The organism is Sphingomonas metalli, assembly GCF_014641735.1.
GTDB classification, from domain to species: domain Bacteria; phylum Pseudomonadota; class Alphaproteobacteria; order Sphingomonadales; family Sphingomonadaceae; genus Sphingomonas; species Sphingomonas metalli.
Genome location: NZ_BMIH01000004.1, coordinates 278724 through 362336, shown reverse-complemented (window position 1 = coordinate 362336; position 83613 = coordinate 278724). Strand labels below are relative to the sequence as shown.

78 protein-coding genes and 2 tRNA genes (1 of these 80 cut by a window edge) are annotated in these 83613 nt (G+C 68.9%); 56 read left to right on the top strand and 24 right to left on the bottom strand.

The features are described 5' to 3' along the window. Window positions 1-47: 47 nt before the first annotated feature. On the bottom strand, window positions 48-419 hold the full coding sequence (locus IEX18_RS16015; protein WP_188660018.1) for a hypothetical protein: 372 nt from the start codon (window positions 417-419) through the stop codon (window positions 48-50). A 102-nt stretch (window positions 420-521) separates the two neighbouring features. On the opposite strand from IEX18_RS16015, the gene IEX18_RS16010 reads away from it, so the two are divergent. Next, on the top strand, window positions 522-1013 hold the full coding sequence (locus IEX18_RS16010; RefSeq protein WP_188660015.1) for a hypothetical protein: 492 nt from the start codon (window positions 522-524) through the stop codon (window positions 1011-1013). Window positions 1014-1018: 5 nt separating this feature from the next. Here IEX18_RS16010 and IEX18_RS16005 read toward each other — a convergent pair whose 3' ends face one another. After that, window positions 1019-2095 (bottom strand): IS1595 family transposase, encoded by a 1077-nt coding sequence (locus tag IEX18_RS16005; RefSeq protein WP_188660012.1) that lies wholly within the window; start codon window positions 2093-2095, stop codon window positions 1019-1021. Window positions 2096-2192: 97 nt separating this feature from the next. Between IEX18_RS16005 and IEX18_RS16000 the strand changes: the two genes are divergently transcribed. The 8 genes from IEX18_RS16000 (at window position 2193) to IEX18_RS15965 (ending at window position 12644) form a co-directional block, all read left to right on the top strand. Next, window positions 2193-2513: a DUF6471 domain-containing protein gene (locus IEX18_RS16000; RefSeq protein ID WP_229664638.1), complete on the top strand. Its 321-nt coding sequence runs from the start codon at window positions 2193-2195 to the stop codon at window positions 2511-2513. A 90-nt stretch (window positions 2514-2603) separates the two neighbouring features. After that, complete coding sequence (locus IEX18_RS15995; RefSeq protein ID WP_188660009.1) at window positions 2604-2954, top strand: hypothetical protein; 351 nt, start codon at window positions 2604-2606, stop codon at window positions 2952-2954. A 4-nt stretch (window positions 2955-2958) separates the two neighbouring features. Next, on the top strand, window positions 2959-5436 hold the full coding sequence (locus IEX18_RS15990; protein ID WP_188660006.1) for an Hsp70 family protein: 2478 nt from the start codon (window positions 2959-2961) through the stop codon (window positions 5434-5436). Further along, window positions 5436-6800, top strand: coding sequence for an ATP-binding protein (locus IEX18_RS15985; protein WP_188660004.1), 1365 nt, complete (start codon window positions 5436-5438; stop codon window positions 6798-6800). The genes IEX18_RS15990 and IEX18_RS15985 overlap by 1 nt, the downstream gene beginning before the upstream one ends. A 2-nt stretch (window positions 6801-6802) precedes the next feature. Beyond that, window positions 6803-7570: a hypothetical protein gene (locus IEX18_RS15980; RefSeq protein WP_188660001.1), complete on the top strand. Its 768-nt coding sequence runs from the start codon at window positions 6803-6805 to the stop codon at window positions 7568-7570. 7 nt (window positions 7571-7577) lie between these two features. After that, window positions 7578-9161: a hypothetical protein gene (locus tag IEX18_RS15975; RefSeq protein ID WP_188659998.1), complete on the top strand. Its 1584-nt coding sequence runs from the start codon at window positions 7578-7580 to the stop codon at window positions 9159-9161. Then, entirely contained in the window at window positions 9158-9979 is an 822-nt protein-coding gene (locus tag IEX18_RS15970; RefSeq protein ID WP_188659995.1) for a hypothetical protein, read from the top strand. Before IEX18_RS15975 ends, IEX18_RS15970 begins: the two co-directional genes overlap by 4 nt. 13 nt (window positions 9980-9992) lie before the next feature. After that, window positions 9993-12644, top strand: a complete 2652-nt coding sequence (locus IEX18_RS15965; protein ID WP_188659992.1) for a UvrD-helicase domain-containing protein — start codon at window positions 9993-9995, stop codon at window positions 12642-12644. Between the two features lie 197 nt (window positions 12645-12841). Here IEX18_RS15965 and IEX18_RS15960 read toward each other — a convergent pair whose 3' ends face one another. Together IEX18_RS15960 and IEX18_RS15955 are read right to left on the bottom strand one after the other, a co-directional pair. After that, entirely contained in the window at window positions 12842-12994 is a 153-nt protein-coding gene (locus IEX18_RS15960) for a hypothetical protein (RefSeq protein WP_188659990.1), read from the bottom strand. Between the two features lie 94 nt (window positions 12995-13088). Continuing rightward, window positions 13089-14444 carry a phospholipase D-like domain-containing protein gene (locus IEX18_RS15955; protein WP_188659986.1) on the bottom strand — a complete coding sequence of 452 codons (1356 nt, stop codon included), beginning with the start codon at window positions 14442-14444 and terminating at the stop codon, window positions 13089-13091. Window positions 14445-14602: 158 nt separating this feature from the next. On the opposite strand from IEX18_RS15955, the gene IEX18_RS15950 reads away from it, so the two are divergent. The 4 genes from IEX18_RS15950 (at window position 14603) to IEX18_RS15935 (ending at window position 19397) form a co-directional block, all read left to right on the top strand. Continuing rightward, on the top strand, window positions 14603-15280 hold the full coding sequence (locus tag IEX18_RS15950) for an Ntn hydrolase family protein (RefSeq protein ID WP_188659983.1): 678 nt from the start codon (window positions 14603-14605) through the stop codon (window positions 15278-15280). A 207-nt stretch (window positions 15281-15487) separates the two neighbouring features. Then, window positions 15488-16342 carry a hypothetical protein gene (locus IEX18_RS15945; protein ID WP_188659980.1) on the top strand — a complete coding sequence of 285 codons (855 nt, stop codon included), beginning with the start codon at window positions 15488-15490 and terminating at the stop codon, window positions 16340-16342. Between the two features lie 407 nt (window positions 16343-16749). Continuing rightward, window positions 16750-17673, top strand: a complete 924-nt coding sequence (locus tag IEX18_RS15940; protein ID WP_229664636.1) for an HNH endonuclease — start codon at window positions 16750-16752, stop codon at window positions 17671-17673. Beyond that, on the top strand, window positions 17670-19397 hold the full coding sequence (locus tag IEX18_RS15935; RefSeq protein ID WP_188659977.1) for a class I SAM-dependent methyltransferase: 1728 nt from the start codon (window positions 17670-17672) through the stop codon (window positions 19395-19397). The genes IEX18_RS15940 and IEX18_RS15935 overlap by 4 nt, the downstream gene beginning before the upstream one ends. An 81-nt stretch (window positions 19398-19478) precedes the next feature. Here IEX18_RS15935 and IEX18_RS15930 read toward each other — a convergent pair whose 3' ends face one another. The 3 genes from IEX18_RS15930 to IEX18_RS15920 are packed head-to-tail and all read right to left on the bottom strand — an operon-like array spanning window position 19479 to window position 23781. Continuing rightward, entirely contained in the window at window positions 19479-20030 is a 552-nt protein-coding gene (locus IEX18_RS15930) for a hypothetical protein (protein WP_188659973.1), read from the bottom strand. Then, the gene (locus tag IEX18_RS15925) at window positions 20027-22657 is read right to left on the bottom strand and encodes an AAA family ATPase (protein ID WP_188659970.1); all 2631 of its coding nucleotides are present in this window, start codon (window positions 22655-22657) and stop codon (window positions 20027-20029) included. Before IEX18_RS15925 ends, IEX18_RS15930 begins: the two co-directional genes overlap by 4 nt. Further along, window positions 22654-23781 carry a metallophosphoesterase family protein gene (locus tag IEX18_RS15920; RefSeq protein WP_229664635.1) on the bottom strand — a complete coding sequence of 376 codons (1128 nt, stop codon included), beginning with the start codon at window positions 23779-23781 and terminating at the stop codon, window positions 22654-22656. The genes IEX18_RS15925 and IEX18_RS15920 overlap by 4 nt, the downstream gene beginning before the upstream one ends. Between IEX18_RS15920 and IEX18_RS18775 the strand changes: the two genes are divergently transcribed. Further along, window positions 23762-23890, top strand: a complete 129-nt coding sequence (locus IEX18_RS18775) for a hypothetical protein (protein ID WP_268234956.1) — start codon at window positions 23762-23764, stop codon at window positions 23888-23890. The two genes, IEX18_RS15920 and IEX18_RS18775, sit on opposite strands and share 20 nt — an antisense overlap. A gap of 107 nt (window positions 23891-23997) precedes the next feature. Here IEX18_RS18775 and IEX18_RS18670 read toward each other — a convergent pair whose 3' ends face one another. Next, entirely contained in the window at window positions 23998-24699 is a 702-nt protein-coding gene (locus tag IEX18_RS18670; protein WP_229664634.1) for an SH3 domain-containing protein, read from the bottom strand. A 172-nt stretch (window positions 24700-24871) separates the two neighbouring features. On the opposite strand from IEX18_RS18670, the gene IEX18_RS15910 reads away from it, so the two are divergent. From IEX18_RS15910 to IEX18_RS15895, 4 genes are all read left to right on the top strand, one after another. Further along, window positions 24872-26698 (top strand): AAA family ATPase, encoded by a 1827-nt coding sequence (locus IEX18_RS15910; RefSeq protein ID WP_188659967.1) that lies wholly within the window; start codon window positions 24872-24874, stop codon window positions 26696-26698. Then, window positions 26695-27339: a 4Fe-4S single cluster domain-containing protein gene (locus IEX18_RS15905; protein ID WP_188659965.1), complete on the top strand. Its 645-nt coding sequence runs from the start codon at window positions 26695-26697 to the stop codon at window positions 27337-27339. Before IEX18_RS15910 ends, IEX18_RS15905 begins: the two co-directional genes overlap by 4 nt. Window positions 27340-27515: 176 nt before the next feature. After that, complete coding sequence (locus IEX18_RS15900) at window positions 27516-33608, top strand: AAA domain-containing protein (RefSeq protein WP_229664633.1); 6093 nt, start codon at window positions 27516-27518, stop codon at window positions 33606-33608. 14 nt (window positions 33609-33622) lie between these two features. After that, window positions 33623-34921, top strand: a complete 1299-nt coding sequence (locus IEX18_RS15895) for a hypothetical protein (RefSeq protein ID WP_188659959.1) — start codon at window positions 33623-33625, stop codon at window positions 34919-34921. 3 nt (window positions 34922-34924) lie between these two features. Here the strand turns inward: IEX18_RS15895 and IEX18_RS15890 are convergent, their stop codons facing one another. Beyond that, window positions 34925-35545 carry a thermonuclease family protein gene (locus IEX18_RS15890; RefSeq protein WP_229664632.1) on the bottom strand — a complete coding sequence of 207 codons (621 nt, stop codon included), beginning with the start codon at window positions 35543-35545 and terminating at the stop codon, window positions 34925-34927. A gap of 86 nt (window positions 35546-35631) precedes the next feature. On the opposite strand from IEX18_RS15890, the gene IEX18_RS15885 reads away from it, so the two are divergent. From IEX18_RS15885 to IEX18_RS15860, 6 genes are all read left to right on the top strand, one after another. Then, on the top strand, window positions 35632-36627 hold the full coding sequence (locus IEX18_RS15885) for a hypothetical protein (RefSeq protein ID WP_188659953.1): 996 nt from the start codon (window positions 35632-35634) through the stop codon (window positions 36625-36627). Window positions 36628-36723: 96 nt separating this feature from the next. Beyond that, window positions 36724-38358, top strand: a complete 1635-nt coding sequence (locus IEX18_RS15880; protein WP_188659950.1) for an ATP-dependent nuclease — start codon at window positions 36724-36726, stop codon at window positions 38356-38358. Next, entirely contained in the window at window positions 38355-39533 is a 1179-nt protein-coding gene (locus tag IEX18_RS15875) for a UvrD-helicase domain-containing protein (protein ID WP_188659947.1), read from the top strand. The genes IEX18_RS15880 and IEX18_RS15875 overlap by 4 nt, the downstream gene beginning before the upstream one ends. Before the next feature lie 192 nt (window positions 39534-39725). Next, entirely contained in the window at window positions 39726-40367 is a 642-nt protein-coding gene (locus IEX18_RS15870; protein ID WP_188659946.1) for an ATP-binding protein, read from the top strand. A gap of 28 nt (window positions 40368-40395) precedes the next feature. Further along, window positions 40396-41853, top strand: coding sequence for a TM0106 family RecB-like putative nuclease (locus IEX18_RS15865; protein ID WP_188659943.1), 1458 nt, complete (start codon window positions 40396-40398; stop codon window positions 41851-41853). Then, window positions 41850-42389 carry a hypothetical protein gene (locus tag IEX18_RS15860; RefSeq protein WP_188659940.1) on the top strand — a complete coding sequence of 180 codons (540 nt, stop codon included), beginning with the start codon at window positions 41850-41852 and terminating at the stop codon, window positions 42387-42389. The genes IEX18_RS15865 and IEX18_RS15860 overlap by 4 nt, the downstream gene beginning before the upstream one ends. Here the strand turns inward: IEX18_RS15860 and IEX18_RS15855 are convergent. Next, complete coding sequence (locus tag IEX18_RS15855; RefSeq protein WP_188659937.1) at window positions 42364-42681, bottom strand: helix-turn-helix domain-containing protein; 318 nt, start codon at window positions 42679-42681, stop codon at window positions 42364-42366. The genes IEX18_RS15860 and IEX18_RS15855 overlap by 26 nt on opposite strands. A gap of 242 nt (window positions 42682-42923) precedes the next feature. Here IEX18_RS15855 and IEX18_RS15850 point away from each other — a divergent pair, with 242 nt between their 5' ends. Next, window positions 42924-43469: a hypothetical protein gene (locus IEX18_RS15850; protein WP_188659934.1), complete on the top strand. Its 546-nt coding sequence runs from the start codon at window positions 42924-42926 to the stop codon at window positions 43467-43469. Window positions 43470-43503: 34 nt separating this feature from the next. Here the strand turns inward: IEX18_RS15850 and IEX18_RS15845 are convergent, their stop codons facing one another. Beyond that, window positions 43504-44103: a hypothetical protein gene (locus IEX18_RS15845; protein WP_188659932.1), complete on the bottom strand. Its 600-nt coding sequence runs from the start codon at window positions 44101-44103 to the stop codon at window positions 43504-43506. Window positions 44104-44136: 33 nt separating this feature from the next. Here IEX18_RS15845 and IEX18_RS15840 point away from each other — a divergent pair, with 33 nt between their 5' ends. The 4 genes from IEX18_RS15840 to IEX18_RS15825 all read left to right on the top strand — a co-directional run bounded on the left by IEX18_RS15840 (window position 44137) and on the right by IEX18_RS15825 (window position 49347). Further along, window positions 44137-44856, top strand: a complete 720-nt coding sequence (locus IEX18_RS15840) for a 3'-5' exonuclease family protein (protein ID WP_188659929.1) — start codon at window positions 44137-44139, stop codon at window positions 44854-44856. A 179-nt stretch (window positions 44857-45035) separates the two neighbouring features. Then, entirely contained in the window at window positions 45036-46460 is a 1425-nt protein-coding gene (locus tag IEX18_RS15835) for a hypothetical protein (protein ID WP_229664631.1), read from the top strand. Continuing rightward, the gene (locus IEX18_RS15830; protein ID WP_188659923.1) at window positions 46457-48805 is read left to right on the top strand and encodes a site-specific integrase; all 2349 of its coding nucleotides are present in this window, start codon (window positions 46457-46459) and stop codon (window positions 48803-48805) included. The genes IEX18_RS15835 and IEX18_RS15830 overlap by 4 nt, the downstream gene beginning before the upstream one ends. Continuing rightward, entirely contained in the window at window positions 48802-49347 is a 546-nt protein-coding gene (locus IEX18_RS15825; RefSeq protein WP_188659919.1) for a hypothetical protein, read from the top strand. The genes IEX18_RS15830 and IEX18_RS15825 overlap by 4 nt, the downstream gene beginning before the upstream one ends. 451 nt (window positions 49348-49798) lie before the next feature. On the opposite strand, the gene IEX18_RS15820 is transcribed toward IEX18_RS15825, so the two are convergent. Next, window positions 49799-50401, bottom strand: coding sequence for a hypothetical protein (locus IEX18_RS15820; protein WP_188659915.1), 603 nt, complete (start codon window positions 50399-50401; stop codon window positions 49799-49801). 507 nt (window positions 50402-50908) lie between these two features. On the opposite strand from IEX18_RS15820, the gene IEX18_RS15815 reads away from it, so the two are divergent. The 3 genes from IEX18_RS15815 (at window position 50909) to IEX18_RS18665 (ending at window position 53034) form a co-directional block, all read left to right on the top strand. Continuing rightward, on the top strand, window positions 50909-51430 hold the full coding sequence (locus tag IEX18_RS15815; RefSeq protein WP_188659912.1) for a hypothetical protein: 522 nt from the start codon (window positions 50909-50911) through the stop codon (window positions 51428-51430). 63 nt (window positions 51431-51493) lie between these two features. After that, a complete protein-coding gene (locus IEX18_RS15810) occupies window positions 51494-51982 on the top strand; it encodes a hypothetical protein (protein ID WP_188659908.1) in 489 nt (162 codons plus the stop codon). 365 nt (window positions 51983-52347) lie between these two features. Then, window positions 52348-53034 (top strand): helix-turn-helix transcriptional regulator, encoded by a 687-nt coding sequence (locus tag IEX18_RS18665; protein ID WP_229664630.1) that lies wholly within the window; start codon window positions 52348-52350, stop codon window positions 53032-53034. Between the two features lie 28 nt (window positions 53035-53062). On the opposite strand, the gene IEX18_RS15800 is transcribed toward IEX18_RS18665, so the two are convergent. Continuing rightward, entirely contained in the window at window positions 53063-54379 is a 1317-nt protein-coding gene (locus IEX18_RS15800) for a tyrosine-type recombinase/integrase (RefSeq protein ID WP_188659905.1), read from the bottom strand. Window positions 54380-54546: 167 nt separating this feature from the next. Then, window positions 54547-54637: transfer RNA gene (locus IEX18_RS15795), tRNA-Ser, on the bottom strand. Window positions 54638-54725: 88 nt separating this feature from the next. On the opposite strand from IEX18_RS15795, the gene IEX18_RS15790 reads away from it, so the two are divergent. Further along, a complete protein-coding gene (locus tag IEX18_RS15790; RefSeq protein ID WP_188659876.1) occupies window positions 54726-55643 on the top strand; it encodes a peptidylprolyl isomerase in 918 nt (305 codons plus the stop codon). Between the two features lie 279 nt (window positions 55644-55922). Here the strand turns inward: IEX18_RS15790 and glmS are convergent, their stop codons facing one another. Next, on the bottom strand, window positions 55923-57737 hold the full coding sequence (glmS, locus tag IEX18_RS15785) for a glutamine--fructose-6-phosphate transaminase (isomerizing) (protein WP_188659873.1): 1815 nt from the start codon (window positions 57735-57737) through the stop codon (window positions 55923-55925). A 179-nt stretch (window positions 57738-57916) separates the two neighbouring features. On the opposite strand from glmS, the gene infA reads away from it, so the two are divergent. From infA to IEX18_RS15760, 5 genes are all read left to right on the top strand, one after another. Further along, window positions 57917-58135 carry a translation initiation factor IF-1 gene (gene infA / locus IEX18_RS15780; RefSeq protein WP_007403889.1) on the top strand — a complete coding sequence of 73 codons (219 nt, stop codon included), beginning with the start codon at window positions 57917-57919 and terminating at the stop codon, window positions 58133-58135. 130 nt (window positions 58136-58265) lie between these two features. Next, window positions 58266-58844 (top strand): Maf family protein, encoded by a 579-nt coding sequence (locus IEX18_RS15775; protein WP_188659869.1) that lies wholly within the window; start codon window positions 58266-58268, stop codon window positions 58842-58844. Further along, window positions 58837-59787: a ribonuclease gene (locus tag IEX18_RS15770; protein WP_188659866.1), complete on the top strand. Its 951-nt coding sequence runs from the start codon at window positions 58837-58839 to the stop codon at window positions 59785-59787. Before IEX18_RS15775 ends, IEX18_RS15770 begins: the two co-directional genes overlap by 8 nt. After that, window positions 59784-59957 carry a DNA gyrase inhibitor YacG gene (gene yacG / locus IEX18_RS15765; protein WP_229664629.1) on the top strand — a complete coding sequence of 58 codons (174 nt, stop codon included), beginning with the start codon at window positions 59784-59786 and terminating at the stop codon, window positions 59955-59957. Before IEX18_RS15770 ends, yacG begins: the two co-directional genes overlap by 4 nt. Before the next feature lie 29 nt (window positions 59958-59986). Continuing rightward, window positions 59987-60062, top strand: a tRNA-Phe gene (locus IEX18_RS15760). A gap of 327 nt (window positions 60063-60389) precedes the next feature. On the opposite strand, the gene IEX18_RS15755 is transcribed toward IEX18_RS15760, so the two are convergent. Both IEX18_RS15755 and ykgO read right to left on the bottom strand, forming a co-directional pair. Further along, window positions 60390-61040 (bottom strand): HAD-IA family hydrolase, encoded by a 651-nt coding sequence (locus IEX18_RS15755; protein WP_188659862.1) that lies wholly within the window; start codon window positions 61038-61040, stop codon window positions 60390-60392. A 32-nt stretch (window positions 61041-61072) separates the two neighbouring features. Then, complete coding sequence (ykgO, locus tag IEX18_RS15750; protein ID WP_003046794.1) at window positions 61073-61198, bottom strand: type B 50S ribosomal protein L36; 126 nt, start codon at window positions 61196-61198, stop codon at window positions 61073-61075. 139 nt (window positions 61199-61337) lie between these two features. Here ykgO and IEX18_RS15745 point away from each other — a divergent pair, with 139 nt between their 5' ends. Next, the gene (locus IEX18_RS15745) at window positions 61338-61949 is read left to right on the top strand and encodes a DUF4136 domain-containing protein (RefSeq protein WP_188659859.1); all 612 of its coding nucleotides are present in this window, start codon (window positions 61338-61340) and stop codon (window positions 61947-61949) included. Further along, a complete protein-coding gene (locus IEX18_RS15740; protein ID WP_188659855.1) occupies window positions 61946-63058 on the top strand; it encodes a M14 family metallopeptidase in 1113 nt (370 codons plus the stop codon). The genes IEX18_RS15745 and IEX18_RS15740 overlap by 4 nt, the downstream gene beginning before the upstream one ends. Window positions 63059-63232: 174 nt before the next feature. Here IEX18_RS15740 and IEX18_RS15735 read toward each other — a convergent pair whose 3' ends face one another. Continuing rightward, complete coding sequence (locus tag IEX18_RS15735) at window positions 63233-63955, bottom strand: dienelactone hydrolase family protein (protein WP_188659853.1); 723 nt, start codon at window positions 63953-63955, stop codon at window positions 63233-63235. Between the two features lie 75 nt (window positions 63956-64030). On the opposite strand from IEX18_RS15735, the gene IEX18_RS15730 reads away from it, so the two are divergent. The 5 genes from IEX18_RS15730 to IEX18_RS15710 are packed head-to-tail and all read left to right on the top strand — an operon-like array spanning window position 64031 to window position 67403. Beyond that, a complete protein-coding gene (locus IEX18_RS15730; protein WP_188659851.1) occupies window positions 64031-64486 on the top strand; it encodes a GNAT family N-acetyltransferase in 456 nt (151 codons plus the stop codon). A 13-nt stretch (window positions 64487-64499) separates the two neighbouring features. After that, entirely contained in the window at window positions 64500-65186 is a 687-nt protein-coding gene (gene gpmA, locus IEX18_RS15725; protein WP_188659849.1) for a 2,3-diphosphoglycerate-dependent phosphoglycerate mutase, read from the top strand. 57 nt (window positions 65187-65243) lie between these two features. After that, entirely contained in the window at window positions 65244-65735 is a 492-nt protein-coding gene (gene purE / locus IEX18_RS15720; RefSeq protein ID WP_188659847.1) for a 5-(carboxyamino)imidazole ribonucleotide mutase, read from the top strand. Window position 65736: 1 nt separating this feature from the next. Continuing rightward, window positions 65737-66792: a 5-(carboxyamino)imidazole ribonucleotide synthase gene (locus tag IEX18_RS15715; protein WP_188659845.1), complete on the top strand. Its 1056-nt coding sequence runs from the start codon at window positions 65737-65739 to the stop codon at window positions 66790-66792. Further along, window positions 66789-67403, top strand: a complete 615-nt coding sequence (locus IEX18_RS15710; protein ID WP_188659842.1) for a peptidylprolyl isomerase — start codon at window positions 66789-66791, stop codon at window positions 67401-67403. Before IEX18_RS15715 ends, IEX18_RS15710 begins: the two co-directional genes overlap by 4 nt. Before the next feature lie 278 nt (window positions 67404-67681). On the opposite strand, the gene nth is transcribed toward IEX18_RS15710, so the two are convergent. Genes nth through tsaD form a run of 4 tightly spaced genes read right to left on the bottom strand, consistent with a single transcriptional unit; the run spans window position 67682 to window position 71064 of the window. Further along, window positions 67682-68329, bottom strand: a complete 648-nt coding sequence (gene nth / locus IEX18_RS15705) for an endonuclease III (RefSeq protein WP_188659839.1) — start codon at window positions 68327-68329, stop codon at window positions 67682-67684. A 10-nt stretch (window positions 68330-68339) separates the two neighbouring features. Further along, complete coding sequence (gene dapB, locus IEX18_RS15700) at window positions 68340-69068, bottom strand: 4-hydroxy-tetrahydrodipicolinate reductase (RefSeq protein WP_188659837.1); 729 nt, start codon at window positions 69066-69068, stop codon at window positions 68340-68342. After that, window positions 69065-70042 (bottom strand): NAD(P)H-dependent glycerol-3-phosphate dehydrogenase, encoded by a 978-nt coding sequence (locus IEX18_RS15695; protein ID WP_188659835.1) that lies wholly within the window; start codon window positions 70040-70042, stop codon window positions 69065-69067. Before IEX18_RS15695 ends, dapB begins: the two co-directional genes overlap by 4 nt. Beyond that, the gene (gene tsaD / locus IEX18_RS15690; protein ID WP_188659833.1) at window positions 70039-71064 is read right to left on the bottom strand and encodes a tRNA (adenosine(37)-N6)-threonylcarbamoyltransferase complex transferase subunit TsaD; all 1026 of its coding nucleotides are present in this window, start codon (window positions 71062-71064) and stop codon (window positions 70039-70041) included. The genes IEX18_RS15695 and tsaD overlap by 4 nt, the downstream gene beginning before the upstream one ends. A 243-nt stretch (window positions 71065-71307) precedes the next feature. On the opposite strand from tsaD, the gene hemC reads away from it, so the two are divergent. From hemC to IEX18_RS15635, 11 genes are all read left to right on the top strand, one after another. Beyond that, complete coding sequence (gene hemC / locus IEX18_RS15685) at window positions 71308-72219, top strand: hydroxymethylbilane synthase (protein ID WP_188659831.1); 912 nt, start codon at window positions 71308-71310, stop codon at window positions 72217-72219. After that, window positions 72216-72866 (top strand): uroporphyrinogen-III synthase, encoded by a 651-nt coding sequence (locus IEX18_RS15680; RefSeq protein ID WP_188659828.1) that lies wholly within the window; start codon window positions 72216-72218, stop codon window positions 72864-72866. The genes hemC and IEX18_RS15680 overlap by 4 nt, the downstream gene beginning before the upstream one ends. 32 nt (window positions 72867-72898) lie before the next feature. Further along, on the top strand, window positions 72899-73969 hold the full coding sequence (locus tag IEX18_RS15675) for a hypothetical protein (protein ID WP_188659816.1): 1071 nt from the start codon (window positions 72899-72901) through the stop codon (window positions 73967-73969). Between the two features lie 121 nt (window positions 73970-74090). Then, window positions 74091-74501 carry a hypothetical protein gene (locus IEX18_RS15670; protein ID WP_188659812.1) on the top strand — a complete coding sequence of 137 codons (411 nt, stop codon included), beginning with the start codon at window positions 74091-74093 and terminating at the stop codon, window positions 74499-74501. 255 nt (window positions 74502-74756) lie between these two features. After that, window positions 74757-75872, top strand: coding sequence for a helix-turn-helix transcriptional regulator (locus IEX18_RS15665; RefSeq protein WP_188659809.1), 1116 nt, complete (start codon window positions 74757-74759; stop codon window positions 75870-75872). Window positions 75873-76211: 339 nt separating this feature from the next. Further along, window positions 76212-77546, top strand: coding sequence for a hypothetical protein (locus IEX18_RS15660; RefSeq protein ID WP_188659806.1), 1335 nt, complete (start codon window positions 76212-76214; stop codon window positions 77544-77546). Between the two features lie 85 nt (window positions 77547-77631). Beyond that, complete coding sequence (locus IEX18_RS15655) at window positions 77632-77979, top strand: hypothetical protein (protein WP_188659803.1); 348 nt, start codon at window positions 77632-77634, stop codon at window positions 77977-77979. Beyond that, complete coding sequence (locus tag IEX18_RS15650) at window positions 77976-78680, top strand: C39 family peptidase (RefSeq protein ID WP_188659801.1); 705 nt, start codon at window positions 77976-77978, stop codon at window positions 78678-78680. Before IEX18_RS15655 ends, IEX18_RS15650 begins: the two co-directional genes overlap by 4 nt. A gap of 2 nt (window positions 78681-78682) precedes the next feature. Then, on the top strand, window positions 78683-79468 hold the full coding sequence (locus tag IEX18_RS15645; RefSeq protein ID WP_188659798.1) for a hypothetical protein: 786 nt from the start codon (window positions 78683-78685) through the stop codon (window positions 79466-79468). A 33-nt stretch (window positions 79469-79501) separates the two neighbouring features. Further along, window positions 79502-80827 (top strand): transporter, encoded by a 1326-nt coding sequence (locus IEX18_RS15640; protein ID WP_188659795.1) that lies wholly within the window; start codon window positions 79502-79504, stop codon window positions 80825-80827. An 81-nt stretch (window positions 80828-80908) separates the two neighbouring features. After that, window positions 80909-81937 (top strand): GGDEF domain-containing protein, encoded by a 1029-nt coding sequence (locus tag IEX18_RS15635; protein WP_188659792.1) that lies wholly within the window; start codon window positions 80909-80911, stop codon window positions 81935-81937. 957 nt (window positions 81938-82894) lie between these two features. Here IEX18_RS15635 and IEX18_RS15630 read toward each other — a convergent pair. Both IEX18_RS15630 and IEX18_RS15625 read right to left on the bottom strand, forming a co-directional pair. Beyond that, complete coding sequence (locus IEX18_RS15630) at window positions 82895-83512, bottom strand: YbhB/YbcL family Raf kinase inhibitor-like protein (protein WP_188659790.1); 618 nt, start codon at window positions 83510-83512, stop codon at window positions 82895-82897. 4 nt (window positions 83513-83516) lie between these two features. Further along, window positions 83517-83613: the end of an Ivy family c-type lysozyme inhibitor gene (locus tag IEX18_RS15625; RefSeq protein ID WP_188659787.1), read on the bottom strand. The gene runs 446 nt beyond the window's last position; the window shows 97 of its 543 coding nt (coding positions 447-543); its start codon lies beyond the right edge, outside the window — the gene reads right to left on this strand; the stop codon is at window positions 83517-83519.

Below are 83613 nucleotides of genomic sequence, written 5' to 3'. Positions count from 1 at the left end.
CGGGGCCCTTTCCATGTCGTCATCACGCCTCGACCGCTGGCCTACTTTTACACCGCCACCGTGGCCGGATTTTGCTCCGCCGTTGACACCCGGGCCCATGCCTTCCCCTTTGGCACGTAGAAGCGGAAGAGCACGTTGCGCTGCTGCTCGTCGACGAAGCTCGCGGCGAGCACGTTTATCTCGACGTTGCGTTCATAGGGGACGACCTGGACGTCGTGCCGGTCCAACAGGTCTGTGACTAGTGCTGTGACGTCGTCGCTCAGCGGCTTGAAGTAGTCGTCTCCGAACCAGTCGTCGTGGTCCCCTTCGGTAGACGCCTCGTCGGCACCCTCGTCCTGCCTCGTGTTTCCGTAGAAGCTGTCGTGAACGAATACGATATGCGGATGTGCGGATATGCCGGCGAACAGGCGCCCCCGCACGTCAGCGTATTCGCGGCATAATGTCGCAGCTGAACCAAGGATTTTTAACGCCCCCGTGCCATTCCATCTCGCTTGATCAAGGCTGAGGCAGGATGAGACACGGTGGGCCAGACGAACCTGAAGCACGCGCTTGAGCGCAAGTATGCGCTGCTAGCGGGCGAACTGAAGGACAAGCAGGGCGAGGTCGCGAAGATCCAGTCCCTCTTCGAACTGTTGCCGACGTTGAGCGCCCGGACGCAGCGGATCGAACGCCTGCTCGAATGCGCCGAGGAGCTGCTGAAAGAGATAGACCCGGCCTGGGTACCTGCAAAGGTCAAGGCAGTCCGCCCGAACGTCCACAAGGCGCCCGTTGGCATCGGTCGTATCAGCAAGACAGCCCTCGACGTCATGCGTCAGGCCGGTGTGCCGCTCACGATCAGCGAGATCACCGATCGGCTTCTAGCTCAGGAAGGTGTCGGCGAGGTAGATCCACAGACGCGTCAGCGGATCAGGAACTCTGTGGACTCAACGCTAAGACAAAAAGCCAAGAAGAACATCGTCGCCCACGACGGGGCTGCCTTCGCGCGGAAATGGAACATCGTGTCTCGCCACTGACCCGGTCAGTGGAGGCCCGCGAATATGTCTCCGAACAGGCTGTCCACATGGTTCGCGCTGCCGCGCTGCCAGTATCCCGAGAACGACCTGGATTGAGGTGCCGCAAGGACGGCCTTCAGGAGATCATGAGTCTGGGTGAGGTGATCGACGCGGCTCTTCACCTCGCGCCACGCCCCGTCACTGGCGTATCGCAGCAGGTAGCGGCCTGCGATGTGGTGGTGCGTCCCGGTTTCCATGCGGCGCAGGCGGGAGAAAAAGCTCTCCATCTGGTTCGTGTTGATGATGTTTTTGTCACCCGTCGCGTAGAGCTCGGAATGGTTGACCCGCTTCACGTCGTGCGTGGCGTGAAGATCGTCCCACGCGGGCGCTTCGTCGGCATACACCGTCGCCATGATGTCGATGCTTTCGGAGAGCCATGCGCAGGCCTGGTCCTCGGTGTCAAACACACCGACGATCATCCGGCCGCCGTCCCTGCGCTCGCGGGCACCGACGACGACGCGCCGCTTGCCGTTGAGATTGGCCTTCAGGCGACGATCGACGCGATTGATCTTGCGGTTCTCGGGCTTGATGTAGCCCCCGAACCATCCGCCATCGATCTCGACTTCACCGGTGAGGCGTTCGTCCCGCATGGAGTGCAGGATGCCCTCGCGATACTTCTGCTGAAGCACATAGCCGGTCTTGTATTCGAAATCGACGTCCGCGGTCAGGTCGATGGCATTGTTGCCCTTGGCCCCCTTCGTGAACGAGCGCGCCGCGGACAGCATCTGCTTGAAGCTGAGCTTGTGGTGCGCGAGCGGCGTGCCGCTCGTGATGGAGAACTGCTTCCGACAGCTTGCCTCCTTGCACTTCCAGCGACGCTGGTTCGCCAGATACCAGTGCTCGTGTGAGCCGCACCAAGGACAGACGGGCTCGCCATCGGTCGCCGGCCAGCGCATCTTTCGGAACAGCGTCTCGGCATCCTCTTCCGTAATCTTCTCGAGCTTGGACAGCGGGAACGTGCGCCAGGCCTTCGACTGCCGAAAATGCGAGCCAGACGCATTACGCGTTCGCCTTGCCTTTCCGGTATCGCTCGCGCTATCCATAGTCTCGTATATGACACCGCGAAGGTGGCATTGCAAGCAAAAGGTGCCATATGCGATACCCTGATTATCACATTCGATACGACCTTACGGTGTTGGCATGACAGAGGGGACGATTGGCGGCGCTGATTGGGAAGCTCTGGCGCGAAACATGTTGCGGGCCGAACTCATGCGCAAAGGCATCAGCTACGCCCGTCTGGTCGAAGCCCTGGATGCCATCGGGATCGCAGAGACCGAGGCGGCCATCAAGAACAAGGTGTCGCGCGGCCGGTTCACCTTTGTCTTCTTCCTGCAGGCGATGGCGGCGATCGGCGTGGACTGGATGCAGGTCCCGACCGTCGCCGATCTGGCGCAGGGGCGAGGCATCGGGGATCATGGCGCTCAGCAACTCGCCAAGCGGGCGCCCACGCCCAATTCCTGAAGTTTTTGGCTGCGCTTGGCGCATCTTGAACTCCATCCTACAACCGAAATCGAGGAGCCGAATGTCGTCGCGAGCTCCAAAAGGGGGCTTATGGAAGAAGCAGTCGATACCGAGGACCTGCTCATCAACCTCGCGGTTGAGAGTTGGCGACTGTGCCGCATATTTCAGCGCTCGATCGATGCCAGCGACATCCGTGCGGCAGGGCGCCAGTCCAACCAGGTCCGCTACTTTCAACGGAAGCTCGACGACAGTCTGGCGCCACTCGGGCTTCGACTCGTGACGCTGGATGGGCAGCCATATGACACCGGCATGGCGGCGACGGCGCTCAACGCGGCCGACTTCGGTCCGGAAGACACCCTCTATGTCGATCAGATGATGGAGCCGATCGTGATGGGACCCGATGGGGTCCGTCGCACCGGCACAATGATGCTCAGGAACTAGACCAATGGAATACGTAGGCATCGATCTCGGCACGACCAATAGCGCCATCGCAAGCTACGACGGCGAGAATGTGGTCCTCTACAAGAGCCCGGACCAGCACGACGTCACGCCCTCGGCGATCCTGATCGACCGGCGCGGCAACAAGTTCGTGGGATCGCGCGCCTATGACGGCGCCGCGCGGAGCCCGGAGAATGCCGCCACGCTGTTCAAGCGCATGATGGGGACGAGCACGCCGGTCCGGCTGTCTGCCGTCGACAAGGTTATGACGCCGGAGGAATGCTCGGCGGAAGTGCTGCGCACGGTCTTCGGCTACCTCCCGGAGACGATGCGGCGCGACGGTGACACCGGAACCGTCATCACCGTGCCAGCCGCGTTTAACCAGATGCAGAAGGATGCGACCCTTGCCGCGGCGGAGTCGGCGGGCATCGGGCGCGTTGCGCTGATGCAGGAGCCGGTGGCGGCCGTCATGAGCGTCATGCGCCAGCGCAACCGCGATGGCACGTTCCTCGTCTTCGATCTCGGCGGCGGAACGCTGGACATCGCCATCGCACAGAGCATGAAGGGCCGTGTGAGCCTCCTCGCGCACGGTGGCGTCGAGATGTGCGGCGGTCGCGACATCGACCGGGCGCTGATGGACGAAGTGGTCAAGCCTTGGCTCGTCGAGACGTTCGATCTCCCCGAGGGCTTCGCCTCGGACAAGCGCTATACGTCGCTGGTCCGCTTGGCGACGTGGGCGGCCGAGAAGGCGAAGATCTCGCTGTCCCGCGCCGAAGACGCCGTGATCGCCATGGAGGAGACCGAGATCAGGGTCCGCGACGATCGTGGCGACGACATCTATTTCGACATCCCGATCGATCGTGCCGCTCTCGACCGACTGATAGAGCCCATCCTCGACGAAGCGATCAAGTCCGCGCGCGCCACGCTCGACCAGGCCGGCATCAGCGCACACGACGTCGACCGGGTAGTCTTCGTAGGCGGTCCCACGCAATACAAGCCGCTGCGCGACAAGGTGGCGTTCGAGCTCGGGATCGCCGCCTCCACCGACGTGAACCCAATGACGGCGGTCGCAGAGGGCGCGGCCATCTTCGCCGAGTCGATCGACTGGTCCACGCAGAGCCGAGGTCGCAAGGCATCGCGCAGCTCCCTGTCGGCCACCGGTCTCGAGTTCTCGTTCGTCGCGCGCACGCCGGACGCCTCGGCGCGAATCGTCGCGCGCAAGGTGGGCGCTTCCACCGGTGAGTTCCAGGTCGACAGCCTCGACACGGGCTGGTCCTCCGGCCGCAAGGAGTTGAAGGAAGGGGCGGCCATTGACCTGCCGCTGGCCAAGCCCGGCGAGAACGGCTTCCGCGTCTTCGTCTTCGACGCGAGCGGTGGTCCGGTGGGGATCGCCAACGATCGCATTGTCATCAGCAGGACGGCCGCGTTGATCGATGCCATCCCGGCCTCGCACACAATCAGTGTCGAGGCGCTCGAGGGGCGTGGCGGGCCCACTGTGCTGGTTCCGCTCGTTCGTGCTGGTGATCCGCTCCCGAAGAAGGGGGTCGCGAAGTTCAGAGCTGGCGAGGCGCTCCGAGCCGGAAGTCCCGGTGCGCTGAACTTCAAGCTATGGGAAGGCGACATCCGCGAGCCCGTCGAGGACAACGTATTCATCGGCACCTTCCGAGTGTCGGGATCCGACTTCGAGGACGGGATGATCTCGGTGGGATCGGAAATACGGTGCGAGTACGAGATCACTGATGCTGGAACGGTTCGTCTCGGTGTATCGGTTGACGAAATTCGCGGCTTTTTTGACAGCGGTCACAACTACTACGCACGGCAGGATGCGCAGCTCGACTATGCGCAGGCGGCGGGCCTGGTGGCCGTCGAGGCGCAGGCGACGATCGGACGGCTCGACGAGTTCGGCAGGCACATCGACGATCCCAGGGTCGGCGCGATCCGGGACCGGATCGCCACGGCGGCGAGCCTCGATGTCGACCGTGCCGAACCCGAGGAGACCAAGCAGGCCCTCGACGAGATCCGCGCTGCGCGCCGCGACATCTCGCAGGTCCGCAAGGATCATCTGAAGGTCATTCGCCAGATCGATCTCGATGGGATCGTTGCGAACTTCGACGGCTGGGGACGCGAGTTCGCTCGTCCCGAGGAAGCCAAGGCGTTCGATGCGCTGGTGCGGACGGCGCAGCATTCGATCGACGCGAACGGCACCGACTTCGAGGCGCATCTCTCCGAGCTGCGGTCGAAGAATATCGCGGCGCTGTGGCGGTCCGACGAGTTCATCGTCGAGCGCTTCCACTGGCTGTCGCGCAGCCCGGAGCAGTTCATCGACCAGGCGCGCTACGACGCGCTGATCCAGCAGGGACGCTCCGCTCTCGCCCGGTCGGATATGGCGACGCTCCGCGACCTCCTCATCGCACTGGACGAGCTGCGCTTCACGCGCGGCGGCGAAGAGGAGATGCTCGCGATGACCAACATCGTGAGGGGCTGATGCCCAGCTCCCCGCTTCCTCAAGGCACTCCGCTGCCGGATGACCAGGTGCTCGGGCGGGTCATCCGCTCGGTCGACGACGCCTTCTGGATTCACGCGGCCAAGGGCGGCCGGCGCGTTCTCGTCATGACGCCTGCGTTCGCCTCGGCGACTGCGCTTGAACCGGCTGGGCTCAAGGAGCTGACGTTTGCCGGGACTAATTACCGCTGCCAGCTCGCCTCCGGCGCGCTCGACCTGCTTGAGCACCTGCCGCGGCCAATCACGGTCGATCAGGCGCTCAATTTCGCTAGCGCCGTTGCAGCGATCGACGAGCCAGTGCGTGGCGTCATCTATGATGAGATGAAGGGCATGCTCGTTCCGTTCGATGCGTCCGCCGCGGAACCCATGTCGAGAGCCGATGTCCTCGGCCGCTACATGACTGGTGGCGTCGAGGTGTCGGGTGATGACATAGTTGCGCTCGCGCGCATTTGTCCGAAGTTCGACGAAGGCGATCTCGAGTTGATCGCGGTGACCGCCGGGTTGGCCACCAAGAAACCCGTGCGGTCCGGCACGCCCAGAACACGGAAGGGCAATGCCTCCAAGCCGAAGGCGTCACCGACGCCGATTGGACGCTTCGAATTGCCCGGTCGCCGCGCTCTTGCCGATTTTTTCAACGAGCACGTCATCGACATCGTGGCCGACGAGGAGCGTTACGCTGCGCTCGGAATCGGATTTCCGGGCGGGATCATCCTTGAAGGACCGACCGGTTGCGGCAAGACGTTTGCGGTTGAACGACTGGTTGAGCACCTTGGCTGGCCGAGCTTCCCCATCGAGGCGTCCAGCGTCGCCAGCCCTTACATCCACGAGACCTCACGCAAGGTCGCGCAGGTGTTCGCGGATGCGATCAAGGCCGCCCCCTCGGTCATCGTCATCGACGAGATGGACGCGTTCCTGTCGAGCCGTGAAGCCGGTTCCCAACAGCACCACGTCGAGGAGATCGCGGAGTTCCTGCGTCGCATCCCCGAGGCGGCCAGGAACCGCGTGTTGGTGATCGGCATGACGAACCAGGTCGATGCGATCGACCCCGCCATACTGCGCCGCGGCCGCTTCGACCACGTCATCCACGTTGATCACGCGGGTCGGGAAGAGATCGCGGGTCTGCTGCAGTCTCTGCTCACCGACATCCCCAACGATGTGGACGACCTCAGCGGGCTGGCGGACCGGCTGGCCGGCCGCCCGCTGTCGGACGTCGCCTTCGTCATACGCGAGGCGGGGCGGCTGGCTGCACGCGCGCGCAAGGAGCGGATCGGGGCTGACGAGATTGCCGCGGCGCTGGCGAAGAGCCCGTCGCGCAACGCCGATGACCAGCGCAGGATCGGGTTCTGACCATGACCGACTCAACAGGCAGGGGCTTCGACGGCCTGTCCGAATTCAGCACCGACGTCGATGGCGCGATCGCGAAGGCGGACCGGATCGCCTCCGGTCCGCGACCTGCACCGGCTCCAGCGCCCGCGCCGGTAACGCCGTCCACGCCGGTCCACAGCGATGGCGGAGCGTTCACGGGCGGCCTGAAGAAGGTGGGAGGATGGATCCTCGCGATTGGCCTTCTCCTCGCGATCAAGGCCTGCATCTTCGGCGGTGTTCGTGCCGTGAGCGACAGCGACTCCACGTCGCCGTCCTATTCTACCTCAAGCTCTTGGGACCAGACCGGGGAGTCCGTCACCGACATGAACGACCCGGATTCGATGACGGACAACATGACCGCCGTCGATGAAGGCGCCGGGACTCCTACTATCGGCGAAGCCCTCGATGCCGCGGATGCCGGCACGTCCACCACGGAGGAGGAAGCGCAAGAGGACGATGGCGCCCTGGACAAGCCGCTTCCAGGCTATTCCACCCTCAGCATATCGGAAGTCCGCTACTGCCTCGCCGAGGATATGCGGATTGCCGCGCAGAAGACGGAACTCGACAGCTTGCAATACAGCGACGTCGACCGATTCAATCGCAACGTGGACGGCTTCAACGACGCCGTAAACGATTACAACCGCCGCTGCGTCAACCGATCTATCATGTCGAACGACCGGCCTCTCGCCGCGTCGCAGGTCGAACAAAAGCGTTCGCAGCTAGAGACGGAAGGGCGTAACCGTGTCCAGTGAAGACCCCGTGACGACGACCAACCCATTCGCGGTCCTCGGCATCACGATGCGCGATGACCGCGCACGGATCATGGAGGCGGCCGAGGATCGTTCTGACGTTCTCGACGCTGAGCTATGTTCGCAGGCGCGGGCGACCCTCATCAATCCCCGCAAACGCCTCGAGGCGGAGCTCGGCTGGTTCCCCGGTACGTCGCCGAAGGTCGCCGAGCAGGCGCTGTCGACACCGGTGACACGCATCGGTCAGCTACCTCTTGCCGGGCTGGCCAAGGCAAACGCCCTCGCGATCGCCGCCGAGCGCTGGACGCCTGCAGGGATCGCGGAGCTGGGCGCGTTCCTGGATGAGCTGAGCGCCGCTGTCGATGGAGTCGATCTCCATCAGGTGCTGCGGGAGATCAATGAGGACCGCGAGATCGCGGGCTTCCCATCGTTCTCCTCCGCCGAGTCTGCCGAGGACGTCCTGCGTGATCGTCGCCAAGGCTGGCGCCGGTCGGCGATGACGGTGATGGAGCGGACGCCGACGGCCGAGATGGCGGAAGCGATGTTCCTGCTTGTCGACAAGCTCGAAGCCGAGGAACGATTCCCCCTTTTCATGCACGAGCTGATTGCGGACTACGCTCTCCGCGCCCAGCCGTTCATGACCAAGGAGGTTGATGGCGCCAAACGCCTCGTCGCCAAGGCCAGGGAACTCGCTGCCACGCGCCCGGACGCGCTTTCGCCGTTGTTCGAGGCCCTGAAGGAGCTTCTCGTCACATGGGACGAGTTGACCCACCCGATCCAGGTCAGCGCGACCCTGCTTGGTCGCAAGGACTCGGATAGTGAGAACCTCGCCTTCGCCGTCCGTGGACTGTCGATCGACCTCTACAACGATCATCACCTGATCGACGAGGCGCGGCAGGTGTCCGCCATGGTCGGCGCCAGCTTCTCCGCCCTGCCGCGAATCGCGAACCAGGTCGCCGAGGACGCCAAGGCTCTCGAGAAGCTGGCCGCTGAGGCGGCACAAGAGGATGCCGACCTTTCGTATGCAGCGGACATCGGCACGTTCAGCAAGACCCGCTTGGCCATCGATAAAGCGGGTATCGAGTGGCGAGGCCGGCGGACGGCTCTGACTGCCGTCCGTGGTGTGCGATGGGGGGCAGTGAGAAAGTCGGTCAACGGCATTCCGACCGGCACCGACTATCTGATCGCCTGGACCGACGGAAGCTCCACTACCACGGCTGAGTTTAAGAACGGGGCCATCTTCGAGGCGTTCGTCCCGAAGCTGTGGAAGGGTGTAGGATTTCGGCTCGTCAACGAAATGGTGGAAAAGCTCGGTGCTGGCGGTGAGCTGCGGTTCGGGAGCATGATCGTCCGTAACGACACCGTGGTGCTGACCAGGCGAAAGTTCCTCGGTAGCGAGCCGGCCGAGTTCGCCTGGGCGGACGTGAGCGTCACGACGGCCGATGGCTCGTTCATCGTCAACGGACCGAAGGGCTCCAAGGCCTCGGCTTCCATGGCGTACCGGGAGGTGGACAACATCCACTTCTTCGAGGGGCTGGTCCGGCAGGCCTTCAAGAACGGACGCGTTCGGTTGAGCGAGGCTTTCATGGCATGAGGACGACGGACCAGAAATACGGCAAGGCCGTCCTCCGCATCGGCGCGGACAAGGACGGCACCTGGATCGGCGTCGTCATCCTAGGCGGGAAGGTCATCGGCGAAAAGCTGCACGATGAGGACCGGAACCGGCTCCGCGCGCGGCTCATGAATCTCGCTGGGACGGCGCATCCGAATTACTTCGGGATGGAAGGCGCGATCGCGCGCTTCCTCAAGTTCATGCCCGGCGGCTTCGCCGGACAGCGTTACACTGCTCACGATGGCGAGCGCCGCTACAAGGTCGACGCCCACAAGACGCTCATGACGCTGCTCCCGCTCACCGCGGCAGAAAAGGCGACCGATGCTGACGGAAAAACGCTGGCCGCAGCGTTCAAGAAGGATGAGCTGTGGACCCACATGCCGTCGCTGCAGGAGTCGACCAGGCTCCGCGAGGTTCTGGCGGAGCATGGCGGCGCGTTCCTTCGCGCGGCAGCCGCATTCGCCAATGGCGAGTTCAACAGCGGAATCGCCGGCATGCGAAATGCGATCGCGCCGCATGGAACGCTGACTTGGCCTATCGCCACCTATCTGCCGTTCCTGTGGTCACCCGAACAACACATGTTCCTGAAGCCGACGGCCACCCGCGACTTTGCGGAGCGGATCGGCCACCGCTTCGCGATCGAATATGATTCGGAGATCACGGCCGATGTGTATCGCAGCCTGCTCGACCTGGCTGACGATACGGCTGCCGGGATCGCGCAGCTTGGTCCCGCAGATCGCATCGATGTGCAGAGCTTTATCTGGGTCGTAGGAGAGTATCGCGAAGAGAACCTCCCGTGACGGGCGGCGGGCGGTGATCGAGTGGCTGGCCCTCGGGGCCGTCGCGCTGGTCGGGAGCATGTTCGGTTCCGACGAAAAGCGACCGTCCTACGGCGGCGGTTCGTCAACGCCCTTCGACCCGGATCGATGGCGTCGTGAACAAGAGGCGCAGGAGCGCAACTGGCGTGAGAAATGGGAGTCCGAAGTCGATCGGTCCCGCTGGATCCCGCAGAGCGCCGCGCACCGCATCATCGAGGCATACCCTCCGCCAGGTTCGGATCGCGATAGCTTCGGCGTCACCAAGCGCGTTGCGACCAGGAAGCTCCTCGCCGAATTCGCGACGCACAACCAGAAACATCTGATCGACCAGAAAGCCGCATTGAAGGCGTTCTTCGACACTGTGGAAGCATCGCCTCTGACCGACGAACAGGCGGACGCCTGTATCTGCATGGACGACGCCGTGCAGATCGTGGCGGCTGCCGGCTCGGGTAAGACCTCCACGATGGTCGCTAAGACGGGCTATGTGCTTCACCAGGGGCTAGCCGAACCCGAGCAGATCTTGCTGCTCGCCTTCAACACGGACGCCGCGGACGAGCTTCGCCAACGGGTGCGTGAGCGTCTGAAGGGCATCGACGGCATAGAACGGGTCACGGTCAAGACATTCCATGCGTTTGGCAGGGACGTCATTACCAAGGTTCAGGGCGTGAGACCTGCGAAAGCGCCATGGGTGGGTTCGCGGCGGCAGGAAAACGAGGTGATCGTCAGGATCGTCGAAGACCTACGCGCTTGCGATCCGGGCTTCGGAATCGAATGGGACCTGTTCCGCACGATCTTCGGGCGACCAATCGGGCGCGCGGCCGATCTGATCGAGCCGAAGGGCGCAGCTCGTGGTGACATTCGCACCGCCAACGGAGATTGGGTCAAGAGCCAAGAGGAGCGTCTGATCGCCGACTGGCTGTTCTATCACGGCGTCGGCTATCAATATGAACGGGATTACGAGCACGACACGCGGACCGCGACGCATCAGCAGTATCGGCCAGACTTCTACTATCCCGATGCGAAGCTCTACCACGAACACTTTGCGCTCGGTCGTGACGGAAATCCGCCGCCACACTTCACCGGCGATTATCTGGCTGGCGTCGCCTGGAAACGCGATCTCCACGCCGAAAAAGAAACGCGACTGTTCGAGACCACCTCGCACGGCATTCGTCGTGGCGTCGCCTTCCACGAGCTTGCCGAAGCGCTGAAGGCGCGCGGAGTGGAGCCGGTCTACGCTGCGGATCGCCCAGCGAAGGGAGAGCCGCCGATGGACACGCTGGCTCTGGCCAACCTTATGCGCGGCTTTCAGCAGCACGTGAAGGGCGGCGGCACCACCGTGGCAGACATCCGCCGCCGTATCGAGGCATCGGACGACGACGCGCACTTGGCGCGCTCCCTGAGGTTCCTGTCCCTATACCAGCGGATCGCGGATGAGTGGGAGCGACGGCTACGGGATGCGTCGTGCATCGACTTCGACGATATGCTCGTTGAAGCGGCGGCGCTGATCGAGGCCGGAGCCTACGACAGCCCCTACACCATGATCTTCGCCGACGAGTTCCAGGACAGTTCACGCGCGCGAGTCAGGCTTCTGAAGGCGCTGCTCGATCGAACGGATCAACGGGGGCATCTCTGCGTCGTCGGCGACGATTGGCAGAGCATCAACCGCTTTGCAGGTGCTGATCTGACGGTGATGACCGACTTCGCCGGCACGTTCCCGCACTCCTCGCAACTGAGGATGGCGACCACCTTTCGCTGCCCGCAGTCGTTATGCGACGCCTCGGGCGCCTTCGTCTCGGTCAATCCACGCCAGTTGGAAAAGACCGTTCAGACGACTAACACGAGGGAAGGACAATCGATCGTCGCCTTCGCCTTCGAATCATCGGAGAAGGCGTTGGAGGGCGTCGAGACGCATCTCAAGCGGCTACACGTGCGAGTCCGGAAAGATGCTGTGGATCGCCTGGAGGGGCGTCGAATCACGGTCATGCTGCTCGGCCGCTACAACCACGATGAGCCCGAAGAGGAACTCCAGACCTGGCAACAGGAATTCGGTGACGAACTCGACATCGAGTTCCGCACGATCCACTCGGCGAAAGGGCTCGAAGCCGACTATGTGATGATCCTCAATATGGTCGAGGACAATCTTGGCTTTCCTAGCCAGATCGCTGACGACCCGGTGCTGGTTCTCGCGATGCCCGACGGCGAGGACTTCCCCATGGCGGAGGAACGACGCGTCTTCTACGTCGCGATGACCCGCGCCCGTCGGCAGGTACGAATATACACCAAGGCGTCTACGCCCTCGCGTTTCTTGGTGGAGATGGCCGCAAGAAACCTGATCGAGGTTCGCCTGGAGGAGGGAGGGCAACTGCAGCCGTGTCCTAAATGCCGTAGGGGTGTGCTGACGCAGCGCTCAGGCTCCTATGGTGCTTTCGAAGGCTGCGGCGTGTGCGACTTCAAGCGAAATCTCCCCAATGGTGAGCCACGCCGGTCCAGCAATCGCGTTCACCTGACCACGCCCATGGCTCCGGGCGACAGCTGTCCTACCTGCACCAAAGGGCGCATGAAGGAGCGCCCGAAAGCGCGCTACAGCCCGATGGTCGGATGCTCAGGCTATCCTAACTGCAAGACCACCGCCCCGCTTCGACGGTAGGCGAGTGCGAGAGCATGCCTTTCATATTCGAATGCGACACACCGGTCATGCGTGCTGTCGCACGCTTTCCCGGCGTGTCGCCGCAGCACTTTGGTTCAGCTGCGACATTATGCCGCGTATTCGTCGGTGCACATCTTCTCCATTGACTTGGCGTTGAGCTTGACCAGCACCCCAATCAGCGGCTCGTTCCGGAGAATCTAGATGATTGCCTCCCAGTTGGAGACCCGCGACTCTAACCGCTTCTTGATATAGGGGATGTCCGCGACCGCGAGCTGGCTGGCTGCGCCGCCGGCCTCGGAGTCTCCGAGGAAGAGGAATTGCTTCTGCTCTGCGTCGTGCGTGTCGGCCATGTCTCAAGCTAGTGCCGGCGCACCTTTTCGGAAAGACGTGGATGGCGTGCCGGGCAGGAGGCCCCGGCGATCGCGACGCGTCCGACGGCCTCTTTCAGTCGCCTGTGCGCTTACCCGCGGCGGGCTTCACCTTGTTCTGATAGATCCAGTTCAGGAAGGCGTCAGCGTCCGACAGGTCGTCTGCTCCTATCCGCCGGCGCACCGCCTCCACCACCCCGCACGCACGCGCATACGCCTCGGCCGAGAACAACGTGACCGACCTCGGCGGATCGGCGCCGATGGCACGCAGCGCGGCCGCCGTATTGCCGTTGAAGACGGCGTATCGCTTGGGTGCGAAGGTGCACAGGATCTCCGAGACCATGTTGATGCCAACGCCGCCTATGTCGGCAGCAGGCTTGCGCACCTTTGCATAGCCTTGCTCGGGTGGCTGCGCCGCGACCTTCGCCGCCAGCTCGAACAGCGCGATGGTGGCGACCGGATCGGAGAGCGCTTCCTGCCCCCTGCGGTGAATGTCACCCGAGTGCCAGAGGTGGCGATGACCGTCAGCCGACGTGACCAGGTCGCGGAACAGACCCTCGAACGTCTCCCGGTCGTGCGCGGACAACCTCCTGATCTTCGCCATGCGGGCGATCTGACGCTGGACGACGAGCGCCGCCTTGCGGTCGCGACGCCGCCTCTCCAACGCCAGGACCTCCTCTCGATCGCTGCTGAACTCGGCGTGCAACGAAGCGAGCGTCGCGAGGTCGAAGGCGTCGGCGTCATAGGCCGCGATCTCCTTCTCAATCCGGCTCTTCACCTCTCCCGCAGTCTTGAACCTGCGGCGGTATCGGTCGAGCACGACGCCATCAAGCGGCTCGAACCGGGGGTTCGCACGGTAGCCGTCGAACACCGCCCTAAGCTCGGCGAGGAGCGGGTCTGCCAAGTGCATGTCCCACAACACCGAGAGCTCCTCGTTCGTCTGGAGCGCGCCGCCGGTGAGGTTCGCCGAGCCCACCATCGCGCGGGCACCCTTCGCGCCTACGCCGAGGTAGGACTTCGGATGGAACGTCGCCCGTGCATCCGGCTTGGCTACCAGGACCGTCAGCTTCGGCTGCGACTTTGCGAGGTCCAGAAGATCCTTGAGGGCCCTCGGCTCGGTCACGCAGAAGTCCGTTCCGACGAACATCTCGATGGCGGCACCGGCCCCCAGGCGCTTCTTGAGCCCACCGACGATCCTGCCCAGACCCTTCGACTTCACAAACGCGACGGCGATGGCGATCTGGATCGCGCCGTCGATTACGCGTTCCAACGCATCGAGATGCGGGCCGGACCCGTCGTTGCGCACGAGAAGCGGCCGGGCGACAGCCCGGGCTACCGTCGTGACGCTGCGCTTCTGATTGGCGATCTCGAGCTCCGACTGGATGTGATGGACAGGGCTAATCTGCCGAGTTCCGGCAGTCCAGCTGTCCATGCACCCGCAATCTCCAAGTGCCTGGTTCGGCCGTCCACGAGCATCCGGCCGTGAGCCGTTCTGGCGTCGAGGTCCAGCATCACGGGTCAGGTCGGAATTTCCTGGACCGCCGACGAGGAGTCGGGGACGATGCGGCGGCTTGATCTTGGGAGCCGCTTGTGACCCTCATCATCGCCGTCGAGGCAGTTGACTGCATGGTCCTGGCGGCCGACAGCTTGACGACGGTGCGCGACAGGGTTGTCAGCTGCGATACCGTGAAGATCCATCAGGTCTCCGCCACCGACGTCGCCGCCGGCGCTGGTGCGTCCCGCATCCAGGGCAGATACTGGAGCGAGATCCTACCTGGCTTTCTCGAACGATGGGCCGGACCAGGGCCGGCCCAGATCGCACCTCACTTCAAGCGGTTCCTCGACGCTGAGATCCAGCAGGTCGACCGCAGGAACATCGGTGCCTGTGCCGGCGGCAACACCTTCCTCATCGCTGGGCTCGATCCATCGTCAGGAAGACCCGACATCTGGTCCGTCGAGCGACACGGAGACGTTCGGTCATTCTTACCTGCACGTCCCGCCTCGCCCCAGAACCCAACGGCCCGGATCTGGTGGATCGGCGACACGCAGGGCCTCCAGGCGCACGTGGCTTCGACAGCCAGCCGATACTCCGAGGGGATGACCGAAGACGAGGCGGTCGCGTTCGCCGTTCAGGCGATCATCGATGGAATGGCGTCAGCGAGGGCCGCAGGGATTAGGTCGATCGGCGGCGACTACGCCTACTGGGCTGTCGCCACGGGCGACGGCGTCAAGTTGAACAGGAAGCGCTCTGGCATCCCTTGTCCGTGAGGGTTAGCGAACTAACCCCTGACCGGTCTGTGGTGTCAGCACCGTGAATTTAGCGGTCGAACCGGCAGAGCTTTCGAGCTCCGATGGCCGCGGTTGGGGGAGCCAATGAAGTCCAAGTCGGCGGGAGGGGAGAAGCTCTGCAGGGTGTGCGGTGGACCGCTCTCCGCAGGCGGGGGCAAGTCCCGGGAGCACGTAATCCCCGATTGGATGCAGAAGCACTTCGGACTCGAGAAGCGGAAGATTTCCTATACGCCTATGGAGAGTTCCGAGATCGCCACGAGCATGCAGCTGACCCCGTTGGCGCCTGACCACCTGCGGCGCTCGCACAACTACGGGTCCATGCTGCTCGGCGCGGTCTGCCGCAAGTGCAACAACGGCTGGATGAGCTCGATCGAGGGCGAGGCCAAACCTGAGCTGATCTCGCGCATCGAGGGCGCGACGGAGCCCGGCAGGTCGGAAGAGGTCGCGCGATGGGCCTTGAAGACCGCCTACGTCCTGACGGTCGCGACCGACCCTCCGGTCGGTCGCGTTCCTCAGCGGCACATGCTCCATCTGAAGGGCGACGGCGGCCTTCCGCCGGGCGTATCCGTCTTCTTTCGCGTCGATCCCGCGTCGGAGTGGTGGTTCAGTTCAAGCGTGACGTTCTTTGTGGAGACAGCCTCGTCGGTGACGGACGGGGGAGCGCTGCTCATGCGGCACTACCGCAACGCCTATCGTTACTTCTTCCGCCTTGGCCACCTGTCCCTCATGGTCCACTTCTGGCCCAACAGCGTTGACCCGGTCGGCTATAACGAGCGTCTCGTCCGTCCTTTGTGGACGGGGGTTCCGCTGCATGTCTGGGACGATGGTCATCCTGGGCTGGGTGCTGAAAACCTCCTTCATGATCTGGCGATCAGAAGCACGGTGTGCCGGCTCAACTCCGGCCCTCGAGCACTCGGCGACCTCTGCATCTGCAGGAGCGGATTGCTGACGAGCATCTGCCGATTGCTTGGCCACCCGGCGGACACGGCGGAAAACTGGGGTGCGGTCAACGGGGCCGATTTGGAGGGGGAGAGCACCTGAAGACGTGCAGCCTTGGATGACCAGCGGGCGCCCCGTCGGCCGCTCGGACAATCGCGCACGCCGAAGGCTCATGCCCGGCAGGCGCCGCTCCACGAGCTGGCGACCAGCCTCCTCCACGAGCCGCGACTGGCCCACGCCACGCCTCGTTTCGACGACGCCGCCTCAATCGGCTGCGGCGAAACGTGGCCGCTCGCGCCGGTGACAAGGAATCCGTGCGCCCTTGGTCGTGCTCATGGTCTGTTCTGATGCTCGCGTGTCACCGCGGCGGCGCCGAATCGACGGGTATGGAGCCCGATCATGGACACGACCTCCTGTTGCGCGCGGCATCAACGTGAGCCCGCGCGACTGCCGCCGATCGATTCGAGCCGCCGTGCCGCGGATTGCCCGGGCGGCGCATAGAAGCCATCATGCCTGACATGAAGGGCGTCTTCGAGATCAGTGGCACGTCGCGGTATGACGACCTCATCGCGGAGCGCTACCACTTCCCCAGCAACTACCTGACGGTTGCCCGGGCGTGCGTCGGCGATTGGATCGTCTACCGGGAGACCGGCGCGGCGGGCGGTCGGATGGCCTACGTGGCCGCGGCCCTCGTCACCGTCATAGACCCGGACCCGGTGCGACCCGGTCTGCACTATGCGCGCGTCGCCGACTTCGTCGAGTTCGATCGACCGGTCCCTTACCGCGGGACGGATGGCAGGTTCGCGGAGCGGATGCTGCGCGATCTCGCGCGGCCCGCGGACGCGGGGCGCGCGCTGAGGGGGCGGTCGGTCAGGCCGATCGATGACGTCGACTTCGCATCGATCGTCGACACGGGGCTATCGGACACGCTCGCGCTTGAGAACGCCATCAGGCTCGAGCTGGATCGGAGCCACCTGGATCCAGAGACGCTCGCGCTGCTCTCCTCTCCGCCCGACCCGAGGCGGACCGTCGCGGTCCTGCTGAACCGGAAGGTGCGGGCGGCGGCGTTCCGCGGCCATGTCCTCCACGCCTACGACAACCGCTGCGCCGTCACCGGCCTGCGTATCGTCAACGGTGGCGGGAAGGCCGAGGCGCAGGCCGCCCACATCTGGAGCGTCGCCGAGGGCGGTCCGGACACGGTGCAGAACGGCATCGCGCTGTCCGCGACGGCGCACTGGCTCTTCGACCGCCACCTCATCAGCCTTGACGAGGACCTGCGACTGCTGGTCTCTCACAACAAGGTTCCGCGGGAGCTGACTGCGCTTTTTCCCTCTCCAGGCGCGAGCATCGGAGTGCCCGCCGATCCCCGGCTCCGTCCCCGCCGCGAATACGTGGACCGTCACCGCGCGCGGTTCGCAGGACTCGACGCTTGAGCACTCCGGACCCGGTGATCGCCGCGTACAGCGCGGACGCGCGCGCTCTGGCCGAACAATACGAATCGTTGGCCCCTTCGGCCGTCCATGCCAGCGCTCTCAGCATCATGCCGCCGTCCGGCGACGGCCGGCTCGCGCTGGACGTCGGTGCCGGCACTGGCCGGGATGCAGCCTGGCTTGCGGGCCTGGGCTACGAGGTCGTGGCCGTCGAGCCTGCCGAGGGGATGCGGCGCGTGGCGGCCGAGATTCACGCCGACGTCCCTGTCAGGTGGATCGACGACGCCCTGCCGTCGCTGGACCGCCTGCATGCGCTCGCCCTGTCCTTCGACCTCGTGATGGCCTCGGCGGTCTGGCAGCACGTCGCTCCGGCCGACAGGCCGCGCGCCCTCCGTAAGCTCGCGACGGCGATGAAGCCCGGCGCGCTGCTCGTCTTGACGCTGCGGAGCGGACCGGCGCCATCGGACCGGCCGATGCACCCGACGTCGGTCGGTGAGGTGGAGGGCCTGGCTCGTTCCCTGGGCCTCGAGGTGGTCCGCGTCGGGGAGACTGGTGACGAGAGACGCCGTCCGGATGTCCGCTGGACGACGATGTGCCTGCGCATGCCCGACGACGGCACTGGCGCGCTTCCGCTCGTCCGCGGCATCGCGCTGTCGGACGGCAAGTCCTCCACATACAAGCTCGCGCTCCTGCGTGCCGTCGCGAGGGCTGCGGAGTATTCGCCCGCTGCCGCGACGCCGGCACCGGACGGGCGGGACGCCGTCGAGCTGCCGCTCGGACTGGTCGCGCTCAACTGGCTCCGGCTCTATCTGCCGCTCGTGAGGGCGGGCATCCCGCAGGCCCCGGGGAATGTCGGGACCGAACGTCTCGGTTTCGCGAAGGAGGGTTTCCGATCGCTTCTCGAAAGTGGCGTAGCCCCGACCGAGTTGCGGATCGGCGCGAGTTTCGCCGGGGCTACAGCCGATGCGCTGGCGTCGGCGATCGGCAGAACGGTGACGACGATCGCCGAGATGCCGGCGAACTTCACCCGCTATGCCAACAGCGACGAACGTGTCTTCAAGGCCACTCGTGGGCGGGGACGCGGGTCGGGAGCCACGCTCGACATTGATGGTCTGCGCACGTTCGGACTGCTTGAGGTGCCAGGCCATCTGTGGCGGGCGATGAGCCGGTTCGGCGCCTGGATCGACCCGATGCTGATCGCGGAGTGGGCGAGGATCAGCCGAGGTTACGCAGATCGCTTGGGACTCGCCATCGCGCCGGGAGCGGCGGAAGCGGCACTGGTGTGGGTCGAGCCGGTCCGCAGCACCGCCATCGGGCGATTGGCCGCGAGCAGATTGCTTGCAGAAGGCAGGGAGATCCGATGCGTCTGGACGGAACGGCGCCTGTCCGCATCGACCATCGACCTCGACCACTGCCTGCCGTGGTCTGCATGGCCGTGCGGCGACCTCTGGAACCTCATGCCGAGCGCCAGCCGGGTCAACCGGCACGAGAAGCGCGGGAAGCTGCCCAGCGCCGCCGCCTTGGCCCGGGCCCGTCCGCTCATCGAGCGATGGTGGAGCGAGGCCTATTTGAACGACAGTGCCTTGCGTGACCGATTCGTCCGGGAGGCGGCGGCGGCGCTGCCTCTCGCGGCCGACGCCTCACCCGCGGCCTGCTATGCCGCCCTTGACTGGAGGCGACTTCGGCTCCGGCAGGACCAGCAGGTGCCGGAATGGGCGCCGATCTGATTAGCCGCATGCTTCCTCGCTTCAGGCTGTCGAGAGCAGGCGGCCGTCGCGGACTCACGGCGGCGGAAGGGTGGTGAGCTCCTAGCCCGCCATGACCTCCGCTATCTGCCGGTCGATACTGGCCAATTCCAATTGGTCAGCCTCGTAGAGCCGGATCTCGGCCGTGCCCCGGATACGGCAGCGGATGAGCAGGGCGTGCCGCCGGTTCCCGAGTTCCGTCATCAGCCGTGCTCTCTCCGTGTCCCCATCGGGAGCCATGATGTTCTGCCGGATCGCGAACGGGTCGTAGACGGTCGCGTCGTCGGGAAGAAAGAGCAGTCGCTTGCGGCCACCCATCTGTGGGCTGACGTCGATCAGGTTGCCGAACTTGTTGCGCCAGACCGCGTGATGCTCGGCTTCGAAGTATAGGCCGGGCATATGCCAGATCGCCCATCCGTAGGCGACCGAGCCACCTTTCTCTCGGACCCTCCGTTCGACGTTCTCGAAGCAGAACGACGTCGCGGCTCGCGGCACAGGGATCGACGTGACGAACACGGGTTCTGCCGACGAGATGGAGGCGCAGAACTCCCGAAGCGCAGGCGTCAGCGCGCGCGGCACCGTGTTGGGTGTGCTGGCCTGTTTCCGGGCGGTCAACGCAGCGTGATCCGGTTGCCGTCCACGTGACGGAAGGCCTTCGAGCGGCAGGTCAGCAGTATGACCTGCATCCGCTGCGACGCCTCCTGCAGGATGTCGGTCATCGTCTCGAGGCGCTCGTCGTCGGAGTAGACGAGCGGATCGTCCAGGATGAGGGAGATCGGCTTCCCATCCTCCAGCAGCAGGTCGGCGAACGCGAGGCGGGTCAGGATCGCGAGCTGCTCCTGCGTGCCTCGGCTCAAGCCGCCGCAGGATTCGTCCACTCCTGCCCGGGAAACTCCGGCGAGCCCGAGTTCCTCGTTGAACGACAGGTCGCAGCCGGGGAGGAGCCGCTCGACGTAGCGGGCGGCACGGCGGGTGACCGGGGCCAGGAACGTCCGCGAGGCATCGCTGGCGGCGTCGGCAAGGGCCTTCCGCAGCACCTCGAGCGTGTCGGCCTCCTGTCTAAGGCGGCTCAGGGCGGAGTTCGCGGCGAGTTCCTCCTCCTTGGCCACGGCGACCCGGCCTGCCGGGCCCGTGGTCCCTTCACGCGCCACGGTCGCCTCCAGCGAGGCGATCCGCCCGGTCAGCTCGAGGCGCTCCTCTCCGGCGCGGGCGGTGGCGCGGGCGATGTTGTCGAGCCTGCGCTTGATGGCGTCCAGGTCGAAGGCCCTGGCGCCCGCTCGCGCCTGCTCCAGCAGCTCGAGCTTGGCGGTCCTGTCCCGCTGGAGTTCCCCCAGCGCGGACTCGAGGCTTGCTCGGTCAGCGTCGTCGAGAACGGTCCTGAGGTTCGCCTCGGCGGCATCGAGCTCGCGCGTCGCGGCGGTCAGGTCCGCCGAGACGGTGGCGAGGGCGTTTTCGGCCTTGGAGAGGGCCGTCCTGCTCTCGTCGTGGGTGGAGGTGGCTGCCGCCTCGGCGAGTCTTGCGTCGGTCACCGCGGCTTCATGCGCGTCCAGATCGTCGTCTGGCGCGGTGATGTCAGCCCTCGTTTCTCCCAGTCCTGCGACGAACGCCCGGAGGGCGTCGGCTCCGGGTGCGAGGCCGATCGTCGGGTCGCCTGGGCATGCGGCGGAGATCTGCGCCCGCAGCGCGACGAGTTCACGCTCCGCCGCCGCCGCCCGCTCGTTGCGCGCCACGCCGGCCGAGTGCGACTCGATGCCGAGTGCGCGCAGGCTGGCGGCGAGGTGCTCCCGGGCCGCGACGAGGTCGGCCTCCACCGACCGTCCGGACGCCTGCGGCGGCCGGACGACGATGCTGCCAGCCGATCCGATCTCGAAGCGTGTCGCAGAGACGACGTCCACGCTGCTCGCAACGCTCGGCGCTCCGTCGATGCGGAGCTCGGCCCCGCCCGCCAGCTCGATGTCGACCTTTACCGCGCCGGCTTCGAACCTCGCCAGAGCCGAGACCTCTTCCCGCTCCAGTCCACGGACCTTCGCGAGCGCTGTGGCCTCGACCGCGAGCGCTGCGTCCGCCTCGAGAGCGCGTTCCCGCTCCTCGAGTTCGCCGAGCGCGTTGCGTGCGTCGATCGCCCGGCGCTCACCGGCGGCGGTCGAGAAGGCACGCATTCGGCCGCGTGCTTCCTTCAAGTCCGCCTCGCGGCGCTCGCGTGCCTTCCGAGCCTCGTCAAGTGCAGCGCGCCGCTGCTTCTCCTCTCCAACCGCAGTGTCGACGGCCGCCTGTGCTTTCTCCGCGCCGCTCCGGCTCTTCGCGACGCCCTCCTTCGCTTTGGCGACGCGTTCCTCGGCGGCCCCGAGCCTCTCGACACGGGCGACAGCCGTCTTCGCGAGCTCCTCCGCACGCCCGTGCTGCGCCTCCGCGGTGGCGAGGCGCAGCGACGCCGTCTCGGCTAGCTTCTGGTCGCTCTCCAACCTGCGGCGCTGCTCGCCGGTCTCGGGGTCGGCGAGGTCCCGCTCGACGATCCGGAGCCGTGCCTTCGCGCCGTCCAGGTCATTGAGCGCCTGCTCGTATTCTCGGAAGGCCGCCTCGGCCTGCTGACGGGCAGTGGCGGTGGACGAGAGCCTGGCTTCGGCCGCGCCGAGCTCCCCGCGCGACTTCCCGGTCGCCGGCGTGCGGAGTGCGCCGTAGGCGGTCTCCACGCTGTTGCGGATCGCGTCGAAGCGGCGACCGCCGGTGACGGCCCCGACCTCGGCCTCGAGCACCCCGCGCACGGTGTCGCGCACGATGCGGTTGGGGCTCTCCACGGCGAGGGCGCTCATCTGCTCGACCCAGAGCATCCCGAGCGGTCCCCTGTTCTCGGGATCGCTGCCGCGGTTGTTGCCGCGCTCGAACCCGAGCAGCTCCTGGAGCGCCTCCTCCGCGGCGTCGCTCTCACGCCTGCCCCCGTTGCCGGTCAACCGGACGGAGGTCGTCTTCATGAACTGCTTCTCGAGCGACCAAGACTGCCCTCGAAGCGTGAACTCGACTGCCACACGTGGCGCGACGTCGTCGCCGATCGGTACGTAGGACCGCACGAGCTCCGTCTTGGCGGAATGCCGTATGAAGAAGGCGGCGCGCAGAGCTTCCAGGAGCGTGGACTTGCCCGTCTCATTCGCCTCGACGACGACGTTGAAGCCGTCCGTGAATCCATCGATCCGGAGCGGGTCGCGGAACTTGCGGAAGTTGGCGACCTCGAGGGACTTGATGATCATGCCGATGCCTCCGCTCCATGGCGCATCACCTCGACGTAGAACCGCTCCAGCGCGGCCGCCGCTGCGGCTGCGTCCGGGCCGCCGCCATCGGCCCGGGCCTGTAGGGAGGCCGCCGCGCCCGCGAGAGCGCCCTGGACGTCGATCCGCGCGACGTCTTCCGGGGTGGGCTTGGCGATCAGCCCACCGGCGTCGAGGTCGAGGTGCCGCAGCTCGTGCGCGACCCTGTCCTCCAGCTCGGAGACGACCGCGACGCGGTCGGACAAGCTCGCCACGCCGGTGAGCCTCAGGTCGAGCAGGAGGTCGGCCAGACGTGCCTCCGAGCGTAGCCCGTCGAGCTCCCTCTTGAGGTCCTCGGCGGATGACACTTCCCAGCGCCGGGACAGCCAGCGATAACGGCCCGTATCCACGCGGTCGAGCGCGGGTGTGTCGCCCTGCCGGACATCCACCGCGATGCACGCGCCCGGTTCGTCGCGCCCAAAGCGGTCGGTTTCGGGTGTGCCGCTGTAGGCGGTTCGGTCCCCGACCACGAGGTAGCCATGCCAGTCGCCGAGGGCGAGGTAGTCGAGCCCGGCCGATCGCGCCCGGTCCGGCGGGATGAGGTTCGCGCTCTCGCCGGTAGCGCCGAACTCTGTGATCGAGCCATGCGCGAGGCCGATGCGCAGCGCGCCCGACGGCGTGGCCATGTCCACCATCGAGGCGGTGGGGTCCGACGTCGTCTTGCGGTGTTCGAGAGGCGCGGGGAGCAGCCAGGCGTCCTCCTCCAGCTCTACGGCTTCCGGGGTGTCGACGATACGGACCCGGGTTGGCGCGAGCCGCCGGACCCGGCTCCACAACCCGCCCGGACGGGCATGGTCATGATTGCCGGGCATCAGCCACCACGTAACGTTCGCGCGCTCCATCCGCGACAGCGCCTGCATGACGATCCGGTCACCGGGGTCGACGTTGTCGAAGATGTCGCCTGCCGCCAGCACGTGCGCCGCACCACGGTCCGCCGCGACCGCGGCGATCCGGTCGATCGCGTCGAGGCGCGCCTCCGAGAGCGCGCCCGACACCTCCGCGGGGAAGCGTCCGAAGGGCTTGCCGAGCTGCCAGTCGGCGGTGTGGATGATCTTCAACGTGGCCACGCCACTCCCCCTGTTTCTTCCGGAGATGCAGTATGCACGTCCCGGTCTGCAAGCCGATCCGGTCACCGCCGGCGGCAGTCGTGAGTCGTTCCTGTGTTTCGTCGATTGAAATCAGATTTCTTCATCGGATGGACGAGAATGTTCATGCGGGGAATGGCGCCGACGCATGGCTCTCGTCGTCGGCGTCAAGGGGCGGCGCCATCGGGAGCGCGTTCCTCAGACGCCATACCGCTTGTTGCCTCCGCTAGTGATGCAGTAGCGGCCGCCGCGAGGCCCGATGCAGACCTGCGAACCGGAGCAGGGACAACCCGAACCGGAGTAGCCGCCACCCGAGCCGCGATGGCTTCGAGATGAGCCGCGGCGCCGCGAACCGGCATAGCGCTTGCCGGATCGCACCGACTTGCCCGCGACGTAGCCCGCCCCCGCCGCCGCGACGGTGGAACCCGCTTCGGTGGACATCAACCCCTGCGCGCCGGTTGTCGGGGAGCCGGTCTCCGTCGTGCCTGCCACCGGGGCGTTCGCCAGGAAGGTGCCCGATACCCAGCAGTCGCCTCCGGCACGGGTGAGCCGCACCCACTCACCGCGTCGTTCCGTGACGACGACTTGGTCATTCCGCGCGAGGCCTTCGGAGATCGCCGCCGAGGCTTCGGGTTCCCGTCGGCATTTCAGGCTCCGGGCTGTGACGTAGGCGGGTTCCGAGACCGCGGTCTGTGTTGTGTTCCCGGGCGCGCCGGTCGAGCCCGATGAGCACTTCCCGACAAGAATTAGGACGAAGAGGATCGCCAGGACGACACCGCAACCCTGACCCAACGCAGAGTTCTGCTGCGCGGGCCGGGCGGGCGCCGCTCCCGGCGTGGCTGGTCTTGAAGACGCCGACTGCCTGCCGGACGCCCTGTCAATCCTGACGGGCTTCCTCATGCGATCCTCCCTTGGGCCCGCGGTTCTCCCCGCCGGCTTCACGGGTAGACTGCCGGACTGTCCGGATCAGGGCAACAAGTCGCTGTGCGGATTGAAATAAGCGTTCGAACCGATAGTCTATCTCGCGACGAACCTAAGAGAAGGGAGTCGTCCGAACGGGGGGAGCGCGAAGGTGAAGGAAGAAGACGTGCGGCCGCGCTGGGTCCGCGACCTGACCCGCTTCCTTCCGCTGAAAAGCCAGTTCGTGCTGACGGGAAATGTGCGGGACCTGCAGATCCGCGACGTCGGTGGCGCCGCCGTGGCGGCTCCCCTGTCCGACGTCCTTGCGGCGACGCTCTGCGGAGCCGGTTACGCCGATGTCGTTGGCTACGATCCGGTAGGGGGCTTCGCCGTGCTGCCGCGCCCTGACGGATCGCAGGGTGACGCCGACGCGCTCCTGGCTCGGCTCGGGCTGACGCCGTCGAATGGCCGGGCGCCGGCCGGCGTGGATCTCTTCGGGACCACGCTCGAGCGGCTCGTGGGGCTCGACGGAGCGCCGGTCGCCCTCGTCGCGGACTTCGCTTCGCGGCTCATCGTTCGCAACGATGCCCTGTCACCGCAGGAGCAGGCGCTTTTCACCCGCGCGCTGGTGCTGAGCCAGTCGGCGGAGGCCCGCCCCGTCGGGCCCGGCCGTGCCCCTCGCTACAACTGCGTGGTCTGGATCGCGGAGCGGGAGGGCGACCTCCCCGACTGGCTGACCATCGATAATCCCCGACTTCGCCATATCCCCGTCGCACCGCCGGACCGCGCGGCGCGCGGCGCCGTTGCTCCATCGCTGGTCCGCGGCATGCCGGGCGCACGCGACGCAGGGCAGGACGTGGTCGATGCGGCAGTGGCCGACCTGGTGGACGCCACCGAGGGGATGCTGCTTGTCGACCTCAGCGCCGTCGCGCAGCTTGCGCGGACCGAGGGCGTGGCGGTGCAGGACGTCGCCGAGGCGGTCCGCCGATACAAGGTGGGGGTGACCGAGGACGCCTGGCGCAAGATCGAGCGCGAGAGGATCCGGGGCGGAGCGGATACGATCAGGCGCCGAGTCGTCGGGCAGGACCATGCCGTCGTGCACATGCTGGACATCGTGAAGCGGGCCGCCACCGGGATCGGGGGTGGACGTCGCGGTGGACGTCCGCGCGGCATCGCGTTCCTCGCGGGACCGACCGGGGTCGGCAAGACCGAGCTCGCGAAGACGGTGACCGAACTGCTTTTCGGCGACGAGAGCGCATACATCCGCTTCGACATGTCGGAGTTCAGCGCGGAGCACGCCGACCAGCGGCTCATCGGCGCGCCGCCCGGCTACGTAGGCTACGACGCGGGTGGCGAGCTGACGAACGCGGTGCGCGAGCGTCCGTTCTCGGTCGTCCTGTTCGACGAGATCGAGAAGGCGCACCCGCGCATCCTCGACAAGTTCCTCCAGATCCTGGACGACGGGGTCCTCACGTCGGGGCGCGGGGACCGGGTCTACTTCTCCGAGGCCCTGATCGTGTTCACGTCGAACCTCGGCATATACTCGACCGCGCCCGACGGCAGCCGCCGGGCCAACGTCACGCCGGATCAACCGTTCGAGGAGGTCCGCTCGCGCGTCCGCGCCGAGATCGGCAACCACTTCAAGCTGGTCCTCAATCGCCCCGAGATCCTTAACCGCTTCGGCGAGAACGTGATCGTCTTCGACTTCATCCGGCCCGCGGTGGCGGAGGAGATCTTCGCGTCGATGGTGCGCTTGGTGCTGGCCGACGCGGAGGCGTCTGGCCACCGTGTCACGTTGTCGCCCGAGGCCTGGGATGCGCTTCGTCACCTGTGCACCGCCGATCTCTCGAACGGCGGCCGCGGCATCCGCAACCAGATCGAGGCGCATTTGATCAACCCGCTCGCCCGCGCCCTGTTCGACCGCGAAGGTAACGCGCCAGCCACCGTGCGGCGTGTCGAGACCGGCACGGTCACGGCTCTCGTCCTGGAGGATGCGTGACGACCGTATCCGTCTCGAGGCTGCACTTCCCTGTCACCGCTCTCGGCCCCGGGCGGCGGGCCGGGCTCTGGCTGCAGGGCTGCTCCATCCGCTGCCCGGGCTGCATTTCCGTCGATACGTGGGAGCCGGGACTCGGCACGGTGCCCGTCGCCGAGGTCCTCGACCGGCTCGCCGCCATGGCCCGCGAGGCCGATGGCCTGACCGTCTCGGGCGGGGAGCCGTTCGACCAGCCGGACGCGCTCGCCGCCGTCCTCGCGCACTGGCGCGCCGTGTCGGGCAGCTCGACGCTCGTCTTCACCGGTCGGGAGCTTGACGAGGTGAAGGGATGGCTCTCGGATCATCCCGACCTCATCGACGCCCTCGTCACCGGGCCGTTCCGTCCCGACCTGCCGCAGACGCTCGCGCTCCGCGGCAGCGACAACCAGCGGATCCACGCTCTGACGGCCGCGGGCGTCGGGGTGCTGTCTTACGATCGGCCCGCGACTGCCGCGGATCGCCGGCTGGACGTCGCTTTCGACGAGCAAGGCCACGCGTGGCTTGCCGGTATCCCCGCACGCGGCGAGATGGCCCGCTTGAGGCGCGCGCTCGCTGCAGCCGGTCACCTGGCCGTCACGTCCGACATGGTGGGAGCGCTTTCTTGATCAGGTTCTGCCCCAACTGCCGGACGGAGCGCCCGCCGAGCGAGACCTTCTGTGAGGGCGAGGTCGACGGCTCGCCCTGCGACTGGCCTCTCTCGTCGCAACCCCTCAGGCCCGAGGGCTGGCGCCCGGAAACGGTCGCGCCCGCCGCGCCTGCCGCGAGCTCCGCGCCCCGCTGCGTGAACGGCCACACCGTGGATGCCGGCGACATCATGTGCCCCGAATGCGGCGGTGACATCGCAGAGGGTGGTGAGGGAGCCGGCTCCCCCGAGCAGATCGATGCGCCGGCTTTCGAACCTGCCGACGCGGGTGGAGGCGCGGATGCGACCGCGGACGGGGTGTCCGAGACCGTGGTCGCGGGCTGGCGCCTGATCCGGCGCCTGCCGACCACCAGCCAGGTGCGCGAGCGCTACGAGGTCGTCCACGAGGAGGACGGACGCGAGGCGGTGCTCACTCTCTATGCGAACGGGAGCGAGCCGGACACCGAGGTCTACGACGCGCTCCGCGCGCTGGACCGCGATCACGTCCCGGAGATCTTCGAGACGGGGCGCTGGGAGGACCGGGCCTACGAGGTGTCGGAGGACGTCCGCGGCGGCACCTTCGCCGACCTGGGCCTGCTGGCCGACGATCATGCGACGATGTCGAGCATCCTTCGCGAGGTCGGGGGCGCGTTGGCAGCCCTGGGCGAGTGCGGGCTGCGCCACCGTGATCTGCGGCCGGGCGCCATCCTCGTCCGTCAGCGCGAGCCGCTGGACCTCGTCCTCGGCGGGTTCGGCTCGGCGCGTCTTTCGGAATACGACCTCGACGTCGTCTCCCCGCTCGAGATCACCCGCTACACCGCGCCCGAGGCCGTGGCCGGCGGCGTCGCTGCCGCCAGCGACTGGTGGAGCCTCGGGATGCTCATCCTCGAGCAGGTCACTCGGGGCGAGTGCTTCGCCGGTGCGGACGACCAGACGTTCCTGATAACGGTGCTGACCAACGGTGCGCCCATACCGGAGGGTCTCGCGCCGCCGGTGGACGCACTTTTGCGGGGGTTGCTCTCGCTCGACCGCCACTCCCGCTGGCAGTGGGGCGAGGTCCAGCGGTGGCTCGCCGGCGAGGTCCCCGAAGCACCGCCGGCGGTCCGTCAGGTGGGCGAACACGAGGGCAGGCGCTCGATCCGGCTGGCTGGCGTGCGGCATGCGAGTCCGGAGCGCTTTGCACTGGCGGCTGCCGAGGCTGGCGCGTGGGACGAGGCACGCGCGATGCTGCTTGGCGGCGAGGTCGCCACTTGGCTGGAGGAATCCGGCCAGCATGCCGGGCTGCGGACGGAGGTCCGCTCGATCGTCGCGCTCGAGGGCGTTTCGGAGGACATGCGGCTCGCGCTGGCCCTGAAGGCGCTCAATCCCTCGATGCCGCTCGTGGTGCGCGGCGAGATCGTCACGCCGGGCTGGCTTCTCGACCACCTCGAGGAGGGTTACGCTCTGGTCACCGGCCCGGTGCCCGATCGGCTGGAGCGTGACGACGACGAGGTTTGGCTCGCCCGTCTCAAGCGCCGCGGGGCACGCGTCCGCGAGCGGGCGCGGCAGCTCGACGTCGAGCTCGACGAGGCGCAGCTGCGCGTCACGGCCCTTTCCACGTCCCGCAGCCGACTGGCGGCGGTGTGGGACGAGCGCCGCCGGGTCCTGCCGGATACGGACCACCCGGGTCTACTGGCCATCGTCGAGCGGCGCGTGACTGAGGAGGAGGACCTGATCCTCCTCCTGAGCGCGGCAGCGACGCAGTTCCGCGCCGCCGACGCGATCGTCGAAGAGGCCGAGGACGCTGCGCGCCGCGCTGGGGTCGACGCGTTCGATCGCGAAGCGGCCCTGGCCCGGACCGCCATGCCGCGGCGCGAGCTCCACACCCAGATCGAGGCACGCCTCGAGGGCTTCGCCAGATGCGGTCGTGACCGCATCGACGAGTGGGGTGACCAGTTCCGGCTCGAGCGGCGCCTGCCGCTCGCCCGAGCGCTGGCACTGCTGGCCGTGCCGCCGGACGAGTGGCGGCAGCCGCCACGCCAGGCCTACGTCGCCACGCTGCTCGACTTCTACGCACGTCGCATCACCGGCGCGATCATGCGGGGGCCGCTGACCAGGCTCATCGTCGGCAAGACGACCGCGCGCGTAGACCTCGCCGAGCTCGACAGTCCGCGCCGGACCGCCGCGTCGCTCCTGGACCACGTGCTGTTGCGAAACGAGCAGGTCATTGACATCGATCCGCACGCGTTCGCCGAGGACGCACGCGTGGAGCGGCGGCTTCGCACGCTGCACTCTCACGCCACCCTCTATCGCCGCGATACCGGCATCGACGGTCTGTATCTAGGTTTCCCCTTCCTGGTGATGCAGGAGGCCAACCGATCGACGCGGCCGCGCATCGCGCCGGTCCTGCTCTGGCCGGTGAAACTCCATCCCGAGACGGGTTCGCGCGGCCGGGTCACGCTTGCGTTCGACAGGGACAGGGAGGAGGTCCGACTCAATCCGGCGTTCGAGACCCTTCTCGGCATCGACGCGGCGCGGCGCTGGCGGGAAGTCGCCGACGAGGTCCTCGGACGCTCTTCCGCGACCGCGACCGAGGTCGTGGAGGCCTTCGGCGAGCTGGCCGAAGCGACGGGGCGAACGCTCGCGCCGCTGCCGTCCAAGGACCTGCGGGTCGCGGCTGGTGAGGACCGGGTCTTCTGCTCGGCGGCGTTGTTCCACCTCGGCTTCATGGGCCAGGCCGTCATGGAGGACCTGCGCCAGCTGAAGGCCATGCCGCCGGCCGGGAGCAGCCTCGAGACCGCATTCCGGGTCGGCGAGGAGATTCACCGGGCCGAGGTGCCCCACGTCGCCGAGCGGGAGCGCTACTTCACAACCGACAGCGATCCTTCGCAGGAGGCCGCGGTTCTCGAGGCGAGGGGCGGCCGGGGTCTGCTCGTCGAAGGACCGCCCGGAACCGGCAAGAGTCAGACGATCGTCAACATGGTCGCCGACGCGATCGGCACTGGCCGGAGCCTGCTGGTCGTCTGTCAGAAGCAGGCGGCGCTCGAGGTCGTGCACAAGCGGCTCGAGGCCGCTGGCCTCGGCGACCGCATCGTGATGGTCAACGACGTCAACAAGGACCGGGAGCCCGTGATCAGGGCCGTCCGCGAGCAGCTCGAGGACCTCTTCCAGCGTCCGCACGGCGCGTCGGGTTGGCGCCAGCAGCGCGAGCAGACGGCGGCCCGCATCGAGTCGCTAGAGCGCGACCTGGACGGTCAGCACCGGGCGCTCCACGCAGTCGACGAGCAGACGGGCCTCTCGTATCGGCTCGTCCTCGGCGACCTGATCGGCCTCGCCCGCGAGCGCGCGACCCCTGCTCTGCCATCGCTGCGCCAGACGCTTGCCCCACTCGATCCGGGCAGGCTGGCGGTCCTGCAGGAGGTCTGCGCCCCAACTGCCCGGCTCTGGCTGCCGGCACGCTGGGAGGGCAGTCCGTTGGCCGAGACCAGGCCATTCGGCACGGACGACGGCAGCGGCGAGACCTTCGGGGACGACCTGCGCGCCTTCCACGTCGCCGAGACGTCGCGCGGGGAGGTGCTGGAGCGGACGCCGGACGCGCTGGCGATCGAGGAACCCGAGCCATACCGCGCCTGGTCGATCGCGAACGGCAGGACGCTGCTCGACCTGGACGAGGGGCAGAGGGAGCGTCTCGCGCGCTGGCTGGAGCGCTTCGCGGGCGCCGCCGGTCGCCAGCCGGGAAAGACGGCGGCGCAGACCGAGCTTGCGGAACTTGAACGCGCGATGCTCGCCCTGCCGGCGGACGACGCGCCAGCGGACGCGGTCGAGGTCGCGCGCGCGATGGACGACGCGGATCTGGAGGAATGGCTCGCGGTCTCGGACCGCCTCCTCAGGCGCCCGACGTTGATCGAGAGGCTCTCACCGGGCCGATGGCTGGCTGCATGGCGCCGCCGCGGGCTGATGAAGCGGGAAGGTCTCACCGACCGGTGGGCGTTCGGCGCCGCGCTTCACCGCGAGACCGCATTGCGCCCCCTGCGCTCCCGGCTCGTCGGGGTGACCGCCGAGGTCGGGGAGCCGGCCGGTCAGCTCCCGTCGCTCCGGATCCCCGAGCTGCTGGCCCACGCGCGGGCGATCAAGGCGGAGCTCGCCGCCGCGGAGGCGCTCGTGGCGCGAGTCGAGTCTTACCCTGAGCCGCGCATCGCGACGGCCATGGCGCGCGCCGCCACCCGTGGCGCTGTCGAGGACCTGATTGAGGGCATCGACCAGGGCCTTGCGCGGCACGCCGCCCGCATGGCCTCGCGCGCCGCGCTGGCGCGGATGCAGCCCTGGATGGAGGGCGGTTGGTTGGAGGGCCGTGAGGCCGCCATCGCGGCGAACGTCCCTGGGGCGGCGGCCGCGGTGCCCCTTCTAGAGGAGCTGCCGCACGTCGTTGCATACCAGCGCTTCCGCGCACGGGTTCCGCAGCTCGGAGACGACGCGATGGCCGTCTTCGGCCAGCTCGCGAGGATCCGTGACAGGCTCGAGGAGCTGCCCCGCGTCGAGCTCGAGCCGACCGTCCGGCGCATCATGGGCATAGAGGCGCGGCTTGCCTGGAAGGCGCGGATGGAGGCCGCCAATCCCACACTCATGCTGGAGGCCGACGAGCTCGAGGCAAAGGCGGCCTCGTTGAAGACGGCAGACCGGGAGATGCGCGGTCTCAACCGCCGCCTGCTTGTCGACGGTCTCGACGCCAGCCGTCTGAGGCCGTTCCGCGAGTGGGAGGACATAACGCGGCTGCGCGGCGTGCGTGCGCGCAGGCTGCGCGAGTTCGTGGAGCGCGGTGCGGACCTCGGCCTGATGCGGCTACGACCGGTCTGGCTCGTGAACCCGGACGTCGCCAGCCGGCTCCTGCCCCTGCGCAAGGCGCTGTTCGACACGGTGATCTTCGACGAGGCCTCGCAGATGCCGGTCGAGTATGCGCTGCCGACGCTCTACCGCAGCGGCGCGATGATCGTGAGCGGCGACGAGAAGCAGATGCCGCCGACCGCGTTCTTCTCCAGCCGCGTCGAGAGCGACGAGGCCGAGGTCTTCGAGGGCCAGGCGGCAGAGGACATGCCGGAGGAGGAGCGCGAGGCGGTCGAGGAGACGTGGAACCGGCGCGAGATCAAGGACTGCCCCGACCTGCTGCAGCTGGCCAAGACCGTGCTGCCGTCGACGACGCTGCAGATCCACTACAGGTCGGCCTACCGGGAGCTCATCCAGTTCTCGAACGCCTCCTTCTACGTGAACCGCCTGAGCGTGCCGGCGCGCCATCCGGCCGACGAGATCCGGCGCAAGCGCCCGGTGGAGATGATCCGCGTCGACGGCACCTACGTCGACCAGACCAACCCTGATGAGGCAGAGCGCGTCGCTGACGTGCTCCGGGACATCTGGACGAGCGCAGGGAGCACCCCGCCCACCATCGGCGTCGTCACTTTCAACCGTAAGCAGGCGGACCTCATCGAGGAGGTGCTGGAGGACCGCGCGGAGGGCGATCCGGCCTTCCGCACGGCGCTTGCCCGGGAGCGGGAGCGCGTCGAGGGCGGCGAGGACATGGGCCTGTTCGTCAAGAACGTGGAGAACGTCCAGGGCGACGAGCGCGACGTAATCGTGTTCTCCTCGACCTTCGGCCGCAACGCCCAAGGCACGTTCCGGCGGTCGTTCGGCGTGCTGGGACAGACCGGCGGCGAGCGGCGCCTGAACGTGGCGGTCACCCGCGCGCGCCAGAAGGTGGTGCTCGTCACGTCCATGCCGATCCCGCTGATCTCGGACCTGCTCTCCACCAGACGCCAGGCGGCCAGCCCGCGCGACTTCCTCCAGGCCTATTTCGAGTATGCTCGCGCTCTCTCGGATGGTGACCTGGATGCCGCCGAGGCGCTGCTCTCGCGTCTGACGCCCGAGCAGCGCCGTCAGCGTTCGCGCGAAGCCGGGGGTGACGGCCTCGAGGCGGCGGTGGCGGAGGAGATCCGTTCGCTGGGCTGGGAGCCCGCCTCCGTCGGGGACGACGGGGCGTTCGGCCTGGACTTCGCGATCGAGGACCCTCGGACAGGTCTCTACGGCATCGGCATCGAGTGCGACGCGCCCCGGCATCCGCTGCTCGAGAGTGCGCGTGCCCGCGAGATGTGGCGGCCCGACGTGCTGCGACGCTCGATCCCGCGCATCCACCGCGTATCCTCGCACCGCTGGTTCCATGAGCCGGAGCACGAGCGTGAGCGGCTCCGCAGGGCGGTGATATCGGCGATGGGGGTGCTGGCGTGAGCGGACCGAAGGTCGTGAGGATCGTTACGCGCGAGGAGATCCTGGAGATCTGCCAGGGCCATCTGGCCCGCGTCGACGCGGCGCTCGCCGAATGGGTCCGCGTCGGGCGGAGGAACGACTGCATCGACGAGGAAGCGGTGACAACGGCCAACCGCCGCCGCGATGCGCTGGCGGCGCTGATCAGGGCTGACCGCTTCATGGACCTGCAGAAGCAGGCGCCGGTCGAAGAGGAGTTCCTGCGCGCCGACATGCAGCGCAGGCTCGCGGCCGTCGCCGCCGAGCAGGCGGCGGCCCGTTCGAAGGAGCGGCGCGGCCGTGAGGCGGCGGCGACCCTCCTGCGGCGGTTGGGGGAGCTGGGCGCACCTCTGGAGCCGAGCCTGGCCGCCGCTCTTGAGCGCGGCGACCCGCAGGCGCTCGCCGCAGGCTTTGCGATCCTCGCGGACGCCTCGGCTGCGTCACCTGCTGCCACCGGTCTCGCTGCCAGTCTGAAGGACGGTGCGCCGGCGGCGTCCTTCGCGGACTGGCTCGCTGCGCAGCCGGCGGCTCCCGTCGACGCGGCGGTCGAGCGGATCGCGGCGAGGCTCGACGAGCTCGATGCGATCGCCGGCGTGGACACGGCGGGCCAGCGCGCGCGGCTCGACGAGGTGGCCTCGGCCGCGCCTGCCCGCCGGAGATTGCTGCTCGAGGGTCTGGAGGTCGAGACGGGGCGAAGTCTCACCGACGCGCGCCGACGCGCATCGCTCCGATCCGACCTGCTGCTCGTGCGCGCGGAGCTGGTGGCCGCAGGGGGAGCCGCGGCGGATGCCGACCTTGAACACATGGATGCGTCAGCGCTCGAGGCGGCGATCGCATCGCAGCAGGCCGCCGTCGAAGCCCTCCGCGCAGGGCGGGCCGCGGCCGCGCGCCGTGCAGCGGTGCTCGAGGGTCTTTCGAGCCTGGGCTACGAGGTCACCGAGGGCATGTCGACGTCGCTGGCGGATGACGGGCGCCTGGTGCTTCGGAGCGCAGCGCGGCCCGACTACGGAGTCGAGATCAGCGCGGTCGCGGGTGCCGAACGCATGCAGATGCGCCCGGTCGCGTTCGAGGCGAGTGGTGTCGGGCCAGACCCCGGCCGCGATCGTGACGCAGAGACGATCTGGTGCGGCGACGTATCGACGCTTCAGGACGCGCTCGCGGCGGCGGGTGGTGGGCTCGTGATCGACCGCGCGCTCCCCGTCGGCGCGACGCCGCTCAAGCGGATCGCGGTCGAGCGATCGGAGGGCGTCGCCTCTGCGGCGGATGCGCCTGCGCGAAGGGAGCGGACCCTCCGCTGACCGTCATCGTGCTGGGCGCCAGCCGGCGGCCGTCGCCTCGGCCGCGCTGCAGAACCAGCGCTCGCCCTTTCCAGCGTTGATCCGCACTGCGGGGTAGTCGCGCGAGCCTGGGAGATGGAAGATGCGCACACCCTTCGAGCTCACGTTGCCCTTGACCAGGCATCTGGCGTCGGGGGGCACCTGCGGCGCGCTATTCGCGATACGGGCTCGCCTGTAGGCGTCGGGCCGCTCGAAGCCGAGCGCCCAGATGCCCCTCCGCGCCGCCCGGGCGCGCGCCTCAGCATCGACGTATTGCAGTGAGTATTTGCGGTAGGCGGTTGCCCAGCCGGACTCGACGATGGACTGCCCGAGATCGACGCCTCCGATCCTGCAGCGGGCGACCAGGCGACCGTATCTGTCCTTGTCCACCGCGGAGCACTGCAACGTGTGGCCCTGGACGCGCGACCTCAGCCACTGCGCGGCGCGTCGGCCGCAGGCCACCTTGGCTCCCTCCGCATCGCATATCTGTGACAGCTCCGGCGCGTCGACCCCGAACAGGCGGACGCGCTCGCTGCCGACGCGTAGCGTGTCGCCGTCCACGACCGCCGCGGGTCCGGAGAATGCGGCTTGCGCCGCGAGCGCCAACGTTAACCAGGACAAGTGCGCCCCCCTCTGGCCGCCGAGGCCCAATTCCGTATAAGTGCCCGGAGGGGAACGGAAGTCCAGGGGGGATGATGGTCACTTCGCGGCAGTTCGCGCGAGGGATGGTGCGCACGATGCGCGCCATGGACCGCGCGGCCAAGCAGGCCGAGCGCCAGCGGATCGCGCGGCAGAACGCTTTGCATCGCGAGGCTATGCTGGACGCGTCGGCGCAGGCAGCCGCCGAATACGACGAGATTGTGGAGGCGCTCACCGGCGCGCACCGGGTGACCTTCGGCAGGCGCGATTGGCTCACGATCGCCACTGCCCCTGATGAACCGTCACCCCCACGCGGGCATGCGCATGAGGAGGCGGCGCGAGCCAGACTTGAGGCCTACGTCCCCGGATTTCTCGACAAGATGCTGAGGCGCGGCGAGCGGGTCGTGGCCGCACTCGCCGATGACGTGGAATCGTCGCGGCTCCGCGACGACGAAGCTCACGCTCGTGCGGTGGAGGCGGCTGCCGCTCGCAACGCGCTTGCGGCCACAGCCCGCAGAGTGGTGGAGCGGGACCCGGACGCGATGGTGGCGGCGCTCGAGGAGCATAGCGGCCTCGGCAGGCTGCCCTTCTCGGTCGAGGGCATTGATACGATGTTCCTGGACGACCGCGTCATCGCGGTCGTCGACGGCCTGGATCTCGAGGACATGCCCGAGGAGACGGTCACGCTGCTGAAGTCCGGCAAGGCTTCGTTCAAGGCCTTGGCCATCGGCAAGCGATTGGAGATGCACCGCGACGCCATCTGCTCGGCGGCCTTGCGCGTAGCGATCGAGTTCCTCGCGACCCTGCCCCTGGACGAGGTCGAGGTACTCATGCTGACCGACCTGCTGGACGCGGCGACCGGCCACATCGAGGGGGCTCCTGTGCTGCACGTGCGGGTCAGCGAGCAGGCGCTGAGGACGGTGAACCTCGCGCGCACCGACGCCTTCGCGCTGGTGGAGCGCCTCGGCGGCCACATGAGCTGGAGCCGGCGGGACGGCTTCCGCGCCATCAACGCGGCCGCGTTCGGGATCGATCTCGAGGCGAGCTGAGGTGCATCCGCTTCGTCATACCTGAGCCTTGTCGGGAGCGTTGCGGAAAGCCGCGCCGCCCTCGGGAAGGCGGCGGTCGTTTTCGGGGGGCGTCACATGAAGATTGCCAAGGTCAAGATCACCAACTTCAAGTGCTACGAGGAGACATTCACGCTCAACTTCAACGAGGGGTTGAACGTGATCGTCGGCACGAACGAGTCGGGCAAGACCACTATCCTGGAGGCGGTCTACCTCGCCCTCACCGGCCTTCTGCATGGTCGTCCGCTCAAGAACGATCTGACGAGCTACCTTTTCAACCTCTCCACGCAGACCAAGTATCTTCAGAGCCTGGAGACGGCTTCCCCTCTGCAGCCGCCGGCGATCACCATCGAGCTGTTCTTCTCGGGATCGACCAGCGAGCTGGCGGAGCTCGAGGGCGACGGCAATTCGGAAAAAGCGAGATGCAGCGGCGTCGTCTACCGGATCGAATTCGACGAGGACAACTTCCGGGGACCATATGAGGAGTTGGTCAAGGCGGGGGCGCTGCGCTCGATCCCCGTGGAATACTACACCACGACGATGCGCTCGTTCGCGCGCAAGGGCATCACCGCGCGCAACATACCGATCAAGTCGGCTCTGATCGACTCCTCCAGCACCCGGATGCAGAACGGCTCCGACGTCTATGTGTCCCGCATTATCCGCGACGTGCTAGAGGAGAAGGAGCGGGCGGCGATCTCCCAGGCCCACAGGAAGCTGAAGGAGGCCTTCGTCGCAGACCCCAACCTGAAGCTGATAAACGAGCGTATCACCCACGCCGCCAAGATCAGCCAGAAGGCGGTCAGCATCTCCGTCGACCTCTCATCCCAGACCGCCTGGGAGAGTAGCCTGATGACCTATATCGACCTCATCCCGTTCCAGTATATCGGGAAGGGCGAGCAGTGCGTCATCAAGACCAAGCTCGCGCTGAGCGCGAAGAAGAACGCGGAGGCGACGGCGATCCTGCTGGAGGAACCGGAGAACCACCTGTCCCATTCGCGCCTGAACGAGTTGATCGCGGACCTCACCCAGCAGCATGGTCAGAAGCAGATCATCATCTCCACGCACAGCAGCTTCGTCGCGAACAAGCTCGGTCTCGACCACCTGATCGTCCTGCGCGGCGGTGAGGTCGTGAGGATCTCCGAACTGAAGTCCAGCGACTTCTTCAGGAAGCTGGCCGGATACGACACCTTGCGTCTGGCGCTCGCGTCGAGGGCGATCCTCGTCGAGGGGGATTCCGACGAGCTCGTGGTCCAGCGCGCCTACATGGACGCCCACGACGGACGTCTGCCGATACAGAACGGCACGGACGTGATTTCCGTCGGCACCGCGTTCCTCCGCTTCCTCGAGCTCGCGGAGGCGCTCAAGATCCCCGTCGTCGTCGTGACCGACAACGATGGGGACGCGGAAGCGGTGAAGAGGAAGTATGCGGCTTACGACGGCTCGCCGACGGTGCGGGTCTGCTACGACCCGGACGTGGAGACCGGCCCTCTCGAGGTCAAGGGCAAGCCGTTCAACTACAACACGCTCGAACCTCAGATCCTCAACGCCAACAGCCGATCGGTGCTGAACGAGGTGCTGGGAACGTCTGCGGAGACGGATGATCAGCTGCGCCTTCACATGCGCGCGAACAAGACGGAGTGCGCCTTGGCGATCTTCGGGTCAGACAGGAAGATCGAGTATCCGGACTACATCAAGAGGGCGATCGCGCCGTGATTGGCGACAACAGGATCGTCATCGCCGCCGCTGGATCGGGCAAGACCACCTATCTCGTCGAAGAGGCATGCAGGATCGTCGACGCGAAGGTCTTAATCACTACCTACACGGAGTCGAACGAAGCCGAGATCCGGCAGAGGTTCTTTGACCTTGTGGGTCATGTGCCGGCCAACGTAACCATCATGACCTGGTTCAGCTTCCTCATCTCGCATGGGGTGATGCCTTTCCAAGGAGGCGTCTTCCAATTCCCGGTGCGCGGCATGGTGCTGGTTCAGGCCGCATCAGGGATCCGCTACAAGAACAGGATGGGCATCGGAGTGCCTTGGCCCGAGCAGGATACCGGGAGGCACTTCTTCGATCCGGCGGGCCGCGTCTATTCCGACAAGCTCGCCAAGCTGGTGATCCGTTGCAATGACGCGAGCGGTGGTGCCGTGGTCGACCGCATCGCGCGGGTCTTCCAGCATATCCTGGTGGACGAGGTACAGGACCTGGCCGGGTGCGACCTCGACATCCTCGCGGCGCTCGCCCGCAGTCGCGCGCGGCTGCTCATGGTGGGCGACCCACGCCAGGTGACCTACCTCACGCATCACGAGAAGCGCCTGAAGAAGTATGCGGACGGGGGCATCGTGGCCTTCCTTCGCAACGAATTACCGAGGAAGGTGCATGTCGAGATAGACGAGACGACCTTGAACCGGTCGCACCGCAACAGCTCGGTGATATGCGAGGTCTCTTCCCGCCTATATCCCTCGCTCTCCGCCACTCGCGCCTGCGAATGCGTCGGTTGCCGCAAGAACGTCGGATCCGCGACGGTCCTCATCCTCCGGAAGGACGACTACTCGCACTATCTCGATCGGGTCCGGCCCATGCAGCTCCGGGACAAGGTCACCAGCCCTGGGGTCGACCCCAATTCGCCAAGCATGAACTTCGGTGAGTCGAAGGGCCGCGGCTTCGATAATGTCGTAGTCCTGCCCACCGAGCCGATGCGGCTTTGGATCGCGGACCCCGGCGCAGCGCTGAAGCCTCAGACACGCGCTAGGTTCTACGTGGCGCTGACGCGCGCGCGGTTGAGCGTCGCAGTGGCGATGGACTGGGGAGACGGGCGCCTGCCGGAGGGCTTCAGCCTATACGAGCGTGGCGCCGAAGCGACGATGGCTGGACCTACGGGCGGCAGGTGAGCGCCGTGCGCAGCATGGCGGCGGCGGCGGTCCGGGTCGTGATTAAGCCCTCGACCGCCTCGACCGGGCTGCCGATGTACACGCGCGTCGCACGCTGGAAGTGGCCTCAGACACCTGCAAGCACAGACGATTTACACAGGACTTGCAATGCATATGCACATGTGCATATATAGTTTCGCGAAAGGAGCCGTCATGCCTGAAGCCACCAGAACGGACGAACGCTGCGTCCACGCCATCTACGCGAGGGAGATCGCTCACCGGTCCGCCAACATGATCCAGCAGGCGATCGCCGCCGTCCATCTCAGCCGCCGGGCCGGTCCCGGCCCGCTGGACGTCGCCATGTCACAGCTGACGGGCGCCGCCGAGCTGCACCGCGCGCTCGGCAGCCCGCCTGCCGCGCTCGTCGACATCGGCTACGTGCTCGAGCTGGCCTGCGGCGCGGCCGTTCGCGCTGCGGGCGCGATGGGAAACGTGCAGCTCCACATCGCCGTCGACCCGGTACTCGCCGACGCCCGCGTGACCCGTCCGCTGCTGATGATTGCCGTGGAGCTCGTCTCCAACTCGATCAGGCACGCCTTCGAGCACGGTCGCGGCTCGATCACCGTTGGCGTGCGGGACAAGGGCGACAGCATGGTCCTTCTCGTCGAGGACGACGGGGAATGCCACGGCTGGGACCGCCCGGGCGGTCAGGGCCGCGGGATCGTCGACGACCTGGCCGACGCGCTGGGCGGCCGAGTGCGGCGCACCGTCACGCCAGGCGGTTCGGCGCGCGTATCGGTCGAGATGCCGACGATCGCGGCGGTCGCCATCGCAAGGCCGGCCGGCAACGCCTGAGATGGGACGTCCCTCCGTCTCGGGCGCGATGCTCCGCGACCTGCTGCTCTGCGAGCGCAAGGTGGCGCTCGACGCTCACGGCGGCGACGCCCGCCGCGACCCCGTGTCGCCCTTCGTCCGCATGCTCTGGCGGGACGGCTTGGCGCACGAGGACGCGATCCTCGGCCGGCTGCGCGGATCGGTAGTTGACCTCCGGGGCGACGACCGCGACCTGCGCGAGCGGGAGACCTCGCGAGCAATGGCCGCGGGCGCGCCGACGATCCTGGGCGCCGTCATCCGCTCTGGCGACAAGATCGGGATGCCGGACCTGCTCACGGCCAGCGGCGCGGGCCACGTGGCGTTCGACGTAAAGTCGGGGGCGGCTCTGGAGAGCGCGACCGGCAGGTACAAGCGCGAATACCTCGTGCAGGTCGCGCACTACGCACGAATCCTAGGCGAGATCGGCGCCGGACCCGCGGACACGTGCGGCATTGTCGACCGCACCGGCGCCGCCGTGACCTACGACCTCTCCATCCCGCTCGGGCGAAACCTCGGCACCGGCGGCGACCTGCACGCCTCGCTGCTTACGCGGGCGCGCGAGGTGCTCGACGGAGCGGGGGACACGGCGCCCGCGCTGTCGGCCCGCTGCGGCATGTGCGAGTGGCGGAGCCACTGCCGCGCCGAACTCGCCGCCACCGACGACCTCACCCTGATCCCGGGCTTGGGCCGGGCGATCAGGGCGCCGATCTCCTCCATCGCCGACACCGTCGCGGGGTTGGCCGCCGCCGACCCCGCGCAGCTGCGCGCGCTGCCGGGCGTGGGCGTGGACCGACTGCGCCGCTTCGCCGAGCGCGCGCGGCTGCTCGCCGACCCCTCCGCCGGCCCCGTCGCGCGCGCGCCGCTCAAGATCCCCGCTGCGGAGCACGAGGTCGACTTCGACGTCGAGGCGGACCCAATGCGGGGCATCGTATACCTGCACGGCTTTTGGCACGAGCGGGAGAGTGCGGAGCCGGGCTTCGTCTACTTTTTCGCAGAGACGCCGGATGAACGCGGCGAACGCAGGGCCTTCGCCCAGGCGATCGGGCACTTCCGCCAGCACCGCGACGCGCAGTGGTTCCACTATTCCGCATACGAGCGCACCGCCTACCGCGACCTCCAGCGCCGCCATCCCGAGGTCTGCGACGCCGCGGAGATCGAGGCGATCTTCGCGAGCGAACGGTGCACCGACCTATACGCCACGGTCGCCGCGCAAACCGACTGGCCCCTCAGCAGCTACGGGATCAAGGCCATCGCCAAGGCGTGCGGCTTCGCCTGGGAGGACAAGGATCCGGGGGGCGCCGCCAGCATCGAGTGGTATGACCGCCACGTCGCCGGGGAGGCGGGACTGCGCGAGCGCATCGTCGCCTACAACCGCGACGACGTGCGCGCCGGTGCGCGCGTCCGTGCCGCCCTGCGCGAGCTGGAGGCGACGGGCCATATCGCCGGTTTCCAGCGGCCCGCAGCGTGACTCGCTCGGTCCGCGACTGGCTCCTCGAATGCCCCCAGGTCCGCAGCGTATCGTCGCTGGCGCGCGAGGCGTGCGCATCGGGCCTGCTCGACCTCCGCGAGGCGTCGGCGCGCGCGATAGCCCGGGGGATCCGGACGTCCGCCGCCGGAGCCGTCTTCGGGCAGCCGCCCGGCTATCACGTCCGCGTGGCGCGGATGCTGTCGTGTCGGCGCATGGCGCTCCGGCTGCAGCTGGTGCGCGACACGCTGGTGCTGAGCGGCAGCCTCGGCCGGGGCGTGGGCATATCCGGCGACCGCCGCAGTTCCTACCTCCACATCCGGCGAGCGATCCCGGCGACGTTGGCGATCGCGATGGCGGGCCGGTCGCTAGCCGAGATCGTCGATCTGCGGATGCTGCCGCTGCGCGGCTTCACGGTTGGCGACGTCGAACACGAGGAATACGGCATCACCATCCGCTTTAACGTGCCGCGCGTCGATCTCGCCGAGGCGCTCGCCTCGGCGGATCGACCACTCAGCCCCGCGACCTCGGCTCGATGATCGCGGGGTCGGGCTCGACCCCGGCGACCAGCTCGTCCATGCCGACGCCGAGGGAGAGTGCCAGTCGGGCAAGGGTCTCGACGGTGAGGTTCTGACCGCCCTTCTCGATGCGGAACATGCTGCTCGTGTCTATGCCGGCGCCCCGGGCGCACTCGGCTTGGCCGATGCCCCGCTCGGCTCGGACGGCACGGACGCGATCCCCGACCGCCGCCTGGAGGGCGCGGCGCGCGTCTTCGGCGGTGACCTCCGTCGGATCACCCTTCGCGCTACTGGTCCTTGCTCCGTTCGCCATGTCGGCGTTCTAGGCTGAACTGGCCTGATCGCGAAGTGACATCTCTCTTTAGGGCCGACGCCTAGGAATCTGCCAATCGTGAGCCCTGCGGGAGGCGACCGGGGGGAGAGATCGAGGAAGGCGATCAAGCCGGCGCGACATTGCCTTGGGGGGTGCTGGCGGCGCGAGAAGTGGACCCCGCTCCCGGACGGTCGATCGGCGGAGGTCACGGATCATAAACCCTTCCGAGGTAGACCCGCGGCATGCTTGAAGGACGCCGACACGACACCACCGTCGACGCCGCCACGATCTCCCAGGGCGCCTCTTTCCTCACTTCCGCGCACTGGATAGCGCGGGTGCTCGATCCCAACCGGCCAAAACCCGCGCAGATCGTGGAGTGGGCCGAGGCCATCCGGTCGGCAGCCGAGCAGACCGATCTCCGCATGGCGGCGCGCATGGCGCGGCCGCGATCGCTCCTGGCGCAGCGCCTCGCTGAGCACCTAGCGGCCATCATGTCGCCGCAGACCGACGCCGACGCGCTGGCCGGCAAGGCCCAGGTCGCGCCGGGCGCCCCGCTGCTGGAGCTGACTCTCGCGCTCGCCGATCAGGCCGGCATCCGCGTCGACTATCCGGCCACGCTGCTCCTGCCGGTGTGGGACAACCTCGAGAACACGCTAGGGGGGCGCAAGGCCGCATACGCGGAGTACCGCCGCGCCCTCGACGCGCTCGTCACCGACGTGGATCGGGCAGACACCGAGGCGCGCATTAGGGAAGCCCGGCTCGCCGCGCACAGGCGCGCGGCGGCCTGAGCTCGGCAGGCCTGCGCCACCGGTAGCGCGGTCCTCAGCGATACGATTCGAAGGCCTCGTCGAGATCCTCGGCCGTCAGGGCGGTGACGATCGGAAAGGCCCTGCGCAGCTCCGACACCAGCCGGCCGGGATCGATGACCAGCAACCGGGGCGGACCGTCGCGGCCCTGCGCCCAGCCGTTCAGGGCGAAGGCGGGCATGGGGACCAACGGGTTCTCGACCGAAACGTAGGCGTCCTCCGCGCGCGACGCGTCGGTAAGCGCGGCCGGCTCCAGCACCAGCACCTCGCGTTCGCGCCACTCGGCCATGCCGCGCCCGGCGGCCCAACCCTGTCTCATCACGGGGCGCAGGCGAGCCCAGTTCGTGCGCAGGGTGCGGACGATCCTCGTCGGCGACATGCCGGCCTCGCTCAGCTCGAACGCAACAAGCACCTGCATCAGCTGGTCAAGGCCGTAGGTGGCGGGAACGCCGCGACCGGTGTTGGCGCCCTCGGGGAAGCGTAGCCGCTGGAAGTAGCGGAAGCGCGAGCCGATCGCGCCCGCCTCGTCGGCAACGTCGTGCATCGCCCGCACGATCCCCTCGACCTCACCGAAACTGAAACCGAGCACCCGCACCCCTTCCATGACCGTGGTCAAGGGTAGGCCCTTCAGCATGAGAGGAAAAGGAAGATGATGACCTTGAACAAGCCCCTGGGCACGATCGCCGTAATTGACATCGAGACCGAGCCGGATCCCTTCGCCGTCGCGCTGGCGCCGCGCGGTGGTCCCGCCAACCGCACCGCCCTGCACCGCATCACGGCTTTCTCGGTGCTCAGTGCGATCGAGGGGGACGACAGTGAGTGGCGTGCCCTGGACCTCCAGACGCGCTCGGGCTCCCAAGAATACGAGATGCTGTTCGACCTGGACGCGATCCTGACGCCGCTGCAGGAGGCCCGCGCTTCTGTCGTGACATACAACGGCGTCGCGCACGACTTACCAGCCCTGCGCCGCCGCACGATTGCTAACTGGCTATTCGCGCTGCCGGGGCTAAGGGGTTTAGCGAACATGCCGCACCTCGACCTCATGCGGGAGGCGACCCGTGGAGGCCGAGGAAGCTGGCCCTCGCTCAAGGACCTATGCGCCTCGTGTGGCATCCCGACTGATCACCAGCTCGTGCGCGCCATCGACGAGGAGGCGAGCGTCGCGCACCGAAAGTGCCAAGTCGACGTGGCGGCGACATTCCTCCTTATGGCGCATGAGCTGTCCGCCGTGCGCGGCGATTCTAAGACCGTCAGCCGGGCCTGGCTGGCGCTCGCCGACCTGTTGCAGCGGCGGACCTTCCGGAAGCCGCACCTCGCACAGTTCGTTCACCACCCGGCGATCGAGCGCGCCCGGGCCGAGCGGGGCTGATCAGGGCGACCTATCGCTTGATGCCATCAGATGAAGATTGCTGCAACTGAATATAATGTGTTCGCAGCGCATTTCTTTTGATGCCATCAAAAGGAGATTCTACGGCTAATGCAAGTCGTATCCGAGAAATAAGGTTAAAGCAACGGTAGAGGATTGCTATAAGCTAGACTTGCAATCATATGCTGCTGGCCAAGGAGAGTGTCCCCATGATGCCGGCAACCGATTCGACAACCAACGCGCAGCCCGGCGCGACGCCGCAGGCCATCAATGCGCCGCAAGCGCGCGGCATCGTGGTCACCCAGGGCGGCCTCGTGCTGCTCGGCGATGGTCCGCACCGCAAGATGAGTAAGGCCCTGCGGGAACTGCTCGCGCTCTCGAAGCCGAACCAGCGTGTTGAGGACCTGCGCTTCTACAGGCTCTTTCTCCAGTTCGCGGGCCAGCACCCCAATGGGCCGCTGGCCTTCCTCACGCTGCCGTTCGAGGTGGCGGTCACGCTCATCAAGGAGGCGCTGGAGGCGGCCGGGCTCACCGTCACGAAGCAGGTGAACCTTTCCGACAGCTACGACGTCACGGTGCGCGACGGCTTCCCCAACTACCTGGGCCGCTACACGCGCCGCATCCGCGTCCTCTACGCAAAGCTCATCGAATGCGGCCTGCACCCGTCGCCGGCCAATCCGGCCGAGGTCGCCGGGTGGCACAAGATGAACGCAGCGGAACGGCTCGCCATCGGCAAGGCCACGATCACCAACAACTACGGCCGCAAGTATGCCGGTGCCCGCTTCGTCGTGAAGGGCCGGCAGAAGCACGTCGGCCGACCCCACAACCCCGATGGGGTGCGCGACCAGATGACGGGCGCGGTGCTTGAGAGCGAAGCTCCAGCGGTCGTCAAGGTGCTGACCCGCTCTTACGACGCCGATGCGCCTCGCGTTAACGAGCTGTTGCCGGCATCGGCGCTCGGCTGGAAGCTCGGCGACTTCGGCCCGACGATCTACGTCCGCGACAAGTGGGGCGACGGCAGCCTGGAGAAGCCGGTGCCGATCGTCGCCGAGGTGGAGCGCTGGCTGGTCGCCAGGTTCACCTCCGAACCGCACCCCAGCGCCGCGGGCCGGACCATGATGGACCACCTGCGCGAACTCGCCGCCGCCGGGGACGACGCCGCGCTCGACGCCATCGTGCTGTTCCCGAGCCCTAACACCGGCAACCACTACAGCCGCAGCGGCTTCCGCTACTGGTTCCAGGACGCGATGCTGACCAACGGGGTGGCGGTCGGCGGGTGGACGCCGTCGCCACACTTCTACCGCAACTGCCGGATGCACGACAGCGTGACCTCCATCTTCGCGGAGACGAAGCCGGGGCCCGAGCGGACGCGGCGGCTCAACGAGGCAGGCCGCGAGTTCGGACACGATTCGCCGGTGTGGAAGAACTACGTCCGCCACGCCTGGGACAACGAGTCGCGTCGCATCCGGCGCGAGCGCGCCGAGCAGCGGCAGCGCGAGGCTGCTGCCCGCCGCCAGGGGCTGCCGATCCCGCCCCGCTCGCCTCGCCTGGCCGACCCGGTCGCCGCCGCGACCCTCGCTGGACTTCCGTCACGGGGGCTGCAGTGACCGCCGCTGCGACGGTCGTCGCCGGCGGGCGGGTCCGCGGCGCCCACCAGTTCGACTTCCACGCGCTGCTGGACGGGGCGGCCGAACCACCTCCTTCCCCTGCACCAGGGCTCGGACAGCTCACGGTCACCGACGCCCAGGCACGGCTCCAGCTCGGCCTGAGCCGCCGCAAGCTGCGCACGCTCGTGGCCGCAGGTGCGCTGATCCGCCCTGCGCCTGGCCACGTTGCGCTGGAGGCGGACGCCACCTGCGCCTCGGTGTTCGCATCATGGACTGAATCTTACGAGCCTAGCGCGACCCGGGCCGCAGTCAGGCGCTTCACCGACGTCCGCGACGCCTGCGCGGTGCGCGACGCTGAACAGCCGCCCGCACGCGTCCTGCTGGCGGCGGGGGCGGTTCTGGCCGAGACCGGCGGAGTCCATCGGCCGGAGGAGCTGGCCGCACTGCTGCGGATGCCGTCGGCGGCGGCGCGCAGCGCCGCGGCGCGGCTGGCGAGGCTCATCGGGACGCCTTGGGACGCCGACGTAACGATGGTGCCCGTCAGGCCCTGGACGATGGATATGGTCGTCGCCGCCGTGCCGGCGCTCACCGGGGCACCCGCCACCTGCCTCGACTCCGACGCCCGCGAGCACCACGAGGAGCCGGGAGACCGGTCCCGCGCCCGGCTCGCCGCCACCGCGCCCGTCACCGGCCCGGCCGCTCTCTTCGCCATAGTGGCAGCCGCGTCGGCGAGACGCGAGGAGCGGCTCGAGCACCACATGGTCATGGTCCAGCGCTTCGCCCACTGGCTCCGGCGGCTGCGCCCCGGCGCCGGCCACCGCGACGAGCAGGCCATTGAGGCGACGCTGGAGCACATCGCGTTCTCGCCGGAACTCGACGGCGCGATGCCGCCGGGGGTGCGCGACATGGTGTGCCGCACATGGCTGCTCCTCACCGACGTGACCGAGCGATACGCGCGCGGCGTCGACCCGGACGGGGTCAAGTGCATTATGGATCTTGTGCCTGCCCGGCACCCCGACCAGTCGGGCTTCCGCAAACGCCTGCTCGACCACTTCCGCGACCTGCGCTCGCAGGCACGCGAGAACCGCAAGGAGCGGAGCGACCCCCTGGCCGACGCCCTCACCGACAAGGTCGCCCGCTTCTGGGAGCGGATGGAGCAGATCGGATCGCTCTGCGACGCCGCCTATGCCGCGCGTGATCGGCTGCTGGCCAACCGAGACCCCGACGCACCGCCATACGAGGACTTCCTGGTCCGGATCCCTGTCCTCGACGACAACGGACGGCTCCTGTCCGGGCATCCCGACGGGCACATCCAAGAGGAGCGCTGGCGCGCGTGGCTGACCGACGCCCTGCGGGAATCGCTCGGACTGCCAGCCGTCCCGGTGCAGGATACTTTGGCAATCGACGGAGTCGAAAAGGCTCCCGATGCGCCGCGTGTCATGTTCGAGCGGCTGGGCGCGCGCGCCGTCGCCGGCGGCAGGACGGTGAAGCCCTTCCTCGTCACCCTGTCGGACTGCGGCGCCATGGCGCGGCCGACGGGTCTCGACCGCCGCATGCTGCGCCGGCGGCAGACCATCCTGCGCACCTGGCGTCTGCCCGCGTCCCGCTCTCTGCCGCAGGGCCTCATGTGGTTCGACGAGGCCGACGAGGCCGTCTGGCGGCGGGCCATCGCGCGCCGGCGCAGCATGGTGCCGCTCGAGCAGTTCGAGACGGGGGCGCTGTTTGCCGAGTTGGGCTGCAACGCGGTCCTGGAGAGCCTCTGCCGCGGCGGCGCCTTCATGCAGATGGAGCGAAGCGCGGAGGGCTGGCCGACGGACGACAGCGGCGAACGGAACGCCGGCCTGTGCTTCGCCGCGATCGAGAAGACCGCCGCCGGCAAGGATCCCGAATTCGTCCACCTGCCCGTGCTGGACCAGACGATCGTCGACGCGATGTCCGTCGCCGCCCGCGTCTCGCGCGCGGCGGGCCGGACCGACGGATCCGTCCCGGACGTCCTCATCGAGGAACGCTACCGCTGGAAGCGTCCGCACGAGAGGCCCTTCATCTTCCAGTGGAACGGCCAGGCGCTCAAGCTGACGCAGGTGTGCGACATGCTGCGGCTGCTGTTCGCTAACATCGCCGACGCGACGTTCCACGACTTCCGCCATGCCTGCGCGGCCGACCTCTTCGAGCTGTGCCGGTCGCCGGAGATCGTGCAGCGCGCGCTGGGGCAGACCTCCGGCGTGTGGCGGCACTACGCGCGCCAGACCGCGCGCATGCGGCGGCGCGAGCAGCGCCGCCGGCAGCAGGAGAAGGAGGCCGCGCTGGCCGACCGCCACAACAACATGGAAAGGATCGTGGCATGAGCACTCAAACGAGCAAGGGGAAGCGCGTGACCGGAACGCGCGCTGCACGCCGGGTCGAGGTCAAGCACAGGCCAGCCGGCCCCGGCGAGAAGATGCGCGAGGGCTGGCGGCAGGGCCACGAGACGACCAACACCGCGATGGAGCGGGCCGCCAACGATCTGGTGGAGGCCGGCACCAAGCCGACGATCGACGCCGTCAGGTCCGCGGTGCTCGCCGCCGGCGGAACGCTGAGCAAGGCCAGCGCCGACCGGCACGTGGCGTCGCTGGCGGGAGCGCGAACAAGGTGGGAGGCGGCGCACGGGCGAGTCCCGGAGTGGCACCGGCCCAAGCGCGGGGATGCCCGGCCGTCGGCGGCCGCCGTCGAGGAGTCCGTCGCGATGGCCAAGCTGCGCGCCGACAAGGATCTCGCCGAGCGCCGCTACGCACGAGCGATGGACGAATTAGGAAAGGTCAGGAAGAGCCGCGACAGGATCGCTGCCGAGAACCAGGAGCTGCGCGAGCAGGTGCGCCGCCTCGAGATGATGTTCAAGACGGCCGACTGATCGTGCCCCGGCAGGCCTGGGTAGCAAGCGCCGCCAGCGCCCGGGCGTCGTGCGGGTGGATGATCCGGCGGCCGCCGGCCTCGCCGAGCAGGGGCCGCAGCCGGGACAGGAACGAGGCGACTGCGGCGTCGCGTCGCTCCTCGGCCGCCCTGCCGCGCGTCCGGCCGGGCGCGCGGCAGGGCGGCGTCGTCCGGCCAGAACTCCACGTCGAGCGCGCGCGTGTGGAAGGGGCGTCCGCTTCCCACCCGCAAACGCAGTTCGCCGTTCCACGCCGTCGCGGCCAGGCCGACGGCGAGCGCGCGGGCGGCCCCGCGACCGCGCACCGTCCGGCAGGCGACGTGGAAGCGCCGCCGGCCATCGCCATCGATCCCGGCTGGCAGGCGCCAAGCGATCTCGATCGGAGGGTCCCTGCCGATGAAGGCGTCAGCCGGGCTGGTCATTCCGGACGCCGTCACCCGCTGCGCGCCCGGCGGCGGCGACCTGGCCTAGTGGGAAACGGCAGCGTGGCTCCGAAAACCATACGCTGCGGCTCGATGCCGCGCTGAAACTCGCCGCCTAACATCGCGATGACCGCCGCCGCGCGCATAAGCCCCTGCGTCGCCCGCGCGGGGGCGAGCGGGGAGAACGGACACAGGCACGCGACGCCGACGACGATCCCCTCCATCTCGCGGGCGACCACGAGTTGGATGACGGTCCGGTCGCCGGCCGAGAGCCCGGCGGCGACGAAGCGCAGGATATCGACAAGCGCGACCGCCAGCGCCCGGGACCACCCTGACGGGACCCGCCGCACCGCGACCGCCGACATCACCGTCCCGAATGCCGGCATCGCCATCTGCGCGAGGGACGCCACGCGGGTCAGGTATGAGGACAGGTCTACCATCGGCGGCAACGAGCCGGCGAGCGCCTCGTCCAGCAGGGCGGCGGCGCGGAGAGAGTGCTCCAACCCCATGACCCGCTCCGGCAGGCGTCGCGCCTCGCGGGCCTCGGCGATCAGCCCGTCCAGCCCGACGGGCACGACCACGCGCTGGGGACCTTGATTGAAGTCATTACGCATGACCGAATAACTATGCACATGTGCATATGTTCCGAGCAGCGCCCGCTGTGGAGCAGCTCTGCGCTAATAGCCTAGCGTGGTCCGGCCGGAGGGCGACAAGGCACGCGCGCGCACTTCGATAGCGCGTGGCCCAGTGGCGTGTCTTGGAAATCACGGAGCGCCGGATGGACACGGGCACGGCAGCCTGCGGGCCGCAGCGGGTCCGCAGGCCCGCTCCCTACAGCGACTTGCCAGTCGATCCAGGTGGTAGAGGGGAAAAGGTATGCAGCTCGGGCATCGCCCCGGCGGAGCCTACGGGCTCAAAAGCTAATTATCCCTCAACGCGCGCCCAGCGCGTTGGCGGATTTTTCCTCAACCATTCGGGTCAGAAGAACGGAATCCAACTTCGGGCGGTCGCCGCCCGGGGCGGCACGGCGCGCGTCAGCGCCGCCCGGGACTTCCCGTTTTCCAACCAGTGAAGTGCCCCGCAGAGCGTGGGGAAAAAACCTCGAACAGGAAGGACACGACATGACCAAGCCCAGCGACCAGCAGCTCGCCGCCAACTACATGGGCGCCGTCGCCCACCTCCTCGGTGGCGCGCCCGGCCGCCACCAGGAGTTCATCGAGAAGGTCGAGCTGATCCTCAGCGGCAACGAGCCGCACGCGCTGCAGCTCTTGCAGTTCACCGGCAGCGTTCGCGCGACCGGACGTCCGGTCATCTGGATCCACCACACGGAGGAGGCACCCCAGGTGCCGCTGATCGGGCTGGTCGCCCCGGCCGGCGACCAGGTCTACACGATCGAGAACTGCATGCTCTGGTCGACGCCGAACGGCCGGACCACCCGCCTCGTCCCGGACAACTTCAAGATGGGCGCGTTCGAGTTCGATGCCGACCTGCGGCTGAACCACCTGCCCACTGCGCCGGCGCGCAGCCTCCAGGCCGGCCGGACCGGCATCGTCCGGGCCTACCGGCGGCTGCTCCAGCTCGAGCAGGAGCAGCTCGCGCGCGGTGACGTCTTCGCCCTCCCGCAACTCGCCAAGGCCGCCTGACCGAGCGCCGGGCCGCCCCGCGGCCCGGCGCCACGGCCACCCGCGCCTAATCGGAGAAGCCACATGGGCTACATCCGCAAGCCACTGCCCGACGACATGAACGTGCACGCTTGGAGCGCCGCCGACGTCATGGTCCTGCTGGCCGAACAGTGCGGCATCCCGATCCGCGCGACGATCGACTTGCGCCTGCAGGCGCTATCCGATCTCTTCCGCTCTCTCGCCGAAAACGACGATGGCCAGGGCCTCGATCACCTCATCGTGATCGACGAGCGAGCGGCTGAAGGCCCACTTGAGGCAGACGGTCGAGCGGCTCCGGCCCGAGAACCACGGGCTAGCCCACAACGCGCTCGTCGAGACGCGGAGCAACGCGCTGGGGAAGATCGGGGCCGCGACCAGGGCCGAGATGTCGCTGACCGAGATCGAGGCGCGCCTTGCGCGCTGACCCAGGAGCCCGCGATCGTCTTCGAGGACGCGGATTTCACCGACTACGGACGGGAGATGAACCGGACCATATCATTGCGCCCACACGGGCGATCTCGATTCCTCTACTGACGGACGGCGACCGTCTCAGCCGGGTATATTTCACGAATATTGGCGGTAATAGACCCGGATCGCCGGCAATCCTTGCCAGCGAGCGTCTCGCGTCATGAGTTCGATGTCCGCCTCTAGCAGGCGGTATGGCACCGAAGCAGGCGGGGCTTCCGACGCGCCGGGTAGTAGGGTCGAAGGCGCGGCGGTGCCGGCTGGCGGCGGGGGCTCCAGCGGATCACCCGACCGACCCGATCATTAAGTGCGGGCGTAATTTTCGCCTGCGATCGCGTGGTGTCCGAGGCTCACACAGCCGTGATCCGCTCACTCGCGATGTCCGCAGGATCGCCGTTTCCGCAATATTAGACATCGTCCTATAATAGAGTGGCATGAACCAAGGTCTGATGGAGCAGGAAGACTATTGGCGGCGGGAGATGCCGACGTCGCCCGGACGCGTCCTGCTGATCGGCGCCTTGGCGCGAATGTGCCTGCAGCGTCACGGGCATGCGCTTGACCGCGTCGCCCTGACCTTCGACGAGGATGGAACCATCTTCGTGGACGAGCCCGCGCGCTCGCAGATACTCGGCGCCGCCCGCATGCTGGGCGAAGCCTGCGCGGCCGGGGATGTCGCCACACATGTCCGAGCGTTCGGCGGTAGCGTCCCGTCGCCGTTGCCACCAACCGCATGGGAGATCGACGACTTCGAGCAACGGTTCGCGTCGAGCGCCATCGACCCGTCGAGACCATTCGAGCCAGGCGCAGTCCCGACCCACTGGATCTTCGTCGACAGGAGCGGCCTGGAGCGGCTCATCCGCTCGGAGGCAACCACGGATCAGCCAGCCGATGGTGCCGCTCCTCCCGTGCGGGAAGGGCCGGAGGGAAGTTTCGGACAGGCCGGGCGGCAGTCGGACCGATATGTCCGCATGCCAGAGCTGCAAACCATGACCGGCCTTTCCCGGGCGACCATCTACCGGCGGATCGAGAGCGGCCGCTTTCCCGGCAAGGTGCCGATGGACGGCAACGTCTCGGTCTGGCGCGAGAGCGAGGTCGCGGACTGGATCGCGAACCCTCGCTGAGCGTGGTGACGGAGACCCCGCGCCGAATCTAGCGCTCGACGCGCCGACGCCGTCCCTCCAGCAAGCTCGCCACCGGGTCGGCACCTTCCAGGATCAGCGAGGCCCAGTCCTCCGCGAGCTCACGGCGGCGCTCCGGATACGCGGCTCGGTTGTAGATCAGCTCGGTAGCCGACATGCCCGCGGGGGTGTGCGCCAGCATCAGGTCGATCACCAGCCTGTCGACCAGCAGCTTCTCGGCGCCCGGGAAGAGCCGCTCCATGCGGCTGTTCATCACGGTGCTGAACGAGCTGCGCCACCCGTGCGGCACGTGCCGGCCCTTGTATCCCTCGCGGTTGTAGAGGTAACCGACCGCGTTCTCCGAAAGCGGAACCGAGGATTCCCTTCCACCGGGGAAGATGTATCCCCGACCTCCCGTGAACCGGCGGACGACGCGCAGGACCTCGACGGCCGCTTCGGCGAGCGGCACCTCGTGCTCGAAGGCCTCGTCCTCGCGCAAATCGAGTTCCTGCTTCATCTTGTCGGCCGGGATCGTCCACTTCGCCTCGGGTGACGGCTTGCCGGGGTCCGACCAGTCGATCCCCGTGATCTCGTTCCACACCGAGTTCCGGACCATGCCCGGCCGCTGCGCCGTGAGGGCGAGGAAGCGCGACGACAACCGCGTCACGGGCGAGGCGGCGGCGCGGTCGCTGGCCCGGATCAGGGCACGGATCTGCTTCACGTCGACGAGCGCTGGACGCCGCTTCTTCGGCGGGACAGACTTCATGGACTCCTTGACGTTGACGGCGGGGTTCGAGTTTTTGACGCCTTCCCCCGACGCAAACTTGAACACCCGCTCCGCCCGCTGGCGCAGGCGATGCGCGGTCTCGATCGCGCCGCGGGCCTCGACCTTGCGCAGCGCGTGCAGCAGCAAGGCCTCGTCGATCTGGTCGACAGGATAGCCGCCGATCTCCTTGAACAGGTCGCGCTCCATGGAGGTGATCACGTCGTCCGCGTGCACATCCTTCCAGCGGGGCACCTGCGTGGCATGCCAGTCGCGCGCGAATTGCTCGAAGGTGTTGGTGTGTCCCTTCTGCCGCGAGAGGCGGGCCCGCTTCGACTCAAGACCTGGGTCCAACCCGTCGCGGAGCGCCCGCTTCGCGTCGTCGCGCAGCTCGCGCGCGCGCTTGAGCGTGACGTCGGGATAGCTCCCGAAGACGAGGCGGCGCTCCTTGCCGCCGAAGCGGTATTTGAACCGCCACGACCGGTGCCCCGTCTTGGTGACGTAGAGGTGCAGCCCGCCGGAATCGGGCAGCTTGTAGTCGCGGTCTCTGGCTACCGCCTTCCGGACCTGGGGATCTGTGAGCATGATGCCCCCACTATGCAGAGGTCCGGTGCCCACGCAATGCCCCCAATTCAGGTGAGCTTGGATGCGCTGCGATGCGACAACAAGAAACTCAATCTTCTGAATTTCGCCTAAGTTGAGACACTTGAGACGATCAATGAGAAGGTGTGCGACAGCCTGGAACGATCAAGTGGCGGAGCGGGAGGGATTCGAACCCTCGATACGGTTTTGCCGTATACTCACTTTCCAGGCGAGCGCCTTCGACCACTCGGCCACCGCTCCGCTTTGCTCTGGAACGGTGCGCCCTAGGCCGGGTTGCCGCGCGGCGCAAGCGTTGCGCGCTGGGGCGGACTGCGGCACGCTGCCGGGCATGCCGACTCCGACCGCCGCCGCCCTCGCCGCGCTGCTGCTCCAGGCCGCGTCCCAGACTCCGCCTCCGGCCGCGGCTGCGCCAGCACCCGCGGCGGCGCCGCCCGCCGCGCCCACGCCCGCCGATCCGCTGTCCGAGGACTGGGTGACGATCCCCGATGACGAGATGCTGATCCTGACCCTCGCCAGGGGCGGCACGGTCGCGATCCGGCTCGCCGCGCCCTATGCGCCGGTCCATGTCGCGAACATCCGGCGGCTCGCCGCGGCGCGCTGGTGGGATGCGGGGGCGAGCGTCTATCGCGTGCAGGACAATTATGTCGCGCAATGGGGCGATGCGACCGAGAAGAAGCCGCTGCCCGCCGACGTCGTCGCCAATCCGCCGCCCGAATATGAGCGCGCGGGCGCCAGCGCGGTCGCACGGCTGGGGCGGCGCGACCCCTATGCGGACTGGGCGGGCTTTAGCCGCGACGGCTGGCCGCTCGCCGGCAATTTCCAGACCGAGTGGCTGCCGCACTGCTATGGCATGGTCGGCGTCGCACGGGACCTGGCGCCGAGCACCGGCAGCGGCGCGGAACTCTATGCGGTGATCGGCCACGGTCCCCGCGCGCTCGACCGCAATGTCGCGATCGTCGGCCGGGTGGTGGACGGGATCGAGCGCCTCTCCAGCCTGCCGCGCGGCACCGGCGATCTCGGCTTCTATGTCGGCGAGGGGGAGCGGGCGCCGATCGCCTCCGCGCGACTGGCCAGCGACCTGCCGGAGGCGGGTCGCCCGCGCTTCCAGTATCGCCGCTCCGACAATCCTCGCTTCACCGCCTGGATCGCCGGGCGCGAGAACCGCCAGCCGCCCTTCTTCGTCGTGCCCGCGGGCGGCGCGGACATCTGCAACGCGATGCCGCCGGTGCGGCGGGTGCCGGGGTAGCTGTTGGTCGCTTCCCGGCTGAACCGAAATTCCGGGCCGGGGCGAAGCCGTTCCGGCTGCTACCCCGTCATGCCGGACCTGTTCCGGCATCCACCGCGCCACCAACGCACACGCCGTTGATCGCGCGGAACGGTGGATCCCGGAACAAGTCCGGGATGACGAAAAAGGGGCAACGTTTCCGCGTTTTCAAGGACTGCGCGGAGGCCGGGATCTTCCGGCGGTGGCGCGAGACAGGAGCCGTTCAAGGCCCCGTGCTCACGCCGGGGCGACGATGCCCCCTCAGCGCACCGTCACCGCCTTGGCCAGCGCGCGCGGCCGGTCGATGTTGCGGCCGAGCTTCACCGCGCAGTGATAGGCGAACAGCTCCCCCGCGACGAGCTGGATCATCGGGTCCATGAACTTCGACACGCTCGGCAGCGCGACATAGGCCTCGAAGAAGCCGTCGGCGAACACCTCCGGCAGGTCGTGGCCGAAGCCGATGATGTTGCCCCCGCGCGCCCGGATCTCGTGCAGGCTGGAGACGACATGCGCGAACCCTTCCGGATCGTGCGCGGCGTTGGGGATGAAGGCGACGGTAAAGAACTTCTCGTCGATCAGCGAGATGGTGCCGTGCTTCAGGAAGCCGGCCGGCATCGCCTCGGCATGGATGTACGAGACTTCCTTGAACTTCAGCGCCGACTCCGCCGCCACCGGCCAGTGCAGCCCGCGGCCGAGGAAGAACCAGTGCTCGATCCAGCGATAGCGCTCGGCCACCTCCTTGATCGTGCCCGACAGCGACTGGACCAGCACGTCGAGCTGCCCGGCCAGCGCCGTCAGCTCGGCCACGTCCGCGCCCTTGCCCTCAGCCGCGACCTCGGCCGCCAGCCGCCAGACGATCGCGGTCTGGCTGATCACCGACTTGGTCGACAGCACGCACACCTCGCGCCCCGCCTGTTGCAGGATCGGGAAGTCGGCCATGCGCTGCGCGGTGGAGCCGGCGACATTGTTCACCGCGACCAGCGACGCGCCGCCCGCCTGCGCCGCCTCCATCACCCGCAGCGTGTCATAGGTCTCGCCCGACTGCGACACCGCGATCAGCGCGCCGTCCCCGCCCAGCGTCGCCAGCGCCTGGAATTCGTCGGCCGAGTGGCAGACGGTGCGCCGCCCGGCGACCTGCTGGAAATAATATTGTCCGAGCATGCAGACATAGTGCGAGCTGCCCGCGCCGCAGAACGCCACGTCCGCCTCCGCCAGCCGCGCCGCGGCGGGGGCGAAGGTCGCGGTCGGCATCGCGGCGACGGTGCGCACCGCCTCCGCCGTCTCGGTGATCTCCTTGATCATGTAATGCGGAAAGCGGCCGAGCTCGCTCGCCTCGGCCACCGTCGTCAGCGGCAGCTGCTCGACCTTGCGCTCCGGGAAACCGGCGTCGAGGAAGGAGCCGACGCGCACGCTGCCCTTTTCGACGAACGCGATCTCGTCCTCTTCGAGATAGGCGATCCAGCCCTGCTGCCCGGCGACCGCGACCGGATCGGAGCAGATATAGCCGGCCCCGTCCGCCATGCCGACCGCGATCGGGCTCATCCGCCGCGCCGCGACCAGCAGGCCCGGCCGCTCGGTGCAGGTGATCGCCAGCCCGAACTCGCCCGACAGCGCGGCGAGCGTCGCGAACAGCGCCGCGTCGAGGTCGCCGCCATTCTGCGCATAGTGGCGCGCCAGCAGGTGCGCGATCACCTCCGTGTCCGTCTCCGACGCGAAGGTGACGCCGCCGCCGATCAGGTCGCGCTTCAGCTCCAGGAAATTGTCGATCACGCCATTGTGGACGACCGCGAACTTGCCGTCATAGCTCTGGTGCGGATGCGCGTTCGGCACCGTCACCCCGCCATGGGTCGCCCAGCGCGTATGGCCGATCGCGGTGGTCACTTCCGGCAGCCCGCCCGCCAGCAGCCCGCCCGAATCCTCCGACAGCGGGCCAACGCCGCGCACCAGCGCGAAGCCCTTGCCGGTGGCGAAGGCGAAGCCGTACGAATCATAGCCGCGATATTCCAGCTTCTCGAGCGCATGGACGGTCCGGTCCTGCACCGGCTGGCTGGAGACGAAGGCGACGATACCGCACATGGGCGATCAAGCTCCTGAAGGTGGATCGGTGCGCCATGACAGGCGCGCCGGAAGGGGGCAAGTATGGCGGCGCTCCTGCCCCTCGCCACCTTGCCGCGGGGTGTCGCCAACCCTACCTTTATTTTATGCGCGGTTTTCGCTAAGGCGACGCGCCTTCACGACAAGCTTAGGGAATCCGTTTGGCCAAGGAAGAACTGCTCGAGATGCGCGGCCGCGTGGTGGAATTGCTCCCCAACGCGATGTTCCGGGTGCAGCTCGAGAACGATCACGAGATTCTGGGGCATACCGCGGGCAAGATGCGCAAGAACCGCATCCGCGTGCTCGTCGGCGACGAGGTGCTGGTCGAGCTGACCCCCTACGACCTGACCAAGGGCCGGATCACCTACCGCTTCAAGTGAGGCAGGGCGGCATCCGCGTGACCTGCCTCCATCCAGATCCTCCCCTGCAAGGGGAGGGGGACCGCCGATCGCAGATCGGTGGTGGAGGGGGGGCGCCGCACAAGCCCACGCCGATGGCTGCTCCAGCACCATGACCGCCCCCCGGCTCGTCCTTGCCTCCTCCTCCCCCCGCCGCCGCGACCTGCTCGCGCGGATCGGGGCAGAGCCCGCGCGCATCGCGGCCCCGGCGATCGACGAGACCCCGCACCCGCGCGAGCTCCCCCGCGCTTATGCCCTCCGCCTCGCGGTGGAGAAGGCGCAGGCGGTCTCGCGCGCGCAGGGTGAGATCGTCATCGCCGGCGACACCACCATCGCGCTCGGCCGCCGCATCCTGCCCCCCGCGACCGACGAGGCGATCCAGCGCGAGCTGCTCGGCCTGCTCTCGGGCCGGCGGCACCACGCGCTGTCCGCGATCTGCGTGATCGACCCGGAGGGGAAGGCCAGGACAAGGCTCGCCGACACGATCGTCGCCTTCAAGCCCCTGTCCCCGCAGGAGATCGCCGACTACGTCGCCAGCGGCGAAGGGCTGGGCAAGGCGGGCGGCTATGCGATCCAGGGCCGCGCCGAGGCGTTCGTCCGCTATCTGGCGGGCAGCCATTCGGGGGTGATCGGCCTGCCCCTGTTCGAGGCGCGCGCGCTGCTCAAGGCCGCCGGCCTGCCGCTTGGCTGAGTGGCTGTACGAGGCGGGCATCGGCGAGGCGCGCGCCGCGCTGGTCGATGCGGACGGCCATATCCTGATCGCCGCGATCGAGCCCGATGACGCCGGCCCGCTGGTCGGCGCGGTCCACGCCGCCCGCCTCGTCGAGATCCTGCCCGGCCGCACCGCCCGCGCCGCGCTGGCGACCGGCGAGGAGGTGCTGGTCGCCAAGCTCCCCCACGGCCTGGCCCAGGGGCGGAGCGTCACGGTCGAGATCGTGCGGGAGGCGATCCCCGAGCCCGGTCGCCGCAAGCCGCCCCGCGCCGTCGTCACCGACGCCGCGCCCGCCCCCGGCCCCGACCTCGCCGCGCGCATCGCCGCGACCGGCCACCCCGTCCGCACGCTGCGCGCGCATGAGGCCGACCGGCTCGAACAGGCCGGCTGGTCGGAGGTGCTGGAAGAGGCGATGACCGGCGACATCGCTTTTCCCGGCGGCGCGCTGATCCTGTCACCGACCCCGGCGATGACGCTGTTCGACATCGACGGCGCGCCGCCGCTCGAGGCGCTCGCGCTGGCCGGCGCGAGTGCCGTGGCGGCGGCGATCGTCCGCCATGGCATCGGCGGATCGATCGGCATCGACTTTCCGACGATCGAGGCCAAGGCGCCGCGTCATGCGGTCGCCGCCGCGATCGATGCGGGGCTGCCCCAGCCCTTCGAGCGGACCGCGGTCAACGGCTTCGGCTTCCTCCAGATCGTCCGCCCGCGCCCGCGCGCCTCGCTGCCCGAGCGGCTGCGTGGCGATCCCGGCGCCGCCGCCGCCCGCGCGCTGCTCCGCCGGATCGAGCGCGAGCCGCCCGGCGGTCCCCGCCACCACCGTGTCCCCGCCCCCGTCGCCCGCGCGCTGGCGGCGCGGCCCGACTGGCTGGCGGAACTCGCCCGCCGCACGGGCGTCGATCACCGGATGGAGAGCGCATGATGGCCGAACCCGCCTGCCCGATCTGCGGCGAGCCCGCCGACCCGCAACACCGCCCCTTCTGCTCGGCACGGCACCGCGACCGCGACCTGCTGCACTGGCTCGACGAGGGCTATCGCCTTCCCGCCGGCCCTGCGGAAGAAGGGGTGGACAAGCCCGAAAACCACGACTAGGGACGCGCTTCCGGTTTTCGACCGGACATGCCCAGGTAGCTCAGTTGGTAGAGCATGCGACTGAAAATCGCAGTGTCGGTGGTTCGATCCCGCCCCTGGGCACCATCCTTTCAGATGTGATGCCGCGGGCTCTATGCCCGATTCCCAACCCCGAACGTCGCCCCAGCGCGGGCCGGGGCCTCGACCGGTTCCTGTGGCGCGCGATCACCGGGAGATCCCGGCTTTCGCGAGACCTTTGCGGCATGCCCGTCGTCATGCCGGACGTGTTCCGGCATCCACGGCACCGCAAACGCACAACCCGTTGATTTCGCGGAACGGTGGATCCCGGAACATGTCCGGGATGACGAGGGGAAGATGGCACGTTCGCACCTTCCGCAAAGGATGACGGGGTTAGTGGGTGAAGAATTCCCAGCCGAAGGCAGGGCACCAGTCTCACAACAACCCCAGCGCCCTGAGCCGCGCCTCCAGCGCGTCCGCATCGGTGAACAGGATCGCCTCGATCCCGAGCGCCGCCGCGCCGGCGACGTTCGCCGCATTGTCGTCGACGAACACCGCCTCCTCCGCCCGCAGGCCGAAGCGATCCAGCGCCAGCCGGTAGATGGCGGCATCGGGCTTCACCAGCTTCTCGTCGCCCGACACGACGATGTCGCGGAACCGGTCGAACAGCGCCGCCTCGCGCGCGCGGAACGGCGGGAAGAATTCGTGGCTGAAATTGGTGATCGCGAACAGCGGCACCCCCGCCGCGTCCAGCCGCTCGACGATCTCCGGCATCCCCGCGATCGGCCCGGGTATGCTTTCGAGGAAGCGCGGACCCCAGGCGGCGATCAGCTCGCGATGCTCTGGGTGGAGCGCGATCAGCTCGGCCGAGGTCTCGGCGAAGTCGCGGCCCGCATCATGCTGGAAATGCCAGTCATGCGTCAGCACCTCGGCCAGGAACGCGTCGAGCGCCCGATCCTCGGGGATCAGGCGCTCGTACAGGAACCGGGGGTCCCAATGGTAGAGGACGCGCCCGATGTCGAAGATCACCGCCGTGCGGCGATGCTGCGTCACCGGTGCACCGCCCGCATCCTGCCGGTCCGTCATCGTCGGGAACCGGCGCGGCGCGGCCGTATCACTCAGCCCTGGCGGGCCTTGAAGCGACGGTTGGTCTTGTTGATCACATAGGTACGGCCGCGGCGACGGATCACGCGATTGTCGCGATGACGGTCCTTGAGCGACTTCAGCGAATTGCGGATCTTCATGGCTCTGGGCTTTTCGTATCTGGATGTCTGGAAAGCGCCGCCGCCTAGTGCCACAGGGTGCGGAAGTCAAGCAACGCGCGGGTTTCCTGCGCGTTCAACGATCCTCCACCGCCCGCATTTCCGCTGGAAAGGCCGCCTGATGTTTCGCGTAACCCTCGCCCTGATCCCGCTTTTCGCGCTCGGCGCCTGCGCCACCACCAGTTCGCTGCCGCCGACCGAGGTGATTCGCTACCATCTGGGCGAGCCGCTCCAGCGCGGCACGATCCGGGTCGAGCCGCTGGCGCCCGCGGGCACCACCCCCAGCATCGAATTCAAGACCTATGCCGCCGCGGTCGAGACGCAGCTGCTGCGCAACGGCTATGCCCTGCCCGCGCCCGGCGCCGAGCCCCAGCTGATCGCCACCGTCAGCTTCAACCGCGCCAACCGCGTCGGCCCGCCGCGGCGCAGCCCCGTGTCGATCGGCATCGGCGGCGGCGGCTTTTCAGGCGGGCGCGGCGGCGGCGGCTTCGGGCTCGGCGGCGGGATCGGCTTCCCGATCGGCGGTGGCGGGCGTTCGGCCTTTATCGAATCGGAGCTGGCCGTCACGATCAAGCGCCGCGCCGATCAGTCGCCGGTCTGGGAGGGCCGCGCGCACAATATCGCCGACGCGCGCCGCGCCGATGCCGATCCGGCGGCGCAGGCGAACATCCTCGCCAATGCGCTGTTCACCGGCTTTCCCGGCGAGTCGGGCCGCACTATCGAGGTGAAATGACCATCACCATCAACGCCGCCTTCGACGGCGGCAATATCCGCCCCGTCGCGATCCAGGGCGACCGTCTCGACCTCGAGATCGTCGCCGACCACCAGTCCGACTTCTACCAATGGTTCTATTTCCGGGTCGCGGGGCTGGCGGCCGGGCAGCGGATCACCTGCCGCATCCTCAATGCCGGCCGCTCGGCCTATCCGTTCGGCTGGCCGGGCTACAAGACGCGCGTGTCGACCGACCGGCAGGCGTGGCGGATGGTCGAGACGGGCTATGCCGACGGCGTGCTCGAATGGAGCTGGACCGCGACCGGCCCGGTCGCCTGGTTCGCCTATTTCGCGCCCTATACGATGGAGCAGCACGCCGATCTGGTCGCGCGCACCGCGGCGGTGCCGGACATGCGGCATCGCGCGCTGGGCACCAGCCTCGACGGGCAGGCGATCGACGCCTTCACCACCGGCACGGGCGGCAAGCAGGTCTGGATCTACGGCCGCCAGCATCCCGGCGAATCGATGACCGAATGGTGGATGGAGGGCGCGCTCGAATGGCTCGCCTCCCCCGCCGCCGCCGCGCTCAAGGGCAAGGCGACGCTCCACATCGTCCCGAACATGAACCCCGACGGCACCCGCCGCGGCCATCTGCGCACCAATGCGGCGGGCGTGAACCTCAACCGCGAATGGCACGCCCCCTCGGCCGAGCGCAGCCCGGAGGTGCTCTGCGTCCTGTCCGCGATGGACGCGACCGGCGTCGACGTGGCGATGGACATCCATGGCGACGAGGCGATCCCCGCCAACTTCCTCGCCGGCTATGAGGGAATTCCCTCCTGGACCGAGGACCACGGCGCCAAATTCTACGATTACGGCCGCCGCCTCGCCGCGCATACGCCGGAGTTCCAGACCGACCTCGGCTATGACCGGTCGCCCGCGGGCAAGGCGAACCTGTCCATGTCGACCAACCAGCTCGCCGAGCGGTTCGGCGCGGTGTCGATGACGCTGGAGATGCCGTTCAAGGACCACGATCCCAACGCCGATCCCGAATTCGGCTGGAGCCCGGTCCGGTCGAAAGCGCTGGCGGTCGCGATGCTGGAGACGCTGGCGGAGATGATCGACGGGTGGTGAGGGGGTGAGTCCCCGGCGCTTCGCCCGCCCCCAATCCCGGCCCGCCCGAAACCGTCGCCCCAGCGCAGGCTGGGGCCTCTGGCCAATGAAACGCTGCCGATCGCCAAAGATCCCAGCCTTCGCTGGGATGACGTAAGAGGAAGGAGCGCGGTGTCGGGGAGAGGTGGGTCGCCCCTATCCCAGCACCTCCCCCAGAAACCGCACCACCGCCTCCCAGCTCCGCCGGTCCGCGTTCGGATCATAGCCGAACCCCTCCGGCGTCTTCGGCAGTTCGCGGTCGGTGAAGGCGTGCCCCGCATGGCCATGCGCCAGCAGCTGCCAGTCCGCCCCCGCCTTGGTCAGCTCCTGCCCCAGACGGACCACCGCCTCGGGCGGGGCGAGCCGGTCTTCCCAGCCGTGGCAGACGAGGATCTTCGTCGCGATCGGCGTCATGTCGTCATAGGGCGGCGCATCGTAGAGCCCGTGCAGCGACACCACGCCGCGCACCGCCAGCCCCGCCCGCGCCATGTCCAGCGCCGCCTTGCCGCCGAAGCAGAAGCCGATCGCCGCGCACCGCTCGCCGTCCACCACCGGCAGCGCCCGCAGCGCCGCCAGCGACGCCGCCAGCCGGTCGCGCAGCAGCCCCCGGTCGGCGTTGAGTTCGTCCATATAGCGCGACGTGTCGGGCCGGCCGCGCTCGGTCCGCTTGCCCTGCCCGAACAGGTCGCACGCCAGCGCGGCATAGCCCAGCCCCGCCAGCCGCTCGGCGACGTGGTTGTCCGCCTCCTTCTGGCCGAGGATATTGGGGATGACGAGCACGCCCGGGCGCCGCCCGTCCACCGCCACGTCCCATGCCGCCACGCCCGCGAACGGGCCGCCCGGCCCGTCATAGGTCACCGTCTGCCGCTCGATCGCCATCGTCCCGTTCCTTGCCGTGATCCGCGGGATCGCTAGAGAGTGGCGCCGTCACCGGCAAGCGGGCGAGGCACGGCCATGGAGATCAGGCAGGACGATCCGAGCGCGCCGCACGTCGCGCCCCTGCTGGCGGAGCATGTCGCCGAGCAGCACGGCAACGTGCCCCCCGGCTTCGCCTTCGCGCTCGATGCGAACGGCCTGTCCGCGCCCGGCGTGACCTTCTGGACGCTGACCGACGGCACGGGACTCGCCGGCTTCGTCGCGCTTAAGCAGCTCGCGGCGGAGGAGGGCGAGGTGAAGTCGATGCGCGTCGCCGCCGACCGGCGCGGGCGCGGCTATGGCCATGCGCTGCTCGACCATGTCGTCGCCACCGCCCGCCGCCGCGGCTATCGCCGCCTCTATCTCGAAACCGGCACCACCGCCTTCTACGACGCCGCCATCGCACTCTATCGCGGCGCGGGCTTCGTGGACTGCGGCCCCTTCGCCGACTATGCCGCCAGCCCGCACAACCGCTTCCTGACGCTCGCGCTGTAATCAAAGGACTCTCATGCCCCAGCTCGTCCTCATCCGTCACGGCCAGTCGGCCTGGAACCTCGAGAACCGCTTCACCGGCTGGTGGGACGTCGACGTGACCGAGCAAGGCGCGGCCGAGGCGAAGGCGGCGGGCGAGCTGATGGCGGCGAAGGGTCTCGATTTCGACCTCACCTTCACCAGCCTCCAGACCCGCGCGATCAAGACGCTCGACCTGGCGCTGGAGGCGATGGGCCGGCTGTGGCTGCCGACCGAGAAGAACTGGCGGCTCAACGAGCGCCATTATGGCGGGCTGACCGGGCTCGACAAGGCGGAGACCGCGGCGAAGCACGGCGACGAGCAGGTGAAGATCTGGCGGCGCAGCTTCGACGTGCCGCCCCCGCCGGCCGAGGCGGGCAGCGCGTTCGACGTGGCGGCCGACCGCCGCTACGCCGGCATCCCCGTCCCCGCAACCGAGAGCCTGAAGGACACGATCGCCCGCGTCCTGCCCTATTGGGAGGAGCGGATCGCCCCCGCGCTGCGCGACGGCCAGCGCGTGCTGATCTCCGCGCACGGCAATTCGTTGCGCGCGCTGGTCAAGCATCTGTCGAACATCCCGGACGATGAGATCACCGGGCTGGAGATCCCGACCGCCCAGCCCATCGTCTACGAGCTCGACGCGCAACTGACGCCGACCGACCGCTATTATCTGTCCGAACGATAAGCGATCGCGCAACAATCGCGCGTTGCCTTGCCGGCATCGGCCCGCTAACCGGCGCGGATGACGCTGGTCGGCATCATCATGGGCTCGACGTCCGACTGGGAGACGATGCGGCACGCCGCCGATGTGCTGGCGGCGCTCGACGTCCCGCACGAGACGCGGGTCGTCTCCGCGCACCGCACCCCGCAGCGGCTCTACGACTATGCGAGCGGCGCGGCGGCGCGCGGGCTGAAGGTGATCGTCGCCGGGGCGGGCGGTGCGGCGCATCTGCCCGGAATGGCCGCGTCGATGACGCATCTGCCCGTGCTGGGCGTGCCGGTCGAGTCCAAGGCGCTGAAGGGCATGGATAGCCTGCTCTCGATCGTCCAGATGCCCGGCGGCATCCCGGTCGGCACGCTGGCGATCGGCAAGGCGGGCGCGATCAACGCCGGGCTGCTCGCCGCCGCCATCCTCGCCACGTCCGACGCCGCGCTGTCGCAGCGGCTGCAGGCGTGGCGCGCCGCGCAGACCGAGGGCGTGGCGCACGATCCCGCGCCTGCCGACCCCGCCTGACATGCTGAAGCCGGGCGCGACGATCGGCATTCTCGGCGGCGGCCAGCTCGGCCGGATGCTGGGCGTGGCGGCGGCGCAGCTCGGCTATCGCACCCATGTCCTCGCGCCAGACCGGCAGAGCGTCGCGGCGCAGACCGCCTCCGCCCTCACCCGCGCCGACTATCACAACAAGGTGGTGCTGGCCGATTTCGCCGCCTCCTGCGACGTCGTCACCTACGAGTTCGAGAATATCGATATCGGCCCCGTCCAGTGGCTCGCCGATCGCGTCCCGGTCCACCCGCATCCCCGCGCGCTGGCGGTGGCGCAGGACCGGATCGCCGAGAAGCGCTTCGTCGACGGGATCGGCGGCCGCCCCGCCCCCTGGTCGGCGATCGACAGCGAGGCCGACCTGCACGCCGCGCTCGCCCGGATCGGCACCCCCGCGATCCTGAAGAGCACCCGCTTCGGCTATGACGGCAAGGGGCAGGCGGTGATCGCCGGCCCCGACGAGGCGGCGTCGGTGTGGGAGGCGATCGGCGGCCCTGCGGTGCTCGAAGGCTTCATCACCTTCGACCATGAATTCTCGATCCTCATCGCGCGCGGGCAGGACGGCGTGTCGGTCCGCTACGACCCGCCGCACAACGTCCATCGCGACGCGATCCTGCGCACCTCGACCGTCCCCGCGCCGCCGGCGGTGCTGGCGCAGGCGGAGGAGGCGACGGCGCTCGCCTGCCGCATCGCCGACGCGCTCGACTATGTCGGCGTCCTCGCCTGCGAGTTCTTCGCCACCGCCGACGGTCCGGTGTTCAACGAGATGGCGCCGCGCGTGCACAATTCCGGCCACTGGACGATCGAGGGCGCGGAGACCTCGCAGTTCGAGAACCATGTGCGCGCGATCTGCGGCCTGCCGCTCGGCCCCACGACGCTGACCGGCCGGCGCGTGACGATGGACAATCTGATCGGCGACGACGATGCGGTCGCGCCGCTTTCCGAACCTGGCGCGCACCTCCACCTCTATGGCAAGGGCGAGCCGCGGCCGGGCCGCAAGATGGGCCATGTCACGCGGGTGACGCGATGATCCGCGCCGCGCTCCTGTCGCTGCTGCTGCTGTTCGCCGCGCCGGCCTTCGCACAGACGACGCCGCTCGCCCCGCCCGCCGCCGGCACGGTGCGCGTCGCGATCGTCACCGCGCTCGGCCCGATCACCGTCGACCTCGCCCGCGACAAGGCGCCGAAGACGGTCGCCAATTTCCTGCGCTATGTCGATGCCAAGCGCTTCGACAATACCGGCTTCTACCGCGCGATGAAGCTGGGGGAGAGCGCCGGGCTGGTGCAGGGCGGGGTGAAGAACCGCACCGACCTGATCTTCCCGCCGGTCGCGCACGAGCCGACCAGCCAGACCGGCCTGACCCATGACGACGGCGCGATCTCGCTGGCGAGCGCGGGGCCGGGCACCGGGCGGGGCGACTTCTTCATCGTGGTCGGCTCGGTCCCGACGCTCGACGCCAATCCGGCCGCGAAGAGCGACAAGGCCGGCTATGCCGCCTTCGGCCATGTAGTCGAGGGGATGGACATCGTCCGCCAGATCCTCGCCGCGCCGGTGTCGCCCACCGCCGGTGGCGCCGCGATGCGCGGCCAGATCCTGAAGGCGCCGGTCAAGATCGTCTCGGTGCGGCGGGTAAAGGGGTAAGGAATACCCGCCCCGAGACCGTCGCCCCAGCGAAGGCTGGGGCCTTGCCCGGCTCCTGCCTTGCGCCAAAACCATCAGTATCCAGCCCTCGCGGCACCTTCGAAAAAGGTCGCAACAGCGCCCTCTTTCTCGCGTCATCCCGGACTCGTTCCGGGATCCACCGTGCCGCAAGATCAATGGCTTGAGCATTTGCGGAACTGTGGATGCCGGAACGAGTCCGGCATGACGAAGTGACTTTCGCAAGGTCTCGCCTTTGCCGGGATGACGCCCGCTTCAAGCTAGGCGGAGGCTGGCCCCGGCGTCTTCGGCGTATACGCACACAGATCCGCCACCGGGCAGCGCCAGCACTCCGGTCGCCGCGCCTTGCAGACGTAGCGGCCGTGCAGGATCAGCCAGTGATGCGCGTGGAGCCGGAAGGGCGCCGGCGTGACCTTGTCCAGCGTCAGCTCCACCGCCAGCGGCGTCTTGCCCTTGGCCAGCCCGGTGCGGTTGCCGACGCGGAAGATATGCGTGTCGACCGCGAAGGTCTCTTGTCCGAAGGCGACGTTCATCACCACGTTGGCCGTCTTGCGCCCGACCCCCGGCAGCCGCTCCAGCGCCGCCCGATCGGCCGGCACCGCGCCGCCATGCTCGTCGACCAGCATCCGGCTGAGCGCGATCACGTTCTTGGCCTTGCTGTTGAACAGCCCGATCGTCTTGATATGATGCTTCAGCCCCTCCTCGCCCAGCGCCAGCATCTTGTCGGGCGTATCGACCTCGGCGAACAGCGCGCGCGTCGCCTTGTTGACCGAGGCGTCGGTCGCCTGCGCCGACAGCGCCACCGCGACGACGAGGGTGAAGGGGTTGCGATACTCCAGCTCCGTCTCCGGATGCGGGTTCGCCTCCGCCAGCCGGCGATAGAATTCGAAGACGTCCGCCTTTTTCACAGCCCCAGCCTTATAGGCCCAGCACGTCGCCCATGCGATAGCGCCCGGCCGGCTGGCCGGCGAGCCATAGCGCCGCCTTCACCGCGCCGCGCGCGAAGATCGATCGGTCCTGCGCATAATGGCCGAGCTCGATCCGCTCGCCCTCGCCCGCCAGGATGACATTGTGGTCGCCCACCACCGATCCGCCGCGCAGCGCCGCCAGCCCGATCGTGCCCTCGGTGCGCGCTCCCACCAGCCCCACGCGCTCGTCGACCCGCAGCTCGGACAGGGTGGAGCCGCGCCCCGATGCCGCCGCCTCGCCCAATAGCAGCGCGGTGCCGGACGGCGCATCGACCTTGTGCCGGTGATGCATCTCGACGATCTCGATGTCCCAGTCCGGCCCCAGCCGCGCCGCCGCCTCGCGCACCAGCGTTGCCAGCAGCGTGACGCCCAGCGAGGTGTTGCCGGTCTGGAGCACCGCGATCTCGCCCGCCGCCGCGTCGATCGCCTCATGCTGCGCCACTGACAGCCCGGTGGTGCCGATCACGATCGGCGTGCCCGTCGCACGCGCCGCGGCAAGATGCGCGTCGAGGCCCGCGGCGTTGGAGAAGTCGACCAGCACGTCCGCCGCCCGCGCCAGCGGCAGCGGATCGTCCTGCGCCTCCGCGCCGCCGGCGAAGCGGGCGCCGGCCAGTTCCAGCGCCGCCTGGATCGCGCGGCCCATCCGGCCGCCGCTGCCATAGATGCCGATCGCCGTCATATCCCCTCCTCGCGCAAGGGCCGCGACAGCAGCGCCTCGATCACCGCACCAACGTTCGCGCCGCCCAGCAGGCGGCACACCGCCTCGGCGACGGGCATGTCGACCCCCGCCGCCGCCGCCGCGTCGTGCAGCACGGGGGCGGTGAACGCGCCCTCCGCCACCGTCCGCCGGTCGGCGAGCAGCGCGGTGGCCGGCTCGCCCCGGCCGAGGCCCACGCCCAGCGAATAATTGCGGCTGCTGGTCGAGGAACAGGTCAGCACCAGGTCGCCAAGCCCCGACAGCCCCGCCAGCGTCTCCGCCCGCGCCCCGCGCGCCAGGCCGAACCGCGTCATCTCGGCGAAACCGCGCGCGATTACTGCCGCGCGCGCATTCTGCCCCAGGCCCGCGCCCTCCACCACGCCACAGGCGATGGCGAGGACGTTCTTCACCGCCCCGCCGATCTCCGCGCCGGCCACATCGGTCGAGACATAGGGGCGAAGGCTCGGCCGCTTGATGCGCCGTGCGAGCGGCCCCGCCACGTCGCGATCCGCCGCCGCCAGCGTCACCGCGGTCGGCAGCCCCGCCGCCACCTCATGCGCGAAGGTCGGACCGGACAGGACGGCGATCGGCGAGCCGGGATGCTCCTCTGCGGCCACCGCATGGAGCAGCTTCATCGTCCCCGCCTCGATCCCCTTGGAACAGAGGATCAGCGGCATCCCCGCTTGCGGCAATTGGCGCAGGACGCCGCGCATCGCCTGCGCCGGCGTCACCACCAGCACCATCTCCGCTTCAGCGAGGTCGTCCAGATCGGCGGTCGGCCGGATCGCCTCGGAAAGGGCCGCGGTCGGCAGGTAGACGGGGTTGCGCCGTTCCGCCGCGATGGTCGCGACCAGCGCCGGGTCGCGCGCCCACAGCCGCACCGGCGTGCCGTCCGCGGCCAGCACCTGCGCCAGCGCCGTGCCCCAGGCGCCCGCGCCCATCACCCCGATCGTCATGCCTTCACCCCCGCGCCGCGCACCGCCTCCGCCGCCGGGTCGAGCGGCCAGCGCGGGCGGGCGGGAATGTCGAGCGGATCGCTGATCCCCGCCGCGAACCGCTCCGCCCCCGCCCAGGCGATCATCGCCGCATTGTCGGTGCACAGCCAGAGCGGCGGCGCGACGAAGCGGCGGCCATGCGCCTCGGCGAGGCCGCGCAGTGCCGCGCGCACCGCGCTGTTGGCGGCGACCCCGCCCGCGACGACCAGCGTTGTCGCCTCCGGCGCCACCGCCAGCGCCCGCTGCGTCCGGTCGACCAGACAGTCGATCACCGCCTGCTGGAAGCTGGCGGACAGGTCCTCCGCCGAATAATCCTCCACCGCCCGCGCTACCGCGCTCTTGAGGCCCGCAAAGGAGAAATGCGGCTCGGCCGCACCCTTCAGCGGCCGCGGCAGCGGCACCTTGAACGGATCGCCGTTCGCCGCCGCCCGCTCCACCGCCGGCCCGCCCGGGAAGCCGAGCCCGAGCAGCTTGGCGGTCTTGTCGAACGCCTCGCCCGCCGCATCGTCGATCGTCGTCGCCAGCCGGCGATAGCGGCCCACCCCCTCGACCAGCAGCAGCTGGCAATGGCCGCCCGACACCAGCAGCAGCAGATAGGGAAAGCCGAGATCGGGATCGGACAGGCGCGGGCTGAGCGCATGCCCCTCCAGATGGTTGACCGCGACCAGCGGCTTGCCCGCCGCATGCGCCAGCGCCTTGCCGGTGACGAGGCCGACCATCACCCCGCCGATCAGCCCCGGCCCGGCGGTCGCGGCGATCGCGTCGACCTGGTCCAGCGTCACCCCCGCATCGGCCAGCGCCGCCTCGACCAGCGGCGCCAGCGCCTCGACATGCGCGCGTGCCGCGATCTCCGGGACGACACCGCCATAGGGCGCATGCGCCGCCTCCTGCCCCGCCAGCCGGTGCGCCAGCACCTGCCGGTCGCCGGTGACGAGCGCGGCCGCCGTCTCGTCGCACGAGGATTCCAGACCGAGGATCAGCATGGCCGCGGCCTTAGAGCCTGCACGAAACCGCGCCAAGGTATTTGGCAGTCGGGAGCCTTCGCCCCCCATCCGTCACCCCAGCGCAGGCCGGGGTCCAGCTAGGGGGCGCACGTGAGTCCCACTGGCCTCCACCCAACTGAACCCCGGCCTCCGCCGGGGTGACGGAAGTGGAGTTGGGAGATGGGAGTTGGGAGATGGCCTTCGGGGCTTGGGTTTCCCGCCCCGCAATGCCAAGAGCCCCGCATGGTTCGCATCAGGCTCGGCACGCGGGGTTCGCCGCTTGCGCTCACCCAGGCGGGGATGGTCCGCGCGGCGCTGTGCGCGGCGCATGGCTGGGCGGAGGGGGAGGTGGAGCTGGTCGTCATCCGCACCACCGGCGACCGGGTGCAGGACCGCGCGCTGGCCGAGATCGGCGGCAAGGCGCTGTGGACCAAGGAGCTCGACCGTGCGCTGCTGGCGGGCGAGATCGACGCCGCGGTCCATTCGATGAAGGATGTCGAGACGGTCCGCCCCGCCGCGATCCGCATCGCGGCGATGCTGCCCCGCGCCGATGTGCGCGACCGGCTGATCGGGGCGGAGACGCTCGCCGACCTGCGGCCGAACGCGGTGGTCGGCACCAGCAGCCCGCGCCGCCGCGCGCAGCTGCTCCGCGCCCGGCCGGACCTCTCGATCGTCCTCCTGCGCGGCAATGTCGAGACGCGGCTCGGCCGGCTCGCCGCGGGCGAGATGGACGCGACCCTGCTCGCCGCCGCCGGGCTCGACCGGCTGGGCCGCGGCGAGGTCGGCCATGCGCTCGCCACCGACACGATGCTCCCCGCGCCGGCGCAGGGCGCGGTGGGAATCGAGGTGCGCGCCGACGACGCCGTGACCGGCCTGCTGGTCGCCGCGATCGACGACACGCCCACCCACCGCTGCGTCGCGGCCGAGCGCGGCCTGCTCGCCGCGCTCCGGGCCGACTGCCACTCGCCCGTCGCCGCGCTCGCCAGCCTGGCGGGCGAGACGCTGACGCTGCGCGGCGAGCTTCTTGCCGAGGACGGCTCCGCCTGTGTCGAGGGGCTGGTCGAGGGCGTCGCGGGCGAGGATCTGGGCAGCGCGCTCGCCGCCGACCTGCTCGCCCGTGCCCCCGAGCCAGTCCGGTCGCTGTTCGGCGCGTGACCCGGCCGCTCGCGGTGCTGCGGCCCGAGCCGGGCAATGCGCGCACCGCCGCGAGGATCGCGGACGCGGGCGGGACCGCGATCCGCCTGCCCCTGTTCGCGGTCGTCCCGGTCGCATGGCAGGCGCCTGACCCGGCCGCCTTCGACGCGCTGCTCGTCACCAGCGCCAATGCGATGCGGCTGGGCGGCGCGGCGCTGGCCCGGCTGGCGGCGCTGCCCGTCCATGCCGTCGGCGCGGCGACGGCGGAGGCCGCCCGCGCCGCCGGCTTCAGGGTCGTGACGACCGGCGGGGCCGACGCCGCGACGCTCGTCGCCGGCCTCCCGCCGCAGCGGCTGCTCCACCTCGCCGGGCGCGAGCGGGTGGCGCTGCCCGGCGTCACCGCGATCACCGTCTATGCCGCCGATCCGCTGCCGCTGGGCACGCAGGCGGTGGAGTCGCTGGCCGGCAGCGTCGCGCTTCTGCATTCCGTCCGCGCCGCCCGCCGCCTCGCCGTGCTGGTGCCCCCCGCCGCCCGCGCCGCGATCCGCCTCGCCGCGCTCGGCCCGGCCATCGCAGCCGCGGCGGGCGACGGCTGGGCGCAGGTCGCCGCCAGCCCGCACCTCGACGACGCGGCACTCGTCGCGCTGGCGCTGCACCTCGCCGATTGACCGCGACCGCGCGCGCGCAGATAACGCCCGCGATGAGCAGCCTGCCCCCCTTGCATAGCCCGCAGCCGCAGCGCCGCTGGGGCGCGATGCTGCTGATGCTGCTCCTCGCCTTCGCGATCGGCGGACTGGCGGTCGGCTATGCGATGCGCGCCGGTTTCGACCTGGGGCTGGGCAGCACGAGCGAAGCCCGCAAGGGCGCGACCGGCGACGCCGCGGCGGAGGGGTTCGTCCCCGCCCAGCCGCTCGGCGCCAACGGCCAGGCGCCGGCGGTCGACCCCACCGCGCTGGTCACGCGCGAGGCGGCGCTCGCCGGGCAGCTGACGGCGCTGGAGGCGCGCACCGCCGCGGTCGCGAGCGATGCGGCCGCCGCCGGGACGCAGGCGGCCCGCGCCGAGGCGCTGATGGTCGCCTTCGCCGCCCGCCGGGCGATCGATCGCGGCACCGGGCTCGGCTATCTCGAGGAGCAGCTGCGCACCCGCTTCGTCGCCGCGCAGCCGCGCGCGGTCGCGGTGGTGATCCAGGCCGCGCACCAGCCGGTGACGATCGAGGATCTGCGCCAGGGACTCGACGCGATCGCCCCCACGCTCCAGTCCGGCGCGGGCGCCGACTGGCTCACCCAGCTGCGGCGCGAAGTCGGCAACCTGATCGTCCTGCGCAAGGAAGGCACGCCCTCGACCGCGCCGGTCGACCGGCTCGCCCGCGCCCGCCGGCTGCTCGACGACGGACAGGTCGAGGCGGCCCGGCAGGAGGTCGCGCGGCTGCCCGGCGCGGCGCAGGCCGGTGCCTGGATGGCCGCCGCGCGCCGCTATGCGTTGGCGCATCAGGCGCTCGACGTGATCGAGACCGCCGCCATCCTCGGCCAGGCCGCTGCGCTTCCTGCCCCGGCCCGCGCCCCGGCCGCCCCGGAGGCGCAGACCCAGACCCAGACCCAGACAGAGCCGGCCAGCGCTCCGGCCGCGCCGGCCGCTCCGGTGCCGGAGGCGTCGACCACGCTCGCTCTCGGCCCGCTCGACATCTCCTTCGCCCGGGTGCCCTATGCCCGGGCGATACTGGCCGGCCTGCCCGTCCTGCTCCATCCCGACCGGCTGTTCCGGCAGAATTGACGCGGCAGAAAAGATCGCGCTGAGCCAGGCGGATGCAGGGTAAACGGCGATCGCATCCATTGATCCACATCAATCTTTAACGCGCCTTCGCCAGTGCTGCCCGTCTCGCCTGGAGGTTTCGATGCACGCGACGGCCTATTCCCCGCGACCCACGACGGTGATCCTGCCGCCCGGCAACGACATCACCACCACCTATACCCGCGCCACCAACTTCCTGCGCGTCGTCGGGCGCGGCTTCTGGACGATGGACTATGTCGCGGAGCATATGGTCGAGTTCGAGCGCATCCTCGACGAGGCGCGGACGCGGGGACGCACCCGCACCCTGGTCGACATCCGTCTCGCCGCCGTCCAGTCGCCCGATGTCGCGGGCTATGTCCATGGCGTGATCCGCGACATGTACCGGCCGCCCGACAAGGCCGCGATCCTCGTCGCCTCCAACCTCGCGCTTCTCCAGATGAAGCGGGGCCTCAACCCCGTCACCCACGCCGCCTTCCTGTCCTTTGACGAGGCGATGCGCTGGCTGGAACGCTGAGCCCATCGCCGCGCCCGCCGGTCAGGATGCCGGATGCCGGATGCCCCCGCCATGGCGTCATCCTAGCGGCGCGCTCGGCTTTTCCGAACCGAATTGGCGCAAATCGATGCGAAACTGGCGCAAAATGGCACAGTTGGGTGCGGAAAAACGTGCCGCATAGTCCAGTTAAGCTATTCGCCTGACACGCGTTAATGATAACAACCCGTTCATCTCCTAGCTGCGGACGACGGGGCGGGGGACGAAGGGAGGATGCCGATGTTGCACATCGATCCGGTCGCGCATGCCGTTCCGGATGCGCAGAGGCTGTTGCATCGCCCGCCGTCGCCGGCGCTGCGGGCATTGCGCCGGGCCGAGCCGCTCGACCGCTTCGCCGAGGGGCTGGCGCGGATCGCGGGCGCCGCCGCCGCCGCGCTGCTGCCGCCCGACGCCGAACTGCACGACACCGCCGCCCAGCCCTGCGGCCTCGCGACGCTGGCACCGGGCAGCGACGATGCGCTGGCCCAACTGGTCGAGGAAGCGCGCGATCCCACGGCACGGGCCGGCTGGCTTCATGCCGCCGGCGCGCCCGAGCATCGCGGATTGCTGGTCGAGCCCGGCGCGCGACGGGGGCGGCTGCTCCTCGTTTTCATGGCCGCCGACCTCGCCCGCCCCGGCGCGGGGGAGCGCCTGCTCGCCACCGTTCCGGCGCTCGCCGCCATGGCCGGGCCGATGCAGGAGCTGTGGCAGGCGCTCGACACCGCGCGCGAGCGCAACCGCGCGCTGCTCGCCACGCTCGACCATAGCGAATGCGGCATCCTCGTCGTCGGCGAGGATCACGGCGTCCTCGTCAGCAACCATGCCGCCGACGCGATCCTCGCCGATCGCGACGGCGTGGAGCTGCGCCGCGGGCTGCTGCGTCCGATCCGCTACCAGGATGCGATCCGCTTCCAGGCGGCGCTCGACCAGGTGCTCGCCATGCCCGCGGGCGGCAGCCAGGCCGAGCGCTATTGCATGATGCTGTTCCTCGATCGCGGCGGCGAGGGGCGCCCTCTCGTCATGGTGATCGCCCCCGCCACGCCCGACGAGGCGGAAGGGCGCGCCACCGCGATCGTCTATGTCATGCGCCCGGAAAAGGGCGGCCTGCGCGGGGTGGAGGCGATCTGCCAGCTGCACGGCCTGTCGCCGGTCGAGACGCAGCTCGTCGCCCGGCTGCTCGGCGGCGCGACGCTGGGGGACGCGGCGGCCGACATGCGGATCAAGCCCGACACCGCCCGCGCCTATCTCAAGCAGATCTTCGCCAAGACCGACGTCCACCGCCAGGCCGACCTGATCCAGCTCCTCGTCCGCTACCAGCGCGCGGTGCGCGGAGACTTCCAGTTTCGCGCCGGCTGACGCGCCTCCCCACCAGCCATGGAATAGCCGTCGCCCCGGCGCAGGCCGGGGCCTGCCGCAGCTCCTGCCCCGACACACGCCCGAGATCCCAGCCGTCGCCGGGATGCCGTTCATAGTGCCAGACCCAACCTAGATCAGGCCCGTAGTTGCACCGGTCGTTGCGCCCCCGTTCCCCCCAGATGGGCAGGCTGTTTCCACCCGTTCCGGCACGCTCATTTCGCCCGGATGCAGGGGGCGGAGGGAGAAGATGAACGCTTAGTTAACCGGTGTTCCGCAGGAACGGGCCGTGTCCCCAACAGGGGGGCATCGCTCCTTGTTCAGATCGAGAGGACAACGGGGATGAAGACCAGCCTGATCATCAGCACTTCGGTCGCGGCGCTGCTCGCCGCCACCGCCAGCGTCGCCAGCGCGCAGGACGCCTCGCAGGGCGCCGGCGGCAATGCGGCCGCCGACAGCAGCCTCAGCACCGGGGACATCACTGTCAGCGATTCGGGGAACAGCGCCTCGACCAGCAACACGAGCACGACGACCAACACCGACGCCTCGTCGACCCGCGGCGACGTGGCGAACACCGATGCGTCGAACAGCTCGACCAACGACAGCTACAACAGCGCCAGCACGACGAACACGTCGACCAATACCGATGCGTCGACCGACAATAGCGGCAACACCGCCAACACCACCAACACTTCGACGGACAATAGCGGCAATACCGCCAACACGACCAACAGCAGCAGCACCAGCAACTGGAGCAGCGACAGCTCCTCGACCCGCGGCGACGTGACCAACACCGACGCGTCGAACAGCTCGACCAACGACAGCTACAACAGCGCGTCGACCACCAACACCGACGCGTCGACGAACGACAGCGGCAACACCGCGACGACGACGAACACGTCGACCAACACCGATGCGTCGACCGACAATAGCGGCAACACCGCCACGACGACCAACACCAGCACGATGAACACGACCAACACCGACAGCTCGTCGACGCGCGGCGACGTCACCACCACCACCAACACCGACAGCTCGTCGACCCGTGGCGACGTGACCAACACCGACGCCTCGAACAGCTCGACCAACGACAGCTACAATGGTGGCAACACCAGCGACAGCTACAATTCGGATGCGTCGACCGACGGCAGCTACAATGGCGGCAACACCAGCGACAGCTACAACAGCGCGTCGACGACCAACAACAACAACCAGGTCGACAACAGCAACAACTCGACCAACACGACGAACAACAACAACCAGACCTACAACACCGATTCGTCGTCGAACGACGTGGCCGACTCGTCGACCAACGGTTCGAACAACACGAACACGACGAACTACAACAACCAGGTCGACAACACGAACAACTCGGTCGCCAACTATTCGGCGGACGAGACGTTCAATGCCGGCGACGCCAATCTGGCGCCGACCAGCACGTTCGGCGACGGCGCGATGGTCGCCTCGTCCACCCTGTCCAACTATGTCTCGGGCGTGAAGGTGACCTTCGCCGGCACCGCTGGCGAATCGAGCACCACCAACAACAGCCTCACCACGGGCGATACCGCGTTCCAGAATTTCGCGGGCATGCAGGCGCTCAACGTCAATACCGGCGCGGGCGCCTCGCAGAACGCGAATGTCAGCGTCGCTGTCACGGCCGGTGACATCAACCGCTGATAGCCTCGGCGGAGGGCGGACCCACGGGAAGGATCCGCCCTCCCCTTTTTGGCGCACGGACAGACGAAGGATGAGGGGACAAGTCATGCGTAGACGGATCGTGCCGCTGGGGCTGCTCGCCCTGTGGCTCCCCGGCCCCGCGACGGGGCAGGAGGTCGCCGCCGCCGGCTTCGAGGCCTCGGCGCTGACCGAGACCGATCTCGGCGCGATCGCCGGGCGCGAGGATCACGGCACGCAGATCGCCCAGGCCGACCAGCGCAACACCGTTCAGAACAACAGCGTCACCGGCAATTCGACGACCGGCACGGTGACGATCGACGGACAGGCGTTCCAGAACCTGTCGGGCCTGGCGGTGATCAGCGCCAACAGCGGCAACAATGTCGCGATCAACTCGGCGATGAACGTCGTCATCAACCTCGCGCCGCCGCAATGAGCCCGGGCCGGACGCTGCTGCCGCTGCTGCTGGCCGCCGCGACCGGCGGCTGCGCCGCGCAGATCGGCCATGGCGACCCGCGCTTCGCCGCGTCCACGACGGGCGCGGGCGACTATAGCGTGCCGGTCGCCTCGATGCTGGCGCGCAAGTTTAACACGGTGGTGCGCCAGCAATATGATTTCAGCTGCGGCTCGGCCGCGCTGGCGACGCTGCTCCACTATCATTACGGCCTGCCGCGATCGGAGACCGAGGTCTTCACCGGCATGTGGCGCGAAGGCGACCGTGCCCAGATCCGCCGGGTGGGCTTCTCGCTGCTCGACATGAAGCGCTACCTCGCCGACCAGAAGCTGGGCGCGGACGGCTACAAGGTGTCGCTCGATGCGATCGCCAAGCGCCGCCTCCCCGGCATCGCGTTGATCACCACCAAGGGCTATCGCCACTTCGTCGTGGTGAAGGGCGTGGTCGGCGACCGGGTGCTGCTCGGCGATCCGTCGCTCGGGCTCCAGTCGATGCCGCGCGCCACCTTCCAGGGCATGTGGAACGGGGTCTATTTCGTCCTCAACACCCGGCCCGACCTCGGCGCGCGCAGCTTCAACGCGCAGTGGCGGGCGCTGCCCCGCGCACCGGTCGGCAGCCCGTTCATCGATCCGCTCAGCCAACAGGCGCTGACCCTCAGCGCCCCCTTCTACCGGGATTTCTGACGATGCTGGTCCGCCTTCTCGCCGCCGCATGGCTGGTCTGGGCGAGCCCGGCGGCCGGGCAGGACGCCGACGCGCCGGTTACTCCGCCGGCCGTCGCCCCCACCGCGATCCTGCCCGCGCCGCCGGTGGCCGATGCCGATCTCGCCACCATGACCGGCAAGTTCCTGCTGCCCGGCGGGGGGGCGCTGGCGCTGTCGATCACCAGCGACACGATGGTCAACGGCGCGCTGGTGCTGCGCACGGTGCTGACCGTCGACCAGGGCAGCAACCTCGCCGTGTTCGGCCGCGCCGCCGGTGTGCCCGCCGTGGCCGCCCCGCACGAGACCGGCGCGAGCGCCGCCGCCCCGTCGCTCGCGCAGGGCGTGTCGGTGCTGTTCGACCGGCGCGCCGGCACCCAGATCGTGATGCCCACCGTCACCACCGTCCGCGCCGCGGGCGCGACCGGCATCGGCGACGCGCGCCCGGCCGGGGCGAACGCGCAGGACGGCGTGGTCCCGATCGCCGTCGTCGCCGGCGGCCCCGCGATCGCGACGCCCGACGGGCTCGTCACCCTGTCCAACCTGCCGCGCGGCGCGCAGGTGACGCTGGAGGGCGACCGGCTCGGCATCGCCCATCTGGTCGGCCAGTCGGTCGGCGGCGCGGTGCTCAACGCGGGCAATGATCGGGTCATCGACCATGTCACAACTATCGGAATTGATTTGAAAGATGCCAGTGCGCTGGCCATGGGTTCGGCAGCGATGCGGGTCGATGCGGTGGTCACGGACCTCGCACGCGGCATGGTGCGATGACGGGGGAGAGACGGGCATGATGCGGGGACAGGCATGATGATGCGGACGAGCGGCGCGACGCTGGTCGCCCTCGCTGTGCTCACCGCCCCCGCGCACGCCCAGCCCGCCCGCACCCCGCTTCAGGCCGAACTCGACCAGGCCCGCGCCGAGATCGCGGCGCAGCGCCGCCAGATCGAGGCGCAGGAGGCGCGGCTGCGCGCGCTTGAGGCGCGGTTCGCGGCGCTGCCGCCCGCCGCCGGCCCCGCCCGCCCCTCCGGCGGCACCCAGCCCCCCGCCGCGGTCGCGCAGGCGAGCGCCGCCGCCACCCCGGGCGATCCCGCCACCATGGTCGCGTCGGTGCCGACCGCGCCGGTCGAGAGCGTCGGCGCCCGCCCCGCCGGCAGCGATCGCCCGCCCGAGGTCGCGGTGCTCGGCAGCGAGGGCAGCGTCGTCACCCGCAAGGGGCAGCTGACCGGCGAGTTCCAGCTCGACTATGCCCGCGCCGACCGCAACCGCGCGCTGTTCCGCGGCATCGAGATCGTCGAATCGGTGCTGGTCGGCGAATTCAACATCAACGAGAGCCGGCAGGACATCATCACCGCCTCGCTCGCCGCGCGCTATGGCCTGACCGACCGGCTGGAGCTCGGCGTGCGCGTCCCCTTCGTCCAGCGCTGGGATACCTCGGTCCTCGTCCCCGTCCAGGGCAGCACCGGCAACGACGCCGCGCGCGAGATCGACAGCTCGGCCGAGGGGCGCGGGGTCGGCGATATCGAGATGTCGGCGCGCTACCAGCTGCTCACCGGGCGCGGCGGCCTGCCCTATCTGGTCGGCAACCTCCAGGTCGTCGCCCCGACCGGCAGCAACCCCTTCAACATCGCCCGCACCGCGGCGGGCGAGGCGCGCGAGGCGGCCACCGGCGCGGGCTTCTGGGGCATTTCGCCCAGCGTCACCGCGATCCTGCCCAGCGACCCCGCCGTGCTGTTCGGCACGCTCGGCTATACCCGCAATTTCGGCCGCCACGTGAACACCGTGATCAGCCCGGTGCGGATCACCTATGTGAAGCCGGGCGACGCCATCTCGTTCAGCGCGGGCATCGGCATCTCGCTCAACGAGCGGACCTCGATGAACCTCGGCTATGCGCAGACCTGGGCGTTCGGCACCCGGACCCGCACCCAGCTGCTTTCGCCCGGCGCCAACGACCCGGACTTCCTCGAATCGACCTCGCGCGATCTGCAGATCGGCCGGCTGCTGTTCGGCGTGACCTATCGCGCGACCGACCGGGCGAGCATCAACTGGTCGGTCGAGGTCGGCGCGACCGACGATGCCGCCGATGTGCGCTCGGTGCTGCGCATGCCGCTCATCCTGCTGCTGCCCCGCTGATCTTCGTACGTCTTCCGACAAAAACCGCTTGCTAACCCTTTTGCCGTTAGGGAAGGCGCTCCAAACGGGCGGAGCGCAGTGATGGGGGCGGCGGGCGTGGCGAGGAAGGCGAGCGGATCGGAGGGCCTGTTCCACCGAATCGGCGCTTTCCTGGCCGAGCAGGGCCTCAGCCCCGAACCCGGCAACTATGCCTTCGCCTATGCCGTGCTGAGCGATCCCGACAGTGCCCTGGCGCGCGAGGTGGAGGCGATCACGACCGGCGGCTTCCGTCTGCGGCGCGACGATCTGGAGCGTCTGGGGCTGGAGATCGGCACCGCGCCGCCGCCGCGCCGGGTCGACGCCAATCCGGTGTTCGAGCGCCAGGCCGAGCAGCTCGTCGCCCAGACCCAGGCGCAGGTCGACGGCTTCGCCGACATCGTCCGCGAGATGCACAACGAGACCCATGGCTTCGGCCGCGATCTCGCCGAAAGCGCCGCCGCGATCACCGACGCGACCCCGGTCGCGGTCAGCGAGCTGTCGCGCATCGCCGGCGCGATGCTCGCGCGCGTCCATGATTCGGAACAGCGCCTCGCCCGCGCCACCGACGAGACCGAAGCGCTGCGCAGCAAGCTGGCCGAGGCCCGCACCGCGGCCCGGCGCGACCCGCTGACCGGGCTCGCCAACCGTCTCGCCCTGACCGAGGCGTTCGACGCGCGCAGCAGCCGCGACGGCCCGCACTGCCTCGCGCTGTGCGACATCGACCGGTTCAAGCGGATCAACGACGAGCATGGCCATGGCGTCGGCGATCGCGTGCTCGGCATGATCGCCAAATCGCTGTCGGAAAGCTTCGGCGACTATGTCGTCGCCCGCTATGGCGGCGAGGAGTTCGCGGTGCTGCTCACCGGCGTGAAGCTCGCCGATGCCGCCGCGATGCTCGACGAGGCCCGCGCCTCGGTCGGCGCCCGCCGCCTGCGCAACCGCGACACCGACGCGCCGATCGGCGCCGTCACCTTCTCCGCCGGCATCGTCGCGATCCAGGAAGGCGAGTCGGCCGAAGAGGCGATGGATCGCGCCGACCGCCTCCTCTACACCGCCAAGGCCCAGGGCCGCGACCGCGTCTGCGCGGGGTGAACGGGCGCGCAGGATGCGCCTTCGCTACGACCCGATCACCAAAGGCCGGATTTGTAAAAGCCCCTCCCCTTCAGGGGAGGGGTTGGGGTGGGGCGTAGCAGTCTCATCGAGCCCATCGCTTGCGGAAACGCCCCACCCCCGGCCCCTCCCCTGAAGGGGAGGGGGGAAGGTACGTACCATAGCGCGAATGTTCCACGTGGAACATTCGCCGAACATTCTACCACACCTGCGCCTCTTACCGTCATCCCCGCGCAGGCGGGGATCCAGACGCGCGGAAGCCTGCCGCATCGCTCGCAAACGTCAGAGATTATCGATTCCCGCCTTTGCGGGGATGACGAGCGAGCCCCCCCCGATCGTCATCCCGGCGAAGGCCGGGATCTCCCGAGGCTCCTGCCCCCACAACCGCCAAAGGCCCCGGCCTTCGTTGGGGCGACGTCGAGCATGTGAGGTCGACAGACACAACGATGTTCCACGTGGAACATTGGCAGAACACCGCACCGCCTCTTCAACAAACGGGATCCTGCGCCGCGATCTGGCGCATCCCACCGACCACCTAGGTGAAAAACGCCAACCCTAGCCGCCAGCTCCGCACCAACCCACGCATTTCCGCCATTCTCGCGACTTGGCACGCCCCCTGCAAAGCACCTGGCATCGGGACGGACGGTCCGCCCCGCCACGCACAACAGGGAGTTTCCACCATGACCACCACCTTCGAGATCGCCCAGCGCATCGTCTTCAGCTCGGTCGCCGCGCTGGTCTTCGCCGCCGTCGCCGTCTGCGCCGCCACCCCGGTCGTGCCGATCGCCTGATCGCCCCGCCCATCCGAAAGGCTGGACCCATGAAACAGAGCATTCTTCTCGGCCTGATGGCCTTCGTTTCCACCGCCGCGATGCTGGCGGGCACCGCGCAGATCGCCCAGGTCGCGCTGGTCTGATCCGCCGACCGGGCGGCCGGCGGTCAGGCGATCGCCGCCGCCCCGGCGGGCCCCACCGGGGCTTCCTCGGCCCGCGAATAGGTGCCGGTCAGCAGACCCGCCGCCAGCACATGCCCCGTCATCGCCGCGATCAGCGCCGAGCGTCCGGGATCCGGCCCCGGATCGCCCGCCCCGGCATCGAGCGCAAAGAGCTGGAAGCAATAGCGATGCGCGCCATGGCCGGTCGGCGGATCGGGCGGCAGCCACCCCTCGCGATAATAGGAGTTGCGGCCGACATCGCCGCTCTCATGCCCGGCCCCGTCCGCCGCGATCGCGCCCTCGGCCAGATCGCGCAGTTCGGGATCGATGCCCCAGATCACTGCGTGCACCAGCGGCTGCGGCGTCGGCGAGTCGGCATCCTCGACCAACAGCGCCAGCCGCGCCGTGCCGGCGGGCGGGTCGCGCCACAGCAGCGGCGGCGACACGCCCTCGCCGTCCGCGGTGAAGCGCACCGGCAGCCGCGCGCCATCGGCAAAGGCGGGGCTGCTCAGCTCGAGCGCGGCGAAGGCGCCCAGCTCCGCCTGCACGATCGCCAGCTTGTCCGCCCCGGCGCGCAGGTTGCGCAGCGCATGACCCAGCCATTGCGGCACATGCTCCAGCATCCGATCAGCTCTCCTGTCCCTGCGGGCAGCCGCCCGGCCGCATCCGGGTCTCGCGTCGGCTCGTCCAGCGGCTGCGGTCCTGCATCGTCGCCGCGTCGTGC

What these genes read in the sequence shown, in the direction of transcription:
- IEX18_RS15710 (WP_188659842.1), top strand. Translation starts at nt 66,789, where the DNA reads ATGATCCGCGCCGCGCTCCTGTCGCTGCTGCTGCTGTTCGCCGCGCCG.
- IEX18_RS15850 (WP_188659934.1), top strand. Translation starts at nt 42,924, where the DNA reads ATGCTTGAAGGACGCCGACACGACACCACCGTCGACGCCGCCACGATC.
- IEX18_RS15940 (WP_229664636.1), top strand. Translation starts at nt 16,750, where the DNA reads ATGCCTGACATGAAGGGCGTCTTCGAGATCAGTGGCACGTCGCGGTAT.
- IEX18_RS15825 (WP_188659919.1), top strand. Translation starts at nt 48,802, where the DNA reads ATGAGCACTCAAACGAGCAAGGGGAAGCGCGTGACCGGAACGCGCGCT.
- IEX18_RS15815 (WP_188659912.1), top strand. Translation starts at nt 50,909, where the DNA reads ATGACCAAGCCCAGCGACCAGCAGCTCGCCGCCAACTACATGGGCGCC.
- IEX18_RS15835 (WP_229664631.1), top strand. Translation starts at nt 45,036, where the DNA reads ATGCTGCTGGCCAAGGAGAGTGTCCCCATGATGCCGGCAACCGATTCG.
- IEX18_RS15990 (WP_188660006.1), top strand. Translation starts at nt 2,959, where the DNA reads ATGGAATACGTAGGCATCGATCTCGGCACGACCAATAGCGCCATCGCA.
- IEX18_RS15985 (WP_188660004.1), top strand. Translation starts at nt 5,436, where the DNA reads ATGCCCAGCTCCCCGCTTCCTCAAGGCACTCCGCTGCCGGATGACCAG.
- IEX18_RS15945 (WP_188659980.1), top strand. Translation starts at nt 15,488, where the DNA reads ATGCAGAAGCACTTCGGACTCGAGAAGCGGAAGATTTCCTATACGCCT.
- IEX18_RS15810 (WP_188659908.1), top strand. Translation starts at nt 51,494, where the DNA reads ATGGGCTACATCCGCAAGCCACTGCCCGACGACATGAACGTGCACGCT.
- IEX18_RS16005 (WP_188660012.1), bottom strand. Translation starts at nt 2,095, where the DNA reads ATGGATAGCGCGAGCGATACCGGAAAGGCAAGGCGAACGCGTAATGCG.
- IEX18_RS15635 (WP_188659792.1), top strand. Translation starts at nt 80,909, where the DNA reads ATGGGGGCGGCGGGCGTGGCGAGGAAGGCGAGCGGATCGGAGGGCCTG.
- dapB (WP_188659837.1), bottom strand. Translation starts at nt 69,068, where the DNA reads ATGACGGCGATCGGCATCTATGGCAGCGGCGGCCGGATGGGCCGCGCG.
- IEX18_RS15865 (WP_188659943.1), top strand. Translation starts at nt 40,396, where the DNA reads ATGCTCCGCGACCTGCTGCTCTGCGAGCGCAAGGTGGCGCTCGACGCT.
- IEX18_RS15755 (WP_188659862.1), bottom strand. Translation starts at nt 61,040, where the DNA reads ATGACGGACCGGCAGGATGCGGGCGGTGCACCGGTGACGCAGCATCGC.
- IEX18_RS15775 (WP_188659869.1), top strand. Translation starts at nt 58,266, where the DNA reads ATGACCGCCCCCCGGCTCGTCCTTGCCTCCTCCTCCCCCCGCCGCCGC.
- IEX18_RS15955 (WP_188659986.1), bottom strand. Translation starts at nt 14,444, where the DNA reads ATGGACAGCTGGACTGCCGGAACTCGGCAGATTAGCCCTGTCCATCAC.
- IEX18_RS15970 (WP_188659995.1), top strand. Translation starts at nt 9,158, where the DNA reads ATGAGGACGACGGACCAGAAATACGGCAAGGCCGTCCTCCGCATCGGC.
- IEX18_RS15675 (WP_188659816.1), top strand. Translation starts at nt 72,899, where the DNA reads ATGAGCAGCCTGCCCCCCTTGCATAGCCCGCAGCCGCAGCGCCGCTGG.
- IEX18_RS15855 (WP_188659937.1), bottom strand. Translation starts at nt 42,681, where the DNA reads ATGGCGAACGGAGCAAGGACCAGTAGCGCGAAGGGTGATCCGACGGAG.
- IEX18_RS15645 (WP_188659798.1), top strand. Translation starts at nt 78,683, where the DNA reads ATGCTGGTCCGCCTTCTCGCCGCCGCATGGCTGGTCTGGGCGAGCCCG.
- IEX18_RS15960 (WP_188659990.1), bottom strand. Translation starts at nt 12,994, where the DNA reads ATGGCCGACACGCACGACGCAGAGCAGAAGCAATTCCTCTTCCTCGGA.
- tsaD (WP_188659833.1), bottom strand. Translation starts at nt 71,064, where the DNA reads ATGCTGATCCTCGGTCTGGAATCCTCGTGCGACGAGACGGCGGCCGCG.
- IEX18_RS15640 (WP_188659795.1), top strand. Translation starts at nt 79,502, where the DNA reads ATGATGATGCGGACGAGCGGCGCGACGCTGGTCGCCCTCGCTGTGCTC.
- IEX18_RS16000 (WP_229664638.1), top strand. Translation starts at nt 2,193, where the DNA reads ATGACAGAGGGGACGATTGGCGGCGCTGATTGGGAAGCTCTGGCGCGA.
- IEX18_RS15735 (WP_188659853.1), bottom strand. Translation starts at nt 63,955, where the DNA reads ATGGCGATCGAGCGGCAGACGGTGACCTATGACGGGCCGGGCGGCCCG.
- ykgO (WP_003046794.1), bottom strand. Translation starts at nt 61,198, where the DNA reads ATGAAGATCCGCAATTCGCTGAAGTCGCTCAAGGACCGTCATCGCGAC.
- IEX18_RS15730 (WP_188659851.1), top strand. Translation starts at nt 64,031, where the DNA reads ATGGAGATCAGGCAGGACGATCCGAGCGCGCCGCACGTCGCGCCCCTG.
- IEX18_RS15980 (WP_188660001.1), top strand. Translation starts at nt 6,803, where the DNA reads ATGACCGACTCAACAGGCAGGGGCTTCGACGGCCTGTCCGAATTCAGC.
- IEX18_RS15665 (WP_188659809.1), top strand. Translation starts at nt 74,757, where the DNA reads ATGTTGCACATCGATCCGGTCGCGCATGCCGTTCCGGATGCGCAGAGG.
- IEX18_RS15630 (WP_188659790.1), bottom strand. Translation starts at nt 83,512, where the DNA reads ATGCTGGAGCATGTGCCGCAATGGCTGGGTCATGCGCTGCGCAACCTG.
- IEX18_RS18665 (WP_229664630.1), top strand. Translation starts at nt 52,348, where the DNA reads ATGAACCAAGGTCTGATGGAGCAGGAAGACTATTGGCGGCGGGAGATG.
- IEX18_RS15840 (WP_188659929.1), top strand. Translation starts at nt 44,137, where the DNA reads ATGATGACCTTGAACAAGCCCCTGGGCACGATCGCCGTAATTGACATC.
- gpmA (WP_188659849.1), top strand. Translation starts at nt 64,500, where the DNA reads ATGCCCCAGCTCGTCCTCATCCGTCACGGCCAGTCGGCCTGGAACCTC.
- hemC (WP_188659831.1), top strand. Translation starts at nt 71,308, where the DNA reads ATGGTTCGCATCAGGCTCGGCACGCGGGGTTCGCCGCTTGCGCTCACC.
- IEX18_RS15790 (WP_188659876.1), top strand. Translation starts at nt 54,726, where the DNA reads ATGCCGACTCCGACCGCCGCCGCCCTCGCCGCGCTGCTGCTCCAGGCC.
- IEX18_RS15820 (WP_188659915.1), bottom strand. Translation starts at nt 50,401, where the DNA reads ATGCGTAATGACTTCAATCAAGGTCCCCAGCGCGTGGTCGTGCCCGTC.
- IEX18_RS15745 (WP_188659859.1), top strand. Translation starts at nt 61,338, where the DNA reads ATGTTTCGCGTAACCCTCGCCCTGATCCCGCTTTTCGCGCTCGGCGCC.
- IEX18_RS15715 (WP_188659845.1), top strand. Translation starts at nt 65,737, where the DNA reads ATGCTGAAGCCGGGCGCGACGATCGGCATTCTCGGCGGCGGCCAGCTC.
- IEX18_RS18670 (WP_229664634.1), bottom strand. Translation starts at nt 24,699, where the DNA reads ATGAGGAAGCCCGTCAGGATTGACAGGGCGTCCGGCAGGCAGTCGGCG.
- IEX18_RS15880 (WP_188659950.1), top strand. Translation starts at nt 36,724, where the DNA reads ATGAAGATTGCCAAGGTCAAGATCACCAACTTCAAGTGCTACGAGGAG.
- IEX18_RS15925 (WP_188659970.1), bottom strand. Translation starts at nt 22,657, where the DNA reads ATGATCATCAAGTCCCTCGAGGTCGCCAACTTCCGCAAGTTCCGCGAC.
- IEX18_RS15660 (WP_188659806.1), top strand. Translation starts at nt 76,212, where the DNA reads ATGAAGACCAGCCTGATCATCAGCACTTCGGTCGCGGCGCTGCTCGCC.
- IEX18_RS15885 (WP_188659953.1), top strand. Translation starts at nt 35,632, where the DNA reads ATGATGGTCACTTCGCGGCAGTTCGCGCGAGGGATGGTGCGCACGATG.
- IEX18_RS15695 (WP_188659835.1), bottom strand. Translation starts at nt 70,042, where the DNA reads ATGACGATCGGGGTGATGGGCGCGGGCGCCTGGGGCACGGCGCTGGCG.
- IEX18_RS15740 (WP_188659855.1), top strand. Translation starts at nt 61,946, where the DNA reads ATGACCATCACCATCAACGCCGCCTTCGACGGCGGCAATATCCGCCCC.
- purE (WP_188659847.1), top strand. Translation starts at nt 65,244, where the DNA reads ATGACGCTGGTCGGCATCATCATGGGCTCGACGTCCGACTGGGAGACG.
- IEX18_RS15995 (WP_188660009.1), top strand. Translation starts at nt 2,604, where the DNA reads ATGGAAGAAGCAGTCGATACCGAGGACCTGCTCATCAACCTCGCGGTT.
- IEX18_RS15670 (WP_188659812.1), top strand. Translation starts at nt 74,091, where the DNA reads ATGCACGCGACGGCCTATTCCCCGCGACCCACGACGGTGATCCTGCCG.
- IEX18_RS15800 (WP_188659905.1), bottom strand. Translation starts at nt 54,379, where the DNA reads ATGCTCACAGATCCCCAGGTCCGGAAGGCGGTAGCCAGAGACCGCGAC.
- IEX18_RS15870 (WP_188659946.1), top strand. Translation starts at nt 39,726, where the DNA reads ATGCCTGAAGCCACCAGAACGGACGAACGCTGCGTCCACGCCATCTAC.
- IEX18_RS18775 (WP_268234956.1), top strand. Translation starts at nt 23,762, where the DNA reads ATGATCTTCAACGTGGCCACGCCACTCCCCCTGTTTCTTCCGGAGATG.
- yacG (WP_229664629.1), top strand. Translation starts at nt 59,784, where the DNA reads ATGATGGCCGAACCCGCCTGCCCGATCTGCGGCGAGCCCGCCGACCCG.
- IEX18_RS15650 (WP_188659801.1), top strand. Translation starts at nt 77,976, where the DNA reads ATGAGCCCGGGCCGGACGCTGCTGCCGCTGCTGCTGGCCGCCGCGACC.
- IEX18_RS15655 (WP_188659803.1), top strand. Translation starts at nt 77,632, where the DNA reads ATGCGTAGACGGATCGTGCCGCTGGGGCTGCTCGCCCTGTGGCTCCCC.
- glmS (WP_188659873.1), bottom strand. Translation starts at nt 57,737, where the DNA reads ATGTGCGGTATCGTCGCCTTCGTCTCCAGCCAGCCGGTGCAGGACCGG.